This is a genomic window from Alteromonas sp. MMG017 (assembly GCF_018100795.1).
Lineage (GTDB): Bacteria > Pseudomonadota > Gammaproteobacteria > Enterobacterales > Alteromonadaceae > Alteromonas.
Genome location: NZ_JAGJDY010000015.1, coordinates 1 through 97523, shown reverse-complemented (window position 1 = coordinate 97523; position 97523 = coordinate 1). Strand labels below are relative to the sequence as shown.

The following is a 97523-nucleotide window of genomic DNA, read 5'->3' as shown; positions in this document are numbered from 1 at the left end:
TGGCTTGAAAAATAATGTCAGCACAATTAAAAGCACTTCTCTCAAAATTGGAGAACGCACCTAACGACTTGGATTTAATCAATGATGTTGCAATGGCTTATTATCAAAATCCAGAATGGGTAAGTGATGATGAAGACCTAAAGTTATTTGAGCGGGCGTATAACACTAAAAAGACTGTTAAAACTACAAACAATCTAGCTTGGCAACTTTATTTTGAATATGGCAATGCGGAACGTTCATTACAAATATTAAACGAATGTTTAGCTCTTCACCCATCATCCCATTTTCCTTACAACCAAGTCGGTTACATTCAATTAAATTTAGAAAATTACGAAGAAGCGCTAAAGTATCTAAAGCTGGCTGAGGCTAAATCAAATTCAAGAGATATAGTTAACAATATCGGTGTCGCATATTTTTATCTGGGCAAATATGACGAAGCAAAGTATTGCTTCCTAAAAGCGTCTAACTTGAGTGATAACGAAAATATTTCCTTATATAACTTAGCCGTAACGAACTTAGCGTTAAAGAACTATTCAGAAACGGAAGACCAATTAGCCTTGTTAGTTAAAAACATTAGTAATGAGTTTCTAGATGTAATTTGTAGCTATGAGATCGCTTCTGTTTACGCTGAAATGGGACAATATGACAAAGCAACAGAACTTGTCATTGAGTTAGGGCTTGATGGAATCGATTTATCTGATTGGCCTGAACTGGGCTATTCATTGTACAAAGTCAATCCTCAACTTTTTAATGAAACAATTTATTCTTTAATTGAAGAAAGAAAAGAGTGGATCATTGAGCTAGAGAATGATCACGAGGATTGGGAAGATTATACGGAAACTGAAAAGTTAGAACGTATCGAAGAATTACGAGACGAAATCAATGTGCGTGCTGGCCTCAAGTCTAAATTTGAAGTTGGTAAACCCAATACTAACCTCACATTGTTTAATGAACACTGTGGTTGCTTACTATTCGGCTGTCAGACACATGGTAACCCAAAGGATGATGCTATCTAATGGAAGAACTTCTAAGTGCTATTGGCGCACATTTTGATGAAGCAGAAGGCTGGATAAGAATTGTGGATGCCGATTGGTATGCTGATGACTTAAGGGTTACGTTGTCTGTAAAAATGCACGACGATGATCATCCTCAACTATGGGAAGTAGAATGTCTTGGAACTGTGGAAGAGCTGATTTCTTCAGATGGTTCAGAGGCTTTACTGTTAACAGCCAATTCGCCAAGGTTATACCCGTACAAAGCGGAACGATTTGATATTTTCTTTTCTAAGAATGAATGTAATCCGGGTGAGCTTTTGGGCATTCTGACAAGCATCTGCGCCAAAATTTTTGGTAACATAACCTATTTACAGCGGTTTTTGAATTTGAAGCCTGATGTTAATGGAATAGTTTCTGAAACTAGTGGCAAACTAGGAAATTTTCCAAAACCAGTTATGGAAGAGTTAGTTGTGAAACTTAAGGAATATCCGATAGTACTCAGCGTAATTTCGACTGGAAATCCTAAAAAGTGGAATGGCAATGAGTTCAAAGAGTATCCCTCTCTCAAGTCCTTTGAAATCGGTAAAAGCTATATAATTGCTAACTCATTTAGTGCAGAAAGGGCCTAGCAGCTCCTTAACTGAAAATCTTACTGCCAAGTTGAAATGCTAACAGAGTTAAATTTTGAAATTTGCTGCGGGCTGTAGCCCATTCGCAGCAACTCAAAATCACGAAAATCTATCGCTGCATCTGTTCCAGCCCCCTGAAGTACATAGACGCTGCCGCTAATAAAGGGGTCAGAGTACTTAATTCGTTTAAAAGTACTCTGACCCCATTTTTTACCATTTTTTGAAGGACTAGCTGATGGCGACAATGCATTTTTTCTTACCACTGCTGCCTGATGAGCATTACTAATAAAGGGGTCAGAGTACATTATCCCTCAAAAATTCTTAGCCCTCATTTTTGGGGGGCGCCCTAATTTTTCGTTTTTTAGGGCGATTCCGGTTAGGTTTTCAATTTGTTGTTTAAATTTATTGTTACCTAATACTAACTCTTTTTTTGAACAGTATTGAATATTGCCAATACGTGTTTGGGAGATTTCAGTTTCGAAAAGTGCACGGTAGGCTTTCATGCGCTCAGTTTCAGTTTTCCCTAAAGATAAATATACTCTGTGGGCACTGCATAGTGTCGATTTTACCCCTAACGCATTTGTTGGGTAGCTAGACCATTTATATTCCGCTGGGTCTAACACCATTTTCGCCCTTACAGGGTTGAGTTCAATGTACCTGTATACGGTAAGCAGATATTCTTCTGAATCTACCAAGCTAGAGGTAAATCTACCTTCCCACAAGGTTCCAGTCCGCTTGTATTTTTGGTTAAAGTACCTAACATACATGCGCCCTAAAGACTGCATCATAGCGCTCACACCGCGGTTATCATATTTAGGGGTGCAAAGGAGGTGGGTATGATTAGTCATTAGCACCCATGCATGAATGCTAACATCAAATTGTAAAGAAAATTTCTTCAACCAGTGGATGTAAGCAATGTAGTCACTTTCACAGGCAAAACAAATTGACCGGTTATTGCCTCTTTGAATAACGTGTTGTGCAAAGCCTGCTGGTGCTAGTCGTCTTTTCCTGGCCATCTCTAAATCTGCCATATTGGATTGTTATTTATCACGATGGATAAATTCAGCTTTAGCTACAACCCTGTACCAGTTAAAACTAATCTAAAAGACAGTGATGAAAAGTTGGGACGGTAGGCATTTATACAAAATAAAAGTACTCTGACCCCATTTTTTCTAGGTTTTAATGTTAACAATCTGTTTGTGAAATATTGACTGTGTAGTGGTTGGGGAGTAGTCTAACTTTATATTTATAACGCGTACGATTTCTGGCCCCTCTATTTATGTTTCGCTGCATAACCCGTCTTCAATCTATAATACTTCCTATGTTCCAGCGCAGCGCAGTAGCTGTCTTTAGCACAGTACTTTGTGTCAACAGTGCATGGGTTCTTGCCGATACGCTAGACAATGAAGTTAGCCTTTACGGGTTTGAATCAACCAGTTCACTTTCTTCCGTATTTACTCACGATGGCAGCGTTAAAGTTGTATCTGCGTTTATTACGGAGGGATTCCAGTACAACGGTGAACGAATAGCAATTAGTGCAGATGGTAACAATCAAGCTGATCATCACACTGAAGCACGTTGGCCGCGAGCTGACGAGGATGATTGGGCAGGTACAGCCGCAACACTAGCAATGCTTGCCAAAGAAGAGTTGCAAGATAAGTTGGTCCATTATTCCTTCAATAACTTCATTGAGGCACCACCGCATACCAACGAAACAAATTACATGGCAGACTCTGTCACTGGTGCAATTGAGTGGTGGAACTTTCCTAAATCAAAGTTCTTCGATGTGTCGAAAAATACAGATAGGGCAATTGAACATCTGGCACGCGAGATTGCGAAATCTAGTGAACACGACCCTCTGTATTTTATCAATATGGGCCCTTCAGAATTTCTTTACCAAGCCGTTGCACGCGTAATCGATATAGAAAAGATTGCGTCACTTTCTTATGTATATGTTATTTCTCATAGTGGGTACAACGACAACCATTTGAGAAGAAAAGCGCATCATACAATGTCAGATGTATTGCTGCTAAGTGGTAACCGCATCCATTACAAAAGAATTATAGATCAGAACGGGTGTGACAAACCTACAACGCTATGGTGCTCAAAATCATTTGAACCCTTTGAATGGCTTAGAACACACGACGACCCTTCGTTACGTTGGTTGTGGGAGCGAATGCAGCACAACCCTAAAAATAAAGCTGACTTGTCTGATGCTGGGATGGTGTTTTTTCTGCTTAAGGGAGATGAACACGGTAACCCTCAAAAATTCCGCCGCTTTCTGGGAGATTCGGTAATGCCAAGATAGCGTTGGCAGGTAGCGGGTTTCGGACCGTTTCAGGCTCGGGGAATAGAGTTGGTAAGCCCGAACTGCTAAGCACAGAATCGCAAGCAATTAGAATAAACGAATGAATGCCTAACAAATACTGTTATCAGAATAACTGAGTAGTGAATTCAGGTTCATGTATTTCGGTCTTGAAGTCTTCATGATTTTGCAGTGGGAACACAATGAAAACGAATATGGATGTAAACAAAAGAGGATACAACTTGAGTTCTCTCATGATGGGCAGCAATAGTATTTGCACAATCGGTTTTGTACTGTTGCTCATGACTTTGTCTGTTAACGTTTACGCCATTGATATGGGCGAGGCGGCATTTAAAGAAAATTGCGGCGCCTGTCACGATCTAAAGCAAAATAGTACAGGTCCATCGTTAGTTTATATTAGCGATCGTTACCCAGAGATTAAACGGGAGGCATTTTTAGCATGGGTGAAAAGTCCGGGTAAGAAAAACCCTGATATGATCCAAATGCCTGCGATTACCTATTTGGACAACGATACGCTTGCAGCTATTCAGCTTTACATTTTAGATGTGAGTAAGGACCAAAAACAAGAAGGGGAAAAACCTAAATTCGCACCTTACAAGCCGCCACAGCGACCTTATCCTCGGGTGGTGAGACGTTATCTGCCTTTCACTAGCCCAGCATCAATAGCTATTGCTCTAAATTCTGAATTAACAGTGGTATGGGATACCACCATAGCAAAATTGCGCTATGCGTACTCCACTGGCGCTGATTTTGACGGAGAAAAAAGACGAGAGGAAAATGCGAAAGCCATAATGTATACAGAAAAAAGCGACGTTTTATTTTCGTTTGTTGATAATAAGGAGATTATGTTCAAAGGATATCAATTGATTAAGGGGGAGCCCGAGTTTCATTATCAGGTCGGCAACGTTGAAGTAAAAGAACGTATTCACTTAGGGAGTAATGAAAGAACGTTCGTTCGTGAGTTTACAATAACAGGCGTAAAACAAGATGTAGTACTTACTCTTGTCCATTCGTCTCCATCTTCAATACGCCTAAATGGAAAAGCTCTAGCTGACGATAACGTTCACTTGTCCCCTGAGCAAGTGTCGAGCTTCAGCATTGAGGTGGAATTATGAATACCCTTTTATCCGCATCGCTACTGGTGGTGCTTCTTTCCCACCTTATGTTTTCCGCAATGGTAAAAGCAGTTTGGTATGACTACTACGCCATTGAGCGGGTTGATTACCCAATTGAAATTGACCCTCAGGTCGGTGGTTTAACGGCAATGAAAGACGGCCGACTAGCGCTTACTGTGATGCACGGGGACGTGATTATCTATGATCCGGAGTCTGAAAGATGGGACGTGTTTGCGTCGGGGCTGCATATGCCACTTGGTATTGTAGAGGAGAAGCCGGGACAATTTTTAGTCATTCAAAAGCCTGAGCTTACGCGGATAATTGACACTGATAATGATGGTAAGGCAGATCAGTATCAGACGGTATACGATGATTTTGGAATGACGGGAAACTACCACGAATTTGCGTTTGGTCCGGTGGTTGACACTGAAGGAAATATATTTGTTGCGCTAAATGTAGCATCTAATTTTAATGGAGTTTTTGAGTATATAAGGGGGGAATACAGTGATTTATGTCCTCCTAAAGACAAGATGCAGCAGTGGCATGACTTTGAAAAATGGAAACAAGGGTATCGGAAGAAGGTAACTCGCATGTTTTCTTGTGCGCCTTACCGAGGGTGGGTAATGAAGATAGCGCCTGACGGTGAGGTTACGCCTTTTGCTTCAGGGTTTCGGTCGCCAGCTGGAATGGGATTCGATGATAACGGGCGCCTATGGGTAACTGATAATCAGGGTGACTGGATAGGAACAAGCCCTTTGCATCATGTCAGCGAGGGAGATTTTGCAGGGCATCCAGCTTCTTTGCATTGGAAAAAAGGTTGGCAAAAGCCACATTCTGAAATAGAAGCGTCAGATTTATTGTCGTTGCGCAAACCCGCAGCGGCATTGTTTCCTCATGGAGAGTTGGCGAATTCACCAACGAAACCGGTTAAAACTATCGCTAAATCTCTTTTTGGTCTTCCAGAGGGAGAAATGCTCTTAGGCGATATGAACAAAAATCATCTCATTCGATATTTACCCGATGAAATTGACGGAACATTGCAAGGAACATTAATTCCTTTTATAGCGGGCAACACGCTTGGCATTGGAAATTACACGATGGACTTCTCTTCAGATGGCGCATTGTGGGTCGGCAAAGTACACATGAATTGGGCTGGTGGAGAGGGCTTGCTCAAAATTACTAAGAAAAAAAAGCCTTTTCTTATTGAAAGTGTAACGCTTCACAAAGACGGGTTTCAAATTACCGCTAATGAGCCCATCGAGGCTATGCCAGATTCTGTTTCAATAACGCATCATACCTATCACTATCACGCTAAATACGGCTCAGAAAAGGTGGATGTAACTAATGTAGTTCCAGCCAAACTCACTTTAGGTAAATCGAGAAAGCAGCTTTTTATTACCTTGGACAGCCTTGCCGAGAATAGACTTTACACTATAGACCTAGGTGAAATGGTTAGCGTGAACGGTAAACCTCTAATGGGCACTGTTTTACGGTACAACCTGATTAAACGTGTAGAATGAAAAATAAAGGGGTCAGAGTACTTAATTTGTTTAAAGTACTCTGACCCCTTATTCTCTAGAACCTATCTCTATATTCACTGGGTGTTATCCCGCAAAGTCTTATATAAGCTCTAGTAAAAGCACTCTGGTTTTTATATCCCAAAAGTACGGCAATATCAGAAAGTTGATAGCAGGTACTTTGCAAATACTGGTTAGCCTGCGAAAGCCTAATTGAGTCTAGTATTGAACTGAAGGAAAGAGATCGCTCGGCAAGCCTTCGTTTAAGGGTTCTGGTTGAATAACCCAAGCTACTGGCAACAGTGGCTAGGTCTGAATAACCGGTCGGTAAAGTAGACACAAAAATATTGGATATTGCTTCCTCAAGGTTGACTGATTTAACAAAGTTACTGGCATTTAAGCTGTTTGAAATTATTGATTTATCAATTTGGCGATGCAGTATTGCACTATCCATAGTCAATTTTACAGTCGGCGCGTCAAAAGCAATTGGACATCCAAAGAATGCTGCATGTTTTTTTTGTTGATTTAAGTCAGGCTCACTGCGTGAATAAAAGCACCCTCTAAGAGGAAATTTTTCACCGACCAAGCGGCGTGTTACGCAGACTGTGCTAGCCAATAGATAATTTTGAAATTGTTGCCTATTAATGAGAGTTGGCATATTGATATCGAATGCCAACTCTAAACAATCAGAGGTCTCTATTAATCGAATATCAAACCCAAATACAAGCAGGCGGAAATATTCAAGGATTTTTGCGTACGCTTCTTTCAATGATGTGCAATCAACTAACAGTCGTGACATAGGACCAATTGAGTTTAAAGTTTGACGCCCTGCCAAATCTATAGCTATTTCAGGATAGTCTAAGGATTCTGCTGCAACCTCTAAAATACCAATAAAATTATCAAAGGGAATAAGTTGGTGCCTGCCTGTTAGCAGGGGGAGCGGAATATCAGCCGCTTTACTGAGGGTCGCCAAGTTTGCCCCTCGCGCCATCACTAATTCAGGGAATTGATCTAAAAAACTGCTCAATACATAGGGTCCATGATGCAATTTAGTCATTTCCTGCTCCAGATTTTTAGCCCAAACACTGTGGTAATTCCCATGGCCTCATTTGATAAATACATGGCCCTTAATGATAAATATTGTCAGATTTTAATGCTAGTTTCCATAGCTGGAAAATTAATTAATCAATCAAAGTGGTTCTGGAGCAAGCATGGAAACAAAACATGTGCTATGTGCAACCTGCGACATTTCTTGCCAGTTAGTCGCTAAACGCAGAGAGGGCGATACAGACTTTAAATTGTCTGGAGATAAAGCTAACCCGTTGGCACCCGGCGCAATTTGCACAAAAGGACAATTGTCACAAAGCACTTTTGAGCATCCCAGCAGATTGAAAAGACCACTGAAACGCTCTGGTCAACGAGGTGAAAATAAATGGCTAGAAATCTCTTGGGAGCAAGCGTTAGATGAAATTTCTGCCAAACTTAAAACGGTGGTAAATAAGTATGGACCAGAAGCATTAGCCGTTACGAGTGGCCCGTGGAATTGCAGCACTGAATCAGGTATGACTCGCCGATTTATGAACCTACTAGGCAGCCCCAATTATCTATCTCCTGTTGCATTGTGTTTGGGTAATACCGCTGCCGTTAATCGCCTGACTTATGGTTGGATGCCGTTTCCAGATTTTGAAAATACTAACTGTATTGTGTTGATGGGCCACAATACCAATAGCCAGTCTTGGGTATTTGAATACATTCGACAACGACTTGCCCAAAAGCGCGGTGCAAAGCTTATCGTCATGGATCCAAGACGAAGTCCGAATGCAGACAAAGCTGATATCTATTTACCGATAAAACCCGGCACTGACATTGCGATGTGCATGGGTTGGATTAATGTCATCATAACTGAACAGCTTTACGATAAAGATTTTGTTAGTAACTACACAGTTGGTTTTGATGAATTAGAACAACGTGTAAATGACGATTTTTCACTGGAAAAAGTGAGTAATATTACCGGTGTGCCTATTGAATCGATTAGAGAAGCGGCCAGACTTTATGCTACCTCAGATGGCGCTATTATTCCTTGGTCTCCGATTACCGATCAGCAAGTAAGCAGTACCTCTGCAATTAGAGCAATCTCCATTCTGAGGGCTATCACTGGTAATTTGGACGCACCCGGCGGTGAAATGTTGATGCACCCGGGTACAGGTATATTGTCAGAGGCGGAACTTGAACTCACCGAACTGTTATCTGAAGAACAAAAGCAAAAACAATTGGGCTACGACCAATATCCAGCCTTTACTTTCAAAGCCGCGGATAAACTAAAAGCACATAGTTTGCGCGTTTTTGGTCTCGAATACCCTAACTTAGTTAAAGGCACTCACATGGCAGTACCTTCGCCTACATTTAGGGCTATGGCGTATGGCGATCCTTACCCGGTAAAAGCCTTTTTTGCCATCGCTAATAACGCTTTAATGGGATATGGAAATCAGCCACTTATCAAGCAAGCAATGCTTAATCAGGATTTAAATGTCTGCTTTGAACAGTTTATGACACCGACTGCCCAATTGTGCGATTACGTATTACCCGGTGATAGTTGGATGGAGCGACCCAATTTGATGGATGCATATAACTGGGCAAGTTTAGTGATGACTTCAGAGCAACTTTATCAACCTCCGGGTGAATGTCGTAATGTGTATGATTTTTGGAAAGGGCTGGCTGAACGAATGGGAATGGGGCAGCACTTCACTTGGAATTCTGTTGAAGATCTTTTTGACCACCGATTAGCTCCCATGGGAATGACTTTTAACGAATTTAAGGCCAAGTACAAATTAAAACTTTTTGACTACCAATATTATAACTACCGCAATACTGGTTTTGCCACTCCAAGTGGTAAAGTGGAGTTGTATTCATCTGTGTTAGAGGAGTTGGGGTGTGACCCTTTGCCTTACTATCGCAACATTGAAACGAGTGAAGAATATCCCCTGAAGTTGTTTGTAGGGCTGCGCGAGCCACAATTTTTTCAGTCAGGACAAAGGCATAACTCTAAATTACGGGTGAAGAATCCCTTTCCCAGAACCTTTATTCACCCTAATGATATTGAGAAATTCAAACTCGAGGCAAACCAATGGGCCACTATTGAAACCATCAACGGCAAGATACAAATGCTAGTGACGCCAAGAGAGGATGTACCAGAAGGTTTGATTAGAGTCCCTCATGGTTGGTGGCTGCCAGAAGAAGGTGCTGATTACAACGTTGATCATAACGATGCCGTTGTTATTCCTGATACTGATGACTACCTAGATCGGGAACAAGGCATTCCACATCTAAAAGGTGTGCCTTGCAAAATTTATCTTAGCTCTGAACAACCTCCCATCAAAAACTTAAAAAGTGGAATTCAGTGATGAGTTGGAAAGCAAAGAAAGCCGAAGTCATGATGAAAATAGCTGGGTTTACCACTCAACAACACAATAGTAAGTTTTTACAGTACCTAGCTACATTTGTTGCTTGGCTAAATGTGCGGCGGTACGGTTCAGACGCTTTAGGTTTTTTACATGAGGAAAATTCTATCGACCACCTTGATTATAGCCAAGATAATAAGTGCACACTCGATGTAAACAACAAGCCACATATTAATCTCAGTTATAACTGGATAGGGGCAGGGTTTGTAATTGCAGGCTTAATGAACTTTGTAGGTGTATTACTGGGCACCCTATTTTTCACTCACAATATAATTCAAACCTATGACTCTCAAGTTATGTCCAGTTTTGGTCTGATGATTATATTATTATGGGGTGTGGCCTATATGGCAATGGCATCCTCGTGGTCAAGCAATAAATTGATGGTCGGCACTTTTATAGTGGTAAAAGGCCTTTATTTTTTGCACTGGGTGAATTGGATTTTCAACCACAACGAATTGCTTTACGAAATCTATGAGCAACATTTCTTATCTGGTTTGTTTTACAGCATTTATGGTTTAAATGATTTGTTTTTTGCTATTTTCTTTGGGTATGTGATTCTAAAAACAAAAAACAAGTAGATATTTTGTGCAGAGAAAGTGAACGACCGCTTTTAAGGTAATTGTCCAGTTTGAAGGTCAATACTTCGCAAACTCTATGAATAACTGGGAGTCTCTGTGTTTGGACCACTCTAGCGGCTGAGGTTAGTCTAGCGGCTGAGGTTAGTCTAGCGGCTGTGGTTAGCATTGCTTGAGTGCATTGATAAGTCGATTAATATGTCGCTTCTTTTCATCCACAAAACGACGACCCTCCTCAACTAAGAGGGTTAATATTTCAAATGTTATCATCAGTTATTTTTAAGATGTGTAATTTTATCGGGATAGCGAAATAACAAATCATCGTTTTTTTAATATGCGAGTGATAATACTTTGTCTAATGCGGACGAATATTTCTTCCCCCTAAAAATGCTCTGTAAATTTGAAATTAATAAAGTCAGAGTACATCACTTAGTGATGAGTACTCTGCCTCTATTTTTCAAAATCATTACTTAGATTGACGTTTATCAAGCGCATACTGAACGGCCATTCGAGCAATACCCGCTCCAATGCCTGACACTACCGCCCAAGTGACGGCCTCTTTAAGGTCGGTGTTTTCGCTGCCCTTATCTTTAGGAGCAGGTTCGTTATTTACCTTTTCCCACGACTTTTGTAACGTTTTTCGTGCAAGAATACCTGCAGATGCCGCAGCAAGTCCGATACCAACGTTCGTAATCATTTGTTTATTACTCATCATTTTCTCCATTGGATATTTAGGGTGATGCTGTTCCTATGCAGCGCTTTAGGCTCGCAAAGGGCAAACAGTAATATATTCGAGAACTTACGTACCTGAAAAAAACAGCCATTAATCAAATGACTAATGGCTGTTTAATTCAGACTCAAAATAAATCTTCAAACCAATCGTTAAATTGGTGATTGTCTATTTTTTGCCTCTAACCATATTCATCACAATTGAAATGATGAGTAAGATGACAAAAATACCGAATATGATTTTAGCGATACCGGCTGCTGAACCAGCAATTCCACCAAATCCTAATACTGCTGCAACTAATGCAATAACTAAAAATATTAAAGCCCAACGTAACATAATGTATCCCTTCAGTTTGTGAGTTAATGTGACTTAATATTAAAAATGCAAAGCATAGGCCTACTTTACAAAATTCTTAGTTTATTGTTTGAATAGCAGTCAATACGCGGCTTGTAGCTTGGTTGTATATATACAAGCAACGTATCTTTTGGTGCCTGAATAAGAGTACTTGCGAAAAACGTTAACGATATTACGAAAAAATTGTAAAAATTTCTTGGTACTGAATAAAGACATCTGCGTACATTATTCTGCGCACGTATCTTTTGATGTACTCTCCCTCGATTTTTCTAGCGGGCGTAAAAAATCGATAGGTTGTAACTGGTATTTGTTTAAGCTGGAGAAGCGTAATGCAAGAAGTCACCAAATCAGAACCATCGTTAACGGAGGGCTCAATAGTCGCTCACATGCTGCGGCTTGCTATCCCGGCTTCAACGGGCATGATCTTCAATACATTGTATAACCTTACCGATATTTGGTTTGCTGGCTATTTGTCAGATAATGCACTTGCCGGCTTATCCATCGCATCCAGTGTCTTTTTCTTACTGTTATCTATTGGTATTGGCATTCAAACCGGGGCATCGGCAATGATTGCACCTGGCGCAGGAAGAGGCGAGACCCACGACGTGAAAGGGTGGCTTGATAACATCAGCGGCCTTGCCATTGCCTTTAGCGCATTGTCGTTTGTTTTGGGCTATTTTGCTGCGCGACCTCTTGTTGTATTACTTGGCGCCGAATCTCACATTGAACCTCTCGCTATGGAATATTTATGGGTAACGCTGGCAGGTTCGGTAGGCTTCACTTTATCCTTCGGTGCTGCAGGCGCATTAATGGCATTAGGAGATACCAAATCTAACCGAAACGCACTTATGATTGGCTTTTTTGCTAATTTTGGGCTCAACCCATTCTTCACTTTCGTACTCGATTTAGGGGTAGGCGGTATAGCGCTAGCTACTGTTGTTATTAAGTTTTCTACCGCGTTTTATCTGTTTCGAGTACTCATGAAACGATTGAACATATCGGTTATGCCAGCCTTTGATAAAGCGCGGTGGCAAGAGCTACTTAAACAAATATTGCCCGCCAGCTTTAACATGCTCACCATCATTTTAGGTGGGTTTATTACCGTTGCGCTTATTGGGCAATTTGGAAGTGAACATGTAGCTGGTTACACCGTTGGGCTGCGCTTAGAGCAGGTTTTGTTGCTACCTGCACTAGGCTTAAATAGCGCGGTAATGGCTATTGCGGGTCAAAATATGGGCGTAGGTCGTTATGAGCGCGTGGGTGAAACCTACCGTAAAGGACTGTTGATCGGTTTCTTTATGGCGGTAGTCTCTATCCCTATTATGTATTTTTTATCGCCGCTGGCGATGAGCCTTTTTACAAGCGACAGCGCCATTAAAAATACAGGCGTTACCTACCTTCGAATTGATACGTTAGCCTTTTACGCTTACGTGGTGTTGTTTCAAAGTGTGGCTATTCTACAGGCCATGCAGAAACCTATGTTTCCTATGTATTTAGGCATTGCTCGGCAACTTGTTGTGCCCGCGTTTATAAATTATATGCTGGTTGTGGTGTGGGGCTATCCCATGGTGTCTATGTTTTACACCATCGTTACCGTTGTCATCCTAAGCGCCATACTTGCCTTCTTCTATACTAGATGGGAGATAAACAAAGTAAAAAAAGAAGGGGGCAGTACTGCTTAAATGTACGCCGCCCATCGCTTTATCGCTTCATCAGTCACAACTAATAAGTTGCGTAGAACTGCTGTAAAAATCGTCCTCTAGAGCAACTTTATCAAACTTATATTCTTCATCCTGATATATTCTTTCTATTGAGCCTGCCCAATGGTACGAATCAGATTCTACATAAATGAAATAAGCATCGGCTTGGGTTTCTAAAACCGTTTTTGTTGTGTATGGCGCTACGTTTATCCAACCGTTAATTTGCCAATCGTCCTCTATGAACGTAAGAACAGATATGGTTTCGTTGCACGTATTTTTCACTTTTATCGTGTTAAAAAGGTTGAAAGATGCTTTTAGTAACTTCCCGTTGTCGTACTTTCCGTATATTGTTCTTCCGCGCTCTTCATCGTATAACTCCCAAACGCCGTCCATTTCACCGTCTAAATAAATTCCGGCTTCTAAAACTTGGCCGGTGCTATCAAGCTTTTGGTATTTCCCTGACTTGGTCTCGTTTATGTAGGTAGTTTCTTCTGCTAAGCTACCATTTGGGTGGTATTTATAATATCTCCAAATGCCTTTCCTGAAGCTTTCAAGGCCGGTACCGTCGATGTTTTCTTGAGAGTAGTACCCACGCACTGCCAGTTGTCCATCTTCGTGGAACCTTACATACAAACCGCTTTCTAGTCCGTTGAATGTATCTGTATGCGTTTTGAGTTGGCCATTATCATAAAACGTATTTACCTCACCTAAACCCACTTTTTTTCCATTCTTGAGCGTGTATTTTTGTACGATTTCATTCTGAGCCGTTAGGTATAGAATTTCTCCGTCTTCTTCACCATCCTTAAAACTGCCTTTATAAGCGATATTACCGTTTGGATGATACTCAACTAAAGAACCTGATGTATCTTGGTGAATGTATTCCATAGCAAAGTCAGAAGCGTCGGTCATAAAGCTCTCTAGCTCTTTGGCTTCGTTATTAAACTCTACAATACTATCAATCTTAACAATTCCGTTGCTGTGATATTCCTTGTAAGTCAATTGCGTTAACGTTGACGAACCTGAGATACGTGTTTTTAAATCACCGTTTGAGAAATAATCGTTAAATACGAAATCTCCGAGTAATTGTCCGTCCTCCATAGTATGTTTTGTCGACAGCAGACCTGGAGCGACGTAATTTACTATTTTGTAGTTATGCATACCCCATTTTTCAGGTGCGGTGACAAAATGCATACTAAGTTCACCGGTGTCGAAGTACTCTTTGTAGTTTGCTATTAAATTGCCTTCCTCAACTACGGATATACCTTCGAATCTAAGCTGACCATTTTCATGGTAGTCTCTTTCTATTTCCTGAGCGTGAACAACACTCTGTAGTAGAAAGGTAAAAAGAATAAATTTAAAACTTCGACGCATGTGCTTTCCTTTCAGTAACTGAATCACCTTCACCCTCAAAAAAGGGCAATAAAATACGCTTACACGGCGCACTAAAAATTGTTTTTATTCATTTCCTGCTTACTCAACGGTAAGGAAAATGCGCTCTGACTTTTTAGGTTTAGTGCAACACGTGTTAAGCAATCATTTTGTTGATTATTTTTTGTATTATTTAATATTAACTCTTTTTTTAAACAGTATTAAATAGTCGTTATAAATATTGGCGATTTTAAGTACATTTTTTAAGTTTGAATAATACACTGTTGGATTTCGTGGGCGGTATTTCGGTTTACCCTTAACTGCGAATAGCCCATTCCTATTTTTATCAGTGAAACAGGTTATAATAGCTGATAAATGTAAATAGGAATTGATATGAAAGTCTGTGGTGTAGATTTAAAAGGTAACGAAGCAAATGTATGTCTGTTGTCGCTGATAGATGGGCTGTTTCATGTTCCCGACTGTCGTACGCGTCGGCTAACGTTAGCTGATAGCAGTGCCAAAGGGTTAAAAAGTTTTCAAAGTACGTTTGCTAAACTTGTCGCAGACTACCAAATTGATGCCGTGATCATTCGCCAGCGTCAAAGCAAAGGCAAATTTGCGGGTAGTTCTATTGGCTTTAAGTTAGAAGCGGCTATTGAATTAATTGAGGGGTTAAACGTTGTGGTATATAGCCCTACTGATATTAAAGAATCTTTACGCCGAAACCCAATGGCAGTGCCTTTTGCCGAAACCGGTTTGAAGCAGTTTCAAGAGCCTGCTTTTACTACTGCCTATGCGTGGTTAATGCAGAACCATTACGCTTCGCAAACAGACGAGTAAATTAAGGGGGCAGGGTAGTTTATCTATTAATACCCTTGCCCGGTTTAAGCGTCACAAGGTGGTGAAATAAGCGCGCTACTTTGTCTGCGTAAGCTCCTGCTACAGCTCCTAGAATGGCGCCTTCCTTTTCAGAGTAAATCGCCATGGTAAAGTTGCGTCATCTTCGGCGTAGTCTATACCAATGCGCGGCGAACAGGTGATGTCATCACTTAATATTTTGTTTCCATCATCATTACCTTCATCTTGAACCCAAACCACGTTTTGATTCATTACTGATGTTGCATTAAGAGAGGGCGTCAACGCGAGCGCTTGGGTTAGTTTAGCGGGGCCAGAGCAGAGGTTTTTGTTGGCAGAAGTCATATTCCTTCTTTTTGCCATGGCTTCAAGCCCTTCAGTAGGCTCAATTGCCCGGATAAGTACAGAGTCTGCAAAAGACTCACTATTTGTTACTATGTTGAACATACTGTGGCAGCCATAAACGTTATAAATATACGCAATTCCGCCGTTGCTCTTCAATGTTTTTACAGAAGAAGGGCGCCTCAGCAAATGCTGTTGCATTGCTAAATCATTGCTATGAGAATAAGCCTCAGTCTCTGTAATAATGCCGCCGGTACGTACACCATTCATTTCACTGTATAGGTACTTGCCTAGCAAATTCTTCGCTATGCTAACAACATTGCTTTGAGTAAAAAAAGAAGGGGGCATCATAATGAGTGCAATAAACTGCAGAGAAGTTAAGACGTTTTCTTAAGTTCGCTATGCGATTTCAGTAATTCAGTACCATCATCTTGTTCAATAAGGTAAGCCGGGTCATTTTCGCTGGCCTTACGTTTCACTGACGAGCCTTTTATCGTGCGTTCAACATCGCTTGTATATTTCTTTCGAATATTGCCCGAGGCGCTTCCTTTTCCCCATTCCCACTCTACTTCTGTGTTAACAGCATAATGTTTCATTTTAAATCCCTGTGTAAATGGTATTGAAGGTTAACGTGCTAGATTAGATTCACTAGAACGAAACCATGGTGCTAAAAATTAATCTATGTACAGGGCTTTAAACGGTGATATGTAGGTAAAGTTCACAAAGGGGAGTGGGGGCACGAGACTAAGCAAACGGGGCACTCATTACTTCACATATAGATAAGACCGAAGAGGAATTTATTAGATCACCAATGTAAAGAACTGCGACATCAGACTAACGTCGCCATAGTATATTAAATGATAATAAACTCATTAAAATTAAGGTGTTGGTGTGCTTTTGGGAATTGGCTTGTGTGCGTAAAAAAGCCTGACATTTATCCTCAAATATAACTAGTAAAATGCCAATTATAAGAGTAACTATCTTTTTACATTTTCTTTGCAAGCTTTTAACTCGTTAGTGAATTTTCATTAGCATTGTCGGTATTTTTCCTTTTATTACAATTGTATAAGCATATTTTGAGTACCTCACTCAAGAAGTTTATTCTGCCACATGGTTGAATATTAATCGTATTGGCGTGCGTCATGCATAGGTATTCGCGGATTGCGCACATATGCAACGGGTTATTGAATGGATTTAGCGACGGAATGCTACTGTAGTTTGGTTAAATCTCCGCCTGCTATCTCAATCGCCCTAACGCGCAACTCGGAATAACTAGTTAAAAAAGGAATAACTATGTCTATCTCAAAAAGCATGTCCAAGCTCCGCTTAACAGTACTTTCATTTGTATTGCTATTAGGTTTCAGTACAACTGCTAATGCCGCCATCATTACATTAACACCCAGTTCTTCAACCTTGAATGTTGGCGACAATGTAACCATCGATTTTGTTATTAGTGATTTAACATCTGGCGGTGCACCAAGCCTATCGGCCTACTTTGTTGATGCATTGTTTAATAATGCATTGTTTAACTTCGTCAGTGTTTTTAACTACAGTACGAATTTGGGCTTATCACTCAACAGCCCTGTAGAGCTTATACCTCCTTTAGTGTCCCCGGGAATTGTAGGTGTATTAGATTCAACATTTGAAACGCCCGCATTTTTAGATATTAACCAGCCGGCAAGCTTCACAATGTTCTCTATTACATTTCAAGCGATGAACATGGGTACTGGGGGGTTCACTATCGACACCTTAACATCTAGCTTCTCGAATTCAGATAGTTCAGGATTGATTGATATTACTGCATTAAACACCACTAGCGTCAGCGTCACTAACGCAACATCTACTGTTTCTGAGCCTGCTACAGGAGCATTAATACTCACTTTGGTTGCAGGGCTTTTCGCAACCAATCGCCGTCGCCGTGTGTCATAAAGGCATACGCGACTTTTTTCATGAAGGAATATGATCATGAAACATTTTGTGACTAAAACCGTTGCTGGAGTGTTGTTGTCCGGCGTTACTATAGCTGCCTCTGCCGAATCTATTGGCCTTAGCTTCGATGTGATTGCTAAGTCTAATAGCCAAGTTGAATTCAACTTACTCGCAGAGAATATCGGTACCAAACCCATCTATAACGTCATCATTGAACCTAGCTTTGATGAAATCCCACAACTTAACTACGGTGACCTATCAGCCGGTTCTCAGGAAGGTAGATACGTCAATCTTCAGTGGGCTGCAGACGAACCACCCACGCTAAGTTGGAAGATAACTTATGTCGATGCTAACGGCAGTACCGTCGTAGAGCATCAATAAATAGCGTTTAATAGGCACTGTTCTCGCAGTCTACTTTGTCTTAGCCGTTCTAAAAGTGCGAGCAACCCACACACAGTATGGATTCGTGTGACTTGGGGGCTATTGTGCCGACAAAAGAGAAATAAGGATATCACCATGAATGTATTTAAACGGTGTTGCCAATCGCTGCTTATCGCGATCGCAATATGCGCGGCAACATTTGCTAACGCCAAAACCGACCTCGTCTTTATTGTTGATGGCTCCGGCAGTATTAACAGTAGTGACTGGAATATTCAGAGACAAGGTATTGTTGCTGCAATCCAAGATACTCTTGTTGTACCCCGTGACGGAAGTGTTTCGATCGCTGTCGTCCAGTTTGCTAGCTCGACGCGGTTAGAGTTCCCATATCGTCTCATTGACTCAGAAGCGGACGCGCAAGCTGCAATTTCTGCCGTTCAGTCAATGAGTCAGTTTAGTGGGTCAACAGGCCCTGGTAACGGAATAAACACCGCAACAAGTCATCTTATCTCAATGGGCGCCTTGGAGGATGATTTCCAAAGCTACTGTCTGTCTACCGATGGTAATCGCAATACAGGCGCTACTGTTCCAAGCGCAATAAGTAATGCGCAAAGCGCTAACTTTAGTCTTGACCGTTTCAGTGTGATCGCTATAGAAGATCCACCTTTCTTTGATGCGAATGACGCGATTAACAATTATGAACCGCATGTGTTCGGCGGGGGAGCAGTGTTCGTCGTTACGAGCTTTACCGAGTTCGCAGGTTTCGTTGGCTCACTTTGTATGGGTGAACCGTTGAAACTTGTGGGTATGGAAGTTACACAAGTTGTTCAAGATTTGGATAACAAAGTGATGCTGATTGAGGAAAAGAAAACCTTAGTCAGAACCTACATTGAACCCAAAGACGGTACTGACCCTGTAAAAGCAACCGCGCGATTGAAAGGCACCCGAGGCGGAGTAGATCTTCCAGGTTCACCATTAACAGCCAGCAACTCTGGTGGCTCAATTGTGGCTAAACCTGATGCGTTATCTCGTCGCGACATCTTGAGCGACAGCCTGAATTTTCAACTGCCTGACTCTTGGCTCTCTGGCACTGTAGAACTGGAGCTGGAGGCGGTTGGTGGCACTCTTGAATGTATGGAGAGTGCAGGCCCAACTGCAAATGATTGTATGTCTACGGTTACCTTCAACCAAGGCTCCGAGCTTGAAGTGAAATTCGTTAAAGTGAAATATGAAAAGTCGGGTTCCACAATCCAGCCAAGTAATGCCGACTTAAACGAGTTAGAACAACGTTTACTCGCCACTTTCCCAACATCTAAAATTGACCGCACTACCGGTACCTTAGATATGGGCGCCAGTGGCGATCCGAAGGTAGATGATGTGCTTAGCCGTCTTGAGTCCATGCGTTTCTTAGACTTTTGCTGGGATCTGTACGGATGTGAACGACTTTATTACGGCGCAGTTGATCAAACCGGTAGTCTTCTAACAGCAAGCGGGAGTGGCACTGGCGGAAAAGCCAACGGTATTCCTGGATCAGTTTCCGCGGGAGTGATTCGAGATGGAAATAGCTACGGTCGTAATCGTCACGGACACGAAATTGCTCATACCATGGGGCGCCACCATGCTTCAAACGCGGCATTAGTTGGTACACAAGTATTTGGAACCCAAACCTATGAAAAAGGAGCTTGTGGTTCATTTGCGGAAGCAAGCGCGCCCAATTTCCCGAATATCTTTAATGTATCGGGAGCACAGCGCGCAACTATTGGTCCAATGAGTTCAGGCGATAACAAGTTGGTTTATGGCTGGGATAGCCAACGTAATTCAGTCGTCGACCCAAATAAAACTTTTGCGATGATGAGCTATTGTAGTGGTTTCCGCTGGCCTTCAGATTTCAGTTACGAAGGTATCCGCTCTTACATTAACACTAACTTTTCAGTGGCAAGCCTTATTGCGCCATCTCCAATTGCTGTGAAAAGCTTTTCTACAAAAGTAGCGAGTCTCACTCAGTGGAAGTTGATTCGGGGTATTATCGATTTGGATAACTACTCAATTCAGTTCTTACCTGCGCTACCATTTGAGCTACCAGCAGGAGTGATCCCACCTAACCAAGACGGAACGGACTATATCCTCGAAGTTAAAGATTCATCGGGTAACATTATAGATTCAGTGCTATTTACACCGGCGATGCTGGAAGGCGACGGTGAAACTGGTGGAGGCTCAGGTCAGCCCGACGATGGCACAGCACTTATGTTAGTGCCAATCATGAGTTCTTTAGATATTTCTACGATCACTGTCAGACGTGCAACCAATAATGATGTTGTTGGAACACAAACGGCAAGTGAGAATGCCCCTGTGGTGGAAGTTACCTTCCCAAATGGTGGAGAAATATTAAACCCACCTGATGTGGATATTGTTTGGACTAGCAGTGATGATGACCCTTCTGACGTGCTTACACACACTGTACAGTTCAGCCCAGATTCGGGCACAACGTGGGAAACATTGGTAACAGACTTTTCAGGAAATACGCTCAACGTATCTCTTTTTGACCTGGGTCAGACAACACAGGGGCTGGTACGCGTAATTGCTTCTGATGGTTTTCTGTCTGATACTGATGAGTCTGATGGTATCTTTACTACGCCAAATACAGCGCCGTCTTGCCAGATAACCTCTCCTGTAAATGGTGCCTCATTTGTAGGTGTGCAGCCTATCAATCTAAGCGTATTTACTCACGATACCGAAGAGGGTACAGTGAGTAATATTCAATGGAGCAGTAACTTGGATGGTAACCTAGGTAACGGAGAAACTATTCAAACTGAATTAGGGACTGGCATAAATGCTTCAGGTATTCGTCGACTTCGCGAAGGTACACACATCATCACTATGAACTGCACTGATGGAGGTGGCTTGTCCGCACAAGATACAATATCCATATCTGTAAGCCTGATTCAGCAGCAAATTAAAGGTGATGCGGATAACGATGGTGATGTAGACCGCAATGATATTCTGTTGCTAAGACAAGATCTAGGCAAGCCGACTGATGGCAGCAGTTGTGGTGCGAAATGTGACATGAACGATGACGGTGTTATTAATGCACTTGACTTACGTTTTTGTACACTCGCTTGCACCCGTACAGCCTGTGCTGTTAATTAGTGCAGGTCGGCTAAGGTGGTAACGCGTTGGCCGACATGTTAATGAACTTAAAGGGTGGTTTCCTCATTGCTATATTTGTCATCTTTGCATGTAGTGAAGAAACAAAAATACGCGTAGAGGAAGCTACCCTTTCTGCTTCTTCCTCTATACTTTCAGGCAAAGTTGAGCATGTCAGCGATGTTTCTTCTATGGCCAATCAATTCCTTTCAAACGCAAACATCGTGATTATTAATGACCCTGAAGCACTCACTAAATTTTGGAGTGATTATGGCAAAAACTACAATTCGACGTTTGATTTACCCAAAATACAGCAGCCTGTGTCTTCCGCACTGTTAACGCAGCAAGGGTGGACACTGACGTCTCTCGATTCGCGAGGGATCTTCGAGACGGCTAAACCCGACACCTCATTTGTTGTTTGCTTAGCGAACATTTCAACTACATCAAAAAGTGGCTACTGGATGGTTGAAGGATGCACTAGTCAAATATCTCATTCACAATCCCACGGGGTGCTAGTGATTACATATGGCGAATCTGGTGTGGCTTATTACTGGGAAAGCCAAGCCAACTAAAGCAGTAGCCTACCAATAAAGGGGGGATGATGATGCTTTACAGAGAATTAAATAAAGCTCTGGCTTCTTCTTTATCTGCAAAAGGTAAATCTGACGCAAGTGCATTTGCAAGTTCAACTTTAGCCTGCTGATGCTTTCCTTGTTTCAATAGCACGAAACCTAGGTGGTACATAATATTAGGGTCGACTGCATCGAAAGAGTAAGCCTTCCTTAAGTTAGGCAGTGCCTCGGTATAATATCCCTGACGCGCCAAAATCCAACCATACGTATCTAAAATTTGTGGTGTATTTGGTGAAAGGGATAAGGCCTCTTCAGCGTAAATTAGCGCCTTTGGTAGGTCGTGTTTCGTTTCGAGATAAGCAAGGTTATTTAAGACGGTGGCTTTGTCAAAAAGCGCTTCTATTTTTGATAAAAATTCATATAGCGTCTTGGCTTTATCATGCTCACCTTGGGTTAAATAGAAATCTGCTAATAGTCTTTTATGGAAATAGGCGTTGGGATATTTCTTAACGTAAGGAAGCATAAGTTCCTCAAAGGCTATAAACATGCTTTCATTACTCGCACTTTGAAATAGTGAAGCTGCGTGTATTGAAGTATGAGGGTCTAGTTCAAACGCACGGGAAAAGGCACTGAACGCTTGTTGTTTATCTTTTTTCGCATTATAAAAGTTGCCGGCTAATAGATAAACTTCAGGGCTGTTAGGTGCTTTGACCTGAATAGCGTTAATTGCTTTTTCCAAACCATCAAGCTGATTAGCCCTTAAGTTAAGTTTAGCTTCTTCTAACGCTACCGTGACGCTGTCTGGTGCAATAGTTTTAGCCTCATTTAGCGAGGTACGTGCGCCAGTAAGATCATTTGCGTTAATCTGTAATTTACTAAGCTTAACCAAAAGCCTAGGGTTATCGCTCCAAAGGCCATATAAAACATTAAGCGCTAACCTGGCTTTTTCATATTGTCCGATTTCCGTTAAAAGCGAAGCCTTTGCAACCAATGCAGTTTGATCTAGTCTGTTTTGCTTCAGCAGTGCGCGCACTTCTAACAGTGCTTTTTCATGCTGTCGAGAATTGACATAAATTTCTAACAGTAAGCCTGAGATGGGGGTATTTTGTGCTATATCCCTTTTGGCCGCTATCAGTAGTGACAGCGCAGCTTCGATATTATTAGATTTCGCCAATGCCTCGCCTAAAAGTAACGTATGTGCAAGGTTGGGTTCGCGTTGGAATAGTTGTTCAGCAATGAGTAGCGCCTCGTCAACTTCATTCAATTTAAGCAAAACTTCTGTATGTAAAATTAAAGCCCCCGGCGCGTTGGGCGTGTGTTTTACAACCTCTTGAGTGATGGCTTTCGCCGCTTCTAAATTACCCCAACTATCCTGAACTTTTGCTTCGAGTAACTTAAGTCGACTCATGTCTTCAGTCGTGGCGTAAAGGTCTTTAATGTCATCTAAAGCCGCTTGATATGATGACGTCTGCATTTTTAATTGAATGCCTAACAGCTTTAGCTGCTCATCTTGTGCTTCGCTAAAGGTTTCGTTAAATACCAATAAGGCATCGTCAAAGCGGCTGCGCTCTATTAACGAGTTCATACGTACATAACTGAACGTTGCTTGTGGCCCATGAATGAATTCTGCTTGTTCAATAAGCCTGTCACATTTAAAGCTACGGTTGTTTTGAATATATAAATTACACAAGGTCACCGTCAGCGGAATATTGCGAGTAACCAAGGTTTGCCGTCTATCTAATAGCGTTAGGGCATCTTTCGAGGTATCTAGCTTGATGAATGTATCAGCTAACAAGGCTAGCGCTTTTACACTGTCATCATTATTAGCAAGGTAAGTAGAAAAGGCCTTTACGGCGCTTTCATAATCTTCATTCAAGTACGACGCAAAGGCATTGATAAATTGCAGCTCTTGGCTACTTTGCATAATGTCTTCAGGCAGTAAAGTAAGTGCCGCTAAAAGTTCATCAAATACTTGCTTGGCTATGTCGGTTTGATTGTTTTTGGCACGAAGTTGCCCTAAAAGTAATTTGACGTAAGGGTCCCCAGGGGTTTGATCTACTATTGTTTGTACAATTTTTAGTGCGTCATCATTGCTGTCTATAGCCATGTAGGCACTTGCCAACGATCGCATGATAATAGGGTTTTCAGCAGACAAAGAGTGAGCGCGTTCTAAGAAACTCACCGCTTCTTGTGTATTACCTTGTCGATAGGCTAACTGGCCACGCAAATGAAGTGTTTGCGGGTTTTCTCCAAACTCATTCGTTGCCTTATGGATATAAGAGTTGGCTTTCTCAAAATCATCTACGTAAAGATAGTGCGATGCATAAGTTTGTAAAACGCGTAAGCTATTGGGCTGGAATTTATTTGCTTGGTCTAAATACTTAATAGCTTCTTTGGGTTTTGGTGACTGATGCTGCGCGCTGCTCTTAATAAGAAGCACTTCAAATGCTATATCTTGCTTCAAGCTAGAAGTATCGATACTCAAAATACGTGAGTAACTTTTTAACACTAGTAACGCTCGCGCGATTGTTACAGCGGTGAGGTTTTTATCTGCCCCTAGCTGCTCTGCATCATATAACTCTTGTAAAGCAGCATCAAAAAAGCCTTTTTTATAAAGGATTTTTCCCATCAATATCTTCGACGGCACATGGTTTGGATTGGCTGCAAGAGCATTCTTCAAATGAATATATGCGCTTTCCGAGTCTTTTTGCGACATAGACTCTAAAGCAGACTCAAAATACTGCTCTTCAACCTCAATGGCATTGCTCGATATGGAAAACAGCAGAAGTATTAATGTGATGATGACAAGACGATTGAAATACATGGAGCAACCATTTGGCCTATAGAGGGATTTCAGTTTACGAAAAAATGTAAAGTGGATAAACAAAAACGACGCTTTACAGCGCCGTTGTGTTTAATTCATAGCAAGCTACTTCGACTTTCTACGTCTTAGTAAAATAACACCGGCACTTAAAAATAACGCTATGCCAGCAGGTTCAGGAACCTCTGTGGCTTTTACAATAAGGTTATTGATGGCACCTGAGCCTGGAAGGTTAACAACCAGTTTAGTGACATTAGTGTACAGCGATGCCAATTCTGTAGAAACGAAATCTTTTCTTGCGTATTCATTGTTACCCGGCGCTAGCACTTGGGTGCTATTTGATGTGCCGTCTGCGTAGAAAAAGTAGATAAGGTTTTGAGGCGATGTTGTATCTGTCCGCTCAACGCCTTCAACGTCGAAAAAGTCTAAATTAAGAATATCTACTGGGCCATCGGTAAAATCAAATACAAAGAAGCCACCAGGACGTGTTCCTTCGTCGTCAGGGTTTGTACAGCTTGTTGCATTGCACGGTTGCTCATTTAAAATTAACGCATTACCTGGGCGAGACCATAAACCGCCCCCGGTGCCCGCTTGAGCTTTAATATCAGCATAGTAGCTTTTGTAATCTGTAAGCTGGTCGTACTCATCGCCTGAGATAGCGCCTTTCCATTTACCGTTAACTTTATCAAATTCTAGGTCAGGGTCTTGGGTGTTGTTAGCTTGCGTATTAAAAGCGGCTTGTCTATTGCTGTAATCTGGGTTTGCAGCATTAGGATCGTCATTACACACGCCGGTAACTCTATCTGTACCCGCAGCGGCGGCGCCGTTTGTATTACAGCTAGAAATTAAAATGCCCCAATCAGCGTATTCATCATCGATAACCTGTCCATTTTGAATTTTATTTAGATTCGCATCTAAATCGAAATCGACGACTCTGACCGTAGCCAGCACATTTGCTGACGACACACATAAAACAACACATAACAACTGCTTGAACGACAACATCTACACTAAGCTCTCTGATACTTTATTTTACACAAAGCACAAACCGGGCCATATTTTAAGTTACTGATTTTGATGGGTTATATGTGAAATTATGAGCCTAATGTAAAGAAAGTTGACAGTTTGGTGTAAAGCAATCTATACCTTAGTATTAATAGAGCCAAGTTGTGAGAGAAGCGTTTTTACAATCTTTATAAAATAATTGCTAAGCCTAGAGAATAAATGGCTTAAACAAAAATAAACATTCTTAATGTATATCAACCTCACTTCTTACTGGCAAAATGAGTGAAATTTGCTGATAATCAAATCTTTAAACTATTCAAAGATATAATGGAAACTCGACTCCCTCTTTACAAAAAGTTGTTGGTGATGTGCCGTATTGAACCTGGCTGTCTTGGGCCTCAAGGAACAGATTACGTTGAGGAGTTTTGTGTTTTCGCCAAACAAAAGCTGAAAGACAACCGCGGTCATTGCTTGCGATGGGCTGTTAAACCTCGTTACGACAAATCACTTCCTGAACTAGAGTTTCAGATGAAAAATATTACGGTATCGCGAGAGAATGCTGACAAGTATATGAACAGCTTCGATATCGACATTGATGTTTTCGAAGAAGAGTTGGAAGAAACCCTTGCTGATTTGGTTGATGTGTTTTTTGAGCGCTGAAAAATGGGGTCAGAGAACATTATTCGGGTTATTTAACCCCATTTTTCCTTTGCTTGATTCTTTAAACTAGCGGCGCTTTCTACGCCCCTTCGATCTGCCTTTACCCTTCGGTTTATCGTCAGCTTCAAAATTCCCGTATAAGTCTTCTTCTACCTTAACTGCAGGTGGCTTCGGTTTTGGCGCAAAACCGGAAATAAAGGTCTTTTTAAATTGTCTGCCCAGAAGGCGTTCGATGGTTCTTAGCTGCTTTGCTTCGTCGTCGCTGAATAGCGAAATAGCCAATCCCTCTGACGACGCTCTGCCTGTACGGCCAATTCTATGAATATAGTCTTCGGCTACATAGGGCAGGTCTACATTAATCACACAGGGTAATTGCTGAATATCGATACCTCTAGCGGCAAGGTCTGTTCCAATCAGAACCTTAATGCTGCCATCTCTAAAACCATTTAACGCTAATGTGCGAGCTTGCTGTGTTCTATTTGCATGAATAGACTCTGCCGCAATGCCTTTCGCTTCAAGCTCATTCCTTAAGCTATCTGCACCGCGTTTGGTGCGCGTAAATACCAATATTTGAGACCAGTCATTATTTTCAATAAGGTGAATGAGAAGCTCGTTTTTTCGCTCCTTATCTACCGGATGCAAAATTTGCGTGATTTTTTCGATATGATCTTTGGCTGTAGCTAGCTCAATAGTCTTAGGGTTGTTCAGCATGGTGGCTGCTAATGTTTTAATTTCTTTTGAAAACGTGGCTGAAAAAAGTAGCGTTTGACGCTTCTCTGGCAGAAGCTTTTGTATGTGATGAATATGGTCAATAAAGCCTAAGTCCAGCATGCGGTCGGCTTCATCTAGCACCAATATTTCAAGATGGTCGAAGTTAATATCACCTTGCTCATATAAATCTAGCAAGCGCCCTGGTGTTGCGATGAGAATATCGACACCTTGCGCTAATTCATATTTTTGAGGCTCAATTCGCACGCCACCAAACACGGCGGTTGAGCGAAGATTTAGATTTTGGCTATATTGTTCAACGTTTTGAGCAACCTGTGCGGCTAGCTCTCGAGTAGGGGCAATAATAAGCGCCCTTATACCCTTGGTTTCTAGGCGCGGCTTGTCTACCAATAGCTGCAAAATGGGTAATGAAAAACTCGCTGTTTTCCCCGTTCCTGTTTGTGCAATTGCGATAAGGTCTTGCTTGCTTAATATTGCTGGAATGGCTTCCTGCTGAATTGGCGAGGCCGAGGTATAGCCCTTGTCAGCAACGGTGTTTAAAAGTTCAGTACATAAGCCTAAATCGCTAAATGACATAAGAGGGAACCCTACAACGCATTAAAATTGGCGCCATGATACTTGAATATAGGGGGCAGAGTACACTGGCTACCCAAAAGTACGTAATCTACCAACAAGTTCTTACTCTACTTAAAATTACTTTGGTTTCATTTCTGCGCCACTTCTACTTGAAGACTATTTTTTGACTTCTGTTTCTGTAGCCCTGTTTCTAACTCATCATTTCTTAGTTATGTCCTTTTTGACCCGCTAAGATTAAGTTTTTGTCCTACCATCCATGTGCAAACAGGCATAATATCTTTATCGACAATCATCTGGGCATACCTGTATGTTGATACTTAAACCTAATTGCGAATGCTGTAATGCTTCATTACCTGCAAACTCATCAAAAGCTTACATTTGCACTTACGAATGTACGTTTTGCGAAGATTGTTTAACGGGAATATTGCAAGGGGTTTGCCCCAACTGCGGCGGTGACTTGCAAAAAAGGCCTATACGCCCTGAAAAAGCCTATCGGCCAGGGCTGGGTTTACAGTATCACAGTGCAAGTACCCAGAGGGTAGTAGGGCAACTTAGCGACCAAGAAATCACTACATTTGTAGACAAAATGAAACATATTCCGGCGCATCAGCGCTAATCAATTAATGGCAGCGAAAAGGGTAGGGTATGTTAGGTAAAGATTTATTGATCGCAATATTTATTGTGGTGATATGGGGCGTGAATTTCGTTGCAATTGCTTGGGGGTTAGAAGGTATGCCTCCTTTATTAATGGGCGGTTTACGCTTCTTGCTAGTAGCTTCGGTGGGAGCCTTATTTTTCAAACGACCCAACACGCCGTTTATATGGTGGGTGGCCTATGCCGTGCCCATTAGCTTCCTGCAATTTGCATTTCTATTTTCGGCTATGGCCTATGGCATGCCCGCTGGGCTAGCGTCGCTTGCACTGCAAGCACAGGCATTGTTTACCATGATTTTTGCGATGTTGTTCTTAAAAGAATCAATAAAAAATTATCAGGTGTGGGCCTTTTTTATTGCCGCGTTTGGTTTAACTTTTATTGCACTGAGTAAAGATGATCATAGCATTACAGCCTTAGGGTTCGGTTTAACCATGGCAGGCGCGGCAAGTTGGGCTTTGGGGAATATTAGCGCTAGAAGCATTAGCAATCGGGGCTTTAATTCGAACGTTAATTTAGTTGTGTGGAGTGCATGGGTACCGCCTATTCCATTTTTTATCGGCAGTTATTTTATTGAAGGCCCCGAGCAAATCATCGCCAGTTTAAGTGGGTTTAGTTGGGTGTCGTTTGGCGCGTTATTGTATTTGGCGGTTGGGGCCACTATTACCGGATATGGGCTTTGGAGCTACCTGCTAACGCGCTACCCCGCTGGCCAAATTGCCCCGTTGTCGTTAGGGGTTCCTGTTGTGGGGCTAAGCTCTGCTGCGATAATGCTTAATGAAAGCATTACGCCTATGCAGTGGTTGGGTATTATTTTGGTATTGTTAGGCCTTCTACTTAATACCTTTGGTGGTCGTTTTCGCCGTAAAGTAGCAGTGAGTGTATGATGGCTGAGTCTGTTAACACTTATGAAGCTGACACTTTGGATGCTGACACTCTAGATACTGACAGTCTCGGTACTGGCTCTCTCGATATTGGCTCTCTCGGTACTGGCATTCTCGGCGCTGGCATAAGTACAAATGCCGATACTGAAAATGACACTATTCCCATCTACATAGTATTGCTGCCTGAACTTTTGATGTTAGATGTGGTAGGGCCCGCAGAAGTGTTCGCTTATGCTAATCGCTACGGAAAAACCCATTTTAAACTGCATTTTGTTGGGCCAGAAACCACACTTAAAAACTCACTTGGTATGAGCTTAACGGTAGACCCTCTACCAAGAACCGTCGAGCCAAACGCTTGGCTATTAGTAACCGGCATGGTGGGTAATGAACTTAAGCTTGATACGCTGGCGTTGCAAAAGGTATGTGGGTGGTTAGCAGAGCATCAATTCGCAAAAGTGATAAGTGTGTGTGCGGGGGCCTTAGTGTTGGCAAAAGCGGGGCTGCTCAATAATAAAAAATGTACCACGCACTTTATGCATTGCAATGAGTTATCTGCTTTACTTACCGCTAAGCAAGTACTCGAAAATCGCTTGTTTGTGCAAGATGGTAATGTTTATACCAGTGCTGGCGTATCGGCTGGAATTGATTTGGCGCTTCACTTGGTACAACAGCAAGTTGGCCCCCAAGTATCTGCAAAGATAGCCAGGCAAATGGTATTGTTTATTCGCCGAGGAATGCAAGATCCTAGCTTGTCACCGTATTTGGAGCACAGAAACCATTTACAGCAAAGAATTCATACTATTCAAGATAAGATTCAGCAAGATCCCGCTAGAAGTTGGAGCCTAGATGAACTGGCTGATTTAGGGCATTGCAGTAAACGCCATTTTGCGCGCATATTTAAAGACAGCACAGGCATTACTAGTAAAGAGTATATTTACAAATTGCGATTAAGTTTGGCCCAGCAACTCTTGCAGCACTCGCCGCTACAAGTAGAAGAAATCGCCCAGCGCTGTGGGTTTGAAGACTCAAGGCAGTTTAGGCGCCTTTGGGCTAGATACCACAGCAGCCCTCCATCATCGTATCGGTAGAGTATTGGCGGTCTGCGAAATAAAGCAAAATTAGCCGATGTTAGCGCAAGTGAGCCGTACCCAATAAACACGCGTAAACATCGTTATTAATCATTATTTGCGTGGCACATTACGATGTGACGAGTATTACGCGAACCTTTTACAAGGTTAAAAACGACTATGCGAAAACGTATCACGCGACAAAAAATAACCCTCCTTATTACCTTGCTAGCAACCTCCTTCGTTGCATTGGCTCAGTCAGACTTGCCCACTAAGGTAGAAATGAAAGGTAGCAATGGCACTACGCTTGTCGGAGATGCTATCGCTTCATTTAATAATCCTTGGGCAATGGCGTTTTTGCCTGATGGACATAGTTTAGTAACTGAAAAGGCTGGCACGCTGTGGCTGCTTGATAAGAACCAGCAGAAACGCTTTGCAGTAACCGGTACTCCCAACGTTCAAGCGCGAGGACAGGGCGGTTTAGGCGATGTAATTGTTCACCCTGATTTCAAAACGAATAACACCATCTATATTTCGTATATAGAGCGGGATCCTAAAGACGATGCCTACAGTGGGGCAGTGATTGAACGCGCAACGCTAAATATTTCTGATAGCGGTGCAAGTTTATCTGACAGAGAACTTATTTGGCACCAATCTCCCAAAGTAACCGGAAATGGGCATTATTCGCACAGAATGGTATTTTCGCCTGACGGCCACTTATTCATTACTTCCGGAGACAGACAAAAATTTACGCCCGCCCAAAATATGGCAATGAATTTGGGAAAAATTTTACGCTTAAACGCAGATGGAACCGTGCCAAAAGATAATCCTTTTTATGGCAACGGTAGCGTGACAGAACAAATATGGACACTAGGTCACCGCAACCCCCTCGGCATTGATTTTGATGAGCAGGGAAACTTGTGGTCCCATGAAATGGGACCCCGTCATGGTGATGAGCTCAATGTTATTGAAAAAGCGCGCAACTATGGTTATCCCATTGTTTCGCAAGGCGACCATTATTCAGGTGTAAAAATACCGAACCACGAAGATTACCCTATTTATAAAGCACCAGAAAATGCGTGGGTACCAGCTATAAGCCCAGCGGGTTTTATCATTTATAAAGGCGATTTACATAAAGACTGGAAAGGTAATGGCTTCATAGGCGGTTTATCATCTGAAGCATTAGTGCGGGTTACGTTCAGTCAAGACGGTGAGAAGTGGAGTGTGGAAGAAGCGGAACGTTACGAATGGGGTAAACGGGTTCGTGAAGTTGAACAGGATAATAAGGGCAACATATATGTACTTGAAGACAAAGAAGGCGGCCGCTTAATAAAACTTCAGCCAAGTCATTAGCAGCTAAAACATAATAGGTTAAATTGAAAGAGCACAAAAAAGCCCGAGTAAATCGGGCTTTGATTACCTAACAATCCGTTAAAAAGCGTAACGGGCATTCAGGCCGATAAAATCTACACCATCCCATGCTTCGTAAGTGGCACCTACCGCGATGTTGTCTGTAAAGTAATAGTATGCAGATACACCCAAAGCAGTTTCTGACTCTTCGGCAATATCTAAGTAACTGATGTTAGCACCCAGTTCCAGTGCACTTGTCACCATAGAGCGTACGCCGATAGTGGCACCAAAACCGTTGTCATCTTCAGATTCCGAATTACCTTGAGCTGAAGCGCCTACTTCCAAGTTCTCGTAAGTCACTTGGGCATATACATCAGTACTTTCTGTTACATTAAAGCGATATCCACCACCCAGTGTCAGCTGGGATAGATCTACTTCAACGTCTAGGCCAAAAACATTTACGTCTTCGCTCACATCGCGATAGCGTCCAGTAAGGTAGAAACCCTCACCAAGCGCTTTAGAAAATGAGGCGTTGAAACCTGATGGCGAAAAATCATCGTCGTCGATTTCAGTTTGCACATAACCAAGTTCAGCGAGATCCCATTTCGGACCTTCAGCAAAAGCTGGTGAAGAAGCCGCAATAAGTGTGACCATAGATGCGGCTAATTTATTTCTTAATTCCATTTAAATGTCCTTATTAAATCACATTGCTTTGCGAATGCGGCCTAAATTTAGCACCGACTAAATTTAGCACCGACTAAATTTTGCGTCTACCATTTCAACTCATTTCTTAATTGCTTTAATTACCGTGGTTTAGCAATTTTTCGTAGGCTTGCGTGAAGCCGTTTAAAGAAAAGGGGAGTGTATTTTGTTCTTTTTCTGCATTCATAAAAGCAACCATAAAGCGCTTGCCATTATTAAGCTCTGCTAGCATGGTATCGTCTACAACAATATTACTTTCACACACTTTAGTGTCACATTGCTGAATACTGACTCGAACCGGCTTTCCGTCATCTATTTTTATTCCTAAACCGAACTCTTTCTTTGCAGTGCTGCTAAATCTTAGCGTAAGAATAGGTTGTTTTTGTGCGGAAAGTGCAATGTTTATAGCACCTACAACGCCAGCTTTTTCATTGTTGCGAGCAATCAATACTTGGTTGATGAAGCAATGGTTATCTTTGCACTGATAGCTCCACCTTTCTGAAACACTGCTCTTCGAAGGCATTGGAGCGGCAGTTGATGGAGAGGCAGGGTGTGTTTGTGCCCCAGCGTTCAGGGTGAAGACGAGAAAAAAGGCGGCAAATGTCGCAACTTTGATTTGCGATAATATGTAACTCATTGACAATTTCCAGGGTAAACAAAGAAGGGGCTGTGAAGCCCCAAAAAAACGCTAATAAAATAAATCGCTAGCGGTTTATTTAGTTCTTTTACGAGCGCGGATGGCAAATAAGCCAAAAGCCGTTAGTAGTACGAAAAACATTCTAGGCTCACTGACTGATGTTGGGCTGGCAACAAATTCAGTGATAGGTGTTTGAGACATAACTACATCGCCAGAATCAACGAATGATAAACCAGTAACAAATGCCAATGCATCGTCTGGGTCAATCATGTTCGTAGTGTCGATACCCAAAACACGAAACTCAGTCACGCCATCAGTACCAAAGAAGTACTCTTCTTCAGCTGTTAGGTTGTCAGTGAATTCCCATCCAGAAGTACCCATTAACCACAATTCGTAATCAGCATCGAAGCCCGTTGGCAAAATAACTGAGGCTATTTCTGGACCAGACTCAACCACATAGTCGTATCCAATCGCTACGTCAGGGTCGATGAATACCACTTCATCGTCTGAAATACTAAACTCGAATTCCCAACTGCCATCTACCTCATCTGAAGGCATGAAAGGGTCAAGCTCAGTTCCTGTACCTTCGCTACCCGTTGACGCTGTGGCTAGCGTTACTTCACCGTTACGAACAGAGTATGCCCATATACCATCCTCGCCTACATTTGAGGCGTTAACGAGTTCTAAAATCGCTTCTGAATCACTACCAGGTAACGCAATAAATTGTTCGTCAGTTAGAGATATCCCTGCTCTCGATTGACCCCAAGTAATCCCATCAAATGAGATCCCTTCATCGCGGTATGAAAGTTCGTCGTAGCGAAATTCGATATCAACATCACCAGCGAGGCCTGTCTCGTCAGAGCGGTCGATGATCAATGCTTGAAAAGTGTTTTGACGATTGTTTTCATCGTCGCCGTTATAAAATGCATCTACGCTCATGTTTAGCCACGTAACAGCGACAACACCCTCTGACGGTGAGCCAATATAAGTGTCACCGCAGCTCGAGCAGTCGTAGTTTCCCGGTGCAAAAAAAGGCGTTAGGGACGCTATAGCAGGCTCTAAGTCTAAAAGCTCACTGCTATATAAGTCGATGCCCCCGTTTGTAAATGCGTTAAACGTGTCAAAGTTTACTCCATCAATATTTACATCGAAAGGGAGGACGATCGTGGGGGAATACTCGGTAAAAGTTTGGTCAGAACCGTAGTCGGCTGCGCCGCCCATACCCGAGATAATAACGTCAGCGTGAGACTGCAAAGATAGTGCGGCGAAAGACAGAGAGGCAACAAGGAGTGTGTGCTTAAATTTCATTATAAATTATATCCTTATAGATAATTTTTTTGTTTTTATTCATAGTGTGGCGCGCGGAAAGTTAGCGAAATCCATGCCATAAGGTAACAATCTGATTTATAAAGGGTAATTTTTGTCTTTCGATATGAATGATAAGAGTGTGTAAGTAAAGCTGACAGTATAAGTTATTGATTGTGCTAAATTTAATCAATCGGGGTTGGGCGTAGCGGAGGGCGATGATATTTATAGAGCGTACACCAAAGAGGCCGAGTACATTTCTTTTAAAAAATGATTCTGCCCCATTGTTTTATCTATCTATAAATTATCATCATCAGAAAAATTAATGCGGGCTAATCGTTCTTGCTCTTCGTCAGCAGCGGCTTGTATTTCTTCTAGTATTGCGTCTACGTCAGCGTCTTCACTGTCATCTTCAAACTCACCGGTAAGCACCGAGTTAGGCGTTAAGTTGGCTTCTTCAAACAGCGCCCACATTTCTTTTGCGTAGTTAGTATTCAATAGCTCAGGAGCAAACTCGCCGTAATAGCGTCGAATATTGTTAACGTCGCGGGCAAACATGGCCTCGGCATTATTGTTCGCCGAAGCATTAACCGCTTGAGGCAAATCGATGATTACCGGCCCATTGTTGTCAACAAGCACATTAAATTCAGATAAATCGCCGTGAATAATACCCGCGCAAAGCATAAGCATAATATTATGCATCATGATTTTATGCTGTTCTATAGCGTCTTCTTTACTAAAGCTAACGTGCCCTAATTGTGGGGCTACATCACCGTGTTCATCAGACACCAACTCCATCAGCAGCACGCCGTCTATACAGCAGTATGTATCTGGTACACGCACGCCCGCTTCGTTTAACCGTGATAGGGCATCCACCTCTGCTGTTTGCCAAATCTCTTCTTCTATTTGGCGACCGTAGCTAGAACGTTTGCCCATGGCGCGTGCCTGGCGTCCACCGCGCACTTTACGACCTTCTTGATACTGCGCCGCTTTTTTGAAGCTGCGTTTAACGGCATCTTTATAAACCTTTGCACAGCGAACATGTTCACCACAGCGAACAACAAAAACATCGGCTTCTTTACCGCTCATTAAGCGGCTTAGTACTTCGTCGATTAAACCATCATCGACGAGAGGTTGTAGGCGTTTAGGTATTTTCACTCACTGCCTGCTAAATGGTGTTGTGTTTTCATCATTGTTTACAAAGGTGCTCTATGTGTTTATTCAATTTGCTTAACTAGTATACCAGTGTTGAAAACTAAGAGCAGTGAAGTAACAGCACTTTTTTACCAATCCCTCTTTAAATGAACGACATAAATTAAATACCACTTTATTACCTAAGTGAAGTAAGCATAGGACTTTCACTAAAAACGACGCTTTCCTCTTTTTGTTCAGCAGATCTGTTAAAAGCCAATGCGCGTATCAATTTTAGGAATGGATTTCTAAATAACGGACAACGACATGAACAATAAGCAACCTGTCACGCCAAGTTTGTTACTTGCCTTAACCCCTGTGGTGCTAACCCTAATTATCTTGGGCACGCAAATTTTTTACTTTGGGGTATTTGAACCTCATATTCCTCTTACCCTCGGTCTCGCGCTAACCAGTTTGGTTGGCATGTATTTAGGCCTTACTTGGGTAGACATACGAGAAGGTATCTTCCACGTTGTTCATGTTGCACTCCCATCGGTATCGGTCTTGATAACCGTTGGTATGATTATTGGGGTTTGGATAGCCAGTGGAACGGTTCCCACCATTATTTATTACGGTCTAAAAGCGCTTTCCCCTGAAATTTTCTTGGCTGCTGGCATGATTATATGTGCGGTAGTGTCGGTTTCTCTAGGCACCAGTTGGGGAAGTGTCGGCACAGTAGGGCTGGCATTAATGGGTATTGGTGAAGGCTTCGATATTCCCATGTATTGGACAGCTGGGGCGGTAGTATCTGGCGCCTTTTTTGGTGACAAAGTATCGCCGTTATCTGACACTACCAACCTTGCCCCAGCAGTAACGGGAACCGACGTGTTTTCTCATATCAAAAATATGATGGCGACCACTATTCCCGCCATGTTAATAGCGTTAGTTATCTACATAGCCGTTGGCTTTTTTGTTATTGATACACAAAGCGTTTCCTTTGCAAAAATTGCAGGCATAACTAATGCGCTAGAAGATAATTTTTACATCTCTCCTTGGGCACTGTTGCCGGCGGTTGTTGTAATGGCTTTAGCGCTTAAGAAATGCCCGCCATTGCCCTCGCTATTTGCAGGTGTAGTAGTGGGGAGTGCCATGGCAATGATTACGCAAGGGCAAAATTTGCAGTCGGTATTCGATTTTGCAAATAATGGGTATTCAATTGAAACCGGTATTGCAGAGATAGACGGTTTATTAAATCGCGGTGGCATACAGTCGATGATGTGGACCATCTCGCTTGTATTAATTGCTCTTGGCTTTGGTGGTGCGCTTGAAACTACAGGGTGTTTGCGAAGTATTATCAATGCGATAAAAAGCAAAGCAACCACATTTGCAGGCACACAAACTGCCGCCGTTGGAACCGCATTTGCGACTAACTTAGTAGCTGGTGACCCCTACTTATCTGTGGCGTTACCGGGGCGTATGTACTCACCGGTATACCGAGGAATGGGCTATTCTACCTTGAACCTTGCCAGAGGCATTGAAGAAGGTGGCACCTTGATGTCGCCGTTAATTCCATGGAACGCGGGTGGGGCATTTGTTATTACTGCACTGGGTTTAGGTGTAACTGGCGATAACCTAGAAAACCTACTGTATATACCCTTGGCCTTTGCATGCTGGACCGCGCCATTAATCGGCATTTTTTATGCGTACACGGGGCTTTTTTCACCAAAAGCGACCGATGAAGAACGTGAACGTTGGGAGACTTCCGGCGAAGCAATTGCTGAATTCAACGAAGATGGATCGCCCAAGACCGATTAAGCCACTGTGTTAAAATAAGCGGGAGCAGGGTACATTTCGTTATAGCAACGCGAAAAATACGCTGTTCCTTTCCTTTTAATATTCCCCTAACCCTTGCTCTGTAAAATCACTCTGTTTCACCTTCATTACCTACCCCAAAATATTCGAACAATACTGTTCGATATCGAACATACAACCGCTAAGTATATAACTGGTTTAATTTTAAGTTATTGATTTATTGTTGTTTTTTAACTTGGCATGGCTTTTTCATTATCAGTTGCAAAGTGAAAAGGCAGAGCACCATGAAAATAGAATTAACTCGGAAGAAAAACCATAAACATTGGTACGCGATGGGCACATTAGTGGTGGTAGCGCTGATCGCTACTTTCTTGTTGAACGCAGAAGATGCACTTGTAGTATCAAGTGGCGAAGTGGACGTGTTGAAAGTTGAGCAAGGCAATATTGATTTATTCAGTCATGCTTTTGGCGAGCTTTTTTCAGAACAAGAGCGATTATTAACATCGCAAGCATCGGGTAAAGTTGCAGAGATTTATCTTCGCCCCGGCGCTTCCGTTGAACCTAGCACGGTAATACTGTCACTTGCCAACCCTGAACTTAATAGAGCTTACCAGTCAGCCGTGGGCGATTACAATGGTCAAAAAGTACAGTTGGAATCCTTTGAGTTAGAGCAGCAGAATGAACGTTTAGATTACCAGAGTCGAATGGCAGATATTGAAGCAGCATTAGAGCGTGGCCAGCTTGAACTCAGTGTAAACAAGCAGCTTTCTGAGCGAGGCGTATCAGCAAAGCTTGAAATACAGCGGGCTGAACTTACCGTTAAACAAGAAGCGAAGAAACTCGAATTCGAACGCCAAAAATATCAACACTTCTTAAAAGTACAAGCCTTCCAGCTCAAGCAACGTCAAATTGAGTTAGAGCAACTAAATCAGCAAGTGGCGTTACTTTCAAATCAATTAGACGATATGCAGGTTAAGGCTGGCATATACGGTACGCTGCAAAGCTTAGAGGTAGGAATAGGTGAAACACTTCCTCAAGGTACTGTGCTTGGAAGAGTGGGCTCGGTAGATAAACTCCTTGCTCGCTTACGAGTGCCACAACATCAGGTCGACCAAATTACCTTAGGGGCACCTGTTGAACTTACCACCCGAAAAGGGCAAATAAGTGGAGAGGTCAATCTTATCGAATCTGTTGTTAGTAACGGCGTGGTTATCGCTGAAGTAAAGTTAACCAGTGAGCTACCCTCTGATGCTCGGCCCTTGGCGCCAGTGACTGGGCAAATATTTATAAAAACGCAGATTAATGCCTTGTATGTCACCCAGAACGCTGGATTACGGCCTATGTCTCAGCTTGATAGGTTCGTCCTGGGGACAGATAAAATCCATGCTGTGAAAAGACGCATTCAGCTAGGAGGATTAACCAAAGGTAAGCTCATCATTCAGTCTGGCGTAGACGTAGATGAACACTTCATATCGCAAATGCAGGACGAATGGTCTGTACACGACTTAATGACAATCAGAGAAGAGGGATAAGAGATGGGAAATGAAACGGTAGTGAGCATGCACAACATACACAAGAAATATTCTGGCTCTGAAATAGAGACACTAGCGCTGCAAGGTATTTCGCTTGATATACACAGTGGTGATTTTGTTGCTATTACTGGCCCCTCTGGTTGCGGTAAATCTACCTTGCTAACCATTATGGGGCTGCTAGATAGTGCAAGCGAAGGGGATTATCAAATAAGTGGTATTGATACCAAAGGGTTATCAGTAGACCAAAGAACCCAAGTACGAAATCAACATATAGGCTATGTATTTCAGTCTTTTAATCTCATCGATAGCATGACGGTTTTTGACAACGTTGCACTTCCCCTAGCGCATAGAGGCGAGAAAACAGAAGTAATAAAAGCCGCTGTTTTTGAGGCACTAGATAGAGTGGATATGCAGCATAAAATTAACTATAAGCCTAACCAGCTATCGGGTGGCCAACAACAGCGCGTGGCAATCGCCAGAGCACTTGTTGGTAAGCCAGACTTAATACTGGTTGACGAACCAACTGGAAATCTTGATACCAAAAACGGTGATGCAGTGATGAAGCTGTTGATGGAGCTAAATCAGCAAGGAGCCACCATCGTTATGGTAACGCATGACAGCCGTTATAGTGGCTTAGTAAGTCGTCAGATTCAATTGTTAGACGGTAAAATAGTGGGCGAGAAACAAATGCGTTTTGAGCATGAGCAGGGGGTTGTATGAAGCTATACATCAATGCGTTTAAACAAGGCATCGCTAAGGTTTTTATATTGTCCCGGCTAAGCTTGCCGTTAATATCAACACTGGGTTTAACCCTGGCTGCGGTTCTCACAGTGGTTGCTGTAGCCAATACTCTGCTGCTTAAACCTTTGCCAGACATAGATGAAAACAATCTTCATTACGTTGAGTTAAATCTAGAATTTAATGAAGGTCTTGTGGTTCCCTTTTTCAGCGATTTGCGACGAGTGGCATCGGCTAAACAATATTGGGGAAAGCAATTAGACTGGGGCTATCTTTCGCCCAACAATACCAATGTTAGCATTGCAAATACCGATATCAATGTGACGTCCTTTAATGCTTCAACAGGAACGCCAGAAATACTAGGGCTTGAACTTCTCTTTGGCCAAAGTAGCACCATTGAAAACGCTGAAGAAGGGATATGGATTTCAAAAAGCTTGTGGCAATCGTTTTTTGGTAGTGCAACGGATATATCGCGCATGACACTTCGCATTGAAGGAAGTGATGTCCCCGTATTTGGTGTGTTTGACAACTACACCAGTTTAAACACGGTAAGCTTGAGTGACGATATGCCAGAACAAGTGTGGCGTTTCGAAAAGTTAGATGACAGTTTGGCGTCACCAGACACCATTACTCTTAATATGGGCCCAATTACGGTGGTGCGGGGTCCCATGAGTGCCTTACCCCAGCCTAGCGACCTAGAAAGTTGGTTTATTGATTATGCTAACAACGACATCACTGCCGAGCGCGCTCGAGACTTTTTGTTAAGCAAGAAGGTAGTGGGGCAAGTCTCTAGCTATAGAGATGCCTTTATTGGTGACAGTGAGCAATTAGTTTTTGTACTTATTATTGCCATGGTCTGTTTACTGATTATGGCGTGCCTCAACTTGTTGAACCTATTTATTGCGCACTATCAAAGTCGAAGTAAAGAGTTTGCGATCCAAATTTGCATGGGGGCATCTGTGGGTAAACTTCGCCGTCTAATATTCGTAGAAAACTTACCTATGTTTTTGATGGCGACTTTACTCGGACTAATATCGGCAGGGTGGTTAATTAAGATTCTACCCATATTGGCAGGGGACAACTTACCTTTGTTAGATCAAATTTCAGTCGATATGAGCAGTGTGTTGCTAGCGCTCATTTTTATTGTACTGATTAACGTTACCTTCGCCACCATTGCGCTTCTATATGTCGACAAATTGGCATTAACCGATAGCCTAAATTCAAGCGGAAAAGGCACTCCAGCGCAGCAGAAACAAATCATTAGCAAAGTACTTATGGTGTTTCAACTTTCCTTAGCGTGTGTGTTACTTACTGCCGCCAGTGTGTCGGTTAAAGATAGTTACAACAGTGCCTACCAAAGCTTGGGTTACAGTATGCCGAACGCCTACGAAGTTGGCTTGCAAGTCAGTGATGATACATGGCGAGGATCGCTTGAAGAGTTTGAAACTTACCAAGGCAGTGAATGGCAACAGTTAAGACAAGAGCTTACAGAGCGCCTATCTACTCTTGGTGGCGAGGTTTTCGATATTAATGCACTACCATTAACGGCTAATGTATCTATGAGTGCTTACCCAGACCCAGATACGGGAGATTCAGTAATGATTCGACCGTTAATGTGGGCACCAGAAATGTTGTCGGCGTTTGATATCCAATTACTTGCTGGGCGTGATTTAACCAAAGATGATATCGATATGCCTAATGTCTTAATTTCTCAGTCTTTCGCTATCGGTCGTGCAGGCGAAAGCGAGTGGATGTCTATGGTGGGGAAAGAGATTAAAATGGGAGAAGATGCTGAAGATATTTATAAGGTTGTAGGTATTGTCATAGACATCGACCCCATGCCATCAGGCACACTAAATGTAGATGCGCCGGAAGTGTACTTCAGTAGCCCAACCAGAATGAACTTCGATGCACTCTCAGCGGTGGTTATTATGCCCGAAGGAGAAGTGCTAACCCGAGATGACGTAGTTAATTTGCTGGTGGGAATAGATGAACGTTTAGGGGAAGTAAGTGTAGTGTCGATGGATGAGCGCTGGGATAGCATTACACAAGCTACACGTTTGAATATGATTGTTATTGCAGGTTTAGCCGGATTAACCCTAGTGTTAGCAATTATTGGCGTTTCGGGATTAAGCCAAATGACTGCCAGCCAAAGAAGCTATGAACTTGCTGTAAGAATGGCAACCGGAGCGAAACAAATTCGACTTCTTCAATTACTCATGAAAGAGTCGTTATGGATACTGATTGTTGGCCTAAGCGTTGGCGCGATTGCCGGCGTGGTTGTTTATCAATATATTTTAGGCCTGTTTGAAAGTGCGCCTTCGCTTGACTGGACTGCCACAGCCATAATAAATTTTGCTTTGGCGCTAGCTATGTTGGTATCGGTCGCTATTCCCGGTTGGAAAGTGATTCGAAAAGATCCAATGCGCACGCTCAGAGAGTTGTAAGTCTGTTACAACGAGATTAAAGCTATAACGCTCCAAGGCTATGAGGTCTTGGGCGTTCATCAAAGGTGTCAAATGCCTAGTACAAAAGGAATGGTGGTCGTTGTCGACGACGATGAAGATATTCGCTTCGCGTTGTCAATGCTGCTATCGAACGAAGGGTATCAAGTTTTAGAGGCTAACGACCCAAAACAGTTGGCTCGCATTCTTGCGCAGCAGACTCCTAATCTCGTGCTGCTTGATATGAACTTCCGCAGAGATACCACCAGTGGTGGAGAAGGGCTTGAAGTCCTTGAGCTTTTAACACAGCAAAACATAGCAACCGTACTAATGACGGCATGGGGAAATATTGAGCTTGCGGTGAAAGGTATGCAGTTAGGTGCGGCTGATTTTGTAGAAAAGCCTTGGGATAACCAAAAGTTGATTGAATTGGTCAACAAACACGTATTTGCTAATCCACAATCTCCCCAAAAAAGAGCGCGTAATACTCCCGTGAAAGGGGCCACAAAAATAAGTGCGTGGATTGCACAGTCACCCGCTATGCAAGCACTGGAAGCCATGATTGAGCAAGTTGCTGATACGCAAGCTAGTGTGCTTATTTTAGGCGAAAACGGGACGGGTAAGTCGCTGCTTGCTGAGCGTATTCATCATTTATCACGTCGACATTCCGCACCTTTAGTGTCTGTTAATATGGGGGCTATACCCGAAAGCCTCTTTGAAAGTGAGCTTTTTGGACATGTTAAAGGCGCCTTTACAGATGCCAAGGAAGCCCGCAAAGGGCGCTTTGAATTAGCGCAAAACGGCACGTTATTTTTCGATGAAATTGGCGCGTTGCCTAACGCAGTTCAACCAAAGCTGCTTCGAGTGCTGGAAAGCAACGAATTTGAACCAGTGGGTTCAAGTGTAACGTACAGTGCAGATGTCAGAATAATAAGTGCAACAAACGCGAACCTAAATGACATGGTGGATAGTGGCGCGTTTCGACGTGACCTCATGTTCCGCCTAAATACGTTTGTACTGTCGCTACCACCTTTACGAGAAAGACAAGAAGATATTGTTCTATTGGCAAAAAATCTCATTGATAAATTTTCAGTTAAATATAAGAAAAAAAACTTAAAACTGAATAACGAGGTGGTGAGACTTCTAAATGATTATAGTTGGCCTGGGAACGTGCGTGAACTCAGTCACGTTATTGAGCGTGCTGTCATTCTTTGCCGGGAAAACGTTATAGAGCCATCGCATATCATGTTGACGGATAAAAAAGCGCCCCAAGAAGAGATGGATGAAGGCGTCTTGCGTTCACTAGATGATGTTGAATTTGATATGATCATTCACGCGCTAAAAAAATATCAGGGTCATATGAGTAAAGCTGCTTCTGCATTGGGGATCTCTCGTAACGCCTTGTACAGAAGGTTGGAAAAATACCAGCTGAACAAAGAGGACTTTGAGATTGAATAATGGAAGTTATTCGGTAGAGTTCAAGGTTAAAGCCGGACTGGCTGGCGTAGTTGTTATTTTTCTTGGTTTAGCGGCCTTTATTGGACTCACATTAAACTGGTCCTTACTGGCTATATTCACACTTCTTTTTTTTCTATCTTATCCGCTATGTTGGGCAGCGTGGCGAGCATGGGATTTTTGGCGTTCATCCATCATGCGGGTAACGGCTTATGTGCAAAGCATTAACATGGGAGAGTCGGGAGTAAGCTTATCTCAGCGTGGCAACTCAGTGCTTATTAGCGACTTGGTTCGTGAAATTAAACGACTACAATCAACACACTCATCAAACACAGCTTCAACGCAGATGCTCACTGTATTATTAGCGCAATTGTTTGAAGATATTCCCATTGCCATTATTGTTTTTGACGATGATTTCACGTTAATTTATGCAAACCGAGAAGCCTATGCCATTAGTGAGATAAGTTTGCTGCAAGGCATGAATGCCTCTCAGTTGGGTTTCGCTGTAAAGAATGAAAAAATCCATCATCCATCACTTTCAAAAAGTTGGCGCTCTCAGTCTAGTGCGCTTAACTACCTGCAACAATCTGCACATTTGTTTACTGCTGTGAATATCGATTCCGAATTAAAGCAAAGCGAGCAAGCCGTCCAGAAAAACCTTGTTAGAGTGCTTAGTCACGAGTTACGAAATACCCTTACGCCCATGTCGTCAATGGCCGAAACCATTCTTTCTATGCAGCAATGGGATACAGAGCAGGTACGTAAAGTGCTTACAAGGGTTAAGACACGCTCTGACGGTCTACTTAACTTCGTAGAGCGGTTTGCTGAGGTGGCAAAAATTCCAGAACCAAGTTATGAATACTTCGATTTAGCGCTCTTGATTGAGCAAACCAAAGTATTGTTAGGCAGCAATGATACGCTGAACTTTGTGGGGCAAAAAAGCGGTTACGGTGATCCTCAGTTACTGGCTCAGGTGCTTATTAATTTGATTAAAAATGCCGTTGAATCCGTTGATGGAAAAGGGGTTAACATAGAGATTCAATTTTATATAAAAGACACCCAACAACATCTTATTGTCTCTGACAATGGCACGGGCTTTTCAAACATAGAGAACGCCATTACCCCGCTTTTCACCACCAAAACCAATGGCGCTGGTATTGGTTTGACCTTCGTTGAATCGGTTTTAAGTAAGCATGGCGGTAAACTGAAACTCTCAAATAAATCGACGGGTGGGGCTCACGTCGAATTACTATGGCCCTCGAGTAGCGTAAGCAGTGTGGCTAACTAATCACAAATAATAGGGGCAAAGTACGTTTTACGTAAAATGTACTCTACCCCTTTTTTTATTTTTCTATAACTCATCTGCACCTATATATATTACCAATATAAATATTACTGATAGTGGTGTCATGTTAGTTTAGCTCACACATTGAGTTTGATTAACATAGCGAGACAACCAAAATGAATAAATCAAAACAGCTGTTTACTCTTATCAAATCAGAAGGCGAACTAGAGGTTTCTATCAAAGAGGTAGACGTTCCTGAGCCTAAGCCTCATGAAGTTATTGTTCGTATGGAAGCTTCACCTATCAACCCTTCTGATATGTGGCCCATGTTTGGCCCTGCCAGCCTCGATAAAGCCAGCTTTGATGCCAGCAAAAATGCGTTGGTTGCACCGGTGCATAATTCAATGTTGATGCGCATTAAGTCGCGCCTCGATCAAACTTTACCTATTGGTAACGAAGGTGCGGGAACGGTTGTTGGGGCAGGCGATAGCCCTGAAGCTCAGGCGTTGATGGGTAAAACGGTTTCTATTCTTACTGGCGCTGCGTACACCGAGTATGCGTGCGTTCCAGCTCAAGCATGTTTGCCACATATGGACAGCACAACGGCGCAGCAAGCAGCGTCTTCGTTTGTAAACCCGTTGACAGCATTGGGTATGGTAGAAACCATGCGTATGGAAGGGCACAAAGCCTTAGTTCATACCGCAGCGGCATCTAACTTGGGCCAAATGCTAAACAAAATCTGCTTAGAAGAAGGCGTAGATTTGGTTAACATTGTGCGTAGTCAGCAACAGGTCGATATTCTTAAAGGTTTAGGCGCTAAAATTGTGCTTGATTCTACCAGCCAGAATTTCAAAGCAGAGCTTTATCAAGCTATCGATGAGACGGGCGCTACGTTGGCGTTTGACGCCATTGGCGGCGGCGAGTTAGTCAGCGATATTCTTACCATGATGGAAGCGTCTGGCAGTAAAGATGCTAAAGGCTTCAATACCTATGGTTCAGACAGCAACAAGCAAGTGTATATCTACGGCGGCTTAGACTTCTCTCCAACTACGCTAAATCGCGCATTTGGTATGACATGGGGAATTGGTGGCTGGTTGCTAATGCGCTTCTTAGGCAAGCTAGATAAAAAGCGTGTTGGTGCACTTTATCAGAAAGTTGCTGCTGAAATTAACACTACCTTTGCGTCTTCATACACCAAAGAGTTAACCCTTGAAGAAGCGCTGCAGCCTGAAAATGTAGCGCTATACAACGCTAAGAAAACCGGCGAGAAATACCTTATTGTTCCTAATAAGTAAATAAATAACGGGGTCAGAGTTAATTAATCCAAAAAGTACTCTGCCCCCATTTTATTAAAGAAAACTGGCTATTTCGTTAAGTGATTTTTTCTGCTTGGCATGAGCTGGCACGGTGGCTTCGGCTGCGGGATAGCCAGCAATAATTAGCATATAAGCCCTTTCATTTTCTGGCCTGTTACACACTTGCGTTAAAAAGTTCATGGGCTTTGGGGTATGAGTTAACGTAGCCAAACCCGCATTGTGTAGGGCAGTGATCAGCATTCCAACCGCAATGCCTACCGATTCATGAACGTAGTAATTCTGACGCTTGTCTCCGCTTTCTGTTTCACCAGACTTCTGGCTAAATACGGCAATAAGCCAAGGTGCCAATTCCAAATAGGGTTTACTTGAGTCTGTACCTAACGGTTTAAGATCTTGTAGCCACTGCTCTGTAGCACGCCCTTCATAAAACCCACGCTCATGGGCTTCAGCTTGCTCCCTTACTTGCTGTTTCACGGAAGAAGAGTTAATTGCCGTAAAATGCCAAGGCTGGTGGTTAGCACCGCTTGGTGCAGTGCCAGCCGTTAGTAGGCAATTTTCGATAACCTTTTTGTCTACAGGCCTGTCGCTAAAATGGCGAATGCTGTGGCGACGTTGCATGGTTTGCAAGAAGTCAGCGCTGCGCGATACCATTTCATTTTCTGGATATTCAACAAAGTCATCTAGCGGTGAGTGGTCGTGTGGTTGCATTTTGTAGTCTCATTTCCAGAATTAATGGGGTCAGAATATAGTAACTAAGCACATTAACCGAATACATCAGCTGAGTACATTAGCCAGAGCGGTTTAGATGAAATTTGCGTTTCATTCGATAGCGCCGTGGCTTGACGAGCTGCCTTCATGTAGCGTTTCTTTCCATATCGTCCTTTCATATCTTCCTGTCCATAGCGTTCCTGCTCGCTTGTGTTTTGCTATAAAGGCTACGTTAATCGCAGGTAGATTGTGTGTGTGCTTTGCACTTGTAGTAGAATAGGCATAAGCAGATCATCACGTAATCATTATGGTGTGTTATTTAACCTGAACCTCAGATAAGCAACGCCTGTAAGCCAAGCTTTCCTCTCTGTTTTTATTGCCCAGCATGGATTGAAAATAGATAGCCAATAGTTCATTAATTGAAATGTTTGGTAAGAATCACTGTGTTTTGATATTTCTTATCTAAGATTTAGGTTGGTTAGCTAATTTTTGTGGTGATTTAAAGATAATACCCACCTTCTACTTTTACATATTTGGAACACCAAATGTCAGATAAATTTTTTTTTAAAGGTCGTAAAGACGCCCGTCAAACGACCCTAACATACGGTTATGAAAGAAACGCTAGCCGTATTGCAGGCAGTAAAAAATACCCGCTTAAATTAATGGTAACCAATGAAGCTAGAAAACAAGAAGTAGATGCATTAGTGGCGGAAGCTGGTTTGTATGCAGATATTACCGTTGATACAAAGGAAGGCGCGGTAGAGTCTATACAAGAATTAACAGTGTTGCTGAATAAAAAGGGGACTGTAACCGTAGAGAAAGTCCCTGCTCGTAACGACCCGTGTATTTGCGGTAGCGGTAAAAAGTATAAGAAGTGCTGCGGTTAGTAAGAATCTAAATTAATGGTGTCAGAGTACGTTATTGCTTTGCTTGAAAAGTACTCTGAACCCATCTTTGCCTTTTTTATTTGCAAGTCACACCAGAAAGCATTTCGGTTTCACCGGTTTGATTGTTGCGTAAAATGCAGTGCTTACCATCGGTCAGCAAAGTAAACGTAAACGCAGGGTTGTTGTGCCTTCCTTCAATAGGCAATCTTCGCTCATCCATATGCGCTTTGCGCTCAATGCTGACCTGCGAAGACTCAGAAAATACATCGTCGGCAAGGGTAATTTTTACCCCGCCAAACCAACTGCTTATTTTACTCTCAATTTGCTGTTTTTGCGCTAAGTTCAAGTTGCTAGCATAAGCTTCAACCAAGTCGCTTTCTTGGTTGGGCGCGGTGGTTGCGCAACCACTTGCGAAGGCAAGTGGAATGGCAACTAAACCTATTACAGCGTTAATAATGAGGGGCTTATTAAGCGCCATTATTTGCGCTCCTCAATAACAGGTTCGTTAATTTTATTGTGTAAAATTAACGTTTCTCTTTGTGTGTTGGGATTATCGATGGCTAGCAAAGTGCTTCCTTGAGCTTGAGCATTTTCCGAAGCACTCGCCGTATTTTCTTTTCTGGTCGATGCATCGGCTAAGTCTTCTACTGAAGTCACTACTGGGCAATTTCCTGTCGCAGAATATCCTATCGCTGCTGCCAACATACCTTCTTCGGGATTACCTAGTGCTGTTGTAAAGTCGTCCTCTACAGCACAACCTGGTAGTTCAAAGTCGAAGTTGGGTGAATCTGTTGGCATAAAGCCGTCGGCATAATCACCAAACCCTTTATTATTCACGCCTTGGAATTGAATAGTAAAATAGGTTTCGCCGCAGTTGTCGGTAGGGTAAAAACCATAGGGTTTGCCACAGGTAGTAGAGCCTATTTGAATCACATCTACATCTATACCCCGTAATCCATTCATTACCGCCTCACTGGCGGAGCATGTTGAGTCTGTGGTGATCACGTATACGCGAGTTAGCGACAAGCTAGGTAACAAGGTACTGGTTAATACGCCAGCATTATAGTCAATCTCATTACTGTAAAACGGCGTGGCTTGGAGTGCCGCTCCGGTTACTGGGTTCGTTGTTGTGCTCTTATCATTAAAGCGGGTGGTTTCGAAAATAGCGTTATTGGTTTGGCTTGGCCCCGCGACCATATAGGAAACCTGAGAAGCCAGTGCTAACAAGCCGCCACCGTTGTAGCGCAAGTCTATAACCAATTCGGTTATGTTCTCTTCTACAAATAAATCAAACGCATCGATAAGATCATCTTGGGCCGTGCGAATAAAGGTATTGAACTGAAAGTAGCCGGTTTTGCTAGTATCAAGATTTAGCACGCTTACGTTTTGCACTGGCGTTACATTTATATCAGCGGATGTGATATCTACCACCAGTGGGCTACCATCAATAAGTTCGAATTCGAAGCTGGTTTCAGTGCCTGCGTTGTCGGGAAACAGTGCTTCGTTAATGGCATCTACACCGCTTTGGCTGTTGTCGTTAACGAAATCGATACCATTAATTGTAATCAATGAAGCGCCGCGAGGAACATTGGCTAGCGCTGCAGGAGAGTCCGGTTCAGTAAATCGAACCACAAGCTCACGGGGCGAAGTGTTAGCAACAAACTCCCAGTCGAAGCCGTAGCCAGAAGAAACACCGGTTTGTGTGAGTTCATTGTATTCAGCGGTATCCTGAGAAAAGTGAAAGTTATCTTTTGCAGTTCCGCTAGGGGTTAATTCGTTGGTTTTTAATTGATCGAAGTAACCCAATACCGAAAAGTTATCAGGGTTGTTGTCATCAACTTCGTCGTACCAAAGGTAGGTGTCGTTGGTCCATGAACGCAACCATAGTTTTTCTTCTAATGCTGAGCCTTGTGAATCAGGGTAAGCACTACCCGTAAAAGGATCTGTGCCTGTTCTAGGTGTTTCACACTTTGCGATGAACGTTGACTGTGATTCATAAACACCAGGCTCCCAAGACGGCCCGTTGCTTACCGGTGGTGTAGGTGTTACGGGTGTGACGGTGTTGCCGCCACCCCCTCCGCCGCCACAGCCACTTAACATGGCAACAGTTACTGCAAGAGCAACACCAGTACATTTACGCGCGTTCATCAGCATAGATTTCCCTTATCTAGTCGGCCAACAAAGCGCAGGCCTTCGAATTAACTAAATACTGCCACATCAGGATAGACCTGACTACATAGGAACTTTAAATTAATGTAGGGATTCGATAGGCGCTTGATAGGGATTCCTTTATAATTGTGTGTACTAAGGAGAAAGTGAAGTGAGTGAATACGCACGATATTTCAATGGCTACCCCCAGACTGTTGTTGCGCAAGCACTTCAACTAATAGCCGACAATAAGTTAAGTAATTACCTCGTTAAAAAATACCCCAATGCGCATACTATAACGACCGATAAATTACTTTATAGTTATGCAACCGCCTTAAAAAAGCGTTACGTAAAAAATGCGCCCCCCTTTGGCCGAGCGGCATTTAAAAAGCAAGGTGATATGGTTACTAATGCCTTAGGTACGCATACCTATCGCATGCAAGGTAAAACACGTAAACATGACTTAGCCATTAACAGCGACTTATTGCACGCCCCCGAACCATTATTAAAGGCGCTTGTGGTACATGAACTTGCTCATTTCAAAGAAAAAGATCATAACAAGGGCTTTTATCAACTTTGTTGTTATATGGAGCCGGATTACCACCAGTTAGAATTAGATTTACGTTTGTTTTGTGTTGCGGTTGCTATGGGCGAAAATCCGTACAGATAAGTCGGCGAGCACATGTTTAAATTTGATGGGTAGAACGACTTTCGCTAATTATCCGTTGCGATGCACGAACTACCCAGCCTTTCCCTTATACAATCAAAAACAAGGTTGCAGCAGTGGCTGCGGCCATCGTGAAGTTAAAACGCTTTCTGCGCATGGGCGAACTAAGCCAAATTTTGATTTTTGCGCCCACGGCAGCCCATATAGAAATGCACGGAAACCCAATTAGCGCGAAAGCGATAACAATGGCAAGGCCAGATTCCACGTAGTGTTCACCAGGAATCGTGAACGTACCTACACTTGCCAGTGCCATCATCCACGCTTTAGGGTTAATTAATTGAAATAGTGCGCCCTCCCACCACTTAAGAGGCCCCTGGCGGGTGGTTTTCTTTATTTCAATTTCATCAATAGGGGCGGTCGCAATTTTAATCGCCAGCCACAATAAGTACGCAATACCCAATACTTTTAACACGGTATATAAGGCGGGAAACAAAGTGAAAAGTGCACCTACGCCTAAAAGCGTACTAACCATAAGCCCTGCAACGCCTATAACTATGCCCAACATGTGTGGAATCGACTTCTTGTAGCCATACTGTGCTCCAGATGCTAATAGCATTAAGTTGTTGGGGCCTGGCGTTACTGTGCTAACAAAAGCAAAGGTAGCGAGTGCAAAAAGTAACGAAGTTTCCATGGTTTTCCTTTCCTTTAATGTTCTATTCAAACCAATAAGCGACAGTTGAGCTGCACATATATGGGCGTTATTTAGTAACGCCACAAAATAGTACATTTAAAAATGTGTATGCATCAGAGCCAAAGGTGCTAAAAATAAGCCATACAGATGGATGGGAAAGAGGACTGTATGCTCAAATACCAATAGAACTGTATGGTAAATTCTTACCGTAAGTTAAGGTATAGTTATCTGTATGGTTGTCGTCTGTATGATTCTTATTTGTATGATTATTGTCTATATTGGGAAATTTAAATGACACTGTATGAGTCGCTTGCCTGTGAACTGAAAGCGCAAATAGATCGTGGGTTATTTGAGGAAGGAGATAAACTTCCCTCGGTAAGGCAACTGTCTAAAGAGCATCACGTTAGTATTGCTACAGTACAAGAGGCCTATCGGGTTTTAGAGTCTCAGATGTACGTTGAAGCGAAGCCTAAATCAGGCTATTTCGTTTCGTCAAATACCACATTGAATAACACGCCTAAAATGACCAAGCCGCCGCAACGGCCTATGGATGTGTCTCAGTGGGAAGATGTACTCAACATGTTGCTGAATACCTTTAACAAAGACAACGGTATTGAAACACGGTGCCAATTTCAGCACGCCATGCCCAACATGACCGCTAAAACACTAAAGCCACTCACAAAACGCTTGCATGAGTTAACGAAAAATCGGCCGCTTGATGGCATGGTGTATGGCGATGTTAAAGGCGATCATAACCTAAGAAAGCAGCTTAGCCGTCTTACCGCTGCCTCGGGTTGTAGGCTGCAGTCGGATGAATTTATTGTTACTTCAGGTTGCCAAGAAGCGTTATCAGTATGTCTTCGTGCGGTGGCCAATGCGGGTGATGTGATTGTGGTTGAATCTCCGGGTTTTTATGGTGCCATGCAAGCGATAAAAGGCGCGAATTTAAAAGCACTAGAAATACCTACCGACTCTGAAACTGGCTTGAGTTTAGATGCCCTAAAGCTGGCGCTTGATCAATGGCCAGTGAAGGCCATTCTTGTCGCCCCAACCGTCAATAATCCTCAGGGCTTTGTTATGCCCGATGATAAGAAAAAAGCGCTTTACGATATGGCTAGAGAATACGATGTTGCCATTATTGAGGATGATATTTACGGCGACATTGCCTATTCGTATCCGCGGCCAAGAACGGTTAAATCGTTTGATGAGGATGGCCGAGTATTGCTGTGTTCGTCATTTTCGAAAACCTTGGCACCAGGGTTTAGGGTAGGGTGGATAGCACCCGGAAGTTTCAGGAACAAAGTACTTCATGCAAAGTATGTTAGCAGTTCCATGTGTCCCACATTGCCTCAGTTAGCTATAGCAAGCTACATTGAACAAGGCGGTTACGATAAACACATACGGGCAATGCGACACTATTATTTAAGTGCAAGAGATGCGCTTCGCTCTGATATTAAGCGCTATTTTCCATACGATACGTGCGTGAGTTACCCACAAGGTGGCTACGTACTTTGGGTTGAACTAAATGCGAAATATGACGCGGTTAAACTGGCAGATAAAGCCAAAGAATATGGTATTTATATTGCGCCGGGGCAGCTGTTTTCAGCGACAGGGAAGTATCGAAATTGCTTACGCTTCAACTTTATTGACGGTACGCAGGAGGTTCGTACCCAAAGCATAAAATTGCTTGGCGAATTGATTGAGTCATTAACACAGTGAGCGGCAAAGCATTATGTGTTTGGTAACAAACGTACCAAACACATAATATTGGAGGGCGTAAAGTTAGTCTTTACTATCACACTCGCTTACGTCACCACCCATTTTTTTCTTCATTGCAATACAGGCTTCACGTACTTTTTCAGCGCCAGCGTCCATCATATCAGCACCTTTTTCTTTACCATCTTCATACGCATCAGAGGCCATGTCTTTGCCGTCTTCATAGGCATCTGAAGCCATATCTTTGCCGTCTTCATAAGCACTTGATGCTGAATCTTTAGTCTCGTCCCAAGCATCAACTGTTTTTTCTTTTGCTTCTTCGTAGCCTTCAGCTGTCGCGTCGCCAGCCTTCTCCATTTCCATCATGGCTTCTTTTTTGGCTTCTGCTGCTGATTCTTCGTTTGACTCAGAACAGCCTACAATAGTGAGTAATAATGCTAACGCAATTGCTTTGTTTTTCATGGTGAAACTCCTTTTGCCGAATTTAGTGCAAGTGTTAAGGTTAGTTAAAATGTTGCATTCATCTATTAGCGCTAAACCAGATTATGCTGCTAGCTTATATAACTAATATTTGATATTTCCAGTCTAGCCTAAATAATCCTCAAAGTGTAAAGAGTATTGTATGTACCTACTTACTTTTTAACTAACTAACCGGCTTGATTGATGGTTGAATTTCAATTTGTGGGTCGCAGTTAATCTTATCTACAATAAATTCCCCAGTTAGTTGTGAACGGTAGGTGTGCTGTACCCAAACATCTAGCGCCAACTCACAGGTGTTTATGCTTACCCAGCGCTTCCCCTTTTTGTATTGCATTTTATCGGTTAAGAAAAATGACACTCTGTCATTCTGCCAACTTTCCATTTCGAACCTCTGACCCCGTCCAATATATTCTTCTTCATCACCCGCTCGGCGTACATGGATCCAAGCAAATTTATAGCCTGTCTTTTCCTGCTTGTGTGCTGGTGCGGATTGATTCAGTTCTAAAATGATCTTCACGTCCGCTTCAGCAAAATTGCTTTGGGGTATTGATAATATTCCGTTTAAAAAATCTTTACCCTCATACTTGAAGAAGTAGGTTTCACCTTCTTCAGTGCCTTCGCCTCCTTTCAACGATTGCCCTAGTAAGTTGTCAGTAAAAACCGATAAATTTAAGGTGTAGCTATGAACAGTTTTATGGCAATGCTTTTTATGATGGTCCATCTGAAGCTCCTTTCAGGGTTTAAATGTCGTCTTTAGCGCGATTAACGGCGTCTGATAACTGAGGATGTAAGTACCCTTTTTTTTGCAGACCTAGCAGCACATCTTTAGCCGCACTTCGCTTAGATGACACAAGTAAAAAATAGAATTCAGTTAGTGAAGCATTCATATCTTTCGATAGTTTGTCAGTGTTCGCTGATGTGAGATGTGCGAGGGCTAAGCTTTCACGTTCTCCTCTGTCTACATCTTTTCCGGTATCCTCACCAAGAGTGCAGGAGTGATTTCTGCATTTTAAATGCAATTCCCAAAGTAGGCGTGGGGTAGACTCACTATTGAAATCTAAAGATGGCTTAGCAATATCTAGTATTACCTGTGAGTTTTCACGGTTTTCGAACCCCAATTTCACACTGTAAATTTTCTGTTTTATAGGTAGATTTTTGGTTTTGTTAAATGCAGCATAAGTGAGGTTGAGCAGTTCTGGGTCAGGTTTCTTTTCTTGTGTGTCGAAGAGTAAATGATAATCCCAATAGAAGAACATTAATGTAGCAACTTTGGTCATCCAGGCTTCATTTTCAGGTTCTTGTTTAGCCAGTTTTTGTGCCAGTACTACACCGTCGGCTATTGTTTTTTCAGCTCCTGACGTGTTGCCAATGGACATTTGAGCTTGTATCAGCAAATTAGCAGATGACAAGGTTTGATAGACAATGTTGTAGTCGTCAGGGTTTTCTAGTAGCAACTTACCCGCAAGGGTATAGGCTTCTTGTGCCACTTGCTTAGCTTCTCTAAATTCAAAAGTTTGAAAGGCGACAGCCACTAGCCCTAATAAAGAACCTCGCAGCGAAGTTTGAACTTCACTATGGTTAGGTTGCGACATTAGCATTTTGCGTTTTAACGCAATGGAATCACGGAAGCTTTGGCTGGCTTTTTGGTACTGGGAAATACGAAGCGCTAAACTACCAATATTGTGTTGAGCAGAGCTCACTTCCAGCATCCATTTGGGATTTAGCTCATCAAGCACTAACAGCTGTTGTGAGTAGTTAAGGTACTTCGTCCATTCTTCAATGGTAGTGGTATAGTTTTGTTTAAAGTAGGCGATGACGCCAATCCAATAATGAATATTTCCTTTTAAGAACAGCACTTGCTCACTAGTTTGTGCTGTACCTTGTGAAGTCGCATTTGCTGCAGCTATGCCCTCTAGTGACGTTTCTTTCGACAAGCCATAAGAAGCTTTTAGTGGCGCAGTGTCCTGTTTATTTAAAATATTTAACGCTTGAGACAACTGCTCGCTGGCATCTTCAAACTCTCCTCGGTTAATGTTTATTTCGGCTAAAAGCTTCAACGAATTGGCTTGCCTTAGCCCATCACCAGTTTCAATACCTGCGTAATAATCTAAGGTTTTTTGTCCAACGCCTTCGAGTACATCTAGCTTTCCTATGGGCTCTAACTGACTGCGTAAGTCGCCCAGCATGTAATCAACTAAGCTTTCCGCTTTGTCTCGAAGTACCTGTGCGTGGTGACTTTGTTCAACGGCTAGCTGAGTTTGATTATTGCTATAAATGGCCAGGCCCGTTGTGGCCACAGCCAATATCGCTAGCGCGGCGATGGCCGTGGTTTTATAGCGCTGCGTTTTTTTATGCTGGCCTTCAGACAGACGAATGAATAGGGTTTCCTGCGGTGTTAAGTGCAAGTGGGGTTGTTTTGCCATCCAGCGAGCGTCGTCTAACTTTCTGCCTGAGGGCAGCAACATGTCTTGAGGTTGGCCCGCATTTAACCAGCGACTGCAATCGGTATTGAGCTCCGTTCTCTTTAGTAATGCCGCACGGTTTTTTTGTGCCCAGTCGGTAATGCGATCCCAGTGTTTTAACAAGGCCTCATGGGCTACACAAACGCGCCTATTGCTTTTCACATCAAAGGGCGGAGTATTAGAAGTATATTCATTGGCTGCAATGTCAGATTCGGTAACAAATAATCGAGCATCAATAAACTGCTGAATAAAGGCTAAGTCGTTCTCATCACTGAATTGCTCAAACGGTACTTTTCTAGCAATTAAGCCGGTTTGATTAATATCGTTAACGGTTACCAACTCGTGTATTACGCTCTTCCAACTCGCTTTAGCTGTGTCGCTCATACCTTGGTAAGTACTTTCGGCTTGTTGCGCTATTGCGCCTTCTAAGCCGCCAATGTCGGCAAAGGCAGAAAACAGCAGCGTGTTTTCTTTGTCGCGGCGCTGGTAAAGCAAGTCTAGGGTGAACTCCATTAAGGGCAGTGCATCGGGGTGCCCAATCGCCGCTTCTAGCAATACCTCGTCAAGCTTTTCTCCCGTTTGTAAGTTTTCTTCAAAGCTAAGCCCTGCGGAAAGTGCCGGCAGGCGTATCATACGGGCAATATCTGTAGCATTTGGAGGTTGAAGATCGTATTGCTGGCCTTCGTCTTTAAGCCGTGCGAACCCCTCTAATTCCATGCTGTTGGCATAAAAGTCGTTTCGTAACGACACAATTAAAATAAGGCGTTGGGTTTTTACCAGCACGGTTAAAAAGCTAATTAAGCTAGCCGCGTCATCTTTTGATAAGTTTGCGTCTTGTAGCACTTGCTCAAATTGATCGATAACAATTAGATTGTTAGGGCGCGCTACTGAGTCCCTTGATGGCGCACTGTCATTTAATTCAGAATTGCTATCACTTTTTTTAAGCAATGCTTTTAAGTGAGACGGGTGTTGGCTTAGGTCATAGGCATGGGCGTCTAAATTCCAAGTATCAACCAACATGCCCATATCGTTAAGGGCCCCTAACAGCTGCCTGAATATACTACTGGCTTTGCCGCGGGTAGGGGTGATAACCGTGTAGTGCTGCACTTTTATACCCGCTAAACCTTCACTTCGGGTAATAAAGGGGATAACGCCAGCACGCAGCAATGATGATTTACCGCTACCGCTTTTCCCCATTAATAACAAGAAACTAAAGTCATCATCCATCGCTTGGTTAAGGTGATGAACCACTTCAGCAATCGCTTTGTTTCTACCAAAGAAAATAGCCGCATGCTGAGGCTGGAAAGTTTGTAATCCTAGGTAGGGTGAGCCTTGGTTCCACTGAGTGAGTTTTTGAAGGTTGCCCCACCGCTGACGCTCGTCTAATTGCACCACATTCGCAATAATGCGATAGCCACGGCGCTGAACGGTTTCTATGTATGAAGGTTGCCTTGAATTATCGCCCAGCTTCTTACGCAACATGGCAATACATTTTTGTACTGGAGCATCGCCATAAAACGTACCTTGCCAAAATTCTATAAGCAGTTGTTCGGTACTTATCACCTCGCCTGCGTGGGCTGACAGGTAGGCAAGCACGTCCATCATCTTAGGTTCAAGGTGAACAGATGTGTTGTTACGAGACAGGGAGTTCAGCGATGTGTTGACTTCCCAGTCACCAAGTTGAAAGGTTTCGCTCATGTCTACAGATATCCCATATCCAAGACAGACTGAACTCCAACCCCTTGATGGTTCTTCTTTTTGGGTCATCAATTTGCCATGTATAAGTCTAAACCGAGCGGGTGAGTTTGCAAGACTATTCATCGATTCTAAGGTTTTAAGTAGGTTGAGCCCTGCCGCAAAAAACTCTGCGGCAGAAGCCAATACGCCATGATTAATCCAGTTGGGCTACTTCGATGCTATTGTTTGTGGGAACGTCTAAGTGATTCAGAATAACGAAGTCGTAGGCGGTGTAACCGCGTTTAATAGACGTATTACATCGGGCAAGCGTTAGGGTACTTCTGCCTTGCGGTGATGTTAGGCATTTTCCACTACGTTGATTTTTAATCTTGCCAGAGCTTGTTATTGTCCAAGTATCGTAACTATCTATGCGGCAGTTTTCATAAGTTAACACATTGGTGCCCTTACGATTATGGCCGTAAGTCGACAAGCACTTAGTTTCATCGCTGTTATAAATAACCATTTGCTGCGGCGCATCTAGATTGTTACTCACCACACCCACTTTGTTCAATTCGTTGAAATTTGCTGCCTGAACGGCAGTGAATAAGAGTACTGCAGGGACTAGGCTAAAGGCTGCTTTTCTAATGACGTTTTTCATTATCGTTTCCTTTTTCTATAAATTTCGATAGTAAATTTAGGGTCTAAGTTAATTTTTTAAGGCCATTAAACTGCGATCATCAGTGGCGGTAAGTGTGATGCCAAACAACTTAAATGAGGTAAGTCGTTCACGCTTCCCAACGAAATCTAATAAGGTTATTTCGTTTTTGTGATTGGCCCACGCAATATGGGTGAAATCATCGGCTGACATGGGCAAGGCATAGCTGTGTTTATGTAACGGTGAATAAACGCGAGGGCGAGTTTCTGTTTGGTTGTGCGATATAAACAACAACCAATTTCCTGCGTTTGACCATTGGGGGGAGTATTTGCTTTTTGATGCTGTACTTGGCATCGACTCAATAAGGCGGAGCGTGGCAAGCTGTGTATCATATAACCACAGGTGCTGGTTATGCGTCGTAAAGGTAAGATAGCGATTGTCATTCGACCAACTAAACTCACTAGCTTGCTGAACACGAGGAAGGTGAACTTCACGTTTAGACGTACTGGTTCCCATCTCTATAACCAGAGTTTCTGGCTCACTCATATAGGCAACATAGCCATTGCTTTTATTGGCAGCATAGTGATTATCTGTATGTGTAACTGCGCTTACCCAGGTAGAAAATACCAAGATTATTGCGCAACAACCTAGCATTAACGGTTTCATGTTCATTCCTTAAAGTAGGGTGGAAAAGACCAATCCTTCTTGTCGCGACATCAACCCGCGCTTTTAAAGCGATTGGTGTTGGAATGAGTATTGCCGGTTACCAAGAAAAAGAACTTACGGAAACTTAACGGTTTGAAAATACTTCATGAAGTCAAACTTACGGGGTGGGAAAGCTATTATATTCAGTGGTATAAGAGTATTTTTTAGCAAACTACTTAAACGTTAAATAGTTTGGTGTATTCCTGTTTTGCAGCCATACGACTAAGTGTTAGGGTTGCTGAGCGTAATATAATAAGAAATTAAAGGGAATTTGATGAGTAAAATATGGTTGGTTCTGCTTGGTACGCCGTTTCTGATTGCTGCCTTAATAGTAAATTTTCTATTTAGCAGTGAGGACATTCCATTAGCGCAGAAAGCGGAAAATACAGCCATGTCTGGTAATCATGCCACGGCAGAAAGAATCTATGATGAGATGTTGCTCTCGGACCCATTAAACATAGCGCTCCACAGAGATAAAATTCGTAGCCATTTCAATATCCCAGAAAAAACGGGTAGAAGTTCGTATCGGGATGACAAAACAATAAAAGAGAATTACAAAGATTTATCTCAATCAGCTAGAAGGGAAAAATCTGATATTGGTTTTTATGGTTTGGGATACATTGAAATCATGGATGGAAATTCGGATAGAGCCTTAGATTTCTATCAATTAGTTAGGGATCCAGAGTTACCTTATTTGAATAACTCCATAGGCTACATTTATTTAGAGCAAGAGCGCTATCTTGAAGCAGAGAAATACTTTTTAAGAGAGCTTGACGCCAACGCCAATATATCAGGTGCCTATTCAAATTTAGCTAATGTTTATAAGGCTACTCAGAATGACGCTAAATTAACTAGGTTATTAAGCAATGAAGAAGTTATTGGGTATGTTTCTGAAAGGCTTCTAAGGCATCACATGCTAGGTCAGGGCGATTTTGAGACATACAGCCATCATGCCTTCAAACTAGGTGATTACACAACATCAGGCGTGGTGGGGGCTGCATTAATTCTAATCGTTTGGGTGATTTTCTTGTTGTGGATAGACGTTTATGAAACTGAAAAAATTAGGCATATCCTTTTTGCACTGGTGATAGGTTGTGGTTTCTCTATGTTAGCCACACCCTTATACGATTTATATTTTGTTTGGCTTGGATGGGAGCTCAACGGAAACTACATTAACGATCTGCTGTACTGTATATTTGCTATCGGCGTAATAGAGGAAGCCGTAAAAATTATACCCTTTCTAATCTTGTTAAGATTCAAAAGTATTATCAACGAATCAATGGATTACATAGTATACGCATCAGTCTGCGGGTTGAGCTTTGCTTTTATGGAAAACATAATGTACTTCCATGAAGGTGGCTTAGATAATGTTTTGAGCCGATCTGTTTCTGCTACCGTCCTTCATATGACATTAACTTCTTTTGTTGCTTACGGTTTAATGTACGCTAAATATCAGGCCAAAAGTGGTGCGCTAGTTTATTTCATCTTCGCATTTTTCGCAGCTTGCGTAGTGCATGGGCTATATGATTTTTGGATAATATCTGATGGGTGGGTTGGTCATTTTAAGATCTTTTCGGTTGCAATTCTGTTTTACGCAGTGCATCGGTATGCGCTAGCTATCACCAATGCATTAAACGCTTCAGAGTTCAGTATTGGTAGGGGACAGTTGGTGCGTAGTGCAGAATTTCTCGGTGCTGCCATGACGATCATCGCCGCATACCAATACACCATAATTGGTTACAAGTTTGGTGCTGAAAACGCAAACTTAAACTTATTTTCAATGCTAATAGGTTCGGCCTTTTTAGCATTTATCCTTGTAACAGTGCTTGGAAATATCAGGGTAACCAACGGAAGATGGGTAAGCATACTCAAATTTTGGTAAGTAAAATAAAGTATAATTAACGGAAGTATTCGATTTTTGTTTAAGTTTAGCGCCTGTAAACGCTAAACCTTAAGATGGATCCCATAGATGAAAAAGCTTTCTAAAGTGCAAATTAAACAACAAGCACTTGTCCTTGACGTTGCGAACATGCTTGAAGCGCAAGGGCGCGCTGAAATTCCTGGCATGCTGCAATGCTGGTTTGATATGAAATACGAGCTATTCCCAAGCTCTTTACTACTGCGCTTTCAGTTTGAAAATGAGCAAGCCCTAGCAGCTGCAGAACCGGAATTATTAAAATGGCGAAAGCGCTTAAGCGCCGCAATGGTCAAGAAAGGCGTTATTTTGAAAGATATGCGCAGGCACTTGGTGTTTACCCTAGAAGGGCCTGATGATTAAATCAGGCCTTAAACTGGGCTTAAATGTCACTGCTGCTTAGGCTGGAATAATTTTATTTGAAATCAACCAATCCTTGGTAACATCGTCTAACGCTTTGTTATTTCTAGATACGTGGTAATCAAGCTGGGCAATAACATCATTGTTGAAACGCAAAGCATTTAGCGCATTTAATTGTGCTTTGGTAAATAACTGCTTTTTGTCGTCACGAATTAAAAGCACGGCACGATCAACAACACCTAATAGCCCTTTGGGCTCTTTAATTTCTCTAATCTTATGTTTGAAGTGCAAAAACTGAGGCTTCCAAAGCGGAACAACAAACCAATCTTCTCTTTCAACCTGTTTTTCAAACGCAGTAAAACAGTCCTCTTCAGTGCCAGTATGGAATTTATAACCCGCGTTATTTAGACCATATTTTTCCATCATTTTAATTGAAAACCGAGTGATACCCGCACCAGGATTTATTCCCTGAATATTAGCGTTCATTTTTTCAATGACAGAAGGTTTTAGTAAATCCGCAACTTCAGATACTGCAGATTCAGGAATATAATCCGGCACTCCCCACAAGGCATAAGGTTCATAATGCAAACCGAGCTCTGTTAGTGAAATTACTTCCTCAACATTAGCCTTGTATACACCATGACTAGACGGCAACCAAGCAGACGCGAGTAGGTCTACTTCACCAGATTTGAGCTTTTCAAAGTTACTTTCATGAGGAGAATAGATTCTTTGTACATCAAATCCCATATCGCTGAGCACATTCGATACTAGCGACGCCGCTACATGGTGAAACGATAGGTTAGTAACACCTATCTTGATTAAATTTTTCATAACGTACCCTGATTTACTTTCATCATTTCATCAACGGTAAATTGCTCAAAGGCACCTTTTGTCGCGGCAACGAATGCCGTTAAATGCTTACTCTCATTATGTGCTTGCCACAGTTCTCGGGTTTCCCATATTTCGTAAACCATAAAATGCGCTTCGTTTTCTAAGCCTTGGTGAAGGTCATAGGTGATACAGCCTTCTTCGGGTAAAGTCATTTCAACAAGTTTTATCAGCTCAGATTTTACAACATTAATGTTGTCTTTCTTTGCAGTGATATTGGCAACAATCGTTAATGTATTCATGAAACGTTCCTTAACTGTGTGGCATTTGGGGGAGTTATTAGAGAATAAATGAAAAAATGAGAGTGAAATGGGTGCATTGCACCCATTCAAAATAGTTTTTAAGGCTGGTAGCTAAAACGATAAAGTGTGTAAGGTGGTTTAGCGTTTCCTAAACCTTGGCTAAATGCAGGATGTTGATGCAGTTGATCTTGGGTTACGTAAATATAACCGTTGCTTACCGCTAAGCTATCAGGCCATGAAAGACGTTTATCTTGAATCAGTATTTCGTAATTCCCCTTCGTGGTTAATCCCACCGCATTATGCTCTAAATCTGTGGCTAAAATGCCGCCGCCAGGTGCATAAGCAATACCATCGCTAGGGTTTTTAGGGCCATAAACTTCAATGCTTTGTGCTAGTTTTTTGTCTGAGTTTTTTGTGTTGCTAATGGCTGATGTCGGAATTCTGTAAACTTTTGTGCCAGTAAATGCACCAAAATATAACCACTCGTTTTTATCATCAATGGCAATTGGGTTTAAACCAAAGCGTAATGCGTTAGTTTCACCTTCTGGTGTTTTCGACGCCAATAAAGAAGCTTCAATCACTATGTCTTGGTCTTCAGGCATTAATTGTGCTGCACTTTCCAGTACACGCTTTGACTTGCCAGATTTCAGGTCGACAACGATAATGGCAGGCTTAGTAGCCCCTGCAAAGTTACCGAACGTCATATCGGCAATATAAATTTTGCCGTGTTTTTCATCAATAGAGAAATCTTGGATGAATGAATTTGGTTGAAGCGATGATTTTGCCAATGTAATCGTTGTGTGAAGCTTATGATTTACGCTGTCCCACGCGACTATTTGAGCTGGCGATGTTTCGCTACCCATATCAAGGATCCATACTACGCCTTGACTATCGCTGTGAACGCCAATAACAGATGTTAGTCCTACTTCACCAGTTTCTGAGCCATCCGCCCAATCAGTGGTAGGGAAAGGTTGCTTTGAGCCATTTGCCATCACTTCAATCACTTTCACTTTAGGGTTATCTAGCGGATGCATGCTGATAATAGTACGACCACTTGGCGTAATAGTAATACCACCACCACGATATTCAGTAAACTGAGTAACAGGCTCTAGCGGGCCCACTTCTGCTGCATTTACCAGCGCGCCTACAACACTTGATAAGCCAATAGCAGCAGTAATAAGAGATGCTTTAAATAGTTTCATTGTCTTTCCTGTAATGGAGTAATAATTCAAAAAGCCCAAATGACACCATTAAAGTCTGCTGTGTATTTGCACTGGTTTGGTGTTGTTTATTTCGAGGGGTATAGAATAGAGGTTAATTGCCAAGTTAAAAACAGTGTTTAATTTGAATGATTATCAAATTTTATTTGATAATTAATGTGAAGAGGAAACTACTGATCGTTAAAGCATCTTCATAACCAGTCACTCTGATGTTTGATCAATATCAATTTACGCTTTTTAGGTATCCGCTATATTAAAGATTCTATAGTCACTACGCTGAGCATCATTGAATGGAATTTAAAGATTATTATCAAATCCTTGGTGTTAAAGAAGATGCTGATTTAAAAGAAATAAAAAAAGCATATCGTAAGCTTGCTTTAAAGCTGCACCCAGATATGCAACCTGACAGTAATTCCGATGAAGAATTCAAAGAGTTAGTCGAAGCTTATGAGGTACTTAAAGACCCACAACGCAGAGCTGAATATGACGAATTGAAAAAATATGGTGCTGCCCCACACGATAATTTTCAACCGCCACCAGGCTGGCAAAGTAACAATGATTTCAATGGTGCTCACACCGGCGGCGACTTTTCCGACTTTTTTAATTCAGTATTTGGCGGTGGGTTCAACCAGGGGCCGCGTAGCCATCATTCAGACGACTTTTCAGGGTTTAACAATCACGGGCAAGATGCTGAGATTGAAGTTCCAGTATTCCTCGAAGATTTGTTTTCAGAAGCGCCCAAAACCATTCAGTTTTCGATGCCAATGCTAGAAGATGGAGAGGTTAAACACGTCAATAAAACTCTCAAAGTTAAAATACCTACCGGCGTGGTTGACTCAGAGCGGATCAGGCTAAAAGGTCAAGGCGGCAAAGGGCAGGGGCAGGGTAGAAACGGCGATCTATATTTACACATTCGTTTAGTGCCGCATCCACTGTTCGATGTAGAAGAACACAACCTCGTCATTACAGTGCCGATATTGCCGTGGGAAGCCGTACTTGGATGTAAAGTTGAGGTACCTACCTTGGCAGGTAAGATTAATCTGAATATAAAGCCAAATAGTCAAACTGGTCAAAAACTGCGAGTGAAGGGTAAAGGGCTTAAAATGAAAACGGGCCTTGGTGATATGATTGCTGTTTTAAAAATCGTTGCTCCAGATAAAACGACTGACGAAGACAAGGCTTTGTGGCAACAACTAGCGCAATTAGAGCACGATGATCCTCGCGCGCACTGGAGTAAGTAAAATGACTAATTCACTGCTAATAATATCATTTGAAGAACTTTGCCACGTTGAACGACTAGACCAAGAAATGATTATCGAAGTTATTGATTATGGCATTGCTGAGCCTATCTCGGGTGACGGTACGAGTAATTGGATATTTGACACAAATAGCGTGCGGTGGGTAAAAAAAGCCATCAATCTGTACTCTCAATTAGAGTTGGATTGGGTAGCGGTAGCGATGATTGTTGAGTTGCTAAAACAAAAAGAAAAACTGGTAGTGGAAAACGAAAACCTTCAACGTCGGCTAACGCGGTTTTAACCTTTTTTTACGTTTGCAGTGCTTCATGGCTTGCCATTTTTTCTGTCAGCCATTCACAAAAATGCGCGATACGTTGCTGCTTCGGTGAGTTTTTAAGATAAACAAAGTGAGATTTCCAGCGTACTGGATGAGGAGTATCAACGGGCACTATCAATTGCCCTGATTTTAAATACTGCCCAATCATAACATCAGAGGCTAACATGACGCCTTGTCCTGCCAGCGCAGCGCTAAGTGCAAGATCGCTTGACGATACCACTGTTTTTCTCAACACTTTATTCGATAGATTTATTTTATTGTGTTCGAAGTATGACTCCCAACTTGCTTTCTCTTCTCCAGCAAGTGCTAGCAGGCGCGTGCCTAGCATATCTTCAACAGTATGCAGTTGCTTTTGAGTTTGAAAGGCAGGTGAACAAGCAGGTACGACGCCATTTTCACCAAATTTTCGCGTAATAAGGCCTTCATCCTGAGATGCGGTGGTTGAGGTATAAAAACGAATGGCTACGTCGATATCGCCTTTATGTAAACTTTCAATGCGATTAGATGCTTGAATATTGATATTAATATTGGGGAACTCATTAAAAAACTCGAACAAATTAGGCATAAGCCACAATGAACAAAAAGCTTGAGTAGATGTAACGGTTAAGCTTCCCTCTAAAGGCTCTTCGTGTATTTGGTTCAACCCATTAACGATTTCGCTAAATCCTTTTTCACATGATGCATAAAGTGTTCTGCCCGGGCCAGTTAAAATCATCTTTCGTGATTGCCTACGAAATAAGCTTACGCCTAGATTGGTTTCTAGTTGTCTCATCTGTTGGCTAACTGCCGCTTGTGAAATATATAACTCTTCTGCTGCCTTGCTATAACTCTCATGTCTTGCGGCGACTTCAAAACAAAGCAGGTTATTCAGCCATCGTAATCGCTTATCCATTATTTTCTATTATATAAGTTCAGCTTATTTTATAAGTTAGATTTAATCGTTGGTTTAGTAAAGAACTAATCGCGACACTAGCTACACTAAATGACAAGGAGCTAGTGGCGTGAATACGAAAAAAAGTGGGGCGGTTTCATATTTAATGGCAATAAAAGATAAGCTTGCAGGCAGTTTTGACTACGCGAGCAAACGAGATTCTTTACAAGGTGATAATATTGCTAACGTTGAAAGCGCTGACAGTAATGAAACAGATGATACTGGTAAGAACAGCGCTTCAAAGGGCATGCTATCTAACATGGGAGATAAGTTGTACTTATCAAAGTGGAGTGCATTTAAGTAGCCGAGGAAAAATGCGCCTCTAGTCTTGGTTTAACTACAAAGCTCATTAAACATGCCATTGCAATACCAATAGGTAATGCGGCAAATAAACTTAACGCTGCTTCTCTTGCGAATAGCTCAAGTGAAGGGAAACCTTGATTACTAAACGTTGTAACCAACGCTAGAATCGATTCCATGATAAAGGCCATTGTAAACCCGTGAATTAAATTGCGCTGCAACACTGAGGATGAGGCGAAAACACGCTGCACGAGTTTATTAACGAAATAAAAGATTATTCCGCCTATGGGTAACATGACTAAGAATGCAAACCTAAACGCGCTTAACCACGTTGGAATGAATGCTTGTTCTGGTAGAATACTCACAGATGTCATTATGGCCGTAAGTACTCCAATCAGTAGCGACGCTACTGGCAGCAGCATTAAGATTTTCTTGATATGGTTCACGATGATTTTACCCATTTAATTGGTTGACAATGTCAACTTTAATGATTTAAGTTGATAAAGTCAACTAAATAGGTTCCGTGTACGCTATGAAATTCAATGACGCCTTATTCAATTTGCTCAATACTATTCGAAATAATATTTTCTTAGAGATTAAAGATACTTCTTTAGCATTGGCACCAATGCAGTTGAAATCATTAAAAATTATCAGTCAAATAGATGCCTGCACGGGGCAAAAGCTGACAGATTTTTTGTGCAGAGATAAAGCGCAGATAAACAGATTAATCAAAGAGTTGGTCGATAACGACTTAGTAAAAAAAGTACAAAGTGAAGAAGATAAACGCAGCCAGATATTATCGTTAACGGAAAGTGGAAAACGCGCACTTGATATATTCGTAGAAATAGAAGAGCGCGTTTTTTCTGACATGCTTAAAGATGTTAGCGATGAAGAAAAAGAGATATTTAAGAAACTAGTACTTACATTCAAACATAATTTAGATGAAAGGTGAGTTAACTCACCTTAGTGTTATAAATGCTTTTCAATTTCCACTTCTATACATTCGCTATTGCCAGCGCTTTCGATAGTTAGCCAAATTTGGCCATCTTGCACCGTTACTTGCATTTGCATTGAGCGGTCTACGGCACTGGCCAACGTGGTAGATAAGCTTTCCGGTAAGGTAAATACCGATAAGTTCTTTCGGGTGCGCAAGCTGTTCTGTTCTTTCTTCCACCAAGCATCGAAGCTGTTATCAGCGTATGCGTAAATCATCATCTGCTGGCTTTGATTGCAGCCTTTTTTAATGCGTTGTTCAGAAGGTTGGCCTAACTCAATCCAGAGTTCTATTACATCGCTGAAATCTTTTTGCCAAATGTCTGGCACTTCATCGTCAGATAGGCCTTTTGTAAACTGTAATTGTTCGTGAGCATTTACAATAAAGGCCACGATACGAAGCATCATGCGTGCATCGTTTTCAGAAGGATGACGAGCAATAGTGAGATTGTGCTCATTGTAGTAATTACGATCCATATCAGTTATCGATATGTCCGCTTTAAAAATGGTTGCTTTAAGAGCCATGGTAATCCTGGTTATTCTTCACGACGCGTTACATCGCGCCTGACACTAGCATTACGATAATAAAGAGAGTACTACCGTTTTACGCGCATAGTAACAGGTAATAGCGATTGCAACACTACACAACCCTTTATCTGAATAGCGTTTGGCCAGGGTAAAACGCTCACTTTCGGCTTTAAACCCCTGACTGATCTCTAGTGCCCGGTATTAAGGCGCAGGAAATAGATCTGGTCGGTTCATAAACGTTACTATGTATTTAGCGATTTCAACTGATTTTTCTTCAACGCTGAAATGACCTGAATCCAGCAAATGTAGCTCAGCATTGGGTAGGTCTGTTAAATAAGCTTCTGCCCCTGCGGCAATAAAAGCCGGGTCTTTTTTACCCCATACAATTAGTGTGGGGGGCTGTTTCTTTCTTAAGAATGCTTGCCATTTTGGGTAGTCTAATAAATTGTTGTAGTAGTCTTGAAGCAACTGAACCTGTATGGCTCTGTCTTGTTCAGATTGCAAGAAATGTAAATCGTGAGTCCAGCTATCTGGGCTCATCACTTCTGTATTATGTTGAACATCACGTAAGTACTGTTTATGAATAACAGCTTCTGGAGAGGTAAAAGAGAAGATTTTTGTAGCTTGAGCAACCGATTTATCTTGATTGGCCGCTTTAAAAAAGGCTTGTCGCGGCGAAGTTAAACCGGCTAAGTAGGCATTGCCGTTTTGCACAATAAGCGCGTCTAACTTATCGGGATCACGCATTAGCATTCGAAACCCAACAGGCGCACCGAAGTCTTGAATATATAAACTGTATTTCTCTAGTTTAAGTACATTGAGTAAGCCATTAACGTGTTCGGCTAAGACATCAAATGTATAGGTTTGTTCTGAGGTACTAGGGCGATCACTATAACCGGACCCTAAATAATCTGGGGCAATGACATGGAAGCGACCAGACAATAACGGAATTAATTCTCTATACGAATGCGAGGAGGACGGGTATCCATGCAGCAGCACAATGGTGCGCTTGTGTTGTTCGCCCGCTTCGCGATAAAAAATACGCTTTCCATTTACCATTTGGTATCGATAAAAGGTTTTAGATGGCCACGTTGCGCCATTGTTTTCAGAGTGAACTTCTGTTGCCGGCGCTTTGTTTATTGCAAACATTAAGGTTAGACATAACAAAAACGAAAGAAGTGCGGTTAGTGCACCATTTATAGACCAGCCTTGATTATATGAATTGCCGGTTGTTGAACGATTTGGTGTTGCCATAAATACCTTCTATGCGTTACGGCTAGAGCCATAGGTATTTACGCTAACAAAAACATTTCTTTTCAATGCACTTGTACACAAACACTTAAACTCTTGATACGAAAACTGAGCATATATCCTCTTTAATACAGACCTGAAATGTCTGGTTTTCTTTCAAAAGTTTATAGGTTTTTCCTTTTTTGTTAGCGGGTGGGCACCCGTCAAGCATTTCGCACTAGCATCAATTGCGTCACCATCGTCAATACATCAGCATAGCGGCAATGTTCACAGTGGCCAAAACCAGTTACCTGTCTTACTTTTAAGCGGGTGAATAAAGGCATAGTCATGCCTGTCAAAAACCTACAATAGATAGACGTTGTGATAGTGTCGCTAAATTTCCCCTGTAAATGTAAGTCTAATGCTTGCATTGCTTCGGCTACGTGAGTTTTATTTGGTAAGGGAATAGGTGTTGAGTAGTCTAGTTTGGCCACTTTACCATTGCACACACTGCAATGGCCGCATGCTTTTGGCGCCTGTTGGTCATCAAAATAGGCCGATAAGTTATAGTTTAAACAGCTATTAAGCTCGAAGAACCTTACCAGAGCAGCAATACGTTTTACTTCTTTAAGCTCATTTTCAGCAAAATACCGGGCTAAGCTTTCTGATAGATCATCTGCTAACAGTGCTTGTTGATTCACCTCGTAAACATCGGTAATTAAGCGTGAGGCCAATTCTATATGGTTATGCTCGTGTAAGTACTCTAACGCAGCTACGACTCGTGAACGTTCAGCTCCATAGTGTTCAAAAATACTATCGAAATTCACTACGCCCCATACTTTTTTCATATCGGTATGGGTGAAAACGGCGTTTAGGAAATCGCTTCGTTCTTTACCAAACAAGTTGAGAATATCGGTTTTTTCGGTATTAAAGCGGTATTTGAATTCAGCAAAATAGGCGTATAACGGACGGATAACTTTGGCTAGTTCCAACTGTACTAACAGCGTTTTAAGGGGCAGCTGACGAATATTACTTAACGTCGATAAGCTATTAATTTGTGTTTCCCATTGATACATACCTTTGTCCGATGCACTGTTCACAGTACTGCCTGAAGTGCCAGAGACTTGCTCTGGCGCTTGACTGGCAATGTCCTTAATTACCCGCTCAATAGCGGACTGGTCTGGCGTATCGCCATAAACAAAGTTTTCGATAGTTACCAGACCATCAAGGTTAGCCAGCACCGTGCAGTTGGCGTTTTGACCGTCGCGCCCACCACGGCCAATTTCTTGGCTGTAGTTCTCTATAGACTTAGGCAAATCGTAATGCACAACAAAACGAATGTCAGATTTATCGATGCCCATGCCAAACGCAATGGTGGCCACTACCACTTGTAGCTTGTTCGTCATGAAATCTTGTTGAATGTTCTGGCGAACATCACTATCTAGCCCCGCGTGATATGCACTTGCTGCACAGCCGTTTTGTTGTAAATAGCGGGCCACTTGTTCAGCGGTTTGTTGCAACGTGACATATACAATACCCGCGCCTTGTTGAAGTTGAAGCTCATTTAATAGCGCTTGGTTTTTATTTGCTTCTACCACCGGCAGCACATTCAAATTAAGGTTTGGGCGGTAGAAACCGGTTTGGACAATATTCTCGGGCGCAATATCAAACCGGCGTGCCATATCAAGCTTCACTTTTTTAGTGGCTGTCGCGGTTAACAGCAGCACTAAAGGGATATTTAACTCTTGTTGATAGGCTGGCAGTTTTAAATAATCAGGGCGAAAGTTGTGCCCCCATTCAGAGATACAGTGTGCTTCATCGATGACCAACATTGAAACCGCAACAGACTCTATAAATTGCCTGAAACGTTCGTTCTTAAAACGTTCTACCGACACCATTAAAATTTTACACTCACCAGAGCGAACATCGTTCATGACTTGCTTATTTTGCTCAGCAGTTAGTGTTGAATCGATGCTCGCGGCAGCAATGCCTTTGCTATGTAGAAAAGCGAGCTGATCTTTCATTAAGGCTAATAACGGGGATACCACTAATGTTAAGTTAGGCAGTTGGGTTGCCACAAATTGATAGCACAACGACTTCCCAGAACCGGTAGGAAATATGGCAAGCGATGAGCGCTGATTTAACAGACCTTCTACAACCTCTTGCTGGCCGGATCGAAACGAGGGAAATCCAAACAGGTTTTGTAATAGTGAAGAGTAGTCTGTGGTCATTTAACTGCGCATAGCCTTAAAGTATTTGAGGTTATGATACAGCAAGTAGCAGCATCTTTGTGCCTTCAACATCAACTTCCCCTCAAATCCTCCGGCGTGTTATCTGCCACCACGGCGTCTCGTTCACCCATAGGTTTGTCTTCGCCTACGGTGCTGTCTGCCGAGGTTTGAAGCTCAATGGACGAGTTTACTTCCGCGCCAATAAGTATGATATAGGCGCTTAAGTACAGCCACATAAGTAGAATAATAATGCCACCTACCGAACCGTAGGTTTTGTTGTAGCTGGCGAACTCATTCAAATAAATAGAAAACCCATACGATGCGGCAATCCACAATAAGGTAGCGAATAACGACCCCGGTGTAACCCATCGCCACTGCGCTGAACGCCTATGCGGTGCGTAACGGTATAGTGCCGATAGGCCGATGTTAAAGAGCAATAGCAACACAGGCCAGGTTATCCATGAAGCTTGTTTAAAGCTTATTAAGCCGCCAGACACCCAACTTATCATTTCTGGCAGTACCGTAATGCAAACTAGCGCAACAATAACGGTAGCTATCATACTGATGGTGCCGGTTATGCGGGCAAGCAAGCCTTTAAAAAAGCCTCTGCCATTATCTTCGATGTAGGTAATGTTACATGCGGTAATAAGTGCGTTGGCACCCTTACTACTACTCCACAATGATAAAAAGAGCGTTAGAAAAAAGCCCCAACCCAGAGCTGAATTAGATTTTTGGGTAAGGTTTTTCAATTGTTCTTCAATAATATAACTACTATCGCTAGGTACTACATTAACCAATAAGGCCATATGGTTTTGTAATTCTTCCGGCGACACCATTAAGCCATATAAAGAAATGGTTGCACCAAGAAGTGGGAATATTGCCAGCAAGCAATAGAACGCAACGCCTGCGGCAATAAGAGGAATGTTATGGCTTTGGATATTGGTAAAGGTTCGTTTAACAATACTCCACCAGTTTTTTAGCGTTAATCCCAAAGCAGACTCTGCCTGAGTAGATTGCGATGTGCTCATGTAATGCAGTTCACTTTGCTTGTTGATAACGTTTATACAGTGCGCAGTACAAGTCAGATTATAAAAAAAACTGCTAGCTCGTTTGTACTTACGATTAACACGCACCAGTATCGCATCTAGCAATACTAAGTTGGCGTGATAAACGGGGCTGTTTTGCTTCTTGAGCAACTAGCAACATTTTTAGGTGTACCGCAAACGACTATTTTTCCACCCGCATCACCCGCACCAGGGCCGATATCTATTACGTAATCACTGGCCGAAGCAACCTGCATATTGTGCTCTACCATTACCACGCTGCTGCCTTCATCCACTAACGTATTTAAATGCTTCATGAGTAGTGCGATATCAGCGGGGTGAAGCCCAGTAGTAGGTTCATCTAGTACATAAAGTGTGTGTTTCTTTTCGGCGCGTTTTAACTCTGTAGCGAGCTTTATTCGCTGTGCTTCGCCGCCTGAAAGTTCGGTGGCGGGCTGGCCTAATCGCAAGTAGCCCAAGCCAACTTTTACCAGTGCATCGAGTGCACGATAGATAGGGGCTTCATTAGCAAATATACTATGGGCTTCGGCAACAGTTAGCGACAGTACATCAGCTATCGATAAGTCGTTCCACGTAATGTCTAGGGTATCTTGGTTGTAGCGTTTTGTGTCGCACACGGGGCAGGGGGAATACACCGATGGCATAAATAGTAATTCTACCGATACATAGCCTACACCCTCGCATTTAGCGCACCTTCCTTTGGTGGTATTAAAAGAAAATCGCCCTGCGTCGTAGCGTCGTTTCTTCGCTAATGGCGTGGCGGCAAACAGTTTACGTACATGGTCGAACAAGCCTGTGTAAGTCGCTAAATTCGAACGGGGCGTTCTGCCAATTGGTGATTGGTTGACTACCACCAACCGCTTTATTTGTTCGGCATCACTTTTATTCGCACTATCAATATAGCCACCAACGGCTTTATCATCGTTGCTTTCTAACAACGTGGCTTCGGTAATATCGAGCGCTGTTTTTTTAATGGGGGCGTTTTTAACCGCTGCGTTTTTATCTGAGGCTTTACTCGCATCAAGTGACGCTTTCACCAATTCCACCAATGCATGGCTCACTAAGCTCGACTTACCGGAACCCGACACGCCGGTTACCGTGGTAATAGTACCTAGTGGAAAGGCGCAGTCGATATTTTCAAGATTATTTTTGGTAATGGCTTTTAATGACAACCAACCTTTCGGTGCGCGGTTATGGTGCTTAAGGGCTAATGCGTTATCGAAAAGATACTGCGAGGTTATTGAATTAGATGCTTGCTGCAACGTACCTACTGGCCCACTAAAAACTAATTCCCCGCCATTTGTGCCGGCATTCGGGCCAATATCAACAACCCAGTCGGCGTGTTTAATGACTCGCGGGTTATGTTCAACTAAAAATACGCTATTTCCCGCTTCTACCAGTGCATCAAATGCCTCTAGTAACGCATTTACATCGTTCGGGTGAAGGCCAGAGGATGGCTCATCCATAATATATACCACACCGAACAATTTTGATTTTATTTGGGTGGCCAGCCGTAACCGCTGTAGTTCACCTGCTGAAATCGTCGTGGTACTTCGCTCTAAGGAAAGATATCCCAATCCTAGGGCAATAATAGGTTTGATGCGCGCTACTATGTCTTTAGCAATGTTGCGAATAACTAGTGCCCGTTCATTGTTTTGGGCTTCGGCTGTTTCAAGAAGCGTATTTAAATGTTCCACCACGTCGCTTAAAGAAAGCCGAGAGAAGGCGGTGATGTCTAGGCCACAAAGTGTCACTGAAAGCGACGCTTGTTTTAACTTCTTACCTTGGCATCGTGGGCAGGTTGAAACAGCAAGATATTGGGCGACTTTTTGCTTAACCTTTTCTTTTTGAGAAGTTTTAAAGGTTTCAAGTACATAGCGTTTAGCCCCAATAAACTTACCATTATAACTGGCGGGTTCTCCTTCTTCCTTGGCGGCGAGGGTTTGCGCCAAATTGTAGTTTCTGTAAACAGGCACTTGGGGGGTATCGTCGGTATACAAAATCCAATCTCGGGTAGACTCAGGTAAGGCTTGCCATGGTATGTCGACATCAATATCTAACGATAACAAAACCCTAACTAAATTTTTTCCTTGCCACGCACCTGGCCACGCGGCTATGGCGCCTTCTCTAATGGTGAGGGATGGGTCGGGAACAAGTTTATCTTCGGTAACATCAAATACCGTTCCAATGCCATGGCATTGCTCGCAGGCTCCCTCAACCGTATTCGGCGAGAACCCGTCTGCGTAAATGATCTTTTGACTAGCAGGGTAATCACCTGCACGGGAATACAGCATACGCAGGCTATTTGAAATGGTAGTAATACTGCCTACCGAAGAGCGAATGGAAGGAGCGCCCCTGTTTTGATGTAATCCTACAGCAGGAGGTAAACCTTCAATACTCTCTACATCGGGCGTTTCAATTTGGTCGATTAGCCTTCTAGCATAGGGGGAAACCGAATCTAGATAACGATGCTGCGCTTCCGCGTACAAGGTGCCAAAGGCGAGAGAGGACTTACCAGAGCCAGAAATGCCCGTAAAGACAACAATTTTATTACGGGGAATATCAACATCTATGTCTTTTAAGTTATGAACCCGTGCACCACGAACCTGTAAACAGTTGTTGTTAGCTTTTGTCATGCGTCCCTTACCATCCTTACCGTTTCCAACCTTGCAAAATAGGGCGAACCTAGAATGAGTAAGGTTTAAGCTTTTATAACGATCATAAATTGGGTAGATAAATCTATTGCTAGAAGGGCTAACCCACTCCACTTAATTTACTTAGTATGCTAACTAACGCTATTATACTTAGCATGCTAAATAAGTTGAGGGTGTTTATGTCTTCGCAAAAACCGTTTCACGAAACGTTAGATTTTACACTTATTGGAAATATGGGCCGGGTACACCGGCTATGCCGAGAAGCCGTTACCTTAACGGTTGAGCCCTTAGGTTTAACGCAATCAAGATGGCTAGCATTAATGCACATCAATCTAATTGGGGAAGGGGTTACTCAATTAGCGCTAGCGCAAAGCTTGGGTATAGAAATGCCCTCGTTAACCCGCACGTTAAAGCAGCTTGAGCAGCAGACGCTGATTAATCGTCAAGTTGATGGTAATGATAAACGCAGCAAAAAATTGTATTTCACTGAGGAAGGCCGTGTTGTTTTAAATTCGCTAAATGAAAAAATAGCGGACGTTAAACAGCAGTTTTATGCAGGACTCACCCATGAACAGCTCGATGCAATGGCGCGGGTATTGTTGCAAATAGAGCAAAACGCCTCAGCCTGCATTTCTCAACAGGAGAAACGTGCTAAAAGTAACACAGAGGAAGACGAATAATGACGCCTGATCAAAAATTTTCTCGCTACGTAAGGTTATCCCTAGTCGGCTTTGTGTTGATATTTATTTACTACCTTATTGCCGACACGTTTATGCCAGTTACGCCCCAAGCGCGTATTTATCACCCTGTTGTGCAAGTAGCGCCTCAATTAAGTGGTGAAGTCACACAGGTTTTTGTTAGCAACAATCAAACGGTAAAAGCAGGCGACGTGCTATTTCAGATTGATAGGGGGCCTTACGATATAGCGTTAACCCAAGCAAAGTTAGCGTTAGATGATGCCAAATTACAAAACAAGCGGCTTGATACCAATATTAAATCGCTTGAAGCTCAAATTAAGGCAGCTAGTGCCAAGCTGCATGAGCAAAAGTTACTTCAGCAACGCAGCAACGCTTTGTATAAACAGCGCGCAATTTCAGAGCAAGAACTTGAAGCGATGCGAGCCAACTATGAAGCGAGTGTTGCCAATAAATCGGCGCTTGAAGCGCAGTTATCTGAGGCCTTATTGGCAAGGGGTGATTCGGGTGAAAATAACCTTACTGTTCGCCATGCCGCAAACCAGCTTGCCGAAGCCAAACTAAATTTATCATATACCCAAGTGCGTGCGCGAAATGATGGTGTTGTGTCTAACATGCAGTTACGTGAAGGGGCCTATGCAGTAAAGGGTAATCCGCTACTCGCGATAGTAACCAGCGAGACCGATTTGGTAGCCGATTTTAGAGAAAAGTCGTTAATGCACATGGCCGAAAACAGTGCTGCTAAAGTGGTGTTCGATAGCTTACCTGGTGAAGTATTTGATGCGCATATTGATTCGTTTGAGGCCGGGGTTAGCGATGGCCAGTTAAGTGCAAATGGCACATTAAGCAAGACCGAAACAAGTAATCGATGGGTGCGTGATGCTCAGCGTCAACGGGTTCACATTGTGCTACAAAAAAATGAAGACTTAGTAGAAGGTATGCCAAGCGGTGCCCGTGCCACTGTGCAATTGTTACCTGAATCAACATTAGGCCAGTGGTTTGGTACGTTACAAATTAACGCCATTAGTTGGTTACACTACATTTACTAGCGGAGGTTAAATGTCGACAACAGTTAGCCAACGGCCGCAGTTAGATCCCAATGGTCTGCGCCAGGCATTGCGAATAGCGGGTGGTTGTACGCTTGGGTTTACCATCAGTAACTTGATGAACTGGCCTTATGGTATTTTCTTTACGGTTTATCCCATGTTGTTGCTGGGGTTAGTACCTGTTATTAGCAAGCCAGTGATAAAGCAGTTCATCGCCAGTGCGGGGTTTAGCGCCTTTATTGTATTGGTATTGCAAGGGCTGTTTTCCCACATCCCAGTGGTGATGACCCTTATTGTGTTTCTATGCTTTTGTATCTTGTTCTATCAAATGAGCAGTGGCGGCGGCTTTTTGTTTGGAGCGTTAGGCGCCGTGGGGCTATCGATACAATTGCACTTTTCAAGCTATGTAAACGGCATAGATACTGTCTATCCGTTAATTGTGAGTAACGGTGTAGCTACGCTTTTATCAATTGTTATTGCGGCGTTGATGCATGGCATATTTCCAGACATTGCGCCGCGCCCCCCTCGTGTTCCACCGCCTAAGGCGAAAGAGAGTATTCGTCATGAAGTACTCTTGTGTGCAAGTGTGGCAACTTTATCGTTTGTGGTGTTTCAAGTGTTGGATTTACAAGACTCGATATCAGCTCAGGCGTCATCGGTGCTAATTCTATTTTCACTTTGCTGGAAAGCCGCAAGTTTAGCCGGGTGGCAACGGGCTATTGGTACACTCATTGGTTGTAATTTAGCACTGCTGGCGCAATTGTTTTTGTACAATCACAGTGATTTTTTACTTTTTCCGGTGCTTGTGTTGTGGATTTTAGCGTTCATTTTTAGCCGCTATCATATTTTAGGTGGCGGGATGCCGGGCATTGGGTTTGGTGTGCTAACCACGTTTGGTATTTTGTTTGGAAACTCGCTAACACCCAACCAAGATTTAGTTTACAGCGCGCTTTACCGTTTTAGCTCTGTGGCCGTAGCCATTGCCCTTAGTTTGAGTGCCGTTTACGTTATGCATCATATATTAAATCGCTTTAGCGTTACCCGACACCATACATACGATTAGTTACTTAAAAGAGGGGCATATACAGGTCGTTCATGAGAAAAAGCGGAAACTAACGGGTAAATAAGCCCCACCTCTTTGCAATTTGGGTACAAATAAAAGTAACAGCAAAAATGACCGCAATCACAATGAATGTTTTCATATTTCCTAGCGGCCAGATCATTTCTACAATCTTTACTATGGTTACGGTGATAGCAACAATACATGCCATAAAAAGGATGTAGCTAGTAATCTGTTTGATGTTTTTCAGCAATGTTCTGCGCAACCGCTTGATACAAGGTTTACCTCATTATTCGTAAGCACTTCCATTATTAATTCCTTCTAAAAGTGTTAACTCAAAAGTGGGAGTACTTAGAATACTCATGCTTGCTAACAAAGGTAACTGACCTTGGGAATAGTTCTTGTTATATACAAAAACGAAATACGGTTTTATGGCATGTAATTTTGGCGGCTAATATTGCTAGCATATAAAAAATGCCGGATGTTTTCACATCCGGCATTTTTTTTGAGTTTTAACTTACAAGATTAATTAAAAGCTATAAGTCACTTTTCCGTAAACATAACGGCCCGTGAATCCATAGGGCGAGAAGCCTGAGTATGGGAAAATCATCGAGAAGGTAGTTACGTCATCAACTAAATCGCGTGTAGCTTCTGGGTATACATCAAAGATGTTATTCGCACCAACCGACACCGCCAAGTTGTCGGTAAGGGCTACGCGTACATCTAAATCTGTGATCCACTCAGAAGGTATAATTTCGTTACGAGCTTCAATTGAAGATGGGTCTTCCACCTCGCCATAGCGAGTAGTGCGCAAAGTAGCGTTATAACGGTCGTAAGACCAAGTAACGCCAAGGTTCACTTTGCTATCTGGCGAGCTAGTCTCGAAACGACGCAGTTCTACATCGTCAAACAAGTTACTTTGATCGAACCCTGCATTTTGAAGTACATCTGGCGCTTCTAAAATATCGGTCACTTCATTATCGTTGAAGTTAATACCCGCATTGAAGTTAAACGCACCAAAATCAGCTGTGTTTAATGTGTATGTAGAAACAATATCTACCCCTTCCGTGCGAGAATTAATCGCGTTTAAGAAGAAGCGAGCTTGGTTAGCACCAGTACCTTCAAGCAACGCTTCAATAGCATCACCCGATAGGTTGTTCGACAACACAATACGATCGTCAATATCAATACGGTAGAAATCTACCGTTAAATTGAAATTAGCCGTAGGCGAATAGGTGAAACCTGCACTGTAGTTATCTGACTCTTCAGCATCAAGACCTGGGCTACCTAACGCTTGTGCTACTTCACTTGAAGCGGCAAACGTACCTGTTTCAGTTGGCTCACCATCTACAAATACTGTGGCAATAGAAGTAAAGTGCTGTTGTTGAAGCGATGGCGCTCTAAAACCAGTAGATACTGATGCGCGAAGGGCAAGTGCATCGGTAATGGTTACTCGATGTGACATTTTCCAGTTAAACGTACTGCCAAAATCTGAATAGTCTTCATAACGACCAGCTACTGCCACATTCCAGTTTTCGAGCACATCGGCTTCAACATCTACATAAAAGCTGTAGTTGTGGCGAGTGTTTTCACCTGCTGACTCTGGCGTGAAGCCAGGGAAAACTTGTGATCCCGCTGAGCCAAAAGGGCCATCAACAGGGTCGGTAACTACGCCACCTGGGCCAAACGTACCTTGGATATACGAATTTTCTTCACCAGCGGTAATTTCATAGCTTTCGTGGCGGTATTCTGCGCCCATGGCGAAGTTCATTTCGCTAAAGAAATAGCCTGTATCCACCAAACGCGAGGCATCAGCGTTAATAATGGTAGTGTTGTACTCTAGCTCACCCGCGTTAAAACTTGTTTGGCTTGTTGGCCCAAGAGAGGTGTTCAAGCTATTTACTACGCTGTACTCTAGTGCATTCCCGCCGTGGGTGAGTGATAAATCGTAGTTCCACACATCGCCATAACCCTTAATGCCGCCTAGTACAGACATATCTTGAATATCGGTTTGTATAGAAGGTAAAAAGCCATCAGGATAGATAGAGGTAATGTTACGGCTATCCGATGCTCTTCGATAAAAACCGCCACCAATAGAATCACGTGAACTAAAGCCCGCAGTACCGTAAAACTCGATATTGTCGTTAATAGCTTTGCCCGCGTTTACAAACAGCGCGTAATCTTCTACTTCACCGTTACCATATACATGGTTGTAGCGGTTAACCGTAAATTCTCTTTCATCTAAATTACCATCAGCGTCACGAGCATAATTTTCGCGGGTATCGAAGTCGGAACGATTTGATTCACCGCGATCGCGGTATTCTGCTGATACATTTACAAAGCCATCATCGCCCCACTCAAAGCCCATGTTGCCGCGAAGGGTAAAAGTTTGACCGTCGGTCAGTTCACGGTCTGAACCAGTATTGAATGCAAGGTTGCCATCAGCATCTGCACTTACGCCTTCTAAATTCGGCACGCCGTCCATCGTAGTTACGTTCGCGCCGTATGTGGCCGACACTTCACCGCCTTCGCTAGCGTCTTTCAATACAATATTGATAACACCAGCAATGGCGTCTGAACCGTATTGTGCCGCCGCGCCGTCGCGAAGTACTTCAATGCGTTTAATCGCATTAGCGGGTATAGCATTTAAATCCACAGCAGAAGAGCCACGGCCCACAGAACCGTTTAGGTTAAGGAGTGCTGAAGTATGGCGGCGCTTGCCATTTACTAAAACCAGCGTGTGATCTGGCGCTAAGCCACGAAGCTGAGCGGGGCGAACATGGTCTGTTCCATCAGTAACAGAAGGCTGCGGGAAGTTGAAGCTTGGCAACAACGAGTTAAGGATCATGTTGGTTTCGGTTAAACCAGTGGCTTCAATAGAAGACGCATCGATAATATCGATAGGAACCGGAGAGTCATTAACCGTTCTCCCCACGCGGCGCGAACCAACAATTTGAATCTGTTCAACATCTTGTTCGTCAATATTGGTTTGTTCTTGAGCGAAGGATGAAGTCGAAAAAGGAATAGCAGCGATTGCGCCAGCGATTAAGGAAAGCTTAAAAGCAGAAGCGTTAAATTTTGCCTGTTGCATTGTGTGTTCCTGAATTTTTATAAATGTATTTCAACATGAGCATAAACTGCATTTACAGGGCGCTAAAAGCGCGTCTGTTTTATGCGTATTTCTGGTACGCATACTGCACCGCAGTTATTGCGATTACTTTCTTTTTATGTGGGGTACAGCTAAACGCCGAATTGTCTGATTAGACTTATTATTATTATTAGATGTGATAAACGCGTTTCGTTTATGTGCTTGAGTAAATCACAAAAGAGAAGGTGGGCACAATACTAAAGTTGCAACAATTTATATATATCAAATAACGTAGGAGTGCTTCTCTGTGGTACAAAACATACATCACATTAACTTTCTGGTAAGAGAGTTAGATAAAGCTGTAGCGGCATTCGCCAAACTTACCAATACCCATCCTATATTTGAGGCACTCTCTAGCCGTGGGGCTAATTCGGCGCGTTTCCAATTGGGCGACACGTGGCTTGTATTTGTCAGCCCAACTGATGAAAACGGCATTATCGCGTCGATTTTAGAAGAAAAAGGAGAGGGTGTTTTTCTCATTTCATTTGGCAGTGACGATCTTTCAAAAACACTCGCTGGATTAACGGGAAACCCTCGCAAGGGTGAAATGCGTAAAGGGTTGGCCAATTGGTATGTGCAAGACATTTCATTAGATTATGATTTCGGTCCAATACTGCAGCTTTGTGAAGCGCTTTAATATTTATACCTACATTTATACCTATATTTATATCTACATTAATATTTCAAATTGAAATTTATTTATTTCATATTGAAATATTAATGCTGGTTATTTTCTCATCGATATGACTACACTGGGCGCTTGATTATTGTACAGCCCCCGTGAATCCTACCGCACACTGTTTTTTTATTAAGTTGGCACAACTGGTGCAATACCCAGTGTAACTATAATAAAAATTCACGTTACTTCATGGGGCAACCTATTGGAGAAATGTGATGGAAAACAACAACGTGAAATCGGTAAGATTGGTTCAGCCTCAACTTCGTATCCTTATCGTTGGTTATAACGAATTTAGCCAGCTGGTGGGGAGCGTGCTACCTGAATACGTCGGTGAAGCCCAATTTAAGATTGTAGATTCCATCGTTGGAAGTACGAAAGAAATTCAACAGCATATTTCAGAATTTGACCCTGATGTAATAGTCAGCGCAGGTTCAAATGCGCGATATCTACAATCTGCGTTGTCTATTCCAGTAGTCTCGATGCAAACAACAGAATGGGACGTATTCGAAGCGGTTGAAAAAGCCTCTAAGGTCTCAAAGTCAATTCACATCATTTCTTTTGCAGAAGCATCGTGCGCAGCAAAACTTGCTGATTCCCACCTCAATATCGATATTGTAGAGTCGATTTACTTAACGGCCGACCAAGCAAGAGAGCAGTTTCATATTGCGAGTCAATCTGAAGGCATCGCAGTAGTGGGAGCTAGCTTGGTATGTGGTTTAGCGAATAGCAAAGGTATCCCCTCATTCTTAATTTATACAGAACGCTCGTGTAGAAAAACCCTTCAAAGCGCCATCGACGAAGCTAAGAGAGCCCGTTTGTTAGCCAAAGAACAAGCGCTGGTATCATGGTTACTCACTAAATCTCAAACCCCCATTATCATGGTCGATGAGAGCGATGATGCCTTAACCCTTAATAGCGCTGCCAAGCATCACTTGAACCTAAGTACAAATGCAGAAGTTGATTTAGATGCCCTTATTCATCCAAGTGGTGGAAAACGTGAAACTGATGGCGAATGTGAAATTAACGGTGAGGAGTGGTGGTTTCATCTAGACACGTTATCTGAAGGCAGTACGAGTAAATTCGTTTACCAACTTTATCGCAAAAAACTTAAAAAAACGCCATCCAAGCAAGCGGCATCCCCTCGCCACGATTTAGTCTACCAATCTAACGAGATTGAAGCGGTGTTACAGCAGGTCAAGGCGTTTTCAACATCGCCAAGTAACGTATTGCTGTTTGGAGAGTCGGGCACGGGGAAAGAGTTAGTTGCCAGGCAAATACATCATCAAGGCCCCTATGCGGGTGGCAAGTTTGTCGCCCTTAATTGCAGTGCTATCCCATCCGAGTTGTTTGAAGGTGAACTGTTCGGACATCAGGATGGCGCGTATACAGGCTCAAAGCGAGGTGGTCGAAAAGGGTTAATAGAGGAAGCCGAGAACGGCGCACTATTTCTTGATGAGATTAGCGAGCTGGCGCTAGACCAACAAGCTAAATTGCTAAGGTTTTTACAAGAAAGAAGCTACCGTCCTTTGGGGGGGAACCAAGAGCGAGAAGTTGACCTAAAACTGATCGCCGCTTCAAACCGTTCGTTATCTGAAATGGTTAATGAAGGCGCGTTTCGTGAAGATCTCTACTACCGACTCAATGTATTCAATATCTCTATTCCTCCTTTGCGCGAGCGCCCCGACGATATTCTTCACATTGCGGCGCACAAGCTTGAAAAACTATTAAATCGTTATGGGGTTTCACACAGCCCATCAATCATTCTTGAACATCTCAATGACAGCTTCACTGCGCACAACTGGCCTGGAAATATACGCGAGTTAGAAAACGTATTAGAGCGCGTGGTGGCTTATCTTCATACCGTAAACGACCTTGGTCGATTGCAAACAGCATTACCTCAAATTGCGCCAGAGTTAAGTGAGGGGCGTCAGCCTGTATTGGCAGACAAAGGAATAATAAAAATAAAAGAAAGCGAACTCATTCTAGCCGCATTGGCGCGATGGAAGGGTGATAAACGTAAAGCAGCTCAGGACTTAGGAATTAGCCAAACCACATTGTGGCGAAGGTTAAAAACAATAAATCACAACAATAATTAGTGTTCGGAGATAGTCATGCAAACCACCGGAAAAACATATTTAGCATTGCAAGTGTCGCTCGCGTTAACCATAGGAAGTTCAGCCATTCCTGCTTTTGCACAAGAAGAAAAGCAAGCAACGTCTGAGCTCGTTGAAATTATCAGTATTTCACGAAAGCGTCCTGAAAGTATTCAGGAAGTGCCGATTGCGGTAACGCCGTTGTCAGCAAGGGAATTAGAGGCTGCGGGGGTAGAGCGTCCTTCCGATTTTATTAGCCTGATTCCAAACGTAAGTATTGTTGATGCGGCCAACGTAGGTGATACGCAGGTAAATATCCGGGGGATTATTTCTACACGCGATGCAGAGTCTACGTTTGCGTATGTAGTGGATGGGGTGTTGCAGACTAACCCGAATAGTTTTAACGAAGGGCTAACCGATATAGCCCAAATAGAAGTTTTAAAAGGGCCGCAAGGGGCGCTATATGGCAGAAACGCGGTAGCCGGTGCCATTCTGATAACAACGGAAAAGCCCTCAGACGTGATGGAGGCCAGAATTGAAGGTGGCGTTGGTAATAACAATTCGCAGCGCTATTCAGGAATGCTTACCGGGCCGCTTGCTGACAACGTGTTTGGGCGCATCGTTGTAGCGCATTCAACCACTGATGGTTTTTATGAAAATGTGTATCTGGGACGTGACGACGCGGTAGATTACTTAGAAGATACATCGGTAAAAGGGCGTCTTATTTGGGAAGCGACTGATGACCTTACTTACGATTTTCGCGGTTCGTACAGCGAGGCAAAAGGCGGTGCAATAAACTTCAACGCTGTGTTCGCGCTTCCTAGTTTTGTAGAAGATTTTGGGCAAGATGCATTTTTCAAAGATGTAAATGATCATGAGTTTATTTTTGCTTTTAATGTACCTGGTGAAAATGAGCAAAAAACCACAGAGTTCTCAGTAAAAGCTGACTGGCAAGGCGATGGTTTCGACGTAACCTCTGTGCTTGCATACAATAATTTAGAAGAGTACCTGTTATCAGATGGCACCAGCGCTTCTTTTTACGGATATGAACTCACTGAACAGTGTCAAACCGATCGTGCCACATTAAATAACCTTCCTGTCGATTTTGGTGGGGCAGGAAGAAGCGACTTATTTGGCGATTTCCTATCTCCCTTTGTAGTCCTTCCTCCAGGACAGGATTTTCAAGGCGTATATGGACCCTACACGCCATCTTCGTGTGATGGTTATCAATATCAAGAACGAAGCCAACAAGATTACAGCGGAGAAATTAGATTTACATCGAACGACACAGATTCGCCCCTGCAATGGATAGCGGGCGTCTATTTCGCCAATATTGATAGAGATGTTGTCGTAGCTTACGGTGCTGATTTAGGGCAAGGCTTCTTGCGTCAAGCATACGTTCCGGCCGACGGACCAAACCCTACAGACTTACTGTTTGATGATACGTTTTCAACCACGGTGCTATCTACGTTCGGCCAAATTGAGTACGACGTTAACGACAAATGGGAAGTGTCTTTCGCACTCAGGTATGACAACGAGTCGCGAGAAGTGGCAAATAATGTACCCAATGTGTCTGCTTCTGGTTTCAATGTGAATACCATTGTCGACGGTGTAGTAGGGCCTATCAATCCCGCATTTACGGCCAATCCTGACGGGATCCCAGATCGCGAGCAAAGTTTCAGCCAATGGCAGCCAAAGTTTACCGTAAGTTACGAAGCAAGCGATGCCCTAAACCTTTATGCCAGTTATGGCGTTGGTTTTAGAAGCGGTGGATTTAATTCTATCGGCACTGAAGCCACGTTAGATTTTTGGTTCAATGCAAGTGGAACCGGTACACCTGGTGATGCGGTTGATGCTCAACTTATCGTACCTGATAACTATGATAAGGAAATTACCACAAGTATTGAATTCGGTGGCAAGGGAACGTTTTTAGACAACCGATTAAAAGTGAACAGCGCGGTGTTTCACACCAAAGTTGAAGATAATCAGTTCTTTGAGTTCTTTGCTGGCCCATTTGGATTATTAAGGGCGGTTACCACCATTGATGAGCTAGAAATTCAGGGCTTCGAAATGGACGCTAATTACCGGGTTAACGACAACCTTAGTGTCTTCGCAGGAATGGGGCTTATTGATAGTGAAATTATCGAGAACAGAAACAGACCGCTCTCGGTAGGTAATGAAGCGCCACAAACACCAAAATCTTCTTACACCCTAGGCATTTCTTACGATCACGAGATTACCAGCGACTTACAACTTACCACACGAATTGATTATCAATATGTGGGAGAAACCCATTTCCATACGCTGCAAGGTGAAGAAACGCCTACTATCTGGGATTTCTTCGGCACGTTGGGTGGCGGTGTTCCTCCCGGCCCTCACTCTCAAAACTTCAGTAACGCTCAGCGTGATGCTTATAGCACCGTTAACGCTCGCATTTCCATAGAAGGTGAAATGTGGACGGTCGCATTGTGGGGCAAAAACTTAACTGATGAGGCTTATTTGCAAGAGGTGATCCCAGCGCCAGAATTCGGCGGCTCATTTGTTCACCCCTCGGCGCTACGTTCCTACGGTTTAGAACTTAGCATGAGTTTCTAATCCCTACGCTTTGAAGATTGAATTTTAATCAGGATGAATTTATGAATAAACCATTGTCAGGCATTACTGTCATTGACCTTACGCATATGCTGTCAGGGCCATACTGCGGAATGATACTCGCCGATTTAGGGGCAGAGACGATTAAAGTGGAGCCATTGCAAGGGGAAGGCACTCGAAAGCTTCTCGCAACCGACCCCGATAATTCGTTGGACGGTATGGGCGCTTACTTCATTACACTGAACCGAAACAAAAAAAGTGTCTGCATCGATTTAAAATCTGAAGAAGGCTTAAACGTATTCTATGAATTGGTAAAAAAAGCCGATGTGGTGGTCAATAACTTTGGTGCAGGTGTACCAACGCGTTTAAAAATCGACTATGAACAGTTAAGTAAAATAAACCCCGAGATAATCACTTGTTCAATTACGGGTTTTGGTAGCAACGGCCCCAAATTTAAACGTCCAGCGTTTGATCAAGTGGCACAAGCGACTGGTGGCGGTATGTCTATCACGGGTACCGATCCAAATCACCCTGTTCGAGCCGGTATTCCAATTGGCGATTTAGGCGGTGGTATGTTTGCCGTCATGGGAATTCAAGCCGCGCTTTTGGAACGAGCAAAAAGTGGTAAAGGACAAGACGTTGATATCTCAATGTTAGATTGTCAGATATCACTGCTTAACTACATGGCTACAATGTACTTTCTGTCAGAGAAAGACCCATTCCCCATTGGCAACTCGCACTTTGTTCACGTGCCCTACAACACATTTAAAACAGCGGACGGTTTTATTGTGATTGCGGTTATCACAGATAACTTTTGGCAGAACTTAAAAACGGTGGTGAAGATAGATGCATTGGACTTACCCGAATTCGATACCCAGCCAGGACGGTGGGCAAAGAAAGACTTTATCGACGAAACCCTTAACCAAACACTGCAAACACAAACCTCAAGCTATTGGATTGAAAAGCTAGAAGCGGCGCGTATTCCTTGCGCGCCTGTTAATACATTCTCTCAAGCCCTTAGTGATGAACAAGTGCAACACCGCAATATGGTGGTTGAGCTCACCTCGGGTGATGGCAACAAAACCAAAGGGCCGGGTAACCCTATTAAGTTTTCACGTACCACAGACGAAGTATTCTCGCCTGCGCCCAAGGTGGGCGAACACACTAAGGATGTGTTGAAAGATTTAGTAGGCATGAGTGACAGTGAGTTAGCCCTTTTATTTGAGAAAAAGGTAGTTCGCTGATGAAAACGAAAGGAAAAATCATCATCAACGATGTTGGCCCCAGAGATGGCCTACAGAATCAGAAAAAGCACCTAAGTGTGGATGAGCGACTTGCATTAATAAATGCATTAGTTACAGCTGGATTACCCGCCATTGAAGTAGGGGCTTTTGTATCGCCTAAAGCGGTTCCCGCTATGGCGGGGACAGATGAGGTGATTAATCAACTCGCGGCCAAAGATAAGGTGGCGTATTCAGTGCTTATACCTAACGAAAGAGGGTTTAGCACTGGGGTTGAATTAAATGTGCCGCTGATGTCACTGGTAGTTGCTGCCAGTACAACGATGAACGAAAAAAATATTCGAATGACGACTACCCAAGCCCTGTCTATGTCATCTGACGTGCTTGCTCTAGCCACACAATTAAATCGTAAAGTGCAAGCTTATGTTGCAACAGCATGGGAATGCCCTTTTGAAGGGCACATCAGCGTGGATGAAGTGATTAAAGTATCAGCCGCATTATTAGATGCTGGGGCTGCACACATTGTGGTGGCCGATACGATTGGTGCGGCATCTCCAGATCAGGTACATGCGCTGATGAGCAAAATGGTATCGGAGTTTGGCGCCAACAAATTGTCGTGCCATTTTCATGATACACGCGCAATGGGCGTTGCAAACGTTTACGCCGCGATTGAAGCGGGTATTCGACAATTTGATGCATCAATAGCGGGCTTGGGTGGCTGCCCATTTGCACCGGGCGCCACCGGAAATGTAGCGACAGAAGACGTGGTGCTGCTAGTAGAGCAAATGGGTTATAGCACAGGCATAGATATGGGCCTGTTACTTGCAGCATCGGACAAAGCCAAGGCATTAACAGGCACAGCACGTGGTGGGCATGCTAAAACCTGGTTAGAACAACAAGAAAATAAAAGGGGAAGCAAATGAGTTATCGATTAGGGGTTGATGTAGGAGGAACCTTTACCGACCTACTATTAATTAACGAAATATCTGGGGAAACCTTTACTGCAAAAGTACCTTCTACACCGCACGATTCTTCCGTTGGGGTGCTTAACGGCATAGACCGTATTTGTGAAGAATCAGGTGTTAATGTTGCTGATATCGCGCGTGTTATGCACGGTACAACTGTTGCAACCAATGCGGTATTAACTGGCAAAGGGGCAAGTGTCGCACTGGTTACCACACAAGGCTATAAGCACGTGTTGCAAGTGGCACGTTCATTTTGTCCGGGTGGGCTGGGAGGCTGGGTAAGCTACATGAAGAAGCCTTTGCTTGCACCGTTAGAACTCACCATTGAAGCAAGTGAAAGAGTGGGCGCTGATGGAAGTATTGTTAAAGCCCTGGACGAAGAGAGGCTCACGCAAAGCTTACTGGCATTAAAAGATAAAGGTGGATTTACTGCACTCACTATCTCTTTTATAAACGCCTATGTGAACGGAGAGAACGAGCGCCAAGCTCAAGCGGTTGCGCAGCGTGTTTTCCCTGATATGCCAATCTCTATTTCTTCTGATGTTGTTCCTGAATTGCAAGAATACGAGCGAACTGAAACCACAGTGGTAAACAGTTACGTTCGCCCTGAAGTAGCCAAATATGTCGATAATTTATATGGCGCGCTAACCGATCGTATGGGCAGTGATATTCACCTGTCTATCTTGCGCTCAGATGGCGGGCTGGCGTCTGCACGTTCAGCCGCAGAAAGCCCAGTTAACTTGCTAATGTCTGGTCCTGCTGGCGGTGTAGCGGGGGCTATCCATTTTTGTAAACAAGGTGGGTTTAACGACATACTCACTTTTGATATGGGCGGCACCTCTACTGATGTTGCGCTTATTCAAAATGCAACGGCTCGGGTAAGACGAGAAACTCGTGTTGGAGATGTTACCGTACGTGCACCATCGGTAGACGTAAGAACCGTTGGCGCTGGTGGTGGCTCTATTGCTTTTGTGCCAGAACTGACCAAAGCACTGCGTGTAGGTCCAGAGTCAGCTGGCGCTAAACCGGGCCCAGCGGCTTATATGAAAGGCGGTGTAGAACCAACGGTATGCGATGCTAATGTGGTACTCGGTTATCTTCCTTCAGATGTGCAGCTTGGTGGCAAAATGGCTATCAATCGAGACGCTGCAGTAGCGGCGGTAAAAAAAGTCGCTGACGCCATGGATATTTCGGTTGAAGAAGCGGCTGAAGGTATCATTAAGATTGCTAACGAAGCTATGTTCGGCGCCCTTCGGTTAGTGTCGGTAGAGCAAGGATTCGATCCAAGAGAATTTGCCCTTGTAGGGTTTGGCGGAGCTGGTCCATTACATGCCAATGCTCTGGGTATTCTAACCCAAGCGTGGCCGGCCATTATTCCTCCTGGTCCTGGCGTATTATGTGCCTATGGTGATGCCACCACACAGGTACGTGACGAGGCCTCCCAAACACTGGTTTCGCTAATCGACAATCTCAGCGACGATGCATTTAAGCATGTACTCACTGAATTAGCAGAAAAAGCATCTTCTACCCTGCTCGCCGATGGAATTTCAATGGACGAGCAAACTATTACTTATGAAGCGGATGTTCGCTACACCGGGCAAGCCTTTCAACTTTGCGTTCCCTTTTCTAAGCAAGATATTGAAGACAAGGGTCTTTCTTTACTTAAAAAGCACTTTGATGCTGAACATACGCAGTTATTCACCTTTGCGTTAGAAGAGGGCCATGAGGTTGTGATGGTTCGCGCAGTTGCTACTGCAAAAAGCAAAGCGCTTCCTGCTCCTCCGCCTGTTAACACCAGTCATACCTTGGAAGATTGCATGTTAACCGATAGCCAAATTTATTATGAAGGTAGCTATCACGATGCAATCATTTACGAGCGTAGAAAACTTCACGAAGCGTTATCGGTTAAAGGGCCCGCTGTTATTTGTGAAATGGACTCAACTACTGTGGTCCTTCCTGGTTACGTTGCAACCGTTGATGCGGTGGGCAACCTATTACTTAACCCGTTAAGCAGCCCTGAATCGACTGGCAAATAAGGAGGCGTTATGAATAATAAAATTAAACAAACGAACACAGCTGAGTTGACCAGAATTGACGTTGATACGGTTACCGTCGATATCATTGAAAATGCATTGCGTAATGCCAGAGAGGAAATGGATGCGGTACTATTTCGTACCGCAATGAGCCCAGGGATCCGCGAGCAGGGTGATTGCTTTCCCATGATTGCTAATAAAGACGGCAAAATGGTAGTAGGGCAATTTGGTTCTTTTATCCATGGCTTCCTAAGTGCATTTGAGGGCGAACTGGAAGAAGGGGATATTATCCTTACCAACGACCCTTACATGACAAATGCAGCCGTTTCCCATTTACCCGACTGGATTATTCTTGTTCCTATCTTTAAAGAGGGGCGACACATTGCGTGGTCTGCAATGTTTGGTCATATGTCAGATAACGGCGGAATGGTGCCAGGCTCAATACCCATTAAAGCGGAAACCATATTTCAAGAAGGTATTCGAATTCCACCCACAAAACTCTATAAAAAGGGTGTGCTACAACGCGATATATTAGAGCTCATTTTACATAATGTGCGAACGCCACAGTGGAACCGCTTTGACTTGAACGCACTAGTGGCAGCGTGTAAAACGGCGGCAAAACGCTGCCAAGAAATAGCCGAGCGTTTCGGTGACGATATGTTTTATTCCACCATGGAAATTATGCTCGAGCGTAACCATGTTGCGATGGAAGCCATTATCAATATGTTGGTGCCAGAAGAGCCTCGCGTATTCGAAGATTATTTATGTGACGATGGTGTGGGCATGGGGCCATACAAAATACGCTGTAAGATGTGGCGTGAGAATGGCAAGGCAATTTTCGATTTTGAAGGCACCGACCCGCAAGCGAAAAGCTCAATAAATTTCTACTTAAATGAAGACATGTTCAAGATGTTCTTCGGCTCTTTTACGATAAATTTGGTGGACCCACAAATACTGTTCAATGATGGGTTTTATGACTTAGTTGATGTGCGTATACCTCAAGGCAGCTTACTTAAACCAAACTTTCCCGCCGCCCTGTCGGGAAGAACGCACGCATTAGGCCGTATCTTTGACGTAATGGGAGGGCTGTTAGGACAAGGTGCGCCTGATGCCATGAATGCAGCCGGTTTCTCTGATTCTCCCCATCTATTTTATTCTGGGTATGACGATAAAGGAGAGTGGTTCCAACTCTTCCAGATTGGCTTTGGTGGGATCCCAGGCAGGCCTGTAGGTGATGGGCCAGACGGACATTCTTTGTGGCCGGGTTTTACTAACGTACCGAACGAATTTATTGAAGCGTACTTTCCTCTACGTGTTGAAACTTACGAAACTATTCCAGACTCCGGCGGCCCTGGTTTTCACCGCGGCGGTAATGGCTTGTCGGTGGGGTATCGGTTCCTTTGTGATGGGGCCATCGCCATTCATGATGACAGATGGTTAACTTATCCTTGGGGCGTTAATGGAGGGTTGCCAGGTAAACGTTCAACAAAACGCCTCATTCGAGAAGATGGCAGCACAGAAATTCTCCCTGCCAAGTGCGAGGGCATTGCAGTAAAAGCGGGTGATGTATTGTATTTCGATACATGGGGCGGCGGCGGTTGGGGCGATCCATTTGACCGCGATCCCAATGCGGTAGCTGATGATGTCGCCAGAGGATTAGTCTCTTTGGAAGGCGCGCGTCGATACGGTGTGGTGATTGAAAATGGGTCGGTAAACGACACCGAAACCCAGCGCTTGCGAGCGACATTGAAAGAAGAGAGAGGTGAAGTGTCGTTGTTTAATCGTGGCGGAACAATAGAAGAAATCAAAGCCAAAGCGAAAGAGGAAACAGGCTTAGCCGCACCTGTATCACCATCGTTCAACGTTGCGAGACAATAATATGCAGCTTAGTAGCAGCGATTTACTATCGCAAGGTGTCGCCTTTGGCGTGCGCCCTGCGTTAATTGTTGTCGATATGACAGTAGGCTTTGCGTCACCTGAAAGTCCTCTTGGCGGTGTATTTGATAGTGAAATTACCGCCGCTGAAGCACTAATTCAGCACTTCGATGGCGCAGACTTACCTGTTTATTTTTCAACAGTTGTATATGACAACGACAGCCAGCAATCGGTGTTCAGACAGCATTTGCCTGACTTAGATATGCTTGTTCGAGGTAGCCGGTGGGTTGAGATAGACCCCCGCCTATCGTTTTCTGAAAATGCCACGTTAATTGAGAAAACCGCCCCAAGTGCTTTTTTTGGAACCCAGCTAAATGAAAAGTTAAAAACCGGCGGGGTGGACAGCGTAGTGGTGTGTGGCTTAACAACCAGCGGTTGCGTTCGCGCAACCGCAGTAGATGCTTTGTCGTGTAATTTTCCTGTGTGGGTTGTCGAAGAGGCCTGCGGAGACAGAAACATTGACGCTCACAAAGCGAACTTGCATGACCTACACGCAAAGTATACTGAAGTTGTCAGTCTTGACACTGTGTCGTCATATTTTGCTAAGAGAGAAGCGGAGGACGACCATGCCTAAAACACTTTATGACAAGCTTTGGGACAGACATTTTGTTACTTCAGTTGATGGTGACGGGTTGCTTTACATTGATAGGCACTTGATTCATGAAGTGACTTCCCCTCAGGCATTTGATGGTTTAAAACAATTCAACAGAAAAGTAAGACGACCTGACTTAACGATAGCAACAATGGATCATAGCATTTCTACGCAGTCGACGAGTCTTGATGCATGTGGTCCAAAGAACGCGTTGCAGTTAAAGACATTAATTAAAAACTGCCAAGCTAATAATATCGTTTTATATCCAGTAGGAGACAGTCACCAAGGTATTGTGCATGTTATGGGGCCGGAAATGGGGCTTATTCATCCTGGTATGACCGTGGTGTGTGGCGACTCGCACACCGCTACCCACGGCGCCTTGGGTACGCTAGCGTTTGGTATTGGCACATCTGATGTGGAGCATGTGTTAGCAACTCAAACTATTCGGCAAAGCAAAGCAAAGAATATGCGGGTTAATTTTAATGGCGAGCTACCCGAAGGTGTCTTCGCTAAAGATATGATTTTAGCCTTAATTCGAGAAATTGGACACGACGGTGCAACCGGGTTTGTTGTGGAGTATACCGGAGACGCGATATCGAGTTTGTCGATAGAAGGGCGAATGACAATCTGCAACATGAGTATCGAAGCCGGCGCGAAAGCAGGCATGATTGCACCGGATGATGTCACATTTAGCTACTTAGACGGAAAAGCATTTTCGCCTAAAGGAGAGAAGTTCGAGGCAATGAAAGTCGCTTGGTCGGCGCTTTTTTCAGATGTTGGTGCAGAATTTGATAAAACAGTCGACATTGATGTGTCTCGTTTATCCCCTCAGGTGACGTGGGGAACTAACCCAGGGCAAGTTATCGGCATCGATGAAGCCGTTCCTCAATTGCCTGACAGTTATTCTGATGGCGACAGTAGCGCTATGCAAAAGGCGCTGCAGTATATGGACATTAACGCTGGACAAAGCATAGACGATGTTGCTATTTCCCATGTGTTTATTGGTTCGTGTACAAACAGTCGAATAGAAGATTTAAGAGAGGCCGCTGCGGTGGTATCAAATGGGCGAGTGGCCGAACAAGTAAAAGCTATTGTGGTACCTGGTTCGATGCGAGTGAAAAAACTGGCGGAAGAAGAAGGGCTAGATCGCGTTTTTATTGATGCGGGGTTTGAGTGGCGATTACCTGGGTGCTCGATGTGTTTGGGTATGAACGATGATGTGCTTAGAGAGGGAGACCGGTGTGCTTCTACCAGTAATCGAAACTTTGAGGGGCGACAGGGACGAGGCGCTAAAACGCATTTAGTCAGCCCAGCCATGGCCGCTGGGGCGGCATTAAAGGGAAAATTGACCGATGTTAGATTGCTATTAAGGAGGCAGCCATGAGGCCATTGAAAACCGTTGATTCTATAGCAGTACCTTTCGTAGAAAATAACGTGGATACTGATCAATTACTACCGAAGCAATTTTTGACAGAAGTCACTCGGCAAGGTTTTGGTAAGCATCTTCTCCATGATTTACGTTACCTTGATTCCAAAGAGAGCGTTTTAAACCCTGCCTGTGTACTCAATAATCCTGCCTATGTTGGAGCGGAAATACTGCTTGCGGGCGAGAACTTCGGTTGTGGCTCTAGTCGAGAGCATGCGCCATGGGCCATTGCCGACTTTGGATTTAGGGTAATTATAGCCAAAGGATTTGCCGATATTTTTTATGCTAATTGTCTTAATAATCAAATCTTACCGATTACGTTACCCAGCAATGTGGTAGATAAAATTGCAAATCAATGCCAGTTGAATCCCAATCAACGGGTAGTGGTTGATTTAAACAATCAGCAAGTTTATTTAAACAGCAACATTTTCAATTTTGCTATTCCGCTTCACCATAAACAAAATTTGATAACTGGAGTAGATAAAATAGGAAGAACATTACTGGAAGGCGACGCTATTGCTGGGTACGAAGCAAAAGCATTGTATTATATGTAAACGTTCTATTAAACGCCCAATAGAGAGCCTTGTTTGAAGGTGGATAGGCAATTGATTGGGCGCCAGCTAATCTGACAGTCTCAAGTGTACGTGAAGCGGATGTTCACGATTTTTAATTTCTAATCAAACGTAAGCCAGTCTGAGGTTTGCATTTTTTATTTTAAAACGAAGTACAACAGCTAAGTAAATGTTTCCAGTCGCAAGTTTTCAGAAGAGAGTAGAGCAAATCGTTCTTCATCACAGAATGGTGTTACGCTAACGCGTAGATAAAAAATAAATATGACAGTGGAGCGTCAACCAAGTGAATCAGAAATCAACATTAGTTTTTATCCTATTTTTTTCCTTTTGCTCTTTTGCTTTTGGTGACGAAAATGACCAAAACGCAAAGAATACGACTCTTCCTGCAATCGCGAACGACATCGCAACGCAATTTCATGATATGGGGTGGTTTTCCGGAAGTGTACTGGTAATACAAGATGATAAAGAAATATTTGTATCGTCTTATGGTTTTCAGAACATTAAAGAGCAAATAAAGAACACGGGGCAAACTCGGTTTAACCTTGGTTCGATCATGAAGGACTTCACTAAAGTATTGGTATTACAACAAATTGAAAAAGGCAAGCTTAGGTTGAACAGTCAGCTGATTTCCTTTGATTTGGGTTTCAAACAGTCTTTTACTGAAGACATAACAATCGAACAACTACTAAATCACAGCGCTGGTTTTGACGATATCTTTGTCGCTGAATATCGGGAAAACCCTCTTGCATTTGATACTCTCGATAAGAAACTGAGTATATTGATCGATCGCCCCCTCATATTCAAACCCGGTACTGACAATCAATATTCGAACTACGGATATATCGTATTGGGTAAGATTCTTGAAAAAGTTACGGGTGAGCCATTCGAAGAACTACTGAAAAATAAGATATTCTTACCGACGGAAATGACAGACACCACATTCGAGCCTTCTCATTCACATGATCACCAGTCGGTAAAATATACTTATCAATACGACAGCACATTGAGGGAAGTGGGTGTTGTTGAGCATCCAAGTCCAGATGGCGGTATTGAGTCAACTGTAAGAGACGTACATCGATTTTATAAAGCGCTCTTTTACACCAATAAACTATTACAAAATTCAAACCCAATTAATCGCAAAGTATTTGCTATGGATAAGCCTCATTGGGGGGCATATGGTGGCGGACTTGGAGTCAGTGCCGCCGTGGAAATTGACCTAGCTAGTAACTATCAAATTGTGGTTCTTGCAAATAGTGACAACTTAGTCGCGGAACTCATATCTGGTCGAATACTCTCGTTTATCAAAAACGGGGAGTATGCGCCAGTTAGGCAGTTGGAAAAGAATTTTGCTTACGAATACTATAAGACCAACGGGAAAAAGAAGTTTTCAAAGCAATTTAAACTGGCTTACAGCGATGAGGGATACGAGCGATTCATTGGCAGAACCATCAATGAACTTGGAATGGAACTCCTTAGGGCAGAATCATTTACGGAGGCATTTGACATGTTCTATTATTTAGTTTCACTTTTTCCAGATGCACCTCAGGTATACGACAGTCTAGCCTTTGCCTATCTATCTAAAGGGGATGAGACGACTGCGAAAGAGACTTTCAGTCAATCTTTAGCTATCAACGCCGATTTTGAAAGCGATTACGTGAGTGATAATTATGGTCATGATGACACTGTAGTTGACTGAGTGCACAGTATTTCTAGCTTTAAGCACGGCATTGCTCTACTTGTAACTATCCACTCGAAGCTTTTAATTTGGGATGTAGTGGCATAATTTTTTTGCAATTAACTACCCAAAGGTTAGTCAATTTTCTGCATGCTGAATGTCCGCTCCTTGTCTCAAGGTGCAGCTAGCACTTAGGGGCTGAAACTTACATTAAGCGGTCATTGGCACATTGACAATAGAGTGGCGACACAGAGCGAGAAGCAGACGGTCGATAAACTTGTTTTTGGGCATAAACGCCTCAGTGTTTTTACTAATTTAAAACAATTCGGACAACCTCAGGTATTGCAAAGCCTCTAATCGAGTGGCCAATTTAACTATGCCACTACACAATAATGGTTTGATATTGCCGTGGCGCTTTATGCTTCAGAGAGAGTCTATTGCTCTTAGTATGGCTCACCGTTTTTTATCGGATGATCTTCTTATATCGGTTCAAATGAGATTACACGGTGCAGGAGCTGCGTATTTGCCTACTGGATTAGTTCAACGGTATATCGATGAAGGAAAACTAATAAGCTTTTGTGAGGAATGGCTCCCGCAATGAAGAAAGTTGTATCTGGTTTACACCGGTAAGCAGCACTTACCTTCAAAATCGAAGAAGTTCAATCACTTTATTAACAGCCAACGTCAGGAAATTACCGTATTGTTAAATGGTAAGCCTGCTTAACTCCGAGAACTCTTCAATAACGAAAATCATTT

Annotated in this window: 83 protein-coding genes; 48 read left to right on the top strand and 35 right to left on the bottom strand. The window is 43.0% G+C overall.

Annotated elements, in window-relative coordinates; translation table 11 throughout:
• Positions 1-14: 14 nt before the first annotated feature.
• Both J8L84_RS18940 and J8L84_RS18935 read left to right on the top strand, forming a co-directional pair.
• Positions 15-1016, top strand: coding sequence for a tetratricopeptide repeat protein (locus J8L84_RS18940; RefSeq protein ID WP_211072052.1), 1002 nt, complete (start codon positions 15-17; stop codon positions 1014-1016).
• A complete protein-coding gene (locus tag J8L84_RS18935) occupies positions 1016-1624 on the top strand; it encodes a hypothetical protein (RefSeq protein ID WP_211072051.1) in 609 nt (202 codons plus the stop codon). Before J8L84_RS18940 ends, J8L84_RS18935 begins: the two co-directional genes overlap by 1 nt.
• 311 nt (positions 1625-1935) lie before the next feature.
• Here the strand turns inward: J8L84_RS18935 and J8L84_RS18930 are convergent, their stop codons facing one another.
• Complete coding sequence (locus J8L84_RS18930; RefSeq protein ID WP_211072050.1) at positions 1936-2640, bottom strand: transposase; 705 nt, start codon at positions 2638-2640, stop codon at positions 1936-1938.
• A 263-nt stretch (positions 2641-2903) separates the two neighbouring features.
• On the opposite strand from J8L84_RS18930, the gene J8L84_RS18925 reads away from it, so the two are divergent.
• From J8L84_RS18925 to J8L84_RS18915, 3 genes are all read left to right on the top strand, one after another.
• On the top strand, positions 2904-3932 hold the full coding sequence (locus tag J8L84_RS18925) for a hypothetical protein (protein WP_211072049.1): 1029 nt from the start codon (positions 2904-2906) through the stop codon (positions 3930-3932).
• A 200-nt stretch (positions 3933-4132) separates the two neighbouring features.
• Complete coding sequence (locus J8L84_RS18920; protein WP_211072048.1) at positions 4133-5065, top strand: cytochrome c; 933 nt, start codon at positions 4133-4135, stop codon at positions 5063-5065.
• Positions 5062-6585, top strand: a complete 1524-nt coding sequence (locus tag J8L84_RS18915) for a hypothetical protein (protein ID WP_211072047.1) — start codon at positions 5062-5064, stop codon at positions 6583-6585. Before J8L84_RS18920 ends, J8L84_RS18915 begins: the two co-directional genes overlap by 4 nt.
• A gap of 55 nt (positions 6586-6640) precedes the next feature.
• Here the strand turns inward: J8L84_RS18915 and J8L84_RS18910 are convergent, their stop codons facing one another.
• Complete coding sequence (locus J8L84_RS18910; protein WP_211072046.1) at positions 6641-7639, bottom strand: AraC family transcriptional regulator; 999 nt, start codon at positions 7637-7639, stop codon at positions 6641-6643.
• Between the two features lie 154 nt (positions 7640-7793).
• Between J8L84_RS18910 and J8L84_RS18905 the strand changes: the two genes are divergently transcribed.
• A complete protein-coding gene (locus J8L84_RS18905; protein WP_211072045.1) occupies positions 7794-9983 on the top strand; it encodes a molybdopterin-dependent oxidoreductase in 2190 nt (729 codons plus the stop codon).
• Positions 9983-10618 carry a hypothetical protein gene (locus tag J8L84_RS18900; RefSeq protein WP_211072044.1) on the top strand — a complete coding sequence of 212 codons (636 nt, stop codon included), beginning with the start codon at positions 9983-9985 and terminating at the stop codon, positions 10616-10618. Before J8L84_RS18905 ends, J8L84_RS18900 begins: the two co-directional genes overlap by 1 nt.
• A gap of 463 nt (positions 10619-11081) precedes the next feature.
• Here J8L84_RS18900 and J8L84_RS18895 read toward each other — a convergent pair whose 3' ends face one another.
• A complete protein-coding gene (locus J8L84_RS18895; RefSeq protein ID WP_211072043.1) occupies positions 11082-11327 on the bottom strand; it encodes a DUF4235 domain-containing protein in 246 nt (81 codons plus the stop codon).
• Between the two features lie 186 nt (positions 11328-11513).
• Complete coding sequence (locus J8L84_RS18890; protein ID WP_211072042.1) at positions 11514-11681, bottom strand: DUF1328 domain-containing protein; 168 nt, start codon at positions 11679-11681, stop codon at positions 11514-11516.
• Positions 11682-12028: 347 nt separating this feature from the next.
• On the opposite strand from J8L84_RS18890, the gene J8L84_RS18885 reads away from it, so the two are divergent.
• The gene (locus J8L84_RS18885; RefSeq protein WP_247670883.1) at positions 12029-13381 is read left to right on the top strand and encodes an MATE family efflux transporter; all 1353 of its coding nucleotides are present in this window, start codon (positions 12029-12031) and stop codon (positions 13379-13381) included.
• 30 nt (positions 13382-13411) lie between these two features.
• On the opposite strand, the gene J8L84_RS18880 is transcribed toward J8L84_RS18885, so the two are convergent.
• Entirely contained in the window at positions 13412-14770 is a 1359-nt protein-coding gene (locus J8L84_RS18880; protein ID WP_211072041.1) for a hypothetical protein, read from the bottom strand.
• Between the two features lie 390 nt (positions 14771-15160).
• Between J8L84_RS18880 and J8L84_RS18875 the strand changes: the two genes are divergently transcribed.
• Positions 15161-15607 carry a DUF3010 family protein gene (locus tag J8L84_RS18875; RefSeq protein ID WP_211072040.1) on the top strand — a complete coding sequence of 149 codons (447 nt, stop codon included), beginning with the start codon at positions 15161-15163 and terminating at the stop codon, positions 15605-15607.
• A 108-nt stretch (positions 15608-15715) separates the two neighbouring features.
• Here J8L84_RS18875 and J8L84_RS18870 read toward each other — a convergent pair whose 3' ends face one another.
• Positions 15716-16315: a DNA-3-methyladenine glycosylase gene (locus J8L84_RS18870; protein WP_247670882.1), complete on the bottom strand. Its 600-nt coding sequence runs from the start codon at positions 16313-16315 to the stop codon at positions 15716-15718.
• A 26-nt stretch (positions 16316-16341) separates the two neighbouring features.
• Positions 16342-16560: a DUF2945 domain-containing protein gene (locus J8L84_RS18865; RefSeq protein WP_211072039.1), complete on the bottom strand. Its 219-nt coding sequence runs from the start codon at positions 16558-16560 to the stop codon at positions 16342-16344.
• Positions 16561-17257: 697 nt separating this feature from the next.
• Here J8L84_RS18865 and J8L84_RS18860 point away from each other — a divergent pair.
• The 4 genes from J8L84_RS18860 to J8L84_RS18845 all read left to right on the top strand — a co-directional run bounded on the left by J8L84_RS18860 (position 17258) and on the right by J8L84_RS18845 (position 21987).
• On the top strand, positions 17258-17893 hold the full coding sequence (locus J8L84_RS18860; RefSeq protein WP_211072038.1) for a PEP-CTERM sorting domain-containing protein: 636 nt from the start codon (positions 17258-17260) through the stop codon (positions 17891-17893).
• A 36-nt stretch (positions 17894-17929) separates the two neighbouring features.
• Complete coding sequence (locus tag J8L84_RS18855; protein WP_211072037.1) at positions 17930-18274, top strand: hypothetical protein; 345 nt, start codon at positions 17930-17932, stop codon at positions 18272-18274.
• Between the two features lie 135 nt (positions 18275-18409).
• On the top strand, positions 18410-21418 hold the full coding sequence (locus J8L84_RS18850; RefSeq protein WP_211072036.1) for a VWA domain-containing protein: 3009 nt from the start codon (positions 18410-18412) through the stop codon (positions 21416-21418).
• Between the two features lie 26 nt (positions 21419-21444).
• On the top strand, positions 21445-21987 hold the full coding sequence (locus J8L84_RS18845) for a hypothetical protein (RefSeq protein WP_211072035.1): 543 nt from the start codon (positions 21445-21447) through the stop codon (positions 21985-21987).
• Between the two features lie 37 nt (positions 21988-22024).
• On the opposite strand, the gene prsT is transcribed toward J8L84_RS18845, so the two are convergent.
• Together prsT and J8L84_RS18835 are read right to left on the bottom strand one after the other, a co-directional pair.
• On the bottom strand, positions 22025-24811 hold the full coding sequence (prsT, locus tag J8L84_RS18840; RefSeq protein WP_211072034.1) for an XrtA/PEP-CTERM system TPR-repeat protein PrsT: 2787 nt from the start codon (positions 24809-24811) through the stop codon (positions 22025-22027).
• A 105-nt stretch (positions 24812-24916) separates the two neighbouring features.
• Complete coding sequence (locus J8L84_RS18835) at positions 24917-25813, bottom strand: PEP-CTERM sorting domain-containing protein (protein ID WP_211072033.1); 897 nt, start codon at positions 25811-25813, stop codon at positions 24917-24919.
• 327 nt (positions 25814-26140) lie between these two features.
• Between J8L84_RS18835 and J8L84_RS18830 the strand changes: the two genes are divergently transcribed.
• Positions 26141-26473: a hypothetical protein gene (locus J8L84_RS18830; RefSeq protein WP_211072032.1), complete on the top strand. Its 333-nt coding sequence runs from the start codon at positions 26141-26143 to the stop codon at positions 26471-26473.
• 66 nt (positions 26474-26539) lie between these two features.
• Here the strand turns inward: J8L84_RS18830 and J8L84_RS18825 are convergent, their stop codons facing one another.
• Positions 26540-27778 (bottom strand): DEAD/DEAH box helicase, encoded by a 1239-nt coding sequence (locus J8L84_RS18825; RefSeq protein WP_211072031.1) that lies wholly within the window; start codon positions 27776-27778, stop codon positions 26540-26542.
• Between the two features lie 307 nt (positions 27779-28085).
• Between J8L84_RS18825 and J8L84_RS18820 the strand changes: the two genes are divergently transcribed.
• The 4 genes from J8L84_RS18820 to J8L84_RS18805 all read left to right on the top strand — a co-directional run bounded on the left by J8L84_RS18820 (position 28086) and on the right by J8L84_RS18805 (position 31734).
• Positions 28086-28394 (top strand): DUF1272 domain-containing protein, encoded by a 309-nt coding sequence (locus J8L84_RS18820; RefSeq protein WP_211072030.1) that lies wholly within the window; start codon positions 28086-28088, stop codon positions 28392-28394.
• Between the two features lie 29 nt (positions 28395-28423).
• Positions 28424-29317, top strand: a complete 894-nt coding sequence (locus J8L84_RS18815; protein WP_211072029.1) for an EamA family transporter — start codon at positions 28424-28426, stop codon at positions 29315-29317.
• Complete coding sequence (locus J8L84_RS18810; RefSeq protein WP_247670881.1) at positions 29314-30402, top strand: helix-turn-helix domain-containing protein; 1089 nt, start codon at positions 29314-29316, stop codon at positions 30400-30402. Before J8L84_RS18815 ends, J8L84_RS18810 begins: the two co-directional genes overlap by 4 nt.
• 159 nt (positions 30403-30561) lie before the next feature.
• Complete coding sequence (locus tag J8L84_RS18805) at positions 30562-31734, top strand: PQQ-dependent sugar dehydrogenase (RefSeq protein ID WP_211072028.1); 1173 nt, start codon at positions 30562-30564, stop codon at positions 31732-31734.
• 78 nt (positions 31735-31812) lie between these two features.
• On the opposite strand, the gene J8L84_RS18800 is transcribed toward J8L84_RS18805, so the two are convergent.
• The 4 genes from J8L84_RS18800 to J8L84_RS18785 all read right to left on the bottom strand — a co-directional run bounded on the left by J8L84_RS18800 (position 31813) and on the right by J8L84_RS18785 (position 35533).
• The gene (locus tag J8L84_RS18800) at positions 31813-32415 is read right to left on the bottom strand and encodes an outer membrane beta-barrel protein (RefSeq protein WP_211072027.1); all 603 of its coding nucleotides are present in this window, start codon (positions 32413-32415) and stop codon (positions 31813-31815) included.
• Between the two features lie 115 nt (positions 32416-32530).
• Positions 32531-33070 (bottom strand): invasion associated locus B family protein, encoded by a 540-nt coding sequence (locus J8L84_RS18795; RefSeq protein WP_211072026.1) that lies wholly within the window; start codon positions 33068-33070, stop codon positions 32531-32533.
• A 75-nt stretch (positions 33071-33145) separates the two neighbouring features.
• Positions 33146-34378 carry a nidogen-like domain-containing protein gene (locus J8L84_RS18790; protein WP_211072025.1) on the bottom strand — a complete coding sequence of 411 codons (1233 nt, stop codon included), beginning with the start codon at positions 34376-34378 and terminating at the stop codon, positions 33146-33148.
• Positions 34379-34672: 294 nt separating this feature from the next.
• Positions 34673-35533: a PA4780 family RIO1-like protein kinase gene (locus tag J8L84_RS18785; RefSeq protein WP_211072024.1), complete on the bottom strand. Its 861-nt coding sequence runs from the start codon at positions 35531-35533 to the stop codon at positions 34673-34675.
• 300 nt (positions 35534-35833) lie between these two features.
• On the opposite strand from J8L84_RS18785, the gene nhaC reads away from it, so the two are divergent.
• The 7 genes from nhaC (at position 35834) to J8L84_RS18750 (ending at position 46067) form a co-directional block, all read left to right on the top strand.
• A complete protein-coding gene (gene nhaC, locus J8L84_RS18780) occupies positions 35834-37321 on the top strand; it encodes a Na+/H+ antiporter NhaC (RefSeq protein ID WP_211072023.1) in 1488 nt (495 codons plus the stop codon).
• Positions 37322-37602: 281 nt separating this feature from the next.
• Positions 37603-38850: an HlyD family efflux transporter periplasmic adaptor subunit gene (locus J8L84_RS18775; protein ID WP_211072022.1), complete on the top strand. Its 1248-nt coding sequence runs from the start codon at positions 37603-37605 to the stop codon at positions 38848-38850.
• Between the two features lie 3 nt (positions 38851-38853).
• A complete protein-coding gene (locus J8L84_RS18770) occupies positions 38854-39570 on the top strand; it encodes an ABC transporter ATP-binding protein (protein ID WP_211072021.1) in 717 nt (238 codons plus the stop codon).
• Entirely contained in the window at positions 39567-42035 is a 2469-nt protein-coding gene (locus tag J8L84_RS18765) for an FtsX-like permease family protein (protein ID WP_211072020.1), read from the top strand. Before J8L84_RS18770 ends, J8L84_RS18765 begins: the two co-directional genes overlap by 4 nt.
• Before the next feature lie 72 nt (positions 42036-42107).
• On the top strand, positions 42108-43490 hold the full coding sequence (locus J8L84_RS18760; RefSeq protein WP_247670880.1) for a sigma-54 dependent transcriptional regulator: 1383 nt from the start codon (positions 42108-42110) through the stop codon (positions 43488-43490).
• Positions 43483-44775, top strand: a complete 1293-nt coding sequence (locus J8L84_RS18755; protein ID WP_211072019.1) for an ATP-binding protein — start codon at positions 43483-43485, stop codon at positions 44773-44775. Before J8L84_RS18760 ends, J8L84_RS18755 begins: the two co-directional genes overlap by 8 nt.
• A 173-nt stretch (positions 44776-44948) precedes the next feature.
• Positions 44949-46067 (top strand): zinc-binding dehydrogenase, encoded by a 1119-nt coding sequence (locus J8L84_RS18750; RefSeq protein WP_211072018.1) that lies wholly within the window; start codon positions 44949-44951, stop codon positions 46065-46067.
• 54 nt (positions 46068-46121) lie between these two features.
• On the opposite strand, the gene J8L84_RS18745 is transcribed toward J8L84_RS18750, so the two are convergent.
• Positions 46122-46796: a nitroreductase family protein gene (locus J8L84_RS18745; protein WP_211072017.1), complete on the bottom strand. Its 675-nt coding sequence runs from the start codon at positions 46794-46796 to the stop codon at positions 46122-46124.
• 53 nt (positions 46797-46849) lie between these two features.
• A complete protein-coding gene (locus J8L84_RS20605) occupies positions 46850-46975 on the bottom strand; it encodes a hypothetical protein (protein WP_282100459.1) in 126 nt (41 codons plus the stop codon).
• A gap of 366 nt (positions 46976-47341) precedes the next feature.
• Here J8L84_RS20605 and J8L84_RS18740 point away from each other — a divergent pair, with 366 nt between their 5' ends.
• Entirely contained in the window at positions 47342-47683 is a 342-nt protein-coding gene (locus J8L84_RS18740) for a PBPRA1643 family SWIM/SEC-C metal-binding motif protein (protein WP_211072016.1), read from the top strand.
• A gap of 76 nt (positions 47684-47759) precedes the next feature.
• Here J8L84_RS18740 and J8L84_RS18735 read toward each other — a convergent pair whose 3' ends face one another.
• Together J8L84_RS18735 and J8L84_RS18730 are read right to left on the bottom strand one after the other, a co-directional pair.
• Positions 47760-48161: a hypothetical protein gene (locus tag J8L84_RS18735; RefSeq protein ID WP_211072015.1), complete on the bottom strand. Its 402-nt coding sequence runs from the start codon at positions 48159-48161 to the stop codon at positions 47760-47762.
• A complete protein-coding gene (locus tag J8L84_RS18730; protein WP_211072014.1) occupies positions 48161-49831 on the bottom strand; it encodes a S41 family peptidase in 1671 nt (556 codons plus the stop codon). Before J8L84_RS18730 ends, J8L84_RS18735 begins: the two co-directional genes overlap by 1 nt.
• A gap of 172 nt (positions 49832-50003) precedes the next feature.
• Here J8L84_RS18730 and J8L84_RS18725 point away from each other — a divergent pair, with 172 nt between their 5' ends.
• A complete protein-coding gene (locus J8L84_RS18725; protein ID WP_211072013.1) occupies positions 50004-50501 on the top strand; it encodes a YgjP-like metallopeptidase domain-containing protein in 498 nt (165 codons plus the stop codon).
• An 85-nt stretch (positions 50502-50586) separates the two neighbouring features.
• On the opposite strand, the gene J8L84_RS18720 is transcribed toward J8L84_RS18725, so the two are convergent.
• The gene (locus J8L84_RS18720; RefSeq protein ID WP_211072012.1) at positions 50587-51189 is read right to left on the bottom strand and encodes a LysE family translocator; all 603 of its coding nucleotides are present in this window, start codon (positions 51187-51189) and stop codon (positions 50587-50589) included.
• Between the two features lie 291 nt (positions 51190-51480).
• On the opposite strand from J8L84_RS18720, the gene J8L84_RS18715 reads away from it, so the two are divergent.
• The gene (locus J8L84_RS18715; protein WP_211072011.1) at positions 51481-52908 is read left to right on the top strand and encodes a PLP-dependent aminotransferase family protein; all 1428 of its coding nucleotides are present in this window, start codon (positions 51481-51483) and stop codon (positions 52906-52908) included.
• A 63-nt stretch (positions 52909-52971) separates the two neighbouring features.
• On the opposite strand, the gene J8L84_RS18710 is transcribed toward J8L84_RS18715, so the two are convergent.
• From J8L84_RS18710 to J8L84_RS18690, 5 genes are all read right to left on the bottom strand, one after another.
• The gene (locus tag J8L84_RS18710; protein WP_211072010.1) at positions 52972-53367 is read right to left on the bottom strand and encodes a hypothetical protein; all 396 of its coding nucleotides are present in this window, start codon (positions 53365-53367) and stop codon (positions 52972-52974) included.
• Positions 53368-53548: 181 nt separating this feature from the next.
• Positions 53549-54106 (bottom strand): hypothetical protein, encoded by a 558-nt coding sequence (locus J8L84_RS18705; RefSeq protein WP_211072009.1) that lies wholly within the window; start codon positions 54104-54106, stop codon positions 53549-53551.
• Positions 54107-54125: 19 nt separating this feature from the next.
• Complete coding sequence (locus tag J8L84_RS18700) at positions 54126-57545, bottom strand: winged helix-turn-helix domain-containing protein (protein ID WP_211072008.1); 3420 nt, start codon at positions 57543-57545, stop codon at positions 54126-54128.
• A gap of 193 nt (positions 57546-57738) precedes the next feature.
• Positions 57739-58182: a ricin-type beta-trefoil lectin domain protein gene (locus J8L84_RS18695; RefSeq protein ID WP_211072007.1), complete on the bottom strand. Its 444-nt coding sequence runs from the start codon at positions 58180-58182 to the stop codon at positions 57739-57741.
• Between the two features lie 48 nt (positions 58183-58230).
• On the bottom strand, positions 58231-58845 hold the full coding sequence (locus tag J8L84_RS18690; protein WP_211072006.1) for a hypothetical protein: 615 nt from the start codon (positions 58843-58845) through the stop codon (positions 58231-58233).
• A 313-nt stretch (positions 58846-59158) separates the two neighbouring features.
• On the opposite strand from J8L84_RS18690, the gene J8L84_RS18685 reads away from it, so the two are divergent.
• Together J8L84_RS18685 and J8L84_RS18680 are read left to right on the top strand one after the other, a co-directional pair.
• Positions 59159-60766, top strand: a complete 1608-nt coding sequence (locus J8L84_RS18685) for a PrsW family intramembrane metalloprotease (protein WP_211072005.1) — start codon at positions 59159-59161, stop codon at positions 60764-60766.
• An 87-nt stretch (positions 60767-60853) separates the two neighbouring features.
• The gene (locus tag J8L84_RS18680; RefSeq protein ID WP_211072004.1) at positions 60854-61162 is read left to right on the top strand and encodes a hypothetical protein; all 309 of its coding nucleotides are present in this window, start codon (positions 60854-60856) and stop codon (positions 61160-61162) included.
• 36 nt (positions 61163-61198) lie between these two features.
• Here the strand turns inward: J8L84_RS18680 and J8L84_RS18675 are convergent, their stop codons facing one another.
• From J8L84_RS18675 to J8L84_RS18665, 3 genes are all read right to left on the bottom strand, one after another.
• On the bottom strand, positions 61199-61990 hold the full coding sequence (locus J8L84_RS18675) for a glycine betaine ABC transporter substrate-binding protein (RefSeq protein ID WP_211072003.1): 792 nt from the start codon (positions 61988-61990) through the stop codon (positions 61199-61201).
• A complete protein-coding gene (locus J8L84_RS18670; RefSeq protein WP_211072002.1) occupies positions 61987-62289 on the bottom strand; it encodes a putative quinol monooxygenase in 303 nt (100 codons plus the stop codon). Before J8L84_RS18670 ends, J8L84_RS18675 begins: the two co-directional genes overlap by 4 nt.
• Positions 62290-62387: 98 nt before the next feature.
• Entirely contained in the window at positions 62388-63491 is a 1104-nt protein-coding gene (locus tag J8L84_RS18665; protein WP_211072001.1) for an L-dopachrome tautomerase-related protein, read from the bottom strand.
• Between the two features lie 308 nt (positions 63492-63799).
• Between J8L84_RS18665 and J8L84_RS18660 the strand changes: the two genes are divergently transcribed.
• Both J8L84_RS18660 and J8L84_RS18655 read left to right on the top strand, forming a co-directional pair.
• Positions 63800-64750 carry a DnaJ C-terminal domain-containing protein gene (locus J8L84_RS18660; RefSeq protein WP_211072000.1) on the top strand — a complete coding sequence of 317 codons (951 nt, stop codon included), beginning with the start codon at positions 63800-63802 and terminating at the stop codon, positions 64748-64750.
• A 1-nt stretch (position 64751) separates the two neighbouring features.
• The gene (locus J8L84_RS18655) at positions 64752-65048 is read left to right on the top strand and encodes a chaperone modulator CbpM (protein WP_211071999.1); all 297 of its coding nucleotides are present in this window, start codon (positions 64752-64754) and stop codon (positions 65046-65048) included.
• A 7-nt stretch (positions 65049-65055) separates the two neighbouring features.
• Here J8L84_RS18655 and J8L84_RS18650 read toward each other — a convergent pair whose 3' ends face one another.
• Complete coding sequence (locus tag J8L84_RS18650; RefSeq protein ID WP_211071998.1) at positions 65056-65976, bottom strand: LysR substrate-binding domain-containing protein; 921 nt, start codon at positions 65974-65976, stop codon at positions 65056-65058.
• 109 nt (positions 65977-66085) lie between these two features.
• Here J8L84_RS18650 and J8L84_RS18645 point away from each other — a divergent pair, with 109 nt between their 5' ends.
• Positions 66086-66319 carry a hypothetical protein gene (locus J8L84_RS18645; RefSeq protein WP_211071997.1) on the top strand — a complete coding sequence of 78 codons (234 nt, stop codon included), beginning with the start codon at positions 66086-66088 and terminating at the stop codon, positions 66317-66319.
• Here J8L84_RS18645 and J8L84_RS18640 read toward each other — a convergent pair.
• Positions 66312-66761, bottom strand: coding sequence for a DUF2798 domain-containing protein (locus tag J8L84_RS18640; RefSeq protein WP_211071996.1), 450 nt, complete (start codon positions 66759-66761; stop codon positions 66312-66314). The genes J8L84_RS18645 and J8L84_RS18640 overlap by 8 nt on opposite strands.
• Before the next feature lie 86 nt (positions 66762-66847).
• Between J8L84_RS18640 and J8L84_RS18635 the strand changes: the two genes are divergently transcribed.
• On the top strand, positions 66848-67267 hold the full coding sequence (locus tag J8L84_RS18635) for a MarR family transcriptional regulator (RefSeq protein ID WP_211071995.1): 420 nt from the start codon (positions 66848-66850) through the stop codon (positions 67265-67267).
• Positions 67268-67284: 17 nt separating this feature from the next.
• Here J8L84_RS18635 and J8L84_RS18630 read toward each other — a convergent pair whose 3' ends face one another.
• The 5 genes from J8L84_RS18630 to J8L84_RS18610 all read right to left on the bottom strand — a co-directional run bounded on the left by J8L84_RS18630 (position 67285) and on the right by J8L84_RS18610 (position 74997).
• Positions 67285-67833, bottom strand: a complete 549-nt coding sequence (locus J8L84_RS18630) for a YaeQ family protein (protein ID WP_211071994.1) — start codon at positions 67831-67833, stop codon at positions 67285-67287.
• A 204-nt stretch (positions 67834-68037) separates the two neighbouring features.
• Positions 68038-69090, bottom strand: a complete 1053-nt coding sequence (locus J8L84_RS18625) for an alpha/beta hydrolase (RefSeq protein WP_247670879.1) — start codon at positions 69088-69090, stop codon at positions 68038-68040.
• Positions 69091-69290: 200 nt separating this feature from the next.
• Positions 69291-71297, bottom strand: a complete 2007-nt coding sequence (locus tag J8L84_RS18620) for a RecQ family ATP-dependent DNA helicase (protein ID WP_211071993.1) — start codon at positions 71295-71297, stop codon at positions 69291-69293.
• A 71-nt stretch (positions 71298-71368) separates the two neighbouring features.
• Positions 71369-72325, bottom strand: a complete 957-nt coding sequence (locus tag J8L84_RS18615) for a YihY/virulence factor BrkB family protein (protein WP_211071992.1) — start codon at positions 72323-72325, stop codon at positions 71369-71371.
• A gap of 125 nt (positions 72326-72450) precedes the next feature.
• On the bottom strand, positions 72451-74997 hold the full coding sequence (locus J8L84_RS18610) for an excinuclease ABC subunit UvrA (RefSeq protein ID WP_211071991.1): 2547 nt from the start codon (positions 74995-74997) through the stop codon (positions 72451-72453).
• A 197-nt stretch (positions 74998-75194) separates the two neighbouring features.
• On the opposite strand from J8L84_RS18610, the gene J8L84_RS18605 reads away from it, so the two are divergent.
• The 3 genes from J8L84_RS18605 to J8L84_RS18595 are packed head-to-tail and all read left to right on the top strand — an operon-like array spanning position 75195 to position 77819.
• Positions 75195-75695, top strand: coding sequence for a MarR family transcriptional regulator (locus J8L84_RS18605; RefSeq protein WP_211071990.1), 501 nt, complete (start codon positions 75195-75197; stop codon positions 75693-75695).
• Entirely contained in the window at positions 75695-76759 is a 1065-nt protein-coding gene (locus J8L84_RS18600; RefSeq protein ID WP_211071989.1) for an HlyD family secretion protein, read from the top strand. The genes J8L84_RS18605 and J8L84_RS18600 overlap by 1 nt, the downstream gene beginning before the upstream one ends.
• 10 nt (positions 76760-76769) lie before the next feature.
• Positions 76770-77819 carry a DUF2955 domain-containing protein gene (locus tag J8L84_RS18595; protein WP_211071988.1) on the top strand — a complete coding sequence of 350 codons (1050 nt, stop codon included), beginning with the start codon at positions 76770-76772 and terminating at the stop codon, positions 77817-77819.
• A gap of 526 nt (positions 77820-78345) precedes the next feature.
• Here J8L84_RS18595 and J8L84_RS18590 read toward each other — a convergent pair.
• A complete protein-coding gene (locus tag J8L84_RS18590; protein WP_211071987.1) occupies positions 78346-80907 on the bottom strand; it encodes a TonB-dependent receptor in 2562 nt (853 codons plus the stop codon).
• A gap of 304 nt (positions 80908-81211) precedes the next feature.
• Between J8L84_RS18590 and J8L84_RS18585 the strand changes: the two genes are divergently transcribed.
• The 11 genes from J8L84_RS18585 to J8L84_RS18535 all read left to right on the top strand — a co-directional run bounded on the left by J8L84_RS18585 (position 81212) and on the right by J8L84_RS18535 (position 96788).
• Entirely contained in the window at positions 81212-81601 is a 390-nt protein-coding gene (locus J8L84_RS18585) for a hypothetical protein (RefSeq protein WP_211071986.1), read from the top strand.
• A gap of 257 nt (positions 81602-81858) precedes the next feature.
• On the top strand, positions 81859-83739 hold the full coding sequence (locus tag J8L84_RS18580) for a sigma 54-interacting transcriptional regulator (protein ID WP_211071985.1): 1881 nt from the start codon (positions 81859-81861) through the stop codon (positions 83737-83739).
• Positions 83740-83754: 15 nt separating this feature from the next.
• On the top strand, positions 83755-86331 hold the full coding sequence (locus tag J8L84_RS18575; protein WP_211071984.1) for a TonB-dependent receptor: 2577 nt from the start codon (positions 83755-83757) through the stop codon (positions 86329-86331).
• 41 nt (positions 86332-86372) lie between these two features.
• On the top strand, positions 86373-87572 hold the full coding sequence (locus tag J8L84_RS18570) for a CoA transferase (protein ID WP_211071983.1): 1200 nt from the start codon (positions 86373-86375) through the stop codon (positions 87570-87572).
• On the top strand, positions 87572-88492 hold the full coding sequence (locus J8L84_RS18565; RefSeq protein WP_211071982.1) for a hydroxymethylglutaryl-CoA lyase: 921 nt from the start codon (positions 87572-87574) through the stop codon (positions 88490-88492). Before J8L84_RS18570 ends, J8L84_RS18565 begins: the two co-directional genes overlap by 1 nt.
• The gene (locus tag J8L84_RS18560) at positions 88489-90570 is read left to right on the top strand and encodes a hydantoinase/oxoprolinase family protein (protein ID WP_211071981.1); all 2082 of its coding nucleotides are present in this window, start codon (positions 88489-88491) and stop codon (positions 90568-90570) included. Before J8L84_RS18565 ends, J8L84_RS18560 begins: the two co-directional genes overlap by 4 nt.
• Before the next feature lie 9 nt (positions 90571-90579).
• Entirely contained in the window at positions 90580-92445 is a 1866-nt protein-coding gene (locus J8L84_RS18555; RefSeq protein ID WP_211071980.1) for a hydantoinase B/oxoprolinase family protein, read from the top strand.
• 1 nt (position 92446) lies between these two features.
• Entirely contained in the window at positions 92447-93076 is a 630-nt protein-coding gene (locus tag J8L84_RS18550; RefSeq protein ID WP_211071979.1) for an isochorismatase family protein, read from the top strand.
• Positions 93069-94478, top strand: coding sequence for a 3-isopropylmalate dehydratase large subunit (gene leuC, locus J8L84_RS18545; RefSeq protein WP_211071978.1), 1410 nt, complete (start codon positions 93069-93071; stop codon positions 94476-94478). The genes J8L84_RS18550 and leuC overlap by 8 nt, the downstream gene beginning before the upstream one ends.
• A complete protein-coding gene (leuD, locus tag J8L84_RS18540) occupies positions 94475-95074 on the top strand; it encodes a 3-isopropylmalate dehydratase small subunit (protein WP_211071977.1) in 600 nt (199 codons plus the stop codon). Before leuC ends, leuD begins: the two co-directional genes overlap by 4 nt.
• Positions 95075-95375: 301 nt before the next feature.
• Positions 95376-96788 (top strand): serine hydrolase domain-containing protein, encoded by a 1413-nt coding sequence (locus J8L84_RS18535; protein WP_211071976.1) that lies wholly within the window; start codon positions 95376-95378, stop codon positions 96786-96788.
• The last annotated feature ends 735 nt before the right edge of the window (positions 96789-97523 follow it).

What these genes read in the sequence shown, in the direction of transcription:
- J8L84_RS18570 (WP_211071983.1), top strand. Translation starts at nt 86,373, where the DNA reads ATGAATAAACCATTGTCAGGCATTACTGTCATTGACCTTACGCATATG.
- nhaC (WP_211072023.1), top strand. Translation starts at nt 35,834, where the DNA reads ATGAACAATAAGCAACCTGTCACGCCAAGTTTGTTACTTGCCTTAACC.
- J8L84_RS18615 (WP_211071992.1), bottom strand. Translation starts at nt 72,325, where the DNA reads ATGAGCACATCGCAATCTACTCAGGCAGAGTCTGCTTTGGGATTAACG.
- J8L84_RS18815 (WP_211072029.1), top strand. Translation starts at nt 28,424, where the DNA reads ATGTTAGGTAAAGATTTATTGATCGCAATATTTATTGTGGTGATATGG.
- J8L84_RS18850 (WP_211072036.1), top strand. Translation starts at nt 18,410, where the DNA reads ATGAATGTATTTAAACGGTGTTGCCAATCGCTGCTTATCGCGATCGCA.
- J8L84_RS18690 (WP_211072006.1), bottom strand. Translation starts at nt 58,845, where the DNA reads ATGAAACCGTTAATGCTAGGTTGTTGCGCAATAATCTTGGTATTTTCT.
- J8L84_RS18800 (WP_211072027.1), bottom strand. Translation starts at nt 32,415, where the DNA reads ATGGAATTAAGAAATAAATTAGCCGCATCTATGGTCACACTTATTGCG.
- J8L84_RS18830 (WP_211072032.1), top strand. Translation starts at nt 26,141, where the DNA reads ATGGAAACTCGACTCCCTCTTTACAAAAAGTTGTTGGTGATGTGCCGT.
- J8L84_RS18675 (WP_211072003.1), bottom strand. Translation starts at nt 61,990, where the DNA reads ATGAAAAATTTAATCAAGATAGGTGTTACTAACCTATCGTTTCACCAT.
- J8L84_RS18925 (WP_211072049.1), top strand. Translation starts at nt 2,904, where the DNA reads ATGTTTCGCTGCATAACCCGTCTTCAATCTATAATACTTCCTATGTTC.
- J8L84_RS18660 (WP_211072000.1), top strand. Translation starts at nt 63,800, where the DNA reads ATGGAATTTAAAGATTATTATCAAATCCTTGGTGTTAAAGAAGATGCT.
- J8L84_RS18930 (WP_211072050.1), bottom strand. Translation starts at nt 2,640, where the DNA reads ATGGCCAGGAAAAGACGACTAGCACCAGCAGGCTTTGCACAACACGTT.
- J8L84_RS18665 (WP_211072001.1), bottom strand. Translation starts at nt 63,491, where the DNA reads ATGAAACTATTTAAAGCATCTCTTATTACTGCTGCTATTGGCTTATCA.
- J8L84_RS18835 (WP_211072033.1), bottom strand. Translation starts at nt 25,813, where the DNA reads ATGTTGTCGTTCAAGCAGTTGTTATGTGTTGTTTTATGTGTGTCGTCA.
- leuC (WP_211071978.1), top strand. Translation starts at nt 93,069, where the DNA reads ATGCCTAAAACACTTTATGACAAGCTTTGGGACAGACATTTTGTTACT.
- J8L84_RS18880 (WP_211072041.1), bottom strand. Translation starts at nt 14,770, where the DNA reads ATGCGTCGAAGTTTTAAATTTATTCTTTTTACCTTTCTACTACAGAGT.
- J8L84_RS18900 (WP_211072044.1), top strand. Translation starts at nt 9,983, where the DNA reads ATGAGTTGGAAAGCAAAGAAAGCCGAAGTCATGATGAAAATAGCTGGG.
- J8L84_RS18870 (WP_247670882.1), bottom strand. Translation starts at nt 16,315, where the DNA reads ATGATGCCCCCTTCTTTTTTTACTCAAAGCAATGTTGTTAGCATAGCG.
- J8L84_RS18620 (WP_211071993.1), bottom strand. Translation starts at nt 71,297, where the DNA reads ATGACCACAGACTACTCTTCACTATTACAAAACCTGTTTGGATTTCCC.
- J8L84_RS18865 (WP_211072039.1), bottom strand. Translation starts at nt 16,560, where the DNA reads ATGAAACATTATGCTGTTAACACAGAAGTAGAGTGGGAATGGGGAAAA.
- J8L84_RS18745 (WP_211072017.1), bottom strand. Translation starts at nt 46,796, where the DNA reads ATGCAACCACACGACCACTCACCGCTAGATGACTTTGTTGAATATCCA.
- J8L84_RS18715 (WP_211072011.1), top strand. Translation starts at nt 51,481, where the DNA reads ATGACACTGTATGAGTCGCTTGCCTGTGAACTGAAAGCGCAAATAGAT.
- J8L84_RS18885 (WP_247670883.1), top strand. Translation starts at nt 12,029, where the DNA reads ATGCAAGAAGTCACCAAATCAGAACCATCGTTAACGGAGGGCTCAATA.
- J8L84_RS18735 (WP_211072015.1), bottom strand. Translation starts at nt 48,161, where the DNA reads ATGGCGCTTAATAAGCCCCTCATTATTAACGCTGTAATAGGTTTAGTT.
- J8L84_RS18685 (WP_211072005.1), top strand. Translation starts at nt 59,159, where the DNA reads ATGAGTAAAATATGGTTGGTTCTGCTTGGTACGCCGTTTCTGATTGCT.
- J8L84_RS18860 (WP_211072038.1), top strand. Translation starts at nt 17,258, where the DNA reads ATGTCTATCTCAAAAAGCATGTCCAAGCTCCGCTTAACAGTACTTTCA.
- J8L84_RS18610 (WP_211071991.1), bottom strand. Translation starts at nt 74,997, where the DNA reads ATGACAAAAGCTAACAACAACTGTTTACAGGTTCGTGGTGCACGGGTT.
- J8L84_RS18595 (WP_211071988.1), top strand. Translation starts at nt 76,770, where the DNA reads ATGTCGACAACAGTTAGCCAACGGCCGCAGTTAGATCCCAATGGTCTG.
- J8L84_RS18760 (WP_247670880.1), top strand. Translation starts at nt 42,108, where the DNA reads ATGCCTAGTACAAAAGGAATGGTGGTCGTTGTCGACGACGATGAAGAT.
- J8L84_RS18940 (WP_211072052.1), top strand. Translation starts at nt 15, where the DNA reads ATGTCAGCACAATTAAAAGCACTTCTCTCAAAATTGGAGAACGCACCT.
- J8L84_RS18740 (WP_211072016.1), top strand. Translation starts at nt 47,342, where the DNA reads ATGTCAGATAAATTTTTTTTTAAAGGTCGTAAAGACGCCCGTCAAACG.
- J8L84_RS18765 (WP_211072020.1), top strand. Translation starts at nt 39,567, where the DNA reads ATGAAGCTATACATCAATGCGTTTAAACAAGGCATCGCTAAGGTTTTT.
- J8L84_RS18710 (WP_211072010.1), bottom strand. Translation starts at nt 53,367, where the DNA reads ATGAAAAACAAAGCAATTGCGTTAGCATTATTACTCACTATTGTAGGC.
- J8L84_RS20605 (WP_282100459.1), bottom strand. Translation starts at nt 46,975, where the DNA reads ATGAAAGGACGATATGGAAAGAAACGCTACATGAAGGCAGCTCGTCAA.
- J8L84_RS18555 (WP_211071980.1), top strand. Translation starts at nt 90,580, where the DNA reads ATGAATAATAAAATTAAACAAACGAACACAGCTGAGTTGACCAGAATT.
- J8L84_RS18875 (WP_211072040.1), top strand. Translation starts at nt 15,161, where the DNA reads ATGAAAGTCTGTGGTGTAGATTTAAAAGGTAACGAAGCAAATGTATGT.
- J8L84_RS18805 (WP_211072028.1), top strand. Translation starts at nt 30,562, where the DNA reads ATGCGAAAACGTATCACGCGACAAAAAATAACCCTCCTTATTACCTTG.
- J8L84_RS18635 (WP_211071995.1), top strand. Translation starts at nt 66,848, where the DNA reads ATGAAATTCAATGACGCCTTATTCAATTTGCTCAATACTATTCGAAAT.
- J8L84_RS18575 (WP_211071984.1), top strand. Translation starts at nt 83,755, where the DNA reads ATGCAAACCACCGGAAAAACATATTTAGCATTGCAAGTGTCGCTCGCG.
- J8L84_RS18550 (WP_211071979.1), top strand. Translation starts at nt 92,447, where the DNA reads ATGCAGCTTAGTAGCAGCGATTTACTATCGCAAGGTGTCGCCTTTGGC.
- J8L84_RS18905 (WP_211072045.1), top strand. Translation starts at nt 7,794, where the DNA reads ATGGAAACAAAACATGTGCTATGTGCAACCTGCGACATTTCTTGCCAG.
- J8L84_RS18770 (WP_211072021.1), top strand. Translation starts at nt 38,854, where the DNA reads ATGGGAAATGAAACGGTAGTGAGCATGCACAACATACACAAGAAATAT.
- J8L84_RS18920 (WP_211072048.1), top strand. Translation starts at nt 4,133, where the DNA reads ATGAAAACGAATATGGATGTAAACAAAAGAGGATACAACTTGAGTTCT.
- J8L84_RS18855 (WP_211072037.1), top strand. Translation starts at nt 17,930, where the DNA reads ATGAAACATTTTGTGACTAAAACCGTTGCTGGAGTGTTGTTGTCCGGC.
- J8L84_RS18720 (WP_211072012.1), bottom strand. Translation starts at nt 51,189, where the DNA reads ATGGAAACTTCGTTACTTTTTGCACTCGCTACCTTTGCTTTTGTTAGC.
- J8L84_RS18655 (WP_211071999.1), top strand. Translation starts at nt 64,752, where the DNA reads ATGACTAATTCACTGCTAATAATATCATTTGAAGAACTTTGCCACGTT.
- J8L84_RS18625 (WP_247670879.1), bottom strand. Translation starts at nt 69,090, where the DNA reads ATGGCAACACCAAATCGTTCAACAACCGGCAATTCATATAATCAAGGC.
- J8L84_RS18890 (WP_211072042.1), bottom strand. Translation starts at nt 11,681, where the DNA reads ATGTTACGTTGGGCTTTAATATTTTTAGTTATTGCATTAGTTGCAGCA.
- J8L84_RS18680 (WP_211072004.1), top strand. Translation starts at nt 60,854, where the DNA reads ATGAAAAAGCTTTCTAAAGTGCAAATTAAACAACAAGCACTTGTCCTT.
- J8L84_RS18670 (WP_211072002.1), bottom strand. Translation starts at nt 62,289, where the DNA reads ATGAATACATTAACGATTGTTGCCAATATCACTGCAAAGAAAGACAAC.
- J8L84_RS18600 (WP_211071989.1), top strand. Translation starts at nt 75,695, where the DNA reads ATGACGCCTGATCAAAAATTTTCTCGCTACGTAAGGTTATCCCTAGTC.
- J8L84_RS18605 (WP_211071990.1), top strand. Translation starts at nt 75,195, where the DNA reads ATGTCTTCGCAAAAACCGTTTCACGAAACGTTAGATTTTACACTTATT.
- J8L84_RS18790 (WP_211072025.1), bottom strand. Translation starts at nt 34,378, where the DNA reads ATGAAATTTAAGCACACACTCCTTGTTGCCTCTCTGTCTTTCGCCGCA.
- J8L84_RS18895 (WP_211072043.1), bottom strand. Translation starts at nt 11,327, where the DNA reads ATGAGTAATAAACAAATGATTACGAACGTTGGTATCGGACTTGCTGCG.
- J8L84_RS18580 (WP_211071985.1), top strand. Translation starts at nt 81,859, where the DNA reads ATGGAAAACAACAACGTGAAATCGGTAAGATTGGTTCAGCCTCAACTT.
- J8L84_RS18820 (WP_211072030.1), top strand. Translation starts at nt 28,086, where the DNA reads ATGTTGATACTTAAACCTAATTGCGAATGCTGTAATGCTTCATTACCT.
- J8L84_RS18590 (WP_211071987.1), bottom strand. Translation starts at nt 80,907, where the DNA reads ATGCAACAGGCAAAATTTAACGCTTCTGCTTTTAAGCTTTCCTTAATC.
- J8L84_RS18565 (WP_211071982.1), top strand. Translation starts at nt 87,572, where the DNA reads ATGAAAACGAAAGGAAAAATCATCATCAACGATGTTGGCCCCAGAGAT.
- J8L84_RS18810 (WP_247670881.1), top strand. Translation starts at nt 29,314, where the DNA reads ATGATGGCTGAGTCTGTTAACACTTATGAAGCTGACACTTTGGATGCT.
- J8L84_RS18560 (WP_211071981.1), top strand. Translation starts at nt 88,489, where the DNA reads ATGAGTTATCGATTAGGGGTTGATGTAGGAGGAACCTTTACCGACCTA.
- J8L84_RS18915 (WP_211072047.1), top strand. Translation starts at nt 5,062, where the DNA reads ATGAATACCCTTTTATCCGCATCGCTACTGGTGGTGCTTCTTTCCCAC.
- J8L84_RS18650 (WP_211071998.1), bottom strand. Translation starts at nt 65,976, where the DNA reads ATGGATAAGCGATTACGATGGCTGAATAACCTGCTTTGTTTTGAAGTC.
- J8L84_RS18775 (WP_211072022.1), top strand. Translation starts at nt 37,603, where the DNA reads ATGAAAATAGAATTAACTCGGAAGAAAAACCATAAACATTGGTACGCG.
- leuD (WP_211071977.1), top strand. Translation starts at nt 94,475, where the DNA reads ATGAGGCCATTGAAAACCGTTGATTCTATAGCAGTACCTTTCGTAGAA.
- J8L84_RS18935 (WP_211072051.1), top strand. Translation starts at nt 1,016, where the DNA reads ATGGAAGAACTTCTAAGTGCTATTGGCGCACATTTTGATGAAGCAGAA.
- J8L84_RS18750 (WP_211072018.1), top strand. Translation starts at nt 44,949, where the DNA reads ATGAATAAATCAAAACAGCTGTTTACTCTTATCAAATCAGAAGGCGAA.
- J8L84_RS18910 (WP_211072046.1), bottom strand. Translation starts at nt 7,639, where the DNA reads ATGACTAAATTGCATCATGGACCCTATGTATTGAGCAGTTTTTTAGAT.
- J8L84_RS18825 (WP_211072031.1), bottom strand. Translation starts at nt 27,778, where the DNA reads ATGTCATTTAGCGATTTAGGCTTATGTACTGAACTTTTAAACACCGTT.
- J8L84_RS18705 (WP_211072009.1), bottom strand. Translation starts at nt 54,106, where the DNA reads ATGGACCATCATAAAAAGCATTGCCATAAAACTGTTCATAGCTACACC.
- J8L84_RS18630 (WP_211071994.1), bottom strand. Translation starts at nt 67,833, where the DNA reads ATGGCTCTTAAAGCAACCATTTTTAAAGCGGACATATCGATAACTGAT.
- J8L84_RS18700 (WP_211072008.1), bottom strand. Translation starts at nt 57,545, where the DNA reads ATGAGCGAAACCTTTCAACTTGGTGACTGGGAAGTCAACACATCGCTG.
- J8L84_RS18730 (WP_211072014.1), bottom strand. Translation starts at nt 49,831, where the DNA reads ATGAACGCGCGTAAATGTACTGGTGTTGCTCTTGCAGTAACTGTTGCC.
- J8L84_RS18695 (WP_211072007.1), bottom strand. Translation starts at nt 58,182, where the DNA reads ATGAAAAACGTCATTAGAAAAGCAGCCTTTAGCCTAGTCCCTGCAGTA.
- J8L84_RS18795 (WP_211072026.1), bottom strand. Translation starts at nt 33,070, where the DNA reads ATGAGTTACATATTATCGCAAATCAAAGTTGCGACATTTGCCGCCTTT.
- prsT (WP_211072034.1), bottom strand. Translation starts at nt 24,811, where the DNA reads ATGTATTTCAATCGTCTTGTCATCATCACATTAATACTTCTGCTGTTT.